General features: G+C 63.3%; 109 protein-coding genes, 1 other RNA gene and 1 pseudogene (1 of these 111 running past the window's edge). 79 read left to right on the forward strand and 32 right to left on the reverse strand.

Going from position 1 to position 113,177, the window contains the following annotated elements; genetic code table 11:
* Both NKH28_RS05485 and NKH28_RS05490 read right to left on the reverse strand, forming a co-directional pair.
* A partial coding sequence (locus NKH28_RS05485) for an IS110 family RNA-guided transposase (protein ID WP_352978106.1) occupies positions 1-551 on the reverse strand: 551 nt, incomplete at its 3' end.
* Between the two features lie 228 nt (positions 552-779).
* Positions 780-1,421, reverse strand: a complete 642-nt coding sequence (locus NKH28_RS05490; RefSeq protein ID WP_023675865.1) for a TetR family transcriptional regulator C-terminal domain-containing protein — start codon at positions 1,419-1,421, stop codon at positions 780-782.
* Between the two features lie 243 nt (positions 1,422-1,664).
* Between NKH28_RS05490 and aptA the strand changes: the two genes are divergently transcribed.
* From aptA to NKH28_RS05515, 5 genes are all read left to right on the forward strand, one after another.
* Positions 1,665-2,993, forward strand: a complete 1,329-nt coding sequence (gene aptA, locus NKH28_RS05495) for an omega-aminotransferase AptA (RefSeq protein ID WP_352453401.1) — start codon at positions 1,665-1,667, stop codon at positions 2,991-2,993.
* Between the two features lie 139 nt (positions 2,994-3,132).
* The gene (locus NKH28_RS05500; protein WP_352503192.1) at positions 3,133-3,552 is read left to right on the forward strand and encodes an endonuclease domain-containing protein; all 420 of its coding nucleotides are present in this window, start codon (positions 3,133-3,135) and stop codon (positions 3,550-3,552) included.
* Positions 3,553-3,555: 3 nt separating this feature from the next.
* Complete coding sequence (locus NKH28_RS05505) at positions 3,556-4,806, forward strand: Zn-dependent hydrolase (RefSeq protein WP_352589382.1); 1,251 nt, start codon at positions 3,556-3,558, stop codon at positions 4,804-4,806.
* A 58-nt stretch (positions 4,807-4,864) separates the two neighbouring features.
* Entirely contained in the window at positions 4,865-6,316 is a 1,452-nt protein-coding gene (gene hydA, locus NKH28_RS05510) for a dihydropyrimidinase (RefSeq protein ID WP_352819799.1), read from the forward strand.
* A 29-nt stretch (positions 6,317-6,345) separates the two neighbouring features.
* A complete protein-coding gene (locus NKH28_RS05515; RefSeq protein ID WP_352819797.1) occupies positions 6,346-6,687 on the forward strand; it encodes a hypothetical protein in 342 nt (113 codons plus the stop codon).
* Positions 6,688-6,722: 35 nt separating this feature from the next.
* On the opposite strand, the gene NKH28_RS05520 is transcribed toward NKH28_RS05515, so the two are convergent.
* The gene (locus tag NKH28_RS05520; RefSeq protein WP_023675871.1) at positions 6,723-7,127 is read right to left on the reverse strand and encodes a cupin domain-containing protein; all 405 of its coding nucleotides are present in this window, start codon (positions 7,125-7,127) and stop codon (positions 6,723-6,725) included.
* Between the two features lie 161 nt (positions 7,128-7,288).
* Between NKH28_RS05520 and NKH28_RS05525 the strand changes: the two genes are divergently transcribed.
* The 5 genes from NKH28_RS05525 (at position 7,289) to NKH28_RS05545 (ending at position 12,143) form a co-directional block, all read left to right on the forward strand.
* Complete coding sequence (locus NKH28_RS05525; protein ID WP_352503196.1) at positions 7,289-8,080, forward strand: ABC transporter ATP-binding protein; 792 nt, start codon at positions 7,289-7,291, stop codon at positions 8,078-8,080.
* Positions 8,081-8,528: 448 nt separating this feature from the next.
* The gene (locus NKH28_RS05530) at positions 8,529-9,407 is read left to right on the forward strand and encodes an ABC transporter permease (RefSeq protein ID WP_352501094.1); all 879 of its coding nucleotides are present in this window, start codon (positions 8,529-8,531) and stop codon (positions 9,405-9,407) included.
* Positions 9,404-10,540, forward strand: a complete 1,137-nt coding sequence (locus NKH28_RS05535) for an ABC transporter permease (protein WP_352501093.1) — start codon at positions 9,404-9,406, stop codon at positions 10,538-10,540. Before NKH28_RS05530 ends, NKH28_RS05535 begins: the two co-directional genes overlap by 4 nt.
* 40 nt (positions 10,541-10,580) lie before the next feature.
* Positions 10,581-11,552 carry an ABC transporter substrate-binding protein gene (locus NKH28_RS05540; protein WP_352681854.1) on the forward strand — a complete coding sequence of 324 codons (972 nt, stop codon included), beginning with the start codon at positions 10,581-10,583 and terminating at the stop codon, positions 11,550-11,552.
* Positions 11,553-11,699: 147 nt separating this feature from the next.
* Positions 11,700-12,143: a CHRD domain-containing protein gene (locus NKH28_RS05545; RefSeq protein WP_352471512.1), complete on the forward strand. Its 444-nt coding sequence runs from the start codon at positions 11,700-11,702 to the stop codon at positions 12,141-12,143.
* Between the two features lie 40 nt (positions 12,144-12,183).
* On the opposite strand, the gene NKH28_RS05550 is transcribed toward NKH28_RS05545, so the two are convergent.
* The 3 genes from NKH28_RS05550 to NKH28_RS05560 form a co-directional block, all read right to left on the reverse strand.
* Entirely contained in the window at positions 12,184-13,833 is a 1,650-nt protein-coding gene (locus NKH28_RS05550; protein ID WP_352815483.1) for a thiamine pyrophosphate-binding protein, read from the reverse strand.
* Positions 13,830-15,005 (reverse strand): CaiB/BaiF CoA transferase family protein, encoded by a 1,176-nt coding sequence (locus tag NKH28_RS05555; RefSeq protein ID WP_352471514.1) that lies wholly within the window; start codon positions 15,003-15,005, stop codon positions 13,830-13,832. The genes NKH28_RS05550 and NKH28_RS05555 overlap by 4 nt, the downstream gene beginning before the upstream one ends.
* A gap of 78 nt (positions 15,006-15,083) precedes the next feature.
* Positions 15,084-16,019, reverse strand: coding sequence for an alpha/beta fold hydrolase (locus NKH28_RS05560; protein WP_352978109.1), 936 nt, complete (start codon positions 16,017-16,019; stop codon positions 15,084-15,086).
* Positions 16,020-16,284: 265 nt separating this feature from the next.
* Here NKH28_RS05560 and NKH28_RS05565 point away from each other — a divergent pair, with 265 nt between their 5' ends.
* From NKH28_RS05565 to NKH28_RS05580, 4 genes are all read left to right on the forward strand, one after another.
* Positions 16,285-17,070 (forward strand): alpha/beta fold hydrolase, encoded by a 786-nt coding sequence (locus NKH28_RS05565; protein ID WP_352456203.1) that lies wholly within the window; start codon positions 16,285-16,287, stop codon positions 17,068-17,070.
* Positions 17,067-17,516 carry a MarR family winged helix-turn-helix transcriptional regulator gene (locus tag NKH28_RS05570; protein ID WP_352978112.1) on the forward strand — a complete coding sequence of 150 codons (450 nt, stop codon included), beginning with the start codon at positions 17,067-17,069 and terminating at the stop codon, positions 17,514-17,516. Before NKH28_RS05565 ends, NKH28_RS05570 begins: the two co-directional genes overlap by 4 nt.
* Before the next feature lie 120 nt (positions 17,517-17,636).
* Complete coding sequence (locus NKH28_RS05575) at positions 17,637-18,650, forward strand: ribonuclease T2 family protein (protein WP_352978114.1); 1,014 nt, start codon at positions 17,637-17,639, stop codon at positions 18,648-18,650.
* A gap of 73 nt (positions 18,651-18,723) precedes the next feature.
* The gene (locus tag NKH28_RS05580; protein ID WP_352978116.1) at positions 18,724-19,338 is read left to right on the forward strand and encodes a hypothetical protein; all 615 of its coding nucleotides are present in this window, start codon (positions 18,724-18,726) and stop codon (positions 19,336-19,338) included.
* A gap of 27 nt (positions 19,339-19,365) precedes the next feature.
* On the opposite strand, the gene NKH28_RS05585 is transcribed toward NKH28_RS05580, so the two are convergent.
* Positions 19,366-20,661: a GGDEF domain-containing protein gene (locus NKH28_RS05585; protein ID WP_352851532.1), complete on the reverse strand. Its 1,296-nt coding sequence runs from the start codon at positions 20,659-20,661 to the stop codon at positions 19,366-19,368.
* 345 nt (positions 20,662-21,006) lie between these two features.
* Here NKH28_RS05585 and ettA point away from each other — a divergent pair, with 345 nt between their 5' ends.
* The 6 genes from ettA (at position 21,007) to NKH28_RS05615 (ending at position 25,662) form a co-directional block, all read left to right on the forward strand.
* Positions 21,007-22,656 (forward strand): energy-dependent translational throttle protein EttA, encoded by a 1,650-nt coding sequence (gene ettA, locus NKH28_RS05590; protein WP_352453385.1) that lies wholly within the window; start codon positions 21,007-21,009, stop codon positions 22,654-22,656.
* A 58-nt stretch (positions 22,657-22,714) separates the two neighbouring features.
* Positions 22,715-22,948 carry a type II toxin-antitoxin system RelB family antitoxin gene (gene relB, locus NKH28_RS05595; RefSeq protein ID WP_352471524.1) on the forward strand — a complete coding sequence of 78 codons (234 nt, stop codon included), beginning with the start codon at positions 22,715-22,717 and terminating at the stop codon, positions 22,946-22,948.
* Positions 22,949-22,950: 2 nt separating this feature from the next.
* Positions 22,951-23,187 (forward strand): type II toxin-antitoxin system RelE family toxin, encoded by a 237-nt coding sequence (locus NKH28_RS05600; protein ID WP_352978410.1) that lies wholly within the window; start codon positions 22,951-22,953, stop codon positions 23,185-23,187.
* Positions 23,184-23,975, forward strand: coding sequence for a trans-aconitate 2-methyltransferase (gene tam / locus NKH28_RS05605; RefSeq protein WP_352978118.1), 792 nt, complete (start codon positions 23,184-23,186; stop codon positions 23,973-23,975). Before NKH28_RS05600 ends, tam begins: the two co-directional genes overlap by 4 nt.
* Before the next feature lie 108 nt (positions 23,976-24,083).
* On the forward strand, positions 24,084-24,419 hold the full coding sequence (locus NKH28_RS05610; RefSeq protein ID WP_352978120.1) for a hypothetical protein: 336 nt from the start codon (positions 24,084-24,086) through the stop codon (positions 24,417-24,419).
* A 121-nt stretch (positions 24,420-24,540) separates the two neighbouring features.
* Positions 24,541-25,662 carry a beta-ketoacyl-ACP synthase III gene (locus tag NKH28_RS05615; RefSeq protein ID WP_352978122.1) on the forward strand — a complete coding sequence of 374 codons (1,122 nt, stop codon included), beginning with the start codon at positions 24,541-24,543 and terminating at the stop codon, positions 25,660-25,662.
* Positions 25,663-25,747: 85 nt separating this feature from the next.
* Here NKH28_RS05615 and NKH28_RS05620 read toward each other — a convergent pair whose 3' ends face one another.
* A complete protein-coding gene (locus NKH28_RS05620) occupies positions 25,748-26,314 on the reverse strand; it encodes a methyltransferase family protein (RefSeq protein ID WP_352471529.1) in 567 nt (188 codons plus the stop codon).
* Between the two features lie 207 nt (positions 26,315-26,521).
* Between NKH28_RS05620 and NKH28_RS05625 the strand changes: the two genes are divergently transcribed.
* Positions 26,522-27,139 (forward strand): MOSC domain-containing protein, encoded by a 618-nt coding sequence (locus NKH28_RS05625; RefSeq protein WP_352978124.1) that lies wholly within the window; start codon positions 26,522-26,524, stop codon positions 27,137-27,139.
* Positions 27,140-27,432: 293 nt separating this feature from the next.
* On the opposite strand, the gene NKH28_RS05630 is transcribed toward NKH28_RS05625, so the two are convergent.
* Positions 27,433-27,744, reverse strand: coding sequence for a DUF2293 domain-containing protein (locus NKH28_RS05630; protein ID WP_352456194.1), 312 nt, complete (start codon positions 27,742-27,744; stop codon positions 27,433-27,435).
* Positions 27,744-28,280: a tRNA (N6-threonylcarbamoyladenosine(37)-N6)-methyltransferase TrmO gene (gene tsaA, locus NKH28_RS05635; protein ID WP_352978126.1), complete on the reverse strand. Its 537-nt coding sequence runs from the start codon at positions 28,278-28,280 to the stop codon at positions 27,744-27,746. The genes NKH28_RS05630 and tsaA overlap by 1 nt, the downstream gene beginning before the upstream one ends.
* 124 nt (positions 28,281-28,404) lie before the next feature.
* On the opposite strand from tsaA, the gene NKH28_RS05640 reads away from it, so the two are divergent.
* The 4 genes from NKH28_RS05640 to NKH28_RS05655 all read left to right on the forward strand — a co-directional run bounded on the left by NKH28_RS05640 (position 28,405) and on the right by NKH28_RS05655 (position 32,067).
* The gene (locus tag NKH28_RS05640) at positions 28,405-29,427 is read left to right on the forward strand and encodes an ArsR/SmtB family transcription factor (protein WP_352978128.1); all 1,023 of its coding nucleotides are present in this window, start codon (positions 28,405-28,407) and stop codon (positions 29,425-29,427) included.
* A complete protein-coding gene (metF, locus tag NKH28_RS05645; protein WP_023676795.1) occupies positions 29,427-30,344 on the forward strand; it encodes a methylenetetrahydrofolate reductase [NAD(P)H] in 918 nt (305 codons plus the stop codon). The genes NKH28_RS05640 and metF overlap by 1 nt, the downstream gene beginning before the upstream one ends.
* 595 nt (positions 30,345-30,939) lie before the next feature.
* On the forward strand, positions 30,940-31,377 hold the full coding sequence (locus NKH28_RS05650; RefSeq protein WP_352501077.1) for an antitoxin Xre/MbcA/ParS toxin-binding domain-containing protein: 438 nt from the start codon (positions 30,940-30,942) through the stop codon (positions 31,375-31,377).
* On the forward strand, positions 31,378-32,067 hold the full coding sequence (locus tag NKH28_RS05655; protein ID WP_352471536.1) for an RES family NAD+ phosphorylase: 690 nt from the start codon (positions 31,378-31,380) through the stop codon (positions 32,065-32,067).
* 36 nt (positions 32,068-32,103) lie between these two features.
* On the opposite strand, the gene NKH28_RS05660 is transcribed toward NKH28_RS05655, so the two are convergent.
* Positions 32,104-33,021 carry a DMT family transporter gene (locus tag NKH28_RS05660; RefSeq protein WP_352978130.1) on the reverse strand — a complete coding sequence of 306 codons (918 nt, stop codon included), beginning with the start codon at positions 33,019-33,021 and terminating at the stop codon, positions 32,104-32,106.
* Positions 33,022-33,246: 225 nt separating this feature from the next.
* On the opposite strand from NKH28_RS05660, the gene NKH28_RS05665 reads away from it, so the two are divergent.
* Complete coding sequence (locus NKH28_RS05665) at positions 33,247-34,467, forward strand: alanine racemase (RefSeq protein WP_352820359.1); 1,221 nt, start codon at positions 33,247-33,249, stop codon at positions 34,465-34,467.
* A 136-nt stretch (positions 34,468-34,603) separates the two neighbouring features.
* Here NKH28_RS05665 and NKH28_RS05670 read toward each other — a convergent pair whose 3' ends face one another.
* Both NKH28_RS05670 and NKH28_RS05675 read right to left on the reverse strand, forming a co-directional pair.
* Positions 34,604-35,776, reverse strand: coding sequence for a lytic murein transglycosylase (locus NKH28_RS05670; RefSeq protein ID WP_352978132.1), 1,173 nt, complete (start codon positions 35,774-35,776; stop codon positions 34,604-34,606).
* Positions 35,777-35,856: 80 nt separating this feature from the next.
* A complete protein-coding gene (locus NKH28_RS05675; RefSeq protein ID WP_502896455.1) occupies positions 35,857-36,654 on the reverse strand; it encodes a glycoside hydrolase family 25 protein in 798 nt (265 codons plus the stop codon).
* A gap of 405 nt (positions 36,655-37,059) precedes the next feature.
* Here NKH28_RS05675 and NKH28_RS05680 point away from each other — a divergent pair, with 405 nt between their 5' ends.
* Positions 37,060-38,439, forward strand: a complete 1,380-nt coding sequence (locus tag NKH28_RS05680; protein WP_352978134.1) for a serine hydrolase domain-containing protein — start codon at positions 37,060-37,062, stop codon at positions 38,437-38,439.
* A gap of 24 nt (positions 38,440-38,463) precedes the next feature.
* On the opposite strand, the gene NKH28_RS05685 is transcribed toward NKH28_RS05680, so the two are convergent.
* From NKH28_RS05685 to NKH28_RS05705, 5 genes are all read right to left on the reverse strand, one after another.
* Positions 38,464-38,772 carry a HigA family addiction module antitoxin gene (locus tag NKH28_RS05685; RefSeq protein ID WP_352820363.1) on the reverse strand — a complete coding sequence of 103 codons (309 nt, stop codon included), beginning with the start codon at positions 38,770-38,772 and terminating at the stop codon, positions 38,464-38,466.
* Between the two features lie 12 nt (positions 38,773-38,784).
* Positions 38,785-39,081 carry a type II toxin-antitoxin system RelE/ParE family toxin gene (locus NKH28_RS05690; protein WP_352978136.1) on the reverse strand — a complete coding sequence of 99 codons (297 nt, stop codon included), beginning with the start codon at positions 39,079-39,081 and terminating at the stop codon, positions 38,785-38,787.
* A 137-nt stretch (positions 39,082-39,218) separates the two neighbouring features.
* Complete coding sequence (locus NKH28_RS05695) at positions 39,219-39,884, reverse strand: class I SAM-dependent methyltransferase (RefSeq protein WP_352978138.1); 666 nt, start codon at positions 39,882-39,884, stop codon at positions 39,219-39,221.
* Positions 39,881-41,128 carry a BtaA family protein gene (locus NKH28_RS05700; protein WP_352501071.1) on the reverse strand — a complete coding sequence of 416 codons (1,248 nt, stop codon included), beginning with the start codon at positions 41,126-41,128 and terminating at the stop codon, positions 39,881-39,883. The genes NKH28_RS05695 and NKH28_RS05700 overlap by 4 nt, the downstream gene beginning before the upstream one ends.
* Before the next feature lie 82 nt (positions 41,129-41,210).
* Positions 41,211-45,164, reverse strand: coding sequence for a hydantoinase B/oxoprolinase family protein (locus NKH28_RS05705; RefSeq protein ID WP_352870918.1), 3,954 nt, complete (start codon positions 45,162-45,164; stop codon positions 41,211-41,213).
* A gap of 181 nt (positions 45,165-45,345) precedes the next feature.
* Here NKH28_RS05705 and NKH28_RS05710 point away from each other — a divergent pair, with 181 nt between their 5' ends.
* The 7 genes and pseudogenes from NKH28_RS05710 to NKH28_RS05740 all read left to right on the forward strand — a co-directional run bounded on the left by NKH28_RS05710 (position 45,346) and on the right by NKH28_RS05740 (position 49,357).
* Positions 45,346-45,558: a hypothetical protein gene (locus NKH28_RS05710; protein ID WP_352453143.1), complete on the forward strand. Its 213-nt coding sequence runs from the start codon at positions 45,346-45,348 to the stop codon at positions 45,556-45,558.
* 197 nt (positions 45,559-45,755) lie between these two features.
* Complete coding sequence (locus NKH28_RS05715; RefSeq protein ID WP_352471547.1) at positions 45,756-46,475, forward strand: TerB family tellurite resistance protein; 720 nt, start codon at positions 45,756-45,758, stop codon at positions 46,473-46,475.
* Positions 46,472-47,239, forward strand: coding sequence for an N-acetylmuramoyl-L-alanine amidase (locus NKH28_RS05720; protein ID WP_352471548.1), 768 nt, complete (start codon positions 46,472-46,474; stop codon positions 47,237-47,239). The genes NKH28_RS05715 and NKH28_RS05720 overlap by 4 nt, the downstream gene beginning before the upstream one ends.
* A gap of 184 nt (positions 47,240-47,423) precedes the next feature.
* Positions 47,424-48,173, forward strand: coding sequence for a lytic transglycosylase domain-containing protein (locus NKH28_RS05725; protein ID WP_352471549.1), 750 nt, complete (start codon positions 47,424-47,426; stop codon positions 48,171-48,173).
* Positions 48,174-48,232: 59 nt separating this feature from the next.
* Positions 48,233-48,631, forward strand: an RNA gene (rnpB, locus tag NKH28_RS05730) — RNase P RNA component class A.
* Positions 48,632-48,784: 153 nt separating this feature from the next.
* The gene (locus tag NKH28_RS05735) at positions 48,785-49,069 is read left to right on the forward strand and encodes a type II toxin-antitoxin system ParD family antitoxin (RefSeq protein WP_352978140.1); all 285 of its coding nucleotides are present in this window, start codon (positions 48,785-48,787) and stop codon (positions 49,067-49,069) included.
* Positions 49,066-49,357 (forward strand): annotated as a pseudogene (locus NKH28_RS05740) (type II toxin-antitoxin system RelE/ParE family toxin). Before NKH28_RS05735 ends, NKH28_RS05740 begins: the two are co-directional and overlap by 4 nt.
* A gap of 8 nt (positions 49,358-49,365) precedes the next feature.
* Here the strand turns inward: NKH28_RS05740 and NKH28_RS05745 are convergent.
* On the reverse strand, positions 49,366-50,481 hold the full coding sequence (locus NKH28_RS05745) for a cystathionine gamma-lyase (RefSeq protein ID WP_352501066.1): 1,116 nt from the start codon (positions 50,479-50,481) through the stop codon (positions 49,366-49,368).
* A 405-nt stretch (positions 50,482-50,886) separates the two neighbouring features.
* Here NKH28_RS05745 and mraZ point away from each other — a divergent pair, with 405 nt between their 5' ends.
* From mraZ to NKH28_RS05865, 24 genes are all read left to right on the forward strand, one after another.
* On the forward strand, positions 50,887-51,345 hold the full coding sequence (gene mraZ / locus NKH28_RS05750) for a division/cell wall cluster transcriptional repressor MraZ (RefSeq protein WP_352471553.1): 459 nt from the start codon (positions 50,887-50,889) through the stop codon (positions 51,343-51,345).
* On the forward strand, positions 51,342-52,373 hold the full coding sequence (gene rsmH / locus NKH28_RS05755; protein ID WP_352978143.1) for a 16S rRNA (cytosine(1402)-N(4))-methyltransferase RsmH: 1,032 nt from the start codon (positions 51,342-51,344) through the stop codon (positions 52,371-52,373). The genes mraZ and rsmH overlap by 4 nt, the downstream gene beginning before the upstream one ends.
* Before the next feature lie 4 nt (positions 52,374-52,377).
* Positions 52,378-52,755 carry a cell division protein FtsL gene (gene ftsL, locus NKH28_RS05760; protein ID WP_352501064.1) on the forward strand — a complete coding sequence of 126 codons (378 nt, stop codon included), beginning with the start codon at positions 52,378-52,380 and terminating at the stop codon, positions 52,753-52,755.
* A 14-nt stretch (positions 52,756-52,769) separates the two neighbouring features.
* A complete protein-coding gene (locus tag NKH28_RS05765) occupies positions 52,770-54,497 on the forward strand; it encodes a peptidoglycan D,D-transpeptidase FtsI family protein (RefSeq protein ID WP_352471555.1) in 1,728 nt (575 codons plus the stop codon).
* Between the two features lie 54 nt (positions 54,498-54,551).
* Positions 54,552-56,006: a UDP-N-acetylmuramoyl-L-alanyl-D-glutamate--2,6-diaminopimelate ligase gene (locus NKH28_RS05770; RefSeq protein WP_352978145.1), complete on the forward strand. Its 1,455-nt coding sequence runs from the start codon at positions 54,552-54,554 to the stop codon at positions 56,004-56,006.
* Positions 56,003-57,436: a UDP-N-acetylmuramoylalanyl-D-glutamyl-2,6-diaminopimelate--D-alanyl-D-alanine ligase gene (locus NKH28_RS05775; protein ID WP_352978147.1), complete on the forward strand. Its 1,434-nt coding sequence runs from the start codon at positions 56,003-56,005 to the stop codon at positions 57,434-57,436. The genes NKH28_RS05770 and NKH28_RS05775 overlap by 4 nt, the downstream gene beginning before the upstream one ends.
* 24 nt (positions 57,437-57,460) lie before the next feature.
* Positions 57,461-58,543 (forward strand): phospho-N-acetylmuramoyl-pentapeptide-transferase, encoded by a 1,083-nt coding sequence (gene mraY / locus NKH28_RS05780; protein WP_023676767.1) that lies wholly within the window; start codon positions 57,461-57,463, stop codon positions 58,541-58,543.
* Positions 58,544-58,551: 8 nt separating this feature from the next.
* Positions 58,552-59,952, forward strand: coding sequence for a UDP-N-acetylmuramoyl-L-alanine--D-glutamate ligase (gene murD / locus NKH28_RS05785; RefSeq protein ID WP_352589460.1), 1,401 nt, complete (start codon positions 58,552-58,554; stop codon positions 59,950-59,952).
* A complete protein-coding gene (ftsW, locus tag NKH28_RS05790; RefSeq protein ID WP_023676765.1) occupies positions 59,952-61,103 on the forward strand; it encodes a putative lipid II flippase FtsW in 1,152 nt (383 codons plus the stop codon). The genes murD and ftsW overlap by 1 nt, the downstream gene beginning before the upstream one ends.
* 1 nt (position 61,104) lies before the next feature.
* Entirely contained in the window at positions 61,105-62,232 is a 1,128-nt protein-coding gene (gene murG / locus NKH28_RS05795) for an undecaprenyldiphospho-muramoylpentapeptide beta-N-acetylglucosaminyltransferase (protein ID WP_023676764.1), read from the forward strand.
* Complete coding sequence (gene murC, locus NKH28_RS05800) at positions 62,229-63,635, forward strand: UDP-N-acetylmuramate--L-alanine ligase (protein WP_352619500.1); 1,407 nt, start codon at positions 62,229-62,231, stop codon at positions 63,633-63,635. Before murG ends, murC begins: the two co-directional genes overlap by 4 nt.
* On the forward strand, positions 63,632-64,597 hold the full coding sequence (gene murB, locus NKH28_RS05805) for a UDP-N-acetylmuramate dehydrogenase (protein WP_352978150.1): 966 nt from the start codon (positions 63,632-63,634) through the stop codon (positions 64,595-64,597). Before murC ends, murB begins: the two co-directional genes overlap by 4 nt.
* A gap of 315 nt (positions 64,598-64,912) precedes the next feature.
* Positions 64,913-65,839, forward strand: coding sequence for a D-alanine--D-alanine ligase (locus tag NKH28_RS05810; protein WP_352978152.1), 927 nt, complete (start codon positions 64,913-64,915; stop codon positions 65,837-65,839).
* Positions 65,827-66,768 (forward strand): cell division protein FtsQ/DivIB, encoded by a 942-nt coding sequence (locus NKH28_RS05815; RefSeq protein ID WP_352978154.1) that lies wholly within the window; start codon positions 65,827-65,829, stop codon positions 66,766-66,768. The genes NKH28_RS05810 and NKH28_RS05815 overlap by 13 nt, the downstream gene beginning before the upstream one ends.
* Positions 66,765-68,072, forward strand: a complete 1,308-nt coding sequence (gene ftsA / locus NKH28_RS05820) for a cell division protein FtsA (protein ID WP_352471565.1) — start codon at positions 66,765-66,767, stop codon at positions 68,070-68,072. The genes NKH28_RS05815 and ftsA overlap by 4 nt, the downstream gene beginning before the upstream one ends.
* A gap of 68 nt (positions 68,073-68,140) precedes the next feature.
* Positions 68,141-69,811, forward strand: coding sequence for a cell division protein FtsZ (ftsZ, locus tag NKH28_RS05825; protein WP_254818983.1), 1,671 nt, complete (start codon positions 68,141-68,143; stop codon positions 69,809-69,811).
* Between the two features lie 275 nt (positions 69,812-70,086).
* Positions 70,087-71,034 (forward strand): UDP-3-O-acyl-N-acetylglucosamine deacetylase, encoded by a 948-nt coding sequence (gene lpxC, locus NKH28_RS05830; protein ID WP_352501058.1) that lies wholly within the window; start codon positions 70,087-70,089, stop codon positions 71,032-71,034.
* Positions 71,035-71,238: 204 nt separating this feature from the next.
* On the forward strand, positions 71,239-72,108 hold the full coding sequence (locus NKH28_RS05835) for an outer membrane protein assembly factor BamD (protein WP_352501057.1): 870 nt from the start codon (positions 71,239-71,241) through the stop codon (positions 72,106-72,108).
* Between the two features lie 13 nt (positions 72,109-72,121).
* The gene (gene recN / locus NKH28_RS05840) at positions 72,122-73,795 is read left to right on the forward strand and encodes a DNA repair protein RecN (RefSeq protein ID WP_352978156.1); all 1,674 of its coding nucleotides are present in this window, start codon (positions 72,122-72,124) and stop codon (positions 73,793-73,795) included.
* Positions 73,796-74,037: 242 nt separating this feature from the next.
* Positions 74,038-76,245 carry an NAD-dependent DNA ligase LigA gene (ligA, locus tag NKH28_RS05845; protein ID WP_352978158.1) on the forward strand — a complete coding sequence of 736 codons (2,208 nt, stop codon included), beginning with the start codon at positions 74,038-74,040 and terminating at the stop codon, positions 76,243-76,245.
* A complete protein-coding gene (locus NKH28_RS05850) occupies positions 76,245-76,937 on the forward strand; it encodes a DUF2461 domain-containing protein (protein WP_352978159.1) in 693 nt (230 codons plus the stop codon). The genes ligA and NKH28_RS05850 overlap by 1 nt, the downstream gene beginning before the upstream one ends.
* Positions 76,938-77,058: 121 nt before the next feature.
* Complete coding sequence (locus NKH28_RS05855; protein ID WP_352906450.1) at positions 77,059-77,787, forward strand: AzlC family ABC transporter permease; 729 nt, start codon at positions 77,059-77,061, stop codon at positions 77,785-77,787.
* Positions 77,784-78,080, forward strand: coding sequence for an AzlD family protein (locus NKH28_RS05860; protein ID WP_352978161.1), 297 nt, complete (start codon positions 77,784-77,786; stop codon positions 78,078-78,080). Before NKH28_RS05855 ends, NKH28_RS05860 begins: the two co-directional genes overlap by 4 nt.
* Positions 78,081-78,110: 30 nt before the next feature.
* A complete protein-coding gene (locus NKH28_RS05865; RefSeq protein WP_352978163.1) occupies positions 78,111-78,326 on the forward strand; it encodes a hypothetical protein in 216 nt (71 codons plus the stop codon).
* Here the strand turns inward: NKH28_RS05865 and NKH28_RS05870 are convergent.
* Entirely contained in the window at positions 78,316-80,160 is a 1,845-nt protein-coding gene (locus tag NKH28_RS05870; RefSeq protein WP_352978165.1) for an aminopeptidase P family protein, read from the reverse strand. The genes NKH28_RS05865 and NKH28_RS05870 overlap by 11 nt on opposite strands.
* A gap of 199 nt (positions 80,161-80,359) precedes the next feature.
* Between NKH28_RS05870 and NKH28_RS05875 the strand changes: the two genes are divergently transcribed.
* Positions 80,360-80,539, forward strand: a complete 180-nt coding sequence (locus NKH28_RS05875; RefSeq protein ID WP_352450114.1) for a hypothetical protein — start codon at positions 80,360-80,362, stop codon at positions 80,537-80,539.
* A 39-nt stretch (positions 80,540-80,578) separates the two neighbouring features.
* On the opposite strand, the gene NKH28_RS05880 is transcribed toward NKH28_RS05875, so the two are convergent.
* Both NKH28_RS05880 and NKH28_RS05885 read right to left on the reverse strand, forming a co-directional pair.
* Positions 80,579-81,451 carry a 50S ribosomal protein L11 methyltransferase gene (locus tag NKH28_RS05880; RefSeq protein ID WP_352978166.1) on the reverse strand — a complete coding sequence of 291 codons (873 nt, stop codon included), beginning with the start codon at positions 81,449-81,451 and terminating at the stop codon, positions 80,579-80,581.
* Positions 81,452-81,462: 11 nt separating this feature from the next.
* Complete coding sequence (locus tag NKH28_RS05885) at positions 81,463-82,041, reverse strand: SCO family protein (protein WP_352450110.1); 579 nt, start codon at positions 82,039-82,041, stop codon at positions 81,463-81,465.
* Positions 82,042-82,246: 205 nt separating this feature from the next.
* Here NKH28_RS05885 and NKH28_RS05890 point away from each other — a divergent pair, with 205 nt between their 5' ends.
* From NKH28_RS05890 to NKH28_RS05900, 3 genes are all read left to right on the forward strand, one after another.
* Complete coding sequence (locus NKH28_RS05890; RefSeq protein ID WP_502901444.1) at positions 82,247-82,735, forward strand: CreA family protein; 489 nt, start codon at positions 82,247-82,249, stop codon at positions 82,733-82,735.
* Between the two features lie 96 nt (positions 82,736-82,831).
* The gene (locus tag NKH28_RS05895; RefSeq protein ID WP_352978167.1) at positions 82,832-83,473 is read left to right on the forward strand and encodes a DapH/DapD/GlmU-related protein; all 642 of its coding nucleotides are present in this window, start codon (positions 82,832-82,834) and stop codon (positions 83,471-83,473) included.
* Positions 83,474-83,642: 169 nt separating this feature from the next.
* A complete protein-coding gene (locus NKH28_RS05900) occupies positions 83,643-84,074 on the forward strand; it encodes a low affinity iron permease family protein (RefSeq protein ID WP_031211766.1) in 432 nt (143 codons plus the stop codon).
* A 69-nt stretch (positions 84,075-84,143) separates the two neighbouring features.
* Here the strand turns inward: NKH28_RS05900 and NKH28_RS05905 are convergent, their stop codons facing one another.
* Entirely contained in the window at positions 84,144-85,016 is an 873-nt protein-coding gene (locus tag NKH28_RS05905) for an SDR family NAD(P)-dependent oxidoreductase (RefSeq protein WP_352978169.1), read from the reverse strand.
* A gap of 128 nt (positions 85,017-85,144) precedes the next feature.
* Between NKH28_RS05905 and NKH28_RS05910 the strand changes: the two genes are divergently transcribed.
* A complete protein-coding gene (locus tag NKH28_RS05910) occupies positions 85,145-85,426 on the forward strand; it encodes a hypothetical protein (RefSeq protein ID WP_352978171.1) in 282 nt (93 codons plus the stop codon).
* 7 nt (positions 85,427-85,433) lie between these two features.
* Here the strand turns inward: NKH28_RS05910 and NKH28_RS05915 are convergent, their stop codons facing one another.
* On the reverse strand, positions 85,434-86,009 hold the full coding sequence (locus NKH28_RS05915) for a TMEM175 family protein (protein ID WP_023676740.1): 576 nt from the start codon (positions 86,007-86,009) through the stop codon (positions 85,434-85,436).
* 177 nt (positions 86,010-86,186) lie between these two features.
* Between NKH28_RS05915 and NKH28_RS05920 the strand changes: the two genes are divergently transcribed.
* On the forward strand, positions 86,187-87,374 hold the full coding sequence (locus tag NKH28_RS05920; RefSeq protein ID WP_352978173.1) for an MFS transporter: 1,188 nt from the start codon (positions 86,187-86,189) through the stop codon (positions 87,372-87,374).
* Between the two features lie 9 nt (positions 87,375-87,383).
* On the opposite strand, the gene NKH28_RS05925 is transcribed toward NKH28_RS05920, so the two are convergent.
* Positions 87,384-88,856 (reverse strand): MATE family efflux transporter, encoded by a 1,473-nt coding sequence (locus NKH28_RS05925; protein WP_352978175.1) that lies wholly within the window; start codon positions 88,854-88,856, stop codon positions 87,384-87,386.
* A 191-nt stretch (positions 88,857-89,047) separates the two neighbouring features.
* Between NKH28_RS05925 and NKH28_RS05930 the strand changes: the two genes are divergently transcribed.
* Positions 89,048-89,833, forward strand: a complete 786-nt coding sequence (locus NKH28_RS05930) for a L,D-transpeptidase (RefSeq protein WP_352978177.1) — start codon at positions 89,048-89,050, stop codon at positions 89,831-89,833.
* Between the two features lie 146 nt (positions 89,834-89,979).
* Here the strand turns inward: NKH28_RS05930 and NKH28_RS05935 are convergent, their stop codons facing one another.
* Positions 89,980-91,458, reverse strand: coding sequence for an esterase-like activity of phytase family protein (locus NKH28_RS05935; RefSeq protein WP_352614300.1), 1,479 nt, complete (start codon positions 91,456-91,458; stop codon positions 89,980-89,982).
* 248 nt (positions 91,459-91,706) lie between these two features.
* Here NKH28_RS05935 and NKH28_RS05940 point away from each other — a divergent pair, with 248 nt between their 5' ends.
* Genes NKH28_RS05940 through NKH28_RS05965 form a run of 6 tightly spaced genes read left to right on the forward strand, consistent with a single transcriptional unit; the run spans position 91,707 to position 98,195 of the window.
* Positions 91,707-92,696 carry a TIM barrel protein gene (locus tag NKH28_RS05940; protein ID WP_352978179.1) on the forward strand — a complete coding sequence of 330 codons (990 nt, stop codon included), beginning with the start codon at positions 91,707-91,709 and terminating at the stop codon, positions 92,694-92,696.
* A gap of 42 nt (positions 92,697-92,738) precedes the next feature.
* Positions 92,739-93,797, forward strand: a complete 1,059-nt coding sequence (locus tag NKH28_RS05945; RefSeq protein WP_352978180.1) for a sugar ABC transporter substrate-binding protein — start codon at positions 92,739-92,741, stop codon at positions 93,795-93,797.
* A gap of 56 nt (positions 93,798-93,853) precedes the next feature.
* The gene (locus NKH28_RS05950; RefSeq protein WP_352978182.1) at positions 93,854-95,380 is read left to right on the forward strand and encodes a sugar ABC transporter ATP-binding protein; all 1,527 of its coding nucleotides are present in this window, start codon (positions 93,854-93,856) and stop codon (positions 95,378-95,380) included.
* Between the two features lie 16 nt (positions 95,381-95,396).
* Entirely contained in the window at positions 95,397-96,374 is a 978-nt protein-coding gene (locus NKH28_RS05955; protein WP_352456543.1) for an ABC transporter permease, read from the forward strand.
* On the forward strand, positions 96,371-97,246 hold the full coding sequence (locus NKH28_RS05960) for a MurR/RpiR family transcriptional regulator (RefSeq protein WP_352978184.1): 876 nt from the start codon (positions 96,371-96,373) through the stop codon (positions 97,244-97,246). Before NKH28_RS05955 ends, NKH28_RS05960 begins: the two co-directional genes overlap by 4 nt.
* A gap of 31 nt (positions 97,247-97,277) precedes the next feature.
* The gene (locus tag NKH28_RS05965) at positions 97,278-98,195 is read left to right on the forward strand and encodes a ribokinase (protein ID WP_352978186.1); all 918 of its coding nucleotides are present in this window, start codon (positions 97,278-97,280) and stop codon (positions 98,193-98,195) included.
* Between the two features lie 10 nt (positions 98,196-98,205).
* Here the strand turns inward: NKH28_RS05965 and NKH28_RS05970 are convergent, their stop codons facing one another.
* Entirely contained in the window at positions 98,206-99,231 is a 1,026-nt protein-coding gene (locus NKH28_RS05970; protein ID WP_352505621.1) for a LacI family DNA-binding transcriptional regulator, read from the reverse strand.
* A 196-nt stretch (positions 99,232-99,427) separates the two neighbouring features.
* On the opposite strand from NKH28_RS05970, the gene NKH28_RS05975 reads away from it, so the two are divergent.
* The 5 genes from NKH28_RS05975 (at position 99,428) to NKH28_RS05995 (ending at position 104,476) form a co-directional block, all read left to right on the forward strand.
* Positions 99,428-100,462 (forward strand): Gfo/Idh/MocA family protein, encoded by a 1,035-nt coding sequence (locus NKH28_RS05975; RefSeq protein ID WP_352505622.1) that lies wholly within the window; start codon positions 99,428-99,430, stop codon positions 100,460-100,462.
* Positions 100,462-101,367 carry a sugar phosphate isomerase/epimerase family protein gene (locus NKH28_RS05980; protein WP_352505670.1) on the forward strand — a complete coding sequence of 302 codons (906 nt, stop codon included), beginning with the start codon at positions 100,462-100,464 and terminating at the stop codon, positions 101,365-101,367. Before NKH28_RS05975 ends, NKH28_RS05980 begins: the two co-directional genes overlap by 1 nt.
* Before the next feature lie 165 nt (positions 101,368-101,532).
* Positions 101,533-102,546, forward strand: coding sequence for a substrate-binding domain-containing protein (locus NKH28_RS05985; protein WP_023676725.1), 1,014 nt, complete (start codon positions 101,533-101,535; stop codon positions 102,544-102,546).
* Positions 102,547-102,632: 86 nt separating this feature from the next.
* Entirely contained in the window at positions 102,633-103,430 is a 798-nt protein-coding gene (locus NKH28_RS05990; protein ID WP_352505623.1) for an ATP-binding cassette domain-containing protein, read from the forward strand.
* A complete protein-coding gene (locus tag NKH28_RS05995; protein ID WP_352978188.1) occupies positions 103,427-104,476 on the forward strand; it encodes an ABC transporter permease in 1,050 nt (349 codons plus the stop codon). The genes NKH28_RS05990 and NKH28_RS05995 overlap by 4 nt, the downstream gene beginning before the upstream one ends.
* A 12-nt stretch (positions 104,477-104,488) precedes the next feature.
* Here the strand turns inward: NKH28_RS05995 and NKH28_RS06000 are convergent, their stop codons facing one another.
* Entirely contained in the window at positions 104,489-107,212 is a 2,724-nt protein-coding gene (locus NKH28_RS06000) for an ATP-dependent helicase (protein WP_352978190.1), read from the reverse strand.
* A 251-nt stretch (positions 107,213-107,463) separates the two neighbouring features.
* Between NKH28_RS06000 and NKH28_RS06005 the strand changes: the two genes are divergently transcribed.
* Positions 107,464-109,776 carry a glucose/quinate/shikimate family membrane-bound PQQ-dependent dehydrogenase gene (locus tag NKH28_RS06005; RefSeq protein WP_352978192.1) on the forward strand — a complete coding sequence of 771 codons (2,313 nt, stop codon included), beginning with the start codon at positions 107,464-107,466 and terminating at the stop codon, positions 109,774-109,776.
* Positions 109,777-109,786: 10 nt separating this feature from the next.
* On the opposite strand, the gene NKH28_RS06010 is transcribed toward NKH28_RS06005, so the two are convergent.
* Together NKH28_RS06010 and NKH28_RS06015 are read right to left on the reverse strand one after the other, a co-directional pair.
* On the reverse strand, positions 109,787-110,218 hold the full coding sequence (locus tag NKH28_RS06010; protein ID WP_352614313.1) for a hypothetical protein: 432 nt from the start codon (positions 110,216-110,218) through the stop codon (positions 109,787-109,789).
* 9 nt (positions 110,219-110,227) lie between these two features.
* Positions 110,228-110,377: a hypothetical protein gene (locus NKH28_RS06015; protein WP_023676719.1), complete on the reverse strand. Its 150-nt coding sequence runs from the start codon at positions 110,375-110,377 to the stop codon at positions 110,228-110,230.
* Between the two features lie 275 nt (positions 110,378-110,652).
* Here NKH28_RS06015 and NKH28_RS06020 point away from each other — a divergent pair, with 275 nt between their 5' ends.
* A complete protein-coding gene (locus NKH28_RS06020; protein WP_352978194.1) occupies positions 110,653-111,552 on the forward strand; it encodes a dienelactone hydrolase family protein in 900 nt (299 codons plus the stop codon).
* Here NKH28_RS06020 and NKH28_RS06025 read toward each other — a convergent pair whose 3' ends face one another.
* Positions 111,553-112,461: an EamA family transporter gene (locus NKH28_RS06025; protein ID WP_352978196.1), complete on the reverse strand. Its 909-nt coding sequence runs from the start codon at positions 112,459-112,461 to the stop codon at positions 111,553-111,555. It lies immediately after the preceding gene.
* 90 nt (positions 112,462-112,551) lie between these two features.
* Here NKH28_RS06025 and NKH28_RS06030 point away from each other — a divergent pair, with 90 nt between their 5' ends.
* Complete coding sequence (locus NKH28_RS06030) at positions 112,552-113,031, forward strand: Lrp/AsnC family transcriptional regulator (protein ID WP_352978412.1); 480 nt, start codon at positions 112,552-112,554, stop codon at positions 113,029-113,031.
* Between the two features lie 72 nt (positions 113,032-113,103).
* On the opposite strand, the gene NKH28_RS06035 is transcribed toward NKH28_RS06030, so the two are convergent.
* On the reverse strand, positions 113,104-113,177 hold the final stretch of the coding sequence (locus NKH28_RS06035) for a hypothetical protein (RefSeq protein ID WP_023676715.1). Its footprint extends 124 nt past the window's final position; 74 of the gene's 198 nt are visible here — the last part of the coding sequence; its start codon lies beyond the right edge, outside the window; it ends in the stop codon at positions 113,104-113,106.

Below are 113,177 nucleotides of genomic sequence, written 5' to 3' on the forward strand. Positions count from 1 at the left end.
TCGCCGAGCGTCTCAAGCAGTTCCTTTGCCAGCGCCGGCACCGTCGCGTCGCCGGCAATGCGGGCCAGCAGTGGCTCGATGCGGGCAAGGCCTTGTGCGGCCACCAGGCCGAATTCGGCTGCGTAGCCGCGGATCGTGTTGGAAAGCTGCGTGCGCCGCCGCACCAGCTGCTCGCGCACCCCAAACAGCATCTGCGCCGCTTGCTGCTCGCCGCTCTTGATCCCAACAAAGCGTGTCCTGGGCCGGCTCATCGCCTCGCAGATCGCCTCGGCGTCAGCCGCGTCATGCTTGCCGCGCCGCACATACGGCTTCACGTGCTGCGCCGCGATCAGCACCACCTCATGACCCAGCCCCGACAGCGTGCGCGCCCAGTAATGCGAGCCACCGCACGCCTCCAGCCCGATCCTCACCGGCGCAAGCTTGGCGAAGAACGGGACTACCGCCCGCCGTTGCAATTTACGCACCAGCACCGAACGCTCCGCAGCGTCGACACCATGCAGCTGAAAAACACTCTTGGACGTATCCATGCCAATACGGATAAGGTGTTCCACGGACGGCTCCCTTGTTTGAGATCTCAATGAACTCATTCTGGCACATCCGATGCCGTCGGGCGCCGTCCACCCCATCATGCCATAACCTTAACGGAAGAGTGCAGCGGAGCAGAATCCTGCACCGCAGCAACGCTCTGAGGTCACGGCATGGATCCTGGGGTCTGCGCTGCGTCGCTCCGCTCCTTGCTGCGCCCCAGGATGACGAAGCAATGGGGGAGCCGAGCTGCCTCAGCCCTTCGGCTTCAGCCCGTCGATGAACAGTTGCTCGAGAAACCTTGCGGCATCCTCGAAGCGGCCGTCGCCGCCGCGGTCGGGGCCGAGCACGGCGCGGACCTGGACGTCGAAATCGGCATAATGCTGGGTCGTCGCCCAGATCGAGAAGATCAGGTGCCAGGGGTCGGTGCGGGCAATCTTGCCGGCGCGCATCCAGCCCTTGATGACGTTGGCTTTCTCGTCGACCAGCGTCTTCAACTCGCCTTCCAGCATCGGCATGATGCGCGGCGCGCCCTGCAGGATCTCGTTGGCGAACAGGCGGCTCTCGCGCGGGAAGTCGCGCGCCATTTCGAGCTTGCGCCTGATGTAGCTGCGCAATTCGGTCAAGGGATCGCCAATGTCGTCGAGCTCGCGCAGCGGCGCCAGCCAGGTGTCGAGAAGCCGCTGCATCAGCGTCTCGTGGATGTCCTCCTTGCGGCGGAAATAATAGAGCAGGTTCGGCTTCGACATGCCGGCGGCTTCGGCGATCTGGTCGATGGTCGAGCCGCGAAAACCGTTGGTGGAGAAGACTTCTAGCGCCGCCTCCAGGATGAGCTCGCGCTTTTCCAGCTGAATGCGGGTGCGGCGAGGAGGGGAGCTTTCGACCGCCCCCGTCACCCCGCAAAACCTTCGCCGTGAGGAGTGTCTGGACCAATTCTCTGGACCAGTTTTTCCTCGCCCTGTGGAGCGCACTTCGAAAGCCGCATTTCCGCTAGTAATCCCTTGACCGCTGATAAGGCGGTGCTAACGTTTGTCCAACCGGTCAAAAATTTGCGTAGCACGAAAACGTCGCGAAGACCAAGCGTTGGAAAGACCAAGCGTTAGCCGCACCGAAACAGGTTACAAGGGGAAGTCTTGGTCATGTCCAACCGGCTGAAAGTCACGCCGAACGATCTCAGCGCATTCTGGATGCCGTTCACGGCAAACCGGCAGTTCAAGCAGGCGCCGCGCATGATGGTGTCGGCCAAGGACATGCACTACACGACCAGCGACGGGCGCAAGGTGCTCGACGGCACCGCCGGCCTGTGGTGCGTCAATGCCGGCCACTGCCGCCCGAAGATCACCGAGGCGATCCAGAGCCAGGCGGCCGAGCTCGACTATGCGCCGGCGTTCCAGATGGGCCATCCGATCGTGTTCGAGCTGGCGAACCGGCTGGTCGACATCGCGCCGAAGGGCATGGACCATGTGTTCTTCACCAATTCCGGCTCGGAATCGGTCGAGACGGCGCTGAAGATGGCAATCGCTTATCACCGCGTAAAAGGCGAGGGCTCGCGCACCCGTCTGATCGGCCGCGAGCGCGGCTATCACGGCGTCAATTTCGGCGGCATCTCGGTCGGCGGCATCGTCACCAACCGCAAGATGTTCGGCACGCTGCTCGGCGGCGTCGATCACATGCCACACACGCATCTGCCGGAAAAGAACTCTTTCACCAAGGGCGTGCCGGAGCATGGCGCGGAACTGGCGAACGAGCTGGAGCGCATCGTCGCACTGCACGACGCCTCGACCATTGCCGCCGTCATCGTCGAGCCGGTGGCCGGTTCCACCGGCGTCATCCTGCCGCCGAAGGGCTATCTCGAGAGGCTTCGCGAGATCTGCACCAAGCATGGCATCTTGCTGATCTTCGACGAGGTCATCACCGGTTTTGGCCGCCTCGGCACGCCGTTCGCCGCCGACTATTTCGGTGTCACGCCGGATATCATGACCACGGCGAAGGGCGTCTCCAACGGCGTCATCCCGATGGGCGCGGTGTTCGTGAAGAAGGAAATCCACGACGCGTTCATGACCGGGCCCGAGCACATGATCGAGTTCTTCCACGGCTACACCTATTCGGGCAATCCGATCGCCTGCGCGGCGGCGTTGGGCACGCTCGACACCTACAAGGAAGAGGGGCTGCTGACGCGCGGCGAGGAACTGGCGCCGTACTGGGAGGACGCGCTGCACTCGCTGAAGGGCGAGCCGAACGTCATCGATATCAGAAACATCGGCCTGATCGGCGCGATCGAGCTGGCGCCGATCGCCGGCCAGCCGACGAAGCGGGCCTTCTCGGCTTTCGTCAAGGCGTTCGAGCGCGGTGCATTGATCCGCACCACCGGCGACATCATCGCGCTGTCGCCACCGCTGATCATCACCAAGGGCCAGATCAACGAATTGATCGACCACGTGCGCGAAGTGCTGAGGGCGGTGGATTGAGGAACGCGCTGCAGCTTTCCCTCCCCCTTGAGGGGAGGGTGGCCGCGAAGCGGCCGGGTGGGGTCGGCGCGGCAGCGCGCCAGCCTGACCTTCGGCCGCATAGGTGCCTGTGATGCCCCGGACCCGCGTGAGCTTCGAAATGCGCCAGAAGGCGCGCGCGCTTCGAGTTCATGCGACCAAAGGCGAATCGCTGCTTTGGTATGAACTGCGCGAATTGAAATCGGCCGGGATGAAATTCCGCCGCCAGTGTCCGATCGGGCCTTATATCGTCGACTTTGCTTGCCTTGCGGTAAAGCTGGTCGTTGAAATCGATGGTGATCTGCACGAACAGGAGAAGGGCAAACGGCACGACGCCGTCCGTGATGCCTATCTGCGATCGCTCGGGTTCGATATCTTTCGCGTCGATGAGCCCGATGTCATAAACAGCGCTTGGCATGTCGCACAGGTGGTCAAGGAGAAGGTCGCGCGCATGTCAGCCGACCCCACCCGACCGCTTCGCGGCCACCCTCCCCTCGAGGGGGAGGGGGACGCTGGCGTGCCACAACCAATGAGGTTTTAGAATATGGCCGCCCCCGGCGAGAATCTGCGAATCAATTCAGACCGTTTGTGGGATTCGATAATGGAGATGGCGAAGATCGGCCCCGGCATTGCCGGCGGCAACAATCGCCAGACCGTTACCGACGAGGACGGCGAAGGGCGGCATCTGTTCAAGCGCTGGTGCGATGAGGCGGGGCTCGAAATGGGCGTCGACGAGATGGGTACGATGTTTGCCCGTCGCGAAGGCACCGACCCCAGCCTGCCGCCGGTCTATGTCGGCAGCCATCTCGACACCCAGCCGACCGGCGGCAAGTATGACGGCGTGCTCGGGGTGCTCGGCGGCCTGGAGGTCGTGCGCTCGCTCAACGATCTCGGCATCAAGACCAAGCACCCGATCGTCGTTACCAACTGGACCAACGAGGAAGGCGCCCGCTTTGCGCCGGCGATGATGGCGTCCGGGGTGTTCGCCGGCGTGCTCGACCAGGCCGACGTCTATTCACATGTCGACAAGGACGGCAAGAAATTCGGCGAGGAGCTCGAACGGATCGGCTGGAAGGGCACCGAGAAAGTCGGTGAGCGCAAGATCCACGCCTTCTTCGAATTGCATATCGAGCAGGGCCCGATCCTCGAGGACGAGGGCATCGACATCGGTGTCGTCACCCATGGGCAAGGGTTGAAATGGCTGCAGGTGACGCTGACCGGCAAGGAGGCGCACACCGGCTCGACGCCGATGCCGAAGCGGCGCAATGCCGGGCTCGGCATGGCGCGGGTGATCGAACTGGTGCACGAGATCGCCATGGACTACCAACCCGACGCCGTCGGCGCGGTCGGCCATATGGAGGTCTATCCGAACTCGCGCAACATCATCGCCGGCCGCACCGTCTTCACCATCGACATCCGCTCGCCGGAAAAGGAAGTGCTGGACGCCATGGACGGCCGCATCCGCGAAGGCATCGACACGATCTGCGACGCGCTCGACATCAAATATCAAATCGAGCAGGTCGGCCATTTCGACCCGGTCACTTTCGACGCGGGCTGCGTCAAGGCTGTGCGGGATGCGGCGGAGCGCCTGGGATATACGCATCGCAACATCGTCTCGGGCGCCGGCCATGACGCCTGCTGGATCAACCGCGTCGCACCCACCGCAATGGTGATGTGCCCCTGTGTCGACGGGCTCAGCCACAACGAAGCCGAGGAAATCACCAAGGAATGGGCAGCGGCCGGCGCCGACGTGCTGTTCCATGCGGTGGTGGACACGGCGGTCATTGTCGAATGATGGGATAGCCTCGCAACGCCGCTCACAAGAAGCGCGAAGAGAATAAGGGAACAACAAAATGTCCAAAGTCATCAAGAACGGCACCATCGTCACCGCCGACCGGACGTGGAAGGCCGATGTGCTGTTCAAGCACGGCAAGATCATCGGCATCGGGCCGGATCTGCATGGCGACCATGAGTTCGACGCCAGCGGCTGCTATGTGATGCCGGGCGGCATCGACCCGCATACCCATCTCGAAATGCCGTTCATGGGCACCTATTCGGCCGATGACTTTGAATCCGGCACCCGCGCGGCCCTTGCCGGCGGCACGACGATGGTCGTCGATTTCTGCCTGCCAGGGCCGCAGCAGTCGCTGCTCGAGGCCCTGCAGATGTGGGACAACAAGACTTCGAAGGCGTCCTGCGACTATTCCTTCCACATGGCGATCACCTGGTGGGGCAAGCAGGTGTTCGACGAGATGGCCACCGTCGTCGACAGGGGCATTACCTCGTTCAAGCATTTCATGGCCTACAAGGGCGCGCTGATGGTCGATGACGACGAGCTCTATTCGTCGTTCCAACGCTGTGCCGATCTTGGCGCGCTGCCGCTGGTCCATGCCGAGAATGGCGACGTGGTGGCGGCGCTGTCGCAGAAGCTGCTGGCGGCGGGCAACAGCGGCCCGGAGGGACACGCCTATTCGCGCCCGCCTGAAGTCGAAGGCGAGGCGACCAACCGCGCCATCATGATCGCCGACATGGCCGGTGTGCCGCTCTATGTCGTGCATGTCTCCTGCGAGCAGGCGCACGAAGCCATCCGCCGGGCGCGCCAGAAAGGCATGCGGGTATTCGGCGAGCCGCTGATCCAGCACCTGACGCTGGACGAGAGCGAATATTTCAACAAGGACTGGGACCATGCGGCGCGGCGGGTGATGAGCCCGCCCTTCCGCAACAAACTGCACCAGGATTCGCTGTGGGCCGGCCTGCAGGCCGGGTCGCTGCAAGTGGTGGCGACCGACCATTGTGCCTTCACCACCAAACAGAAGCGCAACGGCGTCGGCGATTTCACCAAGATCCCGAACGGCACGGGCGGGCTCGAGGATCGTTTGCCGGTGCTGTGGACGACCGGCGTCAAGACCGGCCGGCTGACGATGAACGAGTTCGTCGCGGTGACCTCGACCAACATCGCCAAGATCCTCAACATGTACCCGAAGAAGGGCGCCATCGTCGAAGGCGCGGACGCCGACATCCTCGTATGGGACCCGAAGCGCAAGAAGAAGATCACGGCCAAGAAGCAGCAGTCGGTGATCGACTACAATGTCTTCGAAGGTTTTGAGGTAACCGGCCTGCCGCGCTTCGTCTTCTCGCGCGGCGAACTGTCGATCGAGGAAAACGAGGTCAAGGCGAAGCCCGGCCATGGCGAATTCGTCGCTCGCGAGCCGAACGCGGCGGTCAACCGGGCGCTGTCGACGTGGAAGGAAATTTCCGCGCCGCGCAAGGTGGAACGGACGGGCATCCCGGCGACGGGCGTTTGAGCTTGGCGAGCCACGGAGCGATTATCTCAATGGCCGCGGTGATCCTTGCCGCCGGGCCGGCGGCGGCTGACGTCCTTGCCGGCTCCTTTGGCAATGAGGTCGGTTGCGCTGGTGTACGGCTCGGTTATCAGGACAGCGACGATTATGTCGTGCTGACCGCCGACGGCGTCGAAACCTATGGCAGCGGCTGCCAGTTCGCACAGCGACTGACGGCGGCGCCTGGCACCCTGTTGTTGAGTTCCACCTGTTTCGCCGAGGGCGAGGAGGGCACGACCACGGATGTCGTCAAGGTCATCAATAGGGGAGGGGACGGTTTCTTCGTGACCATTCCCGGCCTTGAGGAGATAGGGCCGCTGAAATCATGTTCGTGACGGTGCCGATGACGACCGCCGCCTCGATGCCGGCGTCAGGCGACCAACCCGTCCAGTTCCGGCAGCAGGACGACGCTTTCCTGTTCGTTGGGATCGGTTCGGGCAATGACCGCCGAGGCGGGGCCGTCGCTCAGATTGGCCGGCAGATGCGGCACGCCGGGGGGAATATAGAAAAGATCGCCGGCCTTGACCACGATATGCTGTTCGAGCCGGTCGCCATACCAGGTATGGACTTCGCCGGAGAGCACATAGATCGCGGTTTCATGGTTTTCGTGCATATGCGCCTTGGCGCGGGCACCCGGCGGCATGGTCAGCAGATGCATGCAGATGCCGGACGAGCCGACTGTTTCGGCGGCGATACCGGCGAAATAACTCAGGCCCTGCTTGCCTTCATAAGAGCTTTCAGGGCGGATAAGATGGCAAGTCGGTTTGGGCGACATCGGGGCAACTCCGGGCGTCTATCTGATGGGACAAGGGCGCGTAGAACTGGGGCGAGTAAAACTGCGGCGAGTAGGACTGGGCGAGTGGAAAGCAACATCGGGGTAAAATCAATGGGATTCCGGCCGGCGCCGCAGTGGCCGGAAGCGACAGGCTACGGCCGATGACGGGAGTATCGCCAGCCGTTGTTTCGGCAAGCAAGCTTGGCCTGACCTTCCAGACCAATGATGGTCCGGTACAGGCGCTGTCGAATGTCGACCTGACGATCGGCAAGGGGGAATTCGTGTCTTTCATCGGGCCCTCCGGCTGCGGCAAGACGACCTTGCTGCGCGTCATCGCCGATCTGGAGAAGCCGACATCGGGAGCCATCTCCGTCAACGGCATGACGCCCGAGCAGGCGCGCCAGAGCCGCGCCTATGGCTATGTCTTCCAGGCGGCCGCACTTTATCCGTGGCGCACGATCGAGCGCAATGTGGCACTGCCGCTGGAGATCATGGGCCTGTCCAGAGCGGAGCAGGCGGCGCGCATCAAGCGAACCCTCGACCTTGTCAATCTCAGCGGCTTCGAGAAGAAATACCCCTGGCAGCTTTCGGGCGGCATGCAGCAGCGCGCCTCGATCGCGCGGGCGCTCGCCTTCGACGCCGACCTTTTGTTGATGGACGAGCCGTTCGGCGCGCTGGACGAGATCGTGCGCGATCACCTCAACGAACAGCTGCTGGAGCTTTGGGAGCGCACCAACAAGACTATCTGCTTCGTCACCCATTCGATCCCCGAGGCGGTCTATCTGTCGACGCGCATCATCGTCATGTCGCCGCGCCCGGGGCGTGTCAGCGACGTCATAGAATCGACGCTGCCGAAAAAGCGACCGCTCGATATCCGCGAGACGCCGGAGTTCCTGGCCATCGCGGCACGCGTGCGCGACGGCCTGAGGGCGGGGCACAGCTATGATGATTGAGGGCGCGCGCGACGGGCTTGCGCGTTCGACGCAGGAGGTGCCTCCGCCCCGCGAGGGAGCGGTCAACAATGCCTTCGTCATCCTAGGGCGGAGCCGCCGCGAAGCGGCGTGCGCAGACCCTAGGATCCATGCCGTGACATTAGCCGAAAGGCGCAAGCGGTTCAGAATATTCGCCGGGCAGAGCGGTGTGGAGGGAGCCATTTTCAGCACCGTTGCGGAGCGGGGAGGTTACGGCATGGATCCTAGGGTCTGCGCCGCGTCGCTTCGCTCCTTGCTTCGCCCTAGGATGACGAAAGCGTGGTGGGGCGCTCCCGATACGCACGCCGCTTCGCGGCGCTTCCGCCCTAGGATGACAAAAGCGCGGTCACCCTCACCCGGCCTCCGCTTCGCTCCAGTCACCCTCTCCCCGTTGGGGAGAGGAGGGCGCTTACCCGGCGAGGCCTGCTAGATGGACTCGTTTCGCGACAAGATCGTTCCGGTGACCTCGATCCTCCTGGGCGTTGTCGTCGTCTGGTACGTCATGGCCGTCATCCTCAACACGCCGTTCCAGCGCGATCTCGACCGCCGCGCCAATCAGACACCGGGTATTGTGGAATTCATCGGCAAGACGCTGGCGCAGCCGAAGCCGACGCTGCCGGCGCCGCATCAGGTGGCGGTGAATTTTTTCGAAAACACCTTTCTGCGCAGCATCACCTCGAACCGCAGCCTTGTCTACAATGCCTGGGTGACGCTGTCGTCGACGCTGCTCGGCTTTGCTTTCGGCACGGCGCTCGGCATCGTCATCGCCGTCGGCATCGTGCATGTGGCGACGCTCGACCGCAGTCTGATGCCGTGGATCATCGCCTCGCAGACCATTCCGATCCTGGCGGTGGCGCCGATGATCATAGTCGTGCTGGCGGCGATCGGCATCACCGGGCTTATCCCGAAGGCGCTGATCTCGACCTATCTGTCGTTCTTTCCGGTGGCAGTCGGCATGGTGAAGGGACTGCGCTCGCCCGAGCTTACCCATCTCGACCTGATGCACACCTATAATGCCAGTGCCTCGCAGACCTTCTGGAAATTGCGGGTGCCGGCTTCGGTGCCGTTCCTGTTTACCTCGATGAAGGTGGCGGTGGCCGCCAGCCTGGTCGGCGCCATCGTCGGCGAGTTGCCGACCGGCGCCGTCGCCGGCATCGGCGCCAAATTGCTCGCCGGCGCCTACTACAGCCAGACCATCGACATCTGGTCGGCTCTGGTTGCCGGGTCGGTGGTCGCGGCGCTGCTGGTGATGGTCGTCGGCATCGCCGGGCGCCTTGTCGACCGCGCCATGGGCGGGAGGCCGGCATGAGCTCCATCCTGAGCCTTTCCTCAATCACGCCTCGATCCTGGCAGGGGTATGCAGCGCTTGTCCTGCTTGCCGGCGCGCTGCTTCTTTGGCCGCTCGTCAGTGCTACGCCCGGTTACGGCATGGCAACTGCGGTTTTGATTTTCATTTTGCTGCTCGTGGCAATCGAGGCCGACAACTTTCCACCGATGATCGGGGTGGTGTTGCTGTTCCTTGGCGCGCATGGCGCAGCGTGGATGCTGCTCGCCGGCATAACCGGCAATGAGGGCAGCGCTCGCGCATCCTTCTATCTGCTGCTCGTCGCGGCGTGGTTTTTGGCCTGGCGCTGCGTAACGGTCTTGTCGTCGTTTCGCCCGACGTCGCGCTGGGCGTCAACCGCCCTGCGCCTGATCATTCCGGCCATCTTCGGCGCCTGGATCCTGATCATCTGGGAGGCGGTGACGCGTGGTGCCGGCATTCCCTTCATCCTGTTGCCGCCGCCAAGCGCCATCGGTGCACGCATCGTCGGCTCGCTGCCGGTGCTGGGGGCCGATGTCAGGCAGACCATCTTCAAGGCTGTTATCTTCGGCTATGTGGTGGGGAGCAGCGCCGGCTTCCTCGTTGCCATCGCCGCCGACCGCGTGCCGTTTCTGCGGCGCGGGCTTTTGCCGATCGGCAATATGGTGTCGGCGCTGCCGATCATCGGCGTCGCGCCGATCATGGTCATGTGGTTCGGCTTCGACTGGCAGTCGAAGGCAGCGGTGGTCATCATCATGACCTTCTTCCCGATGCTGGTGAACACCGTCGCCGGGCTTGCCGCCTCCGGCCATATGGAGCGCGACCTGATGCGCACCTATGCCTCGAGCTACTGGCAGACGCTGTTCAAGCTGCGGCTGCCGGCGGCGGCACCCTTCATCTTCAATGCGTTGAAGATCAATTCGACGCTGGCGCTGATCGGCGCCATCGTCGCCGAGTTCTTCGGCACGCCGGTGGTCGGCATGGGATTCCGCATTTCGACGGAAGTCGGGCGGATGAACATCGACATGGTGTGGGCGGAAATCGCAGTTGCAGCACTTGCGGGTTCGGTCTTTTATGGCGTGGTCGCTCTTTTCGAGAGAGCAGTCACGTTTTGGCATCCCTCTGTCCGTGGTGGATAGGGGCGGTGGGTTTAGGGCGCTAACTTCAGAGGGTAAAAACATGAAAAGACTTGTTGTTTCGATGCTGGCCGGCGCGATGTCGCTTGCCGCGTTCCAGGCGATGGCCGCGGACAAGGTGACGCTGCAGCTGAAATGGGTCACCCAGGCACAGTTCGCCGGCTATTATGTCGCCAAGGCCAAGGGCTTCTATGAAGCCGAGGGCCTCGACGTCGACATCAAGCCCGGCGGCCCGGACATTGCGCCCGAGCAGGTCATCGCCGGCGGCGGCGCCGACGTCATCGTCGATTGGATGGGCGGCGCGCTGGCTGCGCGCGAGAAGGGCGTGCCGCTGGTCAACATCGCCCAGCCGTTCAAGAAGGCCGGCATGGAGCTGGTCTGCCCGAAGGACGGTCCGGTCAAGACAGAAGCCGACTTCAAGGGCCACACGCTCGGCGTCTGGTTCTTCGGCAACGAGTATCCGTTCTATGCCTGGATGAACAAGCTTGGCCTCAAGACCGATGGCGGGCCGGACGGCGTCACCGTGCTCAAGCAGAGCTTCGATGTGCAGCCGCTGATCCAGAAGCAGGCGGATTGCATTTCGGTCATGACCTATAACGAGTACTGGCAGCTCATCGACGCCGGCTACAAGCCGGAAGAGCTGACCGTCTTCAACTATTCCGCCATGGGCAACGATCTGCTCGAAGACGGGCTCTATGCCCTGGAGGACAAGCTCAAGGATCCGGCCTTCGAGGACAAGATGGTGCGTTTCGTGCGCGCTTCGATGAAGGGTTGGAAATACGCCGTCGATAATTCCGACGAAGCGGCCGGCATCGTCATGGACAATGGCGGCCAGGACGAGAATCACCAGAAGCGCATGATGGGCGAAGTCGCCAAGCTGATCGACAATGCCGATGGCAAGCTCGATCCGGCGACCTACGAGCGCACCGCCAAGGCGCTGCTCGACCAGAAGATCATCAGCAAGGAGCCTACCGGCGCCTACACGACGGCGATCACCGACAAGGCCATCAAATAGGGCTGTCAAACTGGCTTGTAGCGGAAAAGGGGCGGGCGACCGCCCCTTTTTAGTGGGAGGTAAAATAAACGTTACCGGCGGAAACATCCGCTCGCAAAATCGTTGTGCCGGTGCATCCGCCTCAAGGGTGTCACAACGGAGGTTTCCATGCGCATCCAGTCCTTCACGCCGATGCTTTCGGCGCTGGCCATTTCTGCAGCCATCTTCTCTGCTTCACCGGCCTTGGCCGAAACCATGAAGATGACGGCGACGCTCGATGGTGCTCAGCAGAACCCGCCCGTCACCACGAAGGGCAAGGGCACCGCCACGCTCAGGTTCAACACCGCCACCAAGAAACTCAGCTGGACCGTGAGATATTCCGGCCTCAGCGGGCCGGCGAAGGCCGCACACATTCACGGCCCGGCGGCAAAGGGTCAAAACGCCGATCCGGTGGTGCCGTTCGAAGGCAAGCTGAAGAGCCCGATCAAGGGTTCGGCGACATTGACCGATGCCCAGGCCACCGATCTTGAGGCTGGCAAATATTACGTCAACATCCACACCGCGGCCCATGCGGACGGCGAGATCCGCGGCCAGATCGAGAAGGCCAAATAGGCAGATCACGACGACAAAACAGGGCAATCATCCTGTTTTGTCAGGCCTTGTCGCGAATCTGGGACATCGTGCGGGTCGGCGTGATGGCTTCAGGGTCGAGCCGGATCTCTACGATCGACGGCTTGCCGCTGGCCCGCGCTCGCTCGAAGGCCGCCGCGAAGTCGGCGGTCTTTTCCACCGTCTCGCCATGGCCGCCATAGGCACGAGCCAAAGCAGCAAAGTCGGGATTCTTCAAGTCCGTGGCGACGACACGGCCGGGATATTCGCGCTCCTGATGCATGCGGATGGTGCCGTAGATGCCATTGTTGACGACGATGACGATGATCGGCAGCCCGTATTGCACGGCGGTGGCGAATTCCTGGCCGTTCATCAGGAAACAGCCGTCGCCGGCGAAGGCGATCACGTCGCGGTCGGGGAAAAGCTGCTTGGCGGCGACCGCCGCCGGCGTGCCGTAGCCCATCGAGCCGGATGTGGGTGCTGCCTGCGTGCCGAAACGCCGGAAGCGATGGTAGCGATGCACCCAGGTGGCGTAGTTGCCGGCGCCGTTGGTGAGGATGGCGTCGTCCGGCAGCATCGTTTCGAGATAATTCATGATCGGCCCCATCTGGACGGCGCCGGGGCCGCTCTCCGGAGGCGTCGACCAGTCGAGATAGGCGGCGTGCAGCTTCGCTGCCTCAGCCGCCCAGACCGGCGTTGCGGTCGGCTTGCGTCCGGCAAAGGCTTCGACGAAAGCGGCAGGCGAGGCATTGATCGCCAGCGCCGGCCGGTAGACGCGGCCGAGTTCGCCGGCGTCGGCATGGATATGGACCAGCGTCTGGTCGGGGTAGGGGCTCTTCAGCAGCGTGTAGTCGGATGACGGCATCTCGCCCATACGGCCGCCGATCAGCAGCACGAGGTCGGCCTGCTTGATGGCGGTTGCTACCTTGGGATTGATGCCGATGCCGACATCGCCGGCATAGTTCGGGTGGAGATGGTCGAACAGCATCTGGCGGCGGAAGGAGCAGCCGACCGGCAGCGACCAGGCTTCGGCTATCGTCCGCATCCGTGCAACGGCCTGCGCGTCCCAGCGCGTACCGCCGAGGATGACGAAGGGCCGCTTTGCCTGGTTGAGCAACAGTTCCAGTGCGTCGAGCTCGACTTCGCCAGGCCGCGTCTCAACAGGGGTATAATGCCGGGCGTCCGGTGCCTCCGCGAGGCTGGTCAGCATGTCTTCGGGCAGCGAGATGACGACCGGGCCCGGGCGACCGGACGTCGCCACCGCAAAGGCGCGTGTGACGAATTCGGGTATGCGTGCGGCGTCGTCGATCTCGACCACCCATTTGGCGATATCGCCGAAGAACCTGACGTAGTCGACCTCCTGGAAGGCCTCGCGCCCCTTGGCGTGGCTGGCGACCTGGCCGATGAACAGGATGAGGGGGACTGAATCCTGCATCGCGATGTGGATGCCGGCCGAGGCATTGGTGGCGCCTGGGCCTCGGGTGACGAAGCAGATGCCGGGCCTGCCGGTCAGGCGGCCATGGCAGTCGGCCATCATTGCGGCACCGCCCTCCTGGCGGCAGACGATTGTGCGGATCGGTGAATCATGCAGCGCGTCGAGCACCGCCAGATAGGATTCGCCGGGTACGCAATAGATACGGTCCGTTCCGTTGGCTTCGAGCGCATCGACGATGAGTTGTCCGCCGGTCTTCATTTTCCTGACCTCTCCAGTTCGGCAAGGATTTCTTCGGTGTGTTCGCCGAGACGCGGTGACGGACGTTCATAGACCAGCGGCGTGCCGGACATGACCATCGGCGCCCGCACCGAGGGCAACAGATTGCCATGGCCGTCATCGAGGTCGAGCCGCATGCCGCGCGCGATGGTCTGCGGGTCGGCAAACATCTGGCCGATGTTGTTGATCGGGCTGGCCGGCACTCCGGCAGTCTCAAGTCTGGCCAGCAACGGGTCGCGATCGAAGGCTTTCAGCGCCTCGATCATATGCTCGCGCAGCTTTGCCCGGTTGGCGACGCGGGCGGGATTGGTGGCGAAGTCAGGGTTCGACGCCAGCTCGTCGAGGCCGACGGCAGCGCAGAACTTTGCGAACTGGCCGTCATTGCCGACCGCCAGGATGATGTGGCCATTCTTCACCGGCACCACTTCGTAGGGCGCGATGTTCATATGCGCATTGCCCATCTGCACCGGCGACTGTCCGGAGACGAGATAGTTGAGGTTCTGGTTGCCGAGCGTCGAGATCTGGGTATCGTAGAGCGCCATGTCGATATGCTGGCCTTCGCCGGTCTTCTCGGCATGGCGAAGCGCCGCCTGAATGGCGATGACCGAATAAAGCCCGGTGAAAACATCTGAAATGGCGACGCCCGCCTTTTGCGGTTCGCGGCCGGCTTCGCCGGTGATCGACATCATGCCGGCCATGCCCTGGATGATGAAATCATAGCCGGCACGCGGCGCATACGGTCCCGACTGGCCAAAACCGGTGATCGAGCAATAGATCAGCCGCGGGTTGATTTTCCTCAGGCTGTCATAGTCGAGGCCGTATTTCTTCAGTCCGCCGACTTTGAAGTTTTCGATCAGCACATCCGATGTCGCGACCAGCCGGCGCACCGTCTCGGCACCCTCGGGCGTCGAGAAGTCGATGGCAATGGAGCGCTTGCCGCGGTTGCAGGAATGGTAATAAGCGGCCGAAAGGTTTTCGCCGTCATGGCCGATGACGAAGGGCGGTCCCCATTTGCGGGTGTCGTCGCCGCCGTCCGGGCTCTCGACCTTGATCACGTCGGCTCCGAGGTCGGCAAGCAGCTGTCCGGCCCATGGCCCGGCGAGGATGCGTGCGAGTTCGATGACGCGGATGCCTTTGAGCGGAGGCTCAGTCATGGATCACCGTGGTTGATCGAAAGCGCAGCCTCTATCAATCCCGCGCGCCGCTGTCACGGCCCTTGCAATGGGCCAGTATCACTGTGCCCTCAGCACGCGGTCGGCCCAGGCGGCAAAATCCTCCATGATGATGTCTCGGTTGACCTCGTTCAGGCTTTCGTGGCGGGTTTTGGCGTAAACCTTTGAAACGAGATTCGAAAAACCCATCATGTGCATCCGGCCGGCAAGATGGCTGACCGCCTTGCCGCCGTCCGAGGCCGGATCTTGCTCGCCTCCGACCAGATTGACGAACAGGTCGCGCCGCACGCCGGAAAAATTGCGGTCGCTGCCGCAATGCAGCGTCATCATGACGATGTCCTGCCACATCGACACCGATGCGTCCCAGCCGCAAAGCGGGTCGGCGATGTATTTCTCGACTTCAACGGCATCGCGCGACAGCCAGTCGAACGGCGTCCGGTGATTGGGCACCGCCTTGCCCCAGGCCCGGAACGTCAGCCGGGGCAGCAGGCGCGACGGCACGTCTGAGCCAAGCCGGAACTTTTCCCAACCAAGCATGGCCAGCGCGATTTGGCCGAGCAGTCCGGCCGAGAAATTGCCGTTCCAGATCGCGGCGGCATGGATGCGCGCCGAGTGGCGGAGGACAAAATTCAGCGCGACCGACGCGCCCAGGGAGTGGCCGAAGACGATGATCGGCAGACCCGGCTGTTCCCTGGCGATGAGATCATGGACGGCGGCGACATCGGCGATGACCTTGGCACCGCCATCCGCATCGGCGAACCTGCCAGGTGGCGCGTCGGGCGCCTTGGTGGCGCCATGGCCACGGTGGTCGTGCGCGTAGACCTGGTAGCCGCGCTCGCCAAGGAAATCGGCGAAACGGGCATAGCGCGCCGCGTGCTCGGCCAACCCGTGATTGACCTGGACAATGGCGCGCGGTTGGCCGATGGCGTGTTTCACATAAAGGTTGAGCTCGGCGCCGGTCGGCGATGCCAGCATCCTCTGCTTGTCAAATGGCATGTCTCGCTCCCGTCGGCGACTGTTGGGCGACGCAGCGATCGACGTCAAGGGACGCAGGGTACCCACTCGACGGCGTTGACAGCATGCTGTCAATGTGATTACATGACAGCATACTGTCAAATGGTCAGCGGCAGATTGGGGGTATGACTATGAAAACCACCGGGCCATTTCGCGGCATGCAATCTTGCTGGCGGGCTTCGCCTTCACGACGGCCACCCTGTTGTCAGGGATTGCTGCGTTCAGTCAGGAAACCAGGGAGATGACCATGATGACGTCCACTGTTCCAGGCCCGCAAGGCCAGCTTGCCACTTATAGGATCAACGCCGGCAATGGCCTGCCGATCATGTTCCTGCATGGAGATTGCAGCCGCGCTTCCCACTGGGACCGGGTGATGCAGCTCTCCGTCGAAGGCCGCGAGGCGGTAGCCTTCGATTTTCGCGGTCATGGCGCCTCCGCGCCGGCGCAGGACGGTGACTATGGTTATGACGGTCGCGCAATGGATGTCGGTGCCGTGGCCGACGCGTTTGGCCTGAAGCGGTTTCTCATTGTCGCGCACAGCGGCGGTGGTGGCGTGGCGCTCGCTTATGCCGCCAGCCATGCCGACCGGGTAGCCGGTGTCTTGCTCGTCGACCCGGCGACCGATCCTCGTGCGCTGCCGCAGGCGATTCGTGACGGCTTTGTCCGCGATCTGGCCGGTCCGCAAGGCCGTGATGTCCTGAACGCCTATTACACGTCGATTGCCGGCCCTAACGCGGCTGTTCGCCAGCGTGTTCTGGCCGATGCGGCAGTGGTCGATCCGGCGGCGAGGGCAGGTGTCGGCAAGGCACTGGCCGAATGGAACCCGGAGCCGGCACTCGATGCGTATCGCGGGCCTATGTTCGTATTGGCTACCGAGGCCAGTGACACTCCAGCCGCGCTCTACCGGCTGCGCACGGACATTCCGCGCCAGATCGTGGCGGGCAGCGGCCATTGGGTGATGCTTGACAAGCCCGAGGTCGTAGCCGAAGCCGTTAATAATTTCGTCGCGACCATCGAGGCCGGCCAGAAATGACGACCAGGACCGAGGCGGCAAATGTGCTCACCGAACTGGTGCTTGCCGTGTTCAGGATGAACGGCAGTTTTCTGGATGCGGCCGACCGGCTGGCCGCTCCAACCGGGCTGACAGCAGCGCGCTGGCAGGTTTTGGGTGCAGTTTTGAAGGAGCCGAAATCTGTGGCCGACATCGCCCGCGACATGGGTCTCGCCCGTCAGAGTGTACAGCGGCTGGCCGACATACTGGCTGCGGAGGGGCTTGCCGCCTACGCCGACAACCCGGCGCATCGCCGCGCCAAGCTGTTGTCGATAACCGATGCCGGCCGGGCAGCGGTCAAGAATATCGGCACACGCCAGCATGTTTGGGCGAACCGCGTTTCGGAGGGTATGGACGCCGACGTGCTGAAAGCCTCGCTTGATCTGCTGCGCACCCTGACGAAACGGGTGGAGGCGGGCGGATCCTGATCGACCACGCGCGAGCCGTCTCAATGCGCTGGCGATTGTTTTTACGGCCGGCGAAAGAAATCGTAATTCTGACATGTCGCAAGTTTCTAGCTTGCGGCGTGAATCACGAGGAGTGCCGGAATGCGGATTTGGGCGATATGGGGGGCAGTGTTTGTTGCGTTTGCTGGCGCAAGCGCGGCGCGGGCCGATGTGAAGATGACCGGCTCTTTCGTCGCCGATGCCGCCTGTCCGGCAACGCAGGCGATCAAGAGCGGCAAGAATCCCGGCAATGTCTCGACCGCGGCTGGTCAGAATTATGATCTGCTGGCCGGCAACAAGGACGCGCCCACCCACTACCTCATTCGCGTGCCGGGCGCCGATCCGGAGCGCCGCTGGGTCAAGATCAGCTGCGGTCATGTTTCGGGCGGCAGCGTGTCGACGATGCCGGCTGCACCGGCGCCTGCCGAGCCGAACAAGCCATCGGCGTCCGGAAAGCCGGAATATGTCTTCGCGTTGAGCTGGCAGCCGGCTTTTTGTGAGACCAAATCCGGCAAAACCGAATGCCGTGCGCAGACCGCCGCCGGTTTCGATGCGACCCACTTCACCTTGCATGGGTTGTGGCCGCAGCCGAACGGAAATTTCTATTGCCAGGTCGCGGCAAGCGACAAGGCGAACGACGATCCGGCACACTGGCGGGATTTGCCGCCGGTCACCCTTGACCCGAAAACGCGAGCGGAACTCGACCAGGTGATGCCGGGCACCGCATCCGCCCTCGAAAGGCATGAATGGATCAAGCACGGCACCTGCTACGGCAAGAGCCAGCAGGAGTATTTCGCCGACGCCTTGAACCTGATGCGCGCGATGAATGCGTCGCCGGTGCGCGATCTCTTCATCAAGAACGTCGGCAAGCAACTGACATCCGATCAGATCCGCAGCACCTTCGACAGTGCCTTCGGCAAAGGCGCGGGCGACCGGGTCCGCGTGTCCTGCGTGGTCGATCCTTCGAACGGCAGGCGGCTGATCGGCGAACTGACGCTCGGCCTGACCGGCCCGATCGCTTCGAACGCTTCGCTCGGTGCCCTGCTGCTTGCCTCGGCGCCGACAGCCAAGGCCGGCTGCCCGAAGGGCGCGGTCGATGCCGTCGGGTTCCAGTAAACAGGCCGTACGCGACTGTCGCTTTGCGCCGGGGATGGTATGATCCCGGGGTTATCATTCGCAGGGGGTGGCGATGAGTGGTATGACGAGCGGCGCGCTGGCGCGGCTGGCGTTCTGGGCCAAGGGCATGACGGCGATCCGCGACGGCCATATGGAGTGGCCGGGCTTTTCCTACACCGAGGTGGAGTGGGCGCGCATGACCACGCTCGCCAAACCCGTCGGCAGCGGCACCTACCAATTGTTTACGCTGGTCAACGCGGCGATCTTCATCGCCATCGCCGCGCTCGGGATGTTCTGTGTCTTCCTGCCGCTGGCGGCGCTGCTGTTCCCGGTACCGGCCGAAACCAGTGCGCTCAAGTTTTCGCTGCTCCTGGCGGCATGCGCCTTCCTGATCATCGGCATCGGCCTGCCGATTTCGCTGCGTCTTTCGACCACGCTGGTGGCGCCGAAGGCAATGCGGGCCGCGCTTGTCGCCTTGCCCGGCGACCAGGCGCTTGCGGCAAAAGTGTCATGGCAGATCAACCGGATCACGCTCGTGCTCTGCGGCCTGCTGGTACCGGGCATTCTTCTGTTCATTGCCTACGATATCGAAGCCGGCCCGATTATTACCGCGTTGAAATGGCTGGCGATCGCGCTGATGGCGGTTTCGGTTGCGATCGGCGGATGGCAGCGGCGCAAACAATCCTGATTGAGCCAATCGCAGGCCTGGGCAGCGTTACGCGCCGGCGCTGCGCTCCGGCCTGGTCCATGTGTTGCGGGCGTCTGCTTCGTTGCCGCCCGGTTCCCCGACAACGCGATCGCGTCCCGTGGATTTGGCCTTGTAGAGACGCTGGTCGGCCAGCGCAAAGAGATCGGCAAGGCAACGGGTCGTCTCGCTGACCGTCGAGATGCCGGCGCTGACGGTAATGTCGAACCGGCTGGTGCTCGCGGACGTCTTGACCGCTTGCCTGACGGTTTCACCCAGCAGCCTGGCGAGCGGCTGCGGACGCCAGCCGAGGATGGCGAATTCCTCACCGCCGATCCTGAACAATTGATCTTCGGTCCCGACAAGTTCGCCAAGCAAAATCGCCAGGGCTTTCAGCACCTTGTCTCCCTCGGCGTGGCCGAAGCGGTCGTTGATCGATTTGAAGTGGTCGACATCGATGATCAGCAGGCTGAGCGGCCTGGCGGTCCGCAGGCTGGCGGCGACGGCGGCCTCGCCATCGCTGTCGAAGCGCCCCCTGTGCAGGAGGCCGGTGAGGCCGTCGCGACCAACATGCTCGACCAGCGCCTCATAGCGCTCGCGATAGGTCAGCGTGTCGAAAATGTCGGAAAGCCCGCGCGGCGCCGGCACCTGCCGCGCCTCGAACCACCTGATATAGGCGACCAGCATGGTGCTGTAGACCAGGGCCGCTGCCATCTTGGCGAACCAGCCGCCGAAGAACACCGCGACCGGCGCACCGGTGACGAAATGCAGCGCCGTGAAAAAGCCTGCCTGGTCGAAGGTGAGCACGCAGGCGACGGAGACCAGGATGCGGGTGAAAAGCGCCTTGCGCAGGTATTTGCCGAGCTTTTCATAGAGCAGAATGATCAGGATGGCGTCGACGAACAGCAGTGTCGTGCCCCACACCATCAGCCAGCCCATCTCGTCGATAAAGCCGATGTCGGGAAGCTTGCCGTCGGGCAGCAGTGCGATGTCGTGCAGGCGCAGGATCAGCACGAGCCCGACCATCAGGGCATTGCCGAGCAGCAGGCCGTAAATCGGCTGCCGGACAGTTGCCGCGTCCTCCTTGATGTAGAGCAGGAGAAGCATCACCAGCTTGCCGGAAAACAGCACGGCCGAACCCGGCGATACCATGCCGAACGGCAGCGCGACGTAGAAGACGCTGGCGAGATAGGTTTCCAGGAAATGCATGACGCCAAGGGCGCAAACAAAGACGCCGAGGCCGATGCGGCCCCTGAACCGGAAAAGCGTGACCATGATGCCGAAATAGAGAACCGCTTCGGCAAAAAGCAGGAAACTGTTCAACACGGCCCGATCTCTCTCCCCGAAATCGCGGCTGCCAGCGATTTCCCATCCAACATTGTTTGACGCGGAATGATTAACCGGAGCTTTCGCCTGGGCGCCGGCACGAAATGAAGCGGCTAAGCGTTTGCGGCTGCGACCAAATCCGCCTGGAGCGGGTTATCGTTTCACGGAACCGCTGAACCGCTTCATCTTTTTTGTTTTGATGCAATTCCGGACGGAAAACCGTTTCACGGTTTTTCCTGGAATTGCTTTAGGGCCAAAACTGTTTGCCGTTCGCGGCCGCATCGCTTACATAGCCCCCAACTTCCATCCAATCCGACATCAGTCGACTTTTCAGGGAAAGCGCGCGTGGCACGCCAGTTCATCTATCACATGGCCGGCCTCAACAAGGCCTACGGCACCAAGAAGGTGCTCGAGAACATTCATCTGTCCTTCTACCCGGACGCCAAGATCGGCATCCTCGGCCCCAACGGCGCCGGCAAGTCGACGATCCTCAAGATCATGGCCGGCATCGACAAGGAGTGGAGCGGCGAGGCCTGGCTGGCCGAGGGTGCTACCGTCGGTTACCTGGCGCAGGAGCCGGCGCTCGATCCGAACAAGAACGTGTTCGAAAACGTCATGGAAGGCGTCGCCGCCAAGACCGCCATCATCGAGCGCTACAACGAATTGATGATGAACTATTCCGACGAGACGGCGGACGAGTCGGCCAAGCTGCAGGACGAGATGGACCGGCTCAACCTGTGGGATCTCGAACAGCAGGTCGAGATGGCGATGGAGGCACTCGGCTGCCCGCCCAAGGAGGCCGATGTCACCAAGCTGTCGGGCGGCGAACGCCGTCGCGTCGCGCTCTGTCAGTTGCTGCTGCGCCAGCCCGACCTTCTGCTGCTCGACGAGCCGACCAACCATCTCGACGCCGAGACGACGGCGTGGCTGGAAAAGCATCTGCGGGCCTATCCGGGCGCGGTGATGATCATCACCCACGATCGCTACTTCCTCGACAATGTCACCGGCTGGATCCTCGAGCTCGATCGCGGCCGCGGTATCCCCTACGAAGGCAACTACACCAAATATCTCGAAGCCAAGGCCAAGCGGCTCAAGCAGGAAGGCCGCGAGGACGATGCGCGCCAGCGGGCGATCGGCCGCGAGCGCGAGTGGATCCAGTCCAGCCCGAAAGCCCGGCAGACCAAGTCGAAAGCCCGTATCCAGGCCTTCCAGGATCTGCTGGATGCAGCCGACAAGCGGCGTCCGAGCGATACCCAGATTGTCATTCCGCATGGCGAGCGGCTCGGCAATGTGGTGATCGAGGTCGAGGGCCTGTCGAAGGGCTTTGGCGACACGCTTTTGATCGACGATCTCGAATTCAAGCTGCCGCCCGGCGGCATCGTCGGCGTCATCGGCCCGAACGGCGCCGGCAAGACGACGCTGTTCCGCATGATCACCGGCCAGGAAAAGCCCGATGCCGGCACCATCCGCGTCGGCGAGACGGTCAAGCTCGGCTACGTCGACCAGAGCCGCGACGCACTCGACCCGACCAAGACGGTCTGGGAAGAGATCTCGGGCGGCGCCGAAGTGGTCAAGCTCGGCAAGTTCGAAGCCAACACCCGCGCCTATTGCGCGTCGTTCAATTTCCGCGGCGGCGACCAGCAGCAGAAGGTCGGCAACTTGTCCGGCGGCCAACGCAACCGCGTGCATCTGGCCAAGATGCTGAAGACCGGCGGCAATGTGCTGCTGCTCGACGAACCGACCAACGATCTCGATACCGAAACGCTGGCGGCACTCGAAGACGCGCTCGAGAGCTTCGCCGGCTGCGCCGTCATCATCTCGCACGATCGCATGTTCCTCGATCGCCTGGCGACGCACATCCTCGCCTTCGAAGGCGACAGCCATGTCGAATGGTTCGAAGGCAATTTCGAGGACTACGAGCAGGACAAAATCCGCCGGCTTGGGCCTGAGGCGGTCAATCCGCACAGGATGACGTATAAGCGGCTGACTCGGTAACAACGGATTGGTTGCAAGCGCCCCAGGCTGCTCGTAGAATTACCGGAAGGAGATAAACATGCTTAATGTCGAGCTTCCTACCGCGCTGGAAAAACGCCTCGAGATCGTCGCAAGGAAAACTGGCCGGACAAAACATGACGTAGTCGTTGAGGCCATTGTCGAGCAAATTCAGGATCTGGAAGACGGACTAATCGCCCTCGAGCGCCTTAACGATGGTGAAGGTGAATGGCTTTCTCTGGCCGAAGCTAAGGAACGACTGGGATTGGACGCAAGCGACCGCAGTGACGGTTGATCGTGTGGACAATTCGTGTCGAGAAGCGTGCACTGAAGGATATCTCCAGATTGCAAAGGTCCGATCAGCGTCGGATTGTGGACTTCCTGGAAAACAGGCTCGCCTCGCGCGATAATCCACGCGAACTTGGCGAAGCGCTACCAGGACCACTGGCAGGTCTCTGGAAATATCGTGTGGGCTCATTCCGAATTCTGACAAGGATCGATGATAGCGCTGTCGCGATTTGGGTGGTTCGATGAATACAGTCGCGAAGGTGAGACCCGACTGGTCCGCCGCCCTCTACCTGAAGTTCGAGGACGAGCGCACCCGGCCGGCGCGCGATCTCGTTGCGCAGGTGCCGGTGCCGGAACCGCGCCGGGTGGTCGACATTGGCTGCGGGCCGGGCAATTCGACCGAATTGCTGGTCGAGCGCTGGCCGCGGGCGCAGATCAGCGGCTTCGATACCTCGCCCGACATGATCGAGAAGGCCAGGGCGCGCCTGCCCGGTGTCAGCTTTGCCTTGGCGGATGCGGCGGCGTGGCAGCCGACCGAACCGGTCGACGTGATCTTTGCCAATGCGGTGTTTCAATGGCTGCCGGAGCATCCGGCGGTCTTCCAGCGGTTGATGGGATTTTTGGCGCCCGGCGGCGCGCTTGCCGTGCAGATGCCGGACAATATGGCCGAACCTTCGCACCGGCTGATGCGGGAGACCGCGGCCGAGATGCCGTTTGCCGAAAAGCTCGAGCGCGCGGCCCGCGCGCCGCTGCCGCCGGTCGCGTTCTATTACGACCTTTTGTCGCCATTCTCGGATCGGCTCGATATCTGGCACACGATCTACAACCATCCGCTGGCCGATGCCGAGGCGATCGTCGAGTGGGTGAAATCGACGGGGCTGAAGCCGTTCCTCGATCCTCTCGACGAAAACGAGCGGCAGCTTTTCCTGAAGCGCTACGCGGCCGGGATCAGCGAAGCCTATCCGAAAACGACAAGCGGCAAGGTGTTGCTGCGCTTTCCCCGTCTCTTCATCGTGGCGCGGCGTTCCGCTTAGAAACGCTTAGCTACACCCAAAAACAGCTAGCAGCGGATGCTTGACCGGCTTTCGCCGTCATGCGCATCTCGCTGGGGCACGGCCCTTTATGGGCCATGGGGGTGGATGATGACACTGAAAAAGATGGGTTTCGGCGGCAGCATTTGTGCGGCCGCTGTGCTTGCCTTGTCTCTATCGGCGGAGGCCAAGCGAGCGCGCTGCTTCACCAGCGACGACGGCTATTTCTCGTGCAGCTATCGGGCGCTGGACGATGTGGGGAGCTTTCGCATCTCGGCGCCGGGTTATCCGACCTACGTCCTGGAAATCGACGGACCGGGTTTTGCCTATGGCTATGTCAATCTCGGCCGCCGCAACGTGCCGCTGCCCGGGCAATTCGTGCGCAGCCGCGATGACGGCGCCTGCTGGAACAACCCGCAGACCAATACCAAGCTCTGCGCCTGGTAAAGACCCGTCCCAGGGACTTGATTTAAGCCGGCATAAACTGGCTAGGTGCAAAAGAGGTTGCGCCGAGCTTTTTGCGGCGTCGACATGAAGCCGCAACGCCTGCGCACGGGACGAACTGGAAATGCATCGCGTCATCATCAGCGGCATCGGCGTTGAAATCCCCGAAGCTTCGATCACCAACGAGGAGCTCGTCGCCAGCTTCAACGCCTGGGTGGACATGGAGAACGTCCGCCGCGAGGTGTCGGGCGAGCCGCTAGTACAGAAATCGGACAGTGCCTTCATCGTCCATGCCTCGGGCGTCCAGACCCGCCATGTCATCGAACGGGAAGGCATCCTCGATCCGACCCGCATGGCGCCGCGTTTCGCGGCGCGGCCCGACGATGCACTGTCGCTGGAGGCCGAGTTCGGCATCGCTTCGGCCCGCAAGGCGCTCGATCATGCCGGGCTGAAGCCTGGCGACATCGACCTGGTGATCTGCTCGGCCTCGCACCATCAGCGGCCCTATCCGGCGATCGCCATCGAAATGCAGCAGGCGCTGGGGACGAAAGGCGCCGGCTTCGATATGGGGCTTGGCTGCTCTTCGGCAGCGGCGGCGTTGCACATCGCCGTCAATCTGGTGCGGGCAGGGGCGCATAAACGCGTGCTGGTGACGACGCCGGAGATCATCACCGGGCATCTCAATTTTCGCGACCGGCAGACGCATTTCATCTTCGGCGACGCTTCCGTGTCGATGATCGTCGAAGGGCTCGCCCAGGGCGAGAAGCGGCCGGGCCGCTTCGAGGTGCTGGATACGCGCGCCTGGACGCAGATGTCGAACAGCATCCGCACCAATCTCGGTTACTATACCCGCGCCACCCAGGACGATCCGTACGTGATCGATCTGGAAGGCAATCTGATCAAGCAGATCGGCAACAAGGTGTTCAAGGAAGTCACCGTTGCCGGCCACAAATTCATCGTCGAGTTCCTGGCCGAGCACGGGCTGACGCCGCAAGCGATCCGGCGCTTCTGGCTGCATCAGGCCAATGCGCGGATGAACGCCATGATCCTGAAACTGTCGTTCGGCCATGACGTCGACCACGACCGCGCGCCGATGGTGCTGGAGCGCCTCGGCAACACCGCCGCCGCCGGCGCCATCATCGCCCTGTCGGAGAACCATGCCGACATGAAGGCCGGCGACTACGGCCTGCTCTGCGCCTTCGGCGCCGGCTACTCGATCGGCGGCGCGCTATTGCGCATGCTTTAGATTTTTTGTTTTACGCATGTCGTTGTCCCAAAACCACTGCACACCCTCGGTTCAAGCCCGAGGGCATGCTTTTGGGCGACATGCATTAGCCCGGCGCGAACGGCACCAGCATCGGAACGCGCCTGGCATAGTCGTCGTAAGCGCTACCCAGTTCACCGCGCAGAAAACGCTCCTCCAGCCTTGCCTTCATGACGATGCCGACGGTGATGAGGATGGCGCCGGCAACGCCCCAGACAGTGCCTTTCGCCGCCATGGTGGCGAGGATCGCCAGAAGCAGGCCGGTATAGATCGGGTGGCGCACCAGCCGGTAAGGGCCGGTGTCGACGACGCGATGCGCGGCCTTGGCGGTGACCGTGGCCGACCACAGGCGGCCAAGATGCAGCCGCGCCCACCAGGCAAATGCCAGACCGGCGGCAATCAGCGCCACGCAGATCCACGCTTCGGCAAGGTTCGGCGTCCAAAGCCTCAGCGGGCCGGCATAACCGTGCGCCGGGATGAAGAGCAGGATCGTGCCGAGCACCATGACGGCGCGGGATGGAAGCTCCACCCCGAAGCCGGCGCGTTTTTCGGCCCGGTCGGCCCAGAAGGCTGCCGCGGCCCATGAAACCACCCAGAGCAGCCAGAGCTGTGCGATTGCCGATGCGGGATGCATGATGAACCTCCGCGGGCTTGACCTGATCGATATTATCAACCGATGCAGCGCGGCAGCAATGCGGCACGCTTTTGCATGAGGCTGGTTCAACCATGACGCTGGTGGTGCCGACCCGTATCAGCCGTCTTGATTGGAGCATCAACGCTTTCGACTGGACCCTATGAATCGACTTCGGCTAACTGCATCCGGCAGCTAGGAGTGAAACCAATGCCGGATATGTTTCCCGAAGCCGAAACTCCGGTCGAGATCGTCCCGTCGCGAAAACTCGCCGCCAGGGTGGCGGCGCTCTATCTCGCATCATTCGATCGTTTTGAGACACGAGCGGTGGATACGCTGCAACTCGGTTTCGACGGCATCGACGGCGATTTCCATGCCGGCACGACGCGGCGCTCCGGCGGGCGGGAACCCTGGTATCCGCGCGGCACCGAGATGCGCAACGAACGGCAATTGTCGATCGTGGCTGCGGACGAACTGGCAATCGTCGCCGAACGGATGGGCATCGCCGAGATCAAGCCGGAATGGATCGGCGCCAATCTCCTGATCGACGGCCTGCCGCGCCTCTCCATGCTGCCGTCCGGCACGCTGCTGTTCTTCAAAGGCGGCGCGACCGTCAAGATCGACGCGCAGAACGGGCCTTGCCGGATCGCCGGGCGATCGGTCGCCGAAAATGCCGGGATGGCCGACCATGAGGCCGGCGCGCTGCTGTTCCCGAAGGCGGCGAAGCGGTTGCGCGGGCTCGTCGCCTGGGTCGAGAAGCCCGGCACGATCGCGGCCGGCGAGGAGATTTCGGTGCGCGTGCCGGAGCAGTGGATTTACCGGGCCTAGTCCAGGCAAGGCGACCTCTAGTCACGGCGTATTTTGTTCTTGCTTTGTGCCGGCAGCTATGCTACTAATTTGGGTATGGTGCCAATTGGGCTCCAACGACCCGCCCACCGAGGCGGGTTTTTATTTCAGGCTTTGAAAGTTCCGATGTTGCCGACCTGAGGTCGGCGGGACAGCGCCCCCCTCTGTCCTGCCGGACATCTCCCCCACTTGGGGGGAGATTGGCCGTCACCTCTCGATTTCGCTAATCACAGCAGTGAAGAGCGCAGAACTCGACGCGTGTGCCTGCCATCGCTCTACGCCTCATCCTCATCGTCGAGCAGACGGGTGGCGCGCCAGCGGGTGAGCACATTGTTGGTCTGCTCGATGACGAAGAAGCGCGCGGAATCGCGGTCATAGCCTTCGGCCAGCAGCTTTTCGTAGTCGGTGTGGGCGTGGCGAATATGCGCTATCGTCGCCAGCCACACGGCAATGCTCGGCGGCAAGGTCTTCATGTGCACGGCGCCGGCATCGGCACGGATCTTTTCCATGTCGGCATAGGGCGCCAGCGGCAGCAGCGCTGTCAGTGCCTTGGCGATGGCGCGGCGGCGGCCGGTCGGCGCGCTCATCACTCCACCGGCCCTGGCTCGTCCCGCCCGGACATGGTCGCCTCGGCGAAGGCATCGGTCGAGGCGAAATAGGGCTTGATGTCGATGACCGGCGTGCCGTCGAGCACGTCGATGGCATCGAGATCGACGCGGCCGGTGTCGATGTCGACGGCAACCAGCCTGGCGACATGCAGCCCAATTGGGTTCGGGCGGGCAGGGGAGCGCAGCGAAAAGACGCCTTTCGGCTCTGTGGCATGGCGGGGTTTCTGGACAATCAGTTGCCGCGGCGCATGGTGCAGCCAGGACAGGACGATCACGTGGCTGGCGCGTTCCAGCCCAAGCAGGCCATCCCGATAAAGCGGGTCGATGACCAAGTGCGCCGGCTGTTCCGTCTCCCGCGCCGCCTTCATGTTTTTGGGGCAAGCCTCCCGCGTGATCCAAGGCGAAGCGATGCGGCCGATGAAGACGACATGGCCATCCGGCGGCATCGTTGCCGGGTCGGTTTCCAGGAGCTTTTCGCCGCTGCGCGTCTCGAACATGGTTCTCGCCCCGATCATGCGTCCGTTTTTGCGCGATCCGCCACGCATGCGTCATTTTCTTGTCCGGAAGCGACATAGCGCTTGCAAGCCTATCCAAACCGACATAAACATATGTTTATATCTTTTCAAAGAGAATGCTCGCATGCATGTCGCTCTCGACACGATGGTAGATACATTGAAGGCGGCGGCGGAATCCAGCCGGCTGCGCATATTGGCGCTGCTGTCGCGCGGCGATCTGACCGTTTCAGATATGACAGAAATCCTCGGCCAGTCGCAGCCGCGCGTCTCGCGCCATTTGAAATTGCTGCTGGAGGCCGGGCTGATCGGCCGCTACCAGGAGGGCTCGTGGGCGTTCTTCCGGCTTTCGGATTCCGACACGTCGCGCGATTTTGTGCTCAGGCTGGTCTCCGGCATCCGCGGCGCCGATCCGCAGGTCGAGCGTGATCTCGAACGGCTGGCCGCAGTCAAGCGCAAGCGGCAGGACCGGGCTGCCGAATATTTCTCGGTAAACGCCGCAAGCTGGGACCATATCCGCTCGCTGCATGTGCCGGATCGCGCGGTCGAAGCAGCCCTCATCAAGCTCGTCGGCAAGCGGCCGTTCCAGTCGATGCTCGATCTCGGCACCGGCACCGGACGGCTGCTCGAGATCTTTTCGCCGCTCTATCGGCGCGGTGTCGGCATCGACATGTCGCGCGAAATGCTGACGGTGGCGCGCGCCAATCTCGACAAGGCCGGCGTTTCGAATGCGCAGGTGCGCCAGGGTGACATTTTCGCGCCGCCGGTCGAACGCGACGCCTTCGATCTCGTTACCATCCATCAGGTGCTGCACTATCTCGACGATCCCGCCCGCGCCATCCGCGAGGCGGCGCGTCTGCTGCGCCCGGCCGGCCGGCTGGTGATCGTCGATTTCGCGCCGCACGCGCTGGAGTTCTTGCGCGACGAGCACGCGCATATGCGTCTCGGCTTTTCCGACCGGCAGATTGGCGACTGGTTTTCCGAGGCCGGCCTCGACCTCGAGGACAGCCAGGAATTCGAGCCGCGCGGCGGCAACGAGGCCAAGCTCACCGTCAAACTCTGGCTCGGCCGCGATCGGCGCATGCTGATTGCCGAGCCTTCCAACGACAGACAACCGGCCAATGCGTATCCGATAGGGGAAACCGCCTGATGAACCAGTTCCGCTTCTCCCGCCGCCCCGACATCGGCGACAAGGTCAGGGTTTCGTTCGAGTTCTTTCCGCCGAAAAACGATGAGATGGAAGCAAGGCTGTGGGACACGGTCACCCGGCTTGAGCCGCTTAAGCCGAAATTCGTCTCGGTCACCTATGGCGCCGGTGGTTCGACCCGCGAGCGGACGGCCCGCACCGTCAAGCGCATCCTCAATGAAACGACGCTGACGCCGGCGGCGCACATGACTTGCGTCGATGCGGCGCGTCACGAGGTCGATGCGGTGATCCGGGAGTTCGCCGATATGGGCGTCAAGCGTTTCGTCGCCCTGCGCGGCGATCCGGCCGAGGGCGTCGGCGCGGCCTACCGGCCGCATCCGGAAGGCTATGCCAATGGCGCCGAACTGGTTGATGCGCTGAAGGGCGCCGGCGATTTCGACATATCGGTCTCGGCCTATCCGGAAAAGCATCCGGAAAGCCCGGATTTCGCCACCGACTTCGATATGCTGAAGCGCAAGGCCGACAACGGAGCGACGCGGGCGATCACCCAGTTCTTCTTCGACAACGATCTCTATGAGCGCTATGTCGAGCGGGCACGGCGGGCCGGCATCTACATACCCATCGTGCCGGGCATATTGCCGGTGCACAATTTCACCCAGGTCGCCAACTTCTCGGCGCGGTGCGGCGCCTTGGTGCCAGCATGGCTGGCCGAGCGTTTCGATGGGCTGCAGAACGATCCGCAAACGCATGCGCTGGTGGCATCTGCCGTGGCCGCCGAGCAGGTGCTGGACCTTGTCGAGCGCGGCGTCGGCGATTTCCACTTCTACACGATGAACCGAGCCGATCTGGTCTTCGCCATCTGCCACATGATCGGCATCAGGTCGCACGAAGTCGAGGCGGCGGGATCAGCCGCGGCGTAAGGCGGCAAGCTCCTTTTTGAAATGTCAAAGATCGGGGGAATGCAAAAGGCCGGGCAAAATGCCCGGCCTTTTCAAATGGTTTGGAGTATTCGGTGCTGGTCTTCCCCCGCTCAGCGGCCTTATGGAAGGACGCCCATAATGAGGGCGCCGATGAATGCAAACGCAGCACAAATCATCAATGCGTTGATCGGCCTCGTCAGTCCCATGTCATAGCCTCCTCTTAAAGAGCTATGGCGAGAGTCTAGGGTCATTTGTGCCACAGGCAAGCAGAAACTTTGCTGCAATGCGACGAGATTGTGGAATTTGCGACCTGCCGTTTGCCGTTAGGCATTGAAACTCTTTGTCAAAAGCCGGCCCGGGACCTGTGAATAATTTGTGGCAAAGCCGTGGCAGCAGCGAGAATGGCAGCGCTACCGCGGCGGAAAATCGGAATCGATTTTTCGGACCGACTGAAGATTCGACGCATCCTTTGCGCATCCAACCGGGTGCTGCACGCTATACGAATGCGGTGGCAACCAGCAGCGTTGTGAGATAGCCAGGACTTGAATTTTCTGCCAATTGGCAGTATATTGTCTGCCAAGTGATGGAGGCCGGAATGAGTGTCGGTTATGCGGTTCGCGATCCTGCAAATCAGGCTTTGCCGGCAAATCTGGCGGATGCCTCGGCACGGGCGCGGCTCACGCCAGCGGCTGTTGCTGGCATCGTCAGGCTCGCAGACATCTGGCATCTGACCAGCACCGAGATCTGTACCTTGATCGGCGACGTGTCGGAGAGAACCTGGTTCCGCATGAAGAAAGGCGAGTGGGAGGGCGTTCTCTCCCAGGATTCGCTGACACGCATCAGCGCCCTGATCGGCATCTTCAAGGGACTGCGGCTTCTGTTCTCCGAAGCGCTTGCCGATGAATGGGTGCGGTTGCCGAACAAAGGGCCGCTTTATGGTGGCCGGCGCCCCCTGGACGTGATGATCGAGGGCGGCATTCCGAAGCTGCTGCAGGTTCGCCAACATATCGACGCTTTGCGCGGTGGACTTTGAATGCAGATCCCGCCGCGCGCTGACATTTCCCAGCGCGACACGATCCGGCTCATTTCGACAGGCAGGCTCAAGGAACCGGTCCTGATGCCGTTGGCCAGGAATCATGGAGATTTGGAGGACCTTGCGGAGCTCGAAGGGGCCACCAGCGGCCGTCTTCAGGCGCAGCAAGGGGGATTGCCCGACCTCGATCCGCGCGAACTGGTTTTCGGGAGGCCGGGCTACACCTTCATCAATGCGGCTTTCGCTTACACCCGTCCGGGCGGCAATCGTTTCAACGATGATGCCAGGGGCGTCTGGTACTGTGGGTTCGATGCGGAAACCGCGCTCGGCGAGGTCTCTTTTCATCTGACGCGCGAGCTTGCCGCAATCGAACGGTTTGAAAACGTCACCGACTACGCGGAGCTCGTTGCCGACTTCATAGGCTCGTTTCACGATCTGCGCGGTGCTGAGTTCAGCAAGGACCCGGTGCTCGATCCGGATACTGCCTTAGCCTATCCTGCCGGTCAGGCGCTGGCGAAGCAACTCCGCAAGCAAGACGCCGCGACCGGTCTTGTGTATCCTTCCGTGAGACATGTCGGCGGGACCTGCCTTGCCGCCTTCCTTCCCGATCTCGTTCAGAATCTCAGGCAAGGCGGTATCTGGCGTCTGGAATGGCAGGGTTCATCTGTTCCCGCGATCACGCCCATATAGCGCACGATCGGGAGCGACAACTTCGCTGCGCCATCTCTAACGCCGCCCGAACAGGCGACCGTCGATGGTGACGAGGCCGAGGGCGATCAGCGCCATGCCGCCGAGTTCGAACAGTTCGAGCCGCTCGCCCAGGAACAGGAAACCGAGCAGGATGGCACTGGCCGGCACGATCAGCGTGACCAGCGAGGCGTTGGTGGCGCCGGCCGAGGCGACGAGATTGAAATAGAGGATGTAGGCGAAGGCCGTCGACAGCAGCGCCAGTGCCAGCACCGCCGCCCAGACCGGCGGCGAGGCCGAAAACAGATTGGCGGCATCATAGGTGAACAGAACGACCGGGATCATAATGATGGTCGAGCAGGTCAATTGGCCGGTGGCAATGACCGGTGACGGCACACCCTTGAAGCGGCGGGCGATCATCAGCGCAACCGCATAGGATAGCGATGCTCCGATGAGCGCGAATTTCGCCCAGACCGGACCGCCGAGCCCGGCGACAAGGCCGGGACCGATCATCACCGCAGTTCCCACGATACCGATGCCGATGCCGGCAAGCTTGTTCCACGACAGCTTCTCGTCGCTGGTCAGGGCGTTGGCGAGGATCAGCGTCCAGAACGGCGTCGTCGAATTGAGCACCGAGGCGACACCGGCGCCAAGCTCGGTCTGGCCGGCAAAGATCAGCGAGAAAGGGATGACATTGTTGGCGAGCGCCAGCAGGAAGAACAGGCCGGCATGCGGCAAGGCGAGGCGAAACGACGGGCCACGGACCGCAAGATAGAGCTGCAACGCGATCGCAGCTATGGTGACGCGGAACAGCACCAGCACCAGCGGCGGAAGTTCCGCTACCGCAATACGGGCAAAGAAGAACGAGCCGCCCCAGATGGCGCCGAGCAGCAGAAGCTGCGCCCAGTCCTTGAGCACCATCGGACCGCGCATCGTGGTGGTGGCAGCTATCGCCATTGGTCGTCCTCCCAGACGAGATGCCTTGCTCTTCAGGCGTCTGTTCACGCCATACCCGATCCGGCCGCAAGGGCCACCCGAAACCTGAGCGATGGCCTAGCTCGCTCATAACCGGCGTGCAGCACCGGCGTAGCGCCGCGAAGCCAGGGCGGCGAGACATAGAATTGTTTTCATTAGCCGCTAGCTTGGATTAATTGTGCGCAGCCTCAGTCAAGGGATTCGTCCATGCAGCGATTCGAAAATGCCCGCGAGGCAGCGCTGGCGCTTCGCCCGGACGATCCGATCTATTGCTTCCGCCCGCAGGTGCTGAAGGCGGACGCCAAACAGTTCATGGGCATGTTTCCCGGCAAGACCGCCTATGCGGTCAAGACCAATGGCGAGCAGATCGTGCTCAACGCCCTGGTCGAGGCCGGCGTCGGTGCCTTCGATGTGGCCTCGCCCGGCGAATTCGCCGCCGTGCGCGCCGTCTCGCCGGACGCCGAGATGCTCTACATGCACCCGGTCAAGGCGCAGTCGGACATCAGGCTGGCGCTGGAAAAATACGCCATCCGCGTCATTTCGCTCGACCATGAGGACGAGATCACCAAGCTGACCAGGGTGGTGCGAGCGCTCGACATCGATCCGGGCGCCATCACCGTGTTCGTGCGCATCCAGACGAAAGGCTCGGCGGCCTACGAACTGTCGAAGAAGTTCGGCGCCGGACCGGCCAATGCGGTCGAACTCGCCGAACGGCTGAACCGGACGGGCTACAAGGTCGGGCTGTGCTTTCACGTCGGCAGCCAGATCGAGGATCCCGACACCTATGAGCGGGCGCTGGCCTCCGCCGACTGGGTGCGCAACCGCGTCGGCTTCGACGTTGCCGGGCTCGATGTCGGCGGCGGGTTTCCCGCCGAATACGGTCATGATCCGAACAGCCGCAAGCCGGAAATGCCGTCGCTCGGCCAGATCATGTCGCGGCTGTCGGGCGACCTCCAGGAGTACCAGTTCGACCAGATGCCGCTGGTGGCCGAGCCCGGCCGGGTGATCGTGGCGCGCTGCCTGTCGCTGATCGTGCGCGTGCTGCTGCGCAAGGGCAAAAGGCTCTACATCAATGACGGCATCTGGGCGTCGCTGTCGGATTCATGGACCGGCAAGATCACGCTGCCGGCGCGCTTCATCCCCGATCCGGCGATCCGCTCGCGCAATGGCGAGGACAAGACCATCGTGCCGTTCAAGGTCTGCGGCGCGACCTGCGATTCCGTCGATATATTGTCGCGGCCGTTCTGGCTGCCCGAGACAGTCGATACCGGCGACTGGATCGAGATCGGCCATATCGGCGCCTATTCGCTGTCGCTCAGAACACGGTTCAACGGCTTCTATCCCGACACCTTCGTCGAGGTGGCGACGCCGTTCGACGAAGGCGATGCGCCGCAGGGGTTCGCCAGCCTGGAGACGATGGCGGATTAGTGGATGGTGGAATAGTGAATGGTGAATAGTGAATAGTGAATAGTGAATAAATGAATAGTGGTAATTCTGGTGCTCAATGCGGCTCCGGTGCTATTCTTTTCACCATTCACCATTCACCATTCACCATTCACCACCTTCACAGCCTGGCCAGCAGCTCCGGAGTCGGCCAGCCGTCGACCGGCAGGCCCAGACGCATCTGCTCCTTACGGATGGCTTCGCGGGTGTTGGTGCCCAGGATGCCGTCGACGGTGCCCACGTCATAGCCTTTCGCCTCGAGCTTGGTCTGTAGCGCCTTCATCTGGTCGACGTCGAGGCCGGGTTCGGGGTTGCGCGGATCGAATCGCGGCGCGCCCCCCAGTCGGGCGGCAAGATTTGCCGCGGTCAGGGCATAGGTGAAGGACTGGTTCCACTCGAGATAGACGTCGAAATTGTCGTAGGTCAGGAAGGCTGGCCCCTTGCGACCCATGGGCAGCGCCAGGCCGGCCTTCAGGCCGTTGTCGAGAAGCGGCGTACCGTCGGGCCTGGTAACGCCCCACTGGCTCCATTGCGTCAACGGCAGCTTGTTGGTGCGTCCCGTCTGCTCCCACGGCAAATCGTCAGGCACACGGACTTCCTCGATCCAGGGCTGGTCGCGCTTCCAGCCGCGCGACTGGATCTTGCTGGCCGTGCTCATGATCACGTCCGGCGCGCTGCCGCGCAGGTCGACCAGGCCGTCGCCGTCGCCGTCGACGCCGTGGCCGAGATAGTCGGAAGGCAACATCTGCGTCTGGCCGATCTCGCCGGCCCAGGCACCGGTCACGTCGGCCGGCACCACGCCGCGATCGATCAACATCAGCAGCGGCACGATCTGCGGCCGGAACAGCTGCGGACGGCGGCAGTCATGCGAGAGGCTCACCAGCGCGTTCAGCGTATGAAAATCGCCCTGCACGGCGCCAAAATCGGTCTCCAGGGCCCAGAAGGCGGCGATGACCGGCGCCTGCACGCCGTATTTGCGATCGGCGCGGACAAAGACCTCGGCATATTTTTGCAGATTGGCCGCACCTTGCTTCAGCCGATGGGACGAGATCATGCGGTTCGAGAATTCGATGAAGGTCTGGGTGAAGACGCCCTGGGCGCGGTCGCGTGCCAACGCCTTCTCATCGAGGGTGGCGTTTTCCAGCGCATCAAGGCCGGCAGCGCCGACGCCGGCCGCCCTGGCCTCCGCCGCCACGCCGTGCTTCCATGACTCGAAATCCCCGCCGCATTGCTGTGCCGCGGCCGGCACGGCGGTCAGGAGCAGCGCCGCGAGAAGTCCAAAGCGCAATCGCATCGCTATCCTTCCAAGAAGATTACCGGCGGTTGCAGGCATTCGTCGTTGGCTGTGTCGAAAAGCAGGCGGCAGGCCTGGTGTCAACGGGTGTTCTGCCGCAACCACTTCTTCCACGCGGCTTCGGAGCCGTTGAAGACGCTGATGTCGGCGTTTCCGGCCATGCCCGGCACGACACCCGTTCCGGTATACTGCCAGAAGGTGAAGGGATGGCTGCCGTATTTCTGGCGCGGGTGCCCGGCGACGGAGCGCAGCCAGTAGGGGTAATTGCGGAAGCCCGATAAACCGTTATCTTCGAAGAAATCGACAGACGTGTAGATGATTGGCTTCTTGCCGTAGTATTTTTCGACGATTTCGAGGAACGTGCTCATCTCGCTGCGTACCGTGGCGGGATCGGGCCGCAGCTTGCAGGTCGGCGATTTCGGGTTCCATTCCATGTCGAGAACCGGCGGCATCGCCGAGCTGTCTTTGGGCACGTTCTGGATGAACCAGCGCGCCTGGGTAGCGGCCGGCGTGCAAAAGTAGAAGAAGTGATAGGCGGCGCGGGGAATGCCCGAGGCCTTGGTGCGGCTCCAATGCTCGCTGAAAGCTTCATCGAACCGGTCTCCGCCCTCGGTTGCCTTGATGAAGGCGAAGGAAATGCCGCTGGCCCTGGCCGCCGGCCAGTCGATCGAGGTCTGGTATTTGGAAACGTCGGTGCCGTGGACGGCATAGCTCCACGGTGCGCCGCTGTCCCATTCATGCGGGTCGGAATCGGCAAAACGCGGCGCGCGTACCGCAACCATCGAGGCGCTGGACGACGACAGCGATGGCGTCAGATCCTCGACCGTCGAGCAGGCACCAAGCAGCGTCAGCGTGATGAGAACCGCGAAACGGCGCATCGCTACTTCCCGAGCCGGTTTCAGCCGGCCGCTGATGGGTCTTTCCGCGGGTGCCCCTCGACCGGGCGCAGCGTGTCTGAAACCGACTTACGCGACGCGCCTGGATCTTCGTTTCATGCATTCCCAAACCGTTACGCAGTTTTGGGACGCATGCATTCAAGCCCCGCCGGACGGTCACCCCACAGGATCGCCCGGTCTGTCCCAAGCGCCTCGCTTCGACGCGCTTAGCTCTTTTGTCTATGCATGTCGTTGTCCCAAAACCGCTGCGCACTTCTGGGCGACATGCACCTGTGATCGCCGATCATGGTTGATATTCGGTTGACGGCGCTCGACAAGAGCCGCGATTTTGCCGAAACAATGGCGGCAAATCGATGACATAGATCGCGCTCAGGGGAATTCGAAAAAATGCAGATCCTCCTGAAGTTCGTCAAATGGCTGCTCGGCCTGGCTGTGCTGGCCGCTGCGATACTGGCCGGCTGGCTGTATTTCGCGCCGCCGGAACTGATCCGCGTCGGTTCCGGCTATGCCGCCAAGATCGTCTGCTCGAACGTCTTCATCGCCGGGCGAGACGCCAACGACGTGCTCGCCGTCGATGTGCAGGCGCCGGGTCATCCGCTGCTGAAGCTGATGAGAGTGTCGGTGGACAAGGAGAAGGGAACGGTTTCGGCGGGCCTGTTCGGCGCGCTCGGCAAAAGTGTCGCGGTTGCGCGCGACGGGCTCGGCTGCGCCTCGGTTCCCGACGGCGATATTGCCGCCGCCAAGGCTGCCGCCGGAGCTGCACCGACGCCGGCGCCGCTGCCCGATCTGATCTGGCCGGAGGGCGACAAGGCCGATGCCTCGCAGGATCCCGAGGTCGCGAAAGTCCTCGACGATCCAGCCATGAATGGCGCCGGCATGCGGGCGGTCGTGGTGGTCAAGAACGGCCGCATCGTCGCTGAGCGTTATGGCGACGGCTTTTCCGAAAAGACGCCGCTATTGGGCTGGTCAATGACCAAGACGGTGAATGCGGCGATCGTCGGCACGCTGGTGAAGGAGGGCAAGCTGGCGATGACCAACCAGGGCCTGTTCGGTCCCTGGAAGGGAGATGGCCGCGCCGTGATCAGCCTCGCCGACATGATGGCGATGTCGAGCGGGCTGGAATTCAACGAGGATTATGGCGACGTCGCCGACGTAACGCGCATGCTCTATCTCGAACCGGACATGGCGGGCTTTGCCGGATCCAAGCCGCTGACCGGCGAGATCGGCAAGGTGTTTTCCTATTCGAGCGGCACGGCGGTGATGCTGTCCAGGCTGTGGCAGGACGCAATCGGCGACAAGGACAAGGCACTGGCGTGGCCGAGGACCGCGCTGTTCGATCCGCTCGGCATGCAGAGCGCTGTGCTTGAGGCCGACGAGCACGGCACCTTCGTCGGCTCGTCCTATCTCTATGCCACGGCACGCGACTGGGCGCGCTTCGGCCAGTTCCTGCTGCAGGGCGGCGTCTGGAACGGCAAGGAGATCCTGCCCGCCGGCTTCGTCGACTGGATGCGGGAACCGGCAACTGCCTCGAAAGTCTACGGCAAGGGGCAATTATGGATAGAAGGACCGGGCGACGAAGAAAACCCCGGCGCCGGCGTTGCCGCAGGTCTGCCGAAGGACACCTACTGGATGGAGGGACATGACGGGCAGACGGTCGCCATCATCCCCTCCGAGCAGCTGGTTGTGGTGCGGCTCGGGCTGACGCCGGCCAGGCTCGGCTATCGGCCGCAGGTGATGGTGGCGGCGCTGGTCAAGGCGCTGCACTGAGGAATGCGGCGGTCGCAGTCTTGTCTATGCGGCTGTCGTCAAAGGCTTGGCGCGATCAACACGCGCCCGCTCGTCGGGTGAATTCATAACCGTCCAAAGATCGTTACGGCGCTGGACGTTCAACCAGAAATCCGGGCTGTTGCCAAACACCCGCGCCAGAATGAGCGCGGTGGCCGCCGTCACGTTGCGGCGGCCGTTGCACAATTCGTTCACATGCTTGCGCTGGACGCTCATAGCTTCGGCCAAAGCCGCCTGTGTCAGGCCGAGTGGTTGCATGAATTCTTCCGTAAGAATTTCGCCAACCGTTGCTGGCTTGCGTGCGGTCATCAACATGTCTCACCTCATTTATATATAACTGTGGTCGTCGAGATAGATGTCCGACGCCTCGCCCCGGCCCCCGTCCCAGCGGAAGACCAGCCGCCATTGTTTGTTGACACGGATCGTATGGAAGCCTTCGAGATTGCCGCGCAACTTCTCGAAATGGTTGCTGGGCGGCACACGCAAATCCTGATCGATCGCCGCGTCGTCAATCATCTGGAGCTTGCGGAACAAGCGGCTTTCGAGATCGGACGGAATATTGCGGGAGTGGGTGTCGTCCACGAAGAAAGCCCGCAGCCATCCATCTCTAAAGCCGATGATCATCCCATGCTTCCGGCGAGGAGATAATGTACCACTCCTTGGGTCATATGGCAATGTGTGATTTAGCCAATTAACTGATTTCAGCCACGGCCCCCATTTAGTAGGATTGGAGCCCCAAACCTTCCACGGCCAAATTGATATTAGATGGCGATCTTGATTACGGCGAGCCAGCTGTAGCCGCGATAAAGTGTTCTGAATCGAAGGCTTGCGCCGGTTCTTGCAGATTCCGAATCCAGAACCGCGCGCAACGATTCACGCGGCTCGACGTGGAATTTTTTCAGCCAGCCGCGCAACAGCGTGCGGAACCAGCCGGGCAGGGCCTCCTGCTGGCCGAAATCGACGACGTGCAGCGAGCCGCCCGGTGACAGGGCAGCAAGAGCCGCGAACACTGTCTTCTCCCAGCCGGGAATCATCGACAGCGAATACGAGACAAAAATGCGGTCGAAACTTTTGACGCCGAACAGCGCTTTCGCGTCGAAATTCGTGGCATCGCCGCGCGCCAGCGTGATGCGGCCGGAGAGGCCTGCGCGCGCGAGGGCGGCAGTGGCCGTCTCCAGCATCTCGGCCGAAATATCGAGGCCGAAGAAGCGCGCGCCGGGATAGCGGCGGGCGGCGAGGATGATGTTGCGGCCGGTGCCGCAGCCGAGCTCGAGCACGGTGCCGCCGGCCGGCACATCCAGTCCGGCGATAAGCCGGTCGCGGCCGAGCAGATAGTATTTGCGGGTCAGGTCGTAGATATGACGCTGCCAGCGGTACACGCCGTCCATCAGCTCGGCATGGCTGGCCGGCAAGTCGGTCGTGCTCATGCGGACCGCTTCACATAGAGATGGAAGCCGCCATAGATGGCCGAGCGGTCGCGCGCCGAAAACTCGCGCGAGGCGTCGTTCTCGTAGCGCCACTGATCGAGCAGCGAATTCGAGACGCGGCCGGGCAGCAGGCTGGGTTCCGCTGCCGTGCGGAAGATGACGCGGGCGCCGGTGGAGGCGGTTCGGGTGATCTCGGCCCACAAACCATTGAGCTGGTGGTCGGTCATCCAGTCCTGTGCATCGAGCAGCACGAAGCGATCCACCGAGCCGGCATCCTTGCCGGCAAGGAACTCGATCAGATTGGCGTGGTGGATGGCAACGCGATCGACATTGTTGCGGATCGTCTTGTAGTTGCACTTTTCGAGATAGGCGGGCAGGGCGGCCTCGCCCGGATCAGGGTAGCGGCGGGCGAAAGCCTGCCAGGCGAAATAATTGGTCTTCAGCGGAAAATCGCAGGCGAGCTTTTCCAGTCGTGCCTTCAGCACGCTGGCCATGGTGCCGTCACCCGAGGTGATCAGCGAATCGTACTGGGCCGGCGGAATGCCGAGGCCGAACAGCGAGGCTTTTCGTGAGGTCGCCCATTTCAGCAGCGGTTTTTCGAAGACCGGCGCCAGCTCTTCGTCGAAGAAGCGGCGCTGATCGGCGATGCTCTTGGCGTCCATGATGCCGGCCGGGTCGACGCCGAAGAATTTTGCGGTGCGGTGGCCTATGGCGATGAACAGGCCAAGCAGGCCGGTCTGGTAGAAATTGCGGTCGAAGACAGCGATGCGGCGACGGCCGCGCCAGTTGCGGCGCTCCCAATAATGGCGGCTGACCGGGTCGAGATGCGGTGCGATGAAGCGATCGTAGGCCTGTGAATTGTGCCCGGTCTCAGCCGCGCCGAAGAAACGGAACAGGTCGCCCTGCGACGGCAGGTGACGGACGGCTTCGAGCTTCATGCGGTTCAGCGCGATATGGGCAGCGTTGAGGTCGACGGCATCGATCCTTTCCGGCGAGCGGGTGAGATAGGCAAGGATGTTACAGCCGCCTGAGGCAATGGTGACGATGCGGTGGCCCGTCCCGAGCTGCATCGCGTCCATGTCGATTTCGGGGTCTTCCCAGATCTGCGGATAGACGAGGCCGGAGAACAGGAAGGCGAACAGGCGCTCGGAGATGCCGGCTTTCGACAGCGGGCGGTTCTGGTAGACGGCCTTGCCGACTTCCTTGCCGCGGCGAAAAACCAGGTCCCCAGAAATGTCCGTCATGGCAAGGCGATTCCCCGTTTGCGTTGCCGCAAGCGGGTAGCGCAGGGTGATGACAGGCCGGTGACAGCCTGTTGACGCGAGTTCAGGCCTTGCCAAATCCACCTGGGGTCGGCGTCGTCACGATGACCGCCTCGCCAGCGTCGAGGATGGTCTGATCGCAGGCTTTCAGCGTCTCGATCGCGCCGGTCTTGCGGCGGACCTTGGTCGAACCGGCCTCGCCATCGCCGCCTCCGTCCAGTCCCCGCGGCGGGCGGTTGCGATGCGAGGACAGGATCGCGCATTCCATTTTTTCGAGGAAGCGGATAGTGCGCCTGGTGCCGTCGCCGGCATTCCATTTGCCTTCGCCGCCGGAGCCTTCGCGGATATGAAAATCCTCCAGCAATACCGGGAAACGCAGTTCCAGCACTTCCGGATCGGTCAGGCGCGAATTGGTCATATGGGTGTGGACGCCGGAGGTGCCGGCAAAACCGCGGCCGTCGTTCATCCGGCCGGCCGGCGAGCCCGAGCAGATCGTCTCGTAATACTGGTACTGCTTGTTGCCGAAGGTGAGATTGTTCATCGTGCCCTGCGCATTGGCCATCGCGCCCATGGCGCCGAATAGCGCGTTGGTGACGTGTTGCGAGGTCTCGACATTACCGGCGACGACTGCCGCGGGATAGGCGGGTTTCAGCATCGAGCCGTCGGGAATGATGATGTTGATCGGCCGCAGACATCCGGCATTCATAGGGATGTTGTCTTCGACCATGACGCGGAAGGCATAAAGCACAGCGGCTCGGGCGACCGGCTCTGGCGCATTGAAATTGTTCTTCATCACCGGCGACGTTCCGGTGAAGTCGACGGTCGCTTCGCGCTTCCGCCGGTCGACCGATATCTTCACCTTGATCATTTGGCCGGTGTCGGTCGGGTATTCGTATTCGGAACTGTCGGGCAGCCGCTCCAGAACGCGGCGCACGCTTTCGGCGGCATTGTCCTGGACATGGCCCATATAGGCTTCGACCACATCGAGGCCGAAATGGGCGACCATCTTGCGCAGCTCGGCGACGCCCTTTTCGTTCGCGGCGATCTGCGCCTTGAGGTCGGCGATGTTCTGGTGCGGATTGCGCGCCGGGTAGGGGTGGTCGGTGAGCAGCGTCTCCAGGTCCTTCTCGCGGAACCGGCCGCGATCGACGATGCGGAAATTGTCAAACAGCACGCCTTCCTCGTCGACGGTTGTGGCAAGCGGCGTCATCGAGCCGGGCGCGGTGCCGCCGATGTCGGCATGATGGCCACGCGAGGCGACGTAGAAGAGGATCTTCGGCGATTGGCCGATCTCCCCCCTTGTGGGGGAGGTGGCGGCGAAGCCGCCGGAGGGGGTCGTTGCGGCAGTGCTCGACGCACTTGTGGTGCCTTCTGCGAGGACCCCACCCGGCCGCTTCGCGGCCACCCTCCCCTCAAGGGGGAGGGAAAACACCGGCGTCACCACTGTGATATCAGGCAGATGGGTGCCGCCATTGTAAGGCGCGTTCAGCGCAAAGACGTCGCCGGGACGGATGTCGCCGGAGTTGAGCCGGATGATGGTTTCCACCGAGCGGTCCATCGAGCCGAGATGCACCGGCATATGCGGCGCGTTGGCGACCAGCGCGCCATTCCGGTCGAAAACGGCACAGGAGAAGTCGAGGCGCTCCTTGATATTGACCGAATAGGCGGTGTTCTGCAGCGTCACGCCCATCTGCTCGGCGATCGACATGAACAGGTTGTTGAAAACCTCCAGCATCACCGGATCGGCTTCGGTGCCGAGTGCGGCGTGTCGGCGCTTCTTCTCGACGCGCCGCATCAATACGTGGTTCTTGGCGGTGATCTCGGCCTGCCAGCCCGGCTCGACGACGATGGTCTGGTTAGGCTCGATGATCAAAGCGGGGCCGGCGATCTTGTTACCAGGCTTCAGCGTTTCGCGAGGGAAAATGCCGGCGTCGCGCCAGACGCCGTCGACAAAGATTTTCCGGTTCCCGGAAGGATTTGCGGCCATGTATTCAACAACTGAATCGCTTTCGTCGCGGCCGGTGCCGCCGGTATCGGTACCTTCGACGCCGATCGACTCAACGATCATCGGCTTGTCGTCATAGACGAAACCGAACTGTGCCTTGTGCGCCGATTCGAAGTCCGCCTTGGCCTGCGCAATCGAGCCGTGCCCGAAGTTCACAGGCAGCGCGGTATCGGTGCCGTCGTAGCGGATCTGCAGCACCGGTCTCGAGACGACCGCGTCTTCGCTGATGCCTTGCGCGGCGAGTTCGTCGATGACGGCTTTGCGCAGCGTTGCGATGAGTTCATCGATCGCTGGCCCGGAATTGTCCGCCAGCGGCTTCAGCAGCGCCTGCTGGCGTGACGCAAATACAGAGGATAGGCCGATGCCGTATGCCGAGAGCAGGCCTGAGAAGGGATGGATCAGCACCGCCTCCATGCCGAGCGCATCGGCGACCAGGCAAGCGTGCTGGCCGCCGGCGCCGCCGAAGCAGTTCAGGAGGTATTCGGTGACATCGTAGCCGCGCTGCACCGAAATCTTCTTGATGGCGTTGGCCATGTTTTCGACGGCGATGGTGATGAACCCTTCGGCGATGGTTTCCGGGGAGCGGCCGTCGCCGATCTCGGCGGCAAGGGCCGCGAATTTTTCGCGAACCATCTGGACGTCGAGCGGTTCGTCCTGGCCCGGTCCAAAAATAGCCGGGAAGAACTCGGGCCGCAGCTTGCCCAGCATGACATTGGCGTCAGTGACGGCCAACGGGCCGCCGCGCCTATAGGCGGCCGGGCCGGGATTGGCGCCGGCCGAATCCGGCCCGGCGCGAAAGCGGCCGGCCTCGTAATGCAGGATCGAGCCGCCGCCTGCAGCGACGGTGTGGATGCGCATCATCGGCGCGCGGATGCGCACGCCGGCGACCTCGGTGTCGAAGGCGCGCTCGTAGTCGCCATCGTAATGGGCGACATCGGTGGAGGTGCCGCCCATGTCGAAGCCTATGACCTTGCCGAAACCGGCGAGTTTTGCCGTCTCGACCATGCCGACGACGCCGCCGGCCGGGCCGGACAGCAGCGCATCCTTGCCCTGGAACATGTCGGCGGCGGTGAGGCCGCCCGACGACATCATGAACATGAGGCGAGGGCTTTCCCTCCCCCTTGAGGGGAGGGTGGCGGCGAAGCCGCCGGGTGGGGTCGGCTCGACTGGGTTCGACCTACTCTCCCCCCTTGAGGGGGAGATGGCCGCAAAGCGGCCAGAGGGGGTCCTGTCAGAAGGCACCACAGGGGCGTCGAGCACTGCCGCAACGACCCCCTCTGTCGGCTCCGCCGACATCTCCCCCTCAAGGGGGGAGAGGACGCCCAGTTCCTTTGCCACTCTTTGCACATACCTAGCCAGGATCGGCGACAGGTAGGCGTCGACCACGGTGGTGTCGCCGCGGCCGACCAGCTTGATCAGCGGCGAGACCTCGTGACTGACCGAGACCTGCGAAAATCCGAGTTTTCTGCAGACCTTCGCAACTGCCTTTTCGTGATCGGGATGTTTCCAGGCATGCATGAAGACGATCGCGACCGCATCGATGCCGTCCGCCTTGGCTTGCTCAATAGCCGGGCGTACCGAAGCAATGTCGAGCAGGCGCTCGACACTGCCGTCGGCGCGAACCCTTTCGTCGATCTCGACGACGCGCTCATAGAGCTGTTCGGGAAGTATGATCTGCTTGGCAAAGATATCTGGCCTGGCCTGATAGGCAATCCTCAGCGCATCGCGGAAGCCTTTGGTGATGAGCAGCAGCACACGGTCGCCCTTGCGCTCGAGAAGCGCATTGGTGGCAACCGTGGTGCCCATCTTGACATCGCCGATCAGAGCGGAGGGGATTGGAGCGCCGGGTTGGACGCCGAGCAAATCGCGAATGCCCTGGATGGCAGCGTCGGCATAGGCTTCGGGATTCTCGGACAGCAGCTTGCGCGGGTGCAGCGCGCCTTGCGGGTCACGGCCGATGACATCGGTGAAGGTGCCGCCGCGGTCGATCCAGAAATCCCATTTTGCAGTCACAGCGGCGCTCCCGGGATTTTTCCCTGTTCGATCTGTTAGCTCGCGAGGCCCTGACCGGCAATCGTCAAGTGATTGGAATATGTTACAGGCAGAAATGCAACGTTACGAAACTCATGCGCAGCTTACGCATTGTGTCCTCGACCGCCGCCGGTAACGGAGGCGTGATTAGAGGAGAGATATCATGAAGAAACTCATTCTTGCGTCGGTGTCGGCGCTTGCGTTGCTTGGCCTTGCCGCCTGCAGCAACAGCGGCACCGACAACACCACGACGCAGAGCACCAACCCGCCGGCATCCGACCAGACGATGAAGCCGGCTGCTCCTGACGCCAACAAGCCTGCCGAGCCGGCTCCGGCTCCGGCACCTGCGCCTGCGCCGGCTGCTCCGGCTCAGTAGTCAATGTGACAGCCAAGGAAAGGCTGGCCTCACAGGCCGGCCTTTCTGCTGCTTACGATACCAGCGCCTGGCGGCCGAGTGCGACGACGTGAGCGCTGGCGCCAGCCGCCTCAGGCATCGCGCCAAATCGATTGGGCCAGCCCCTGCGGCACTGTCTTGGCTTGATAGCGATGGGTGGTTGGTCCTATGAAGCCCCCATGTCGATTTGGGACCGCCTTGGCGACTTCGTCACACGCGTTTCATCTTCAGCGTCGTCAGGCGTCGCCGAAGTGGTCGAGGCCGTGCGCACGGTTTTCTCCGGCGATGCCGATCTGCGCCGGCGCGTCGCCTTCTCGGTGGCGATGATCGCCCTGTCGGCCAAGATGGCCAAGGCAGACGGCATCGTCACGCAAGACGAGGTGCGCGCCTTCCAGGAAATATTCGAGGTGCCGAAGGAACAGAGGCGCAATGTGGCGCGGCTCTACGATTTGGCCAAACGCGACATTGCCGGTTTCGAGACCTATGCCGAGCGGATGGCGCAGCTTTGCGGTTCGGGCCATTCGAACTGCCTGATGCTCGAGGATATACTCGACGGGCTGTTCCACATCGCCAAGGCCGACGGGCTGGTGCATGAGCGCGAGGGCGAATTCCTGCATCGCATCGCCGAGATATTCCGCATCGATGAGGCGCATTACCAGAGCATCCTGGCCCGGCATGTCGATCTGGGTGCCGCCGATCCCTATGTTGTGCTCGGCATCGAGCGCGGGAAGCCGTTCGAGGAGGTCCGCAGGCGCTACCGCAAGCTGGTCTCCGACAATCATCCGGACCGGCTGATCGCACGCGGCCTGCCGCAGGAATTCATCAAGATCGCGACGACCAGGCTGGCGGCGATCAACGCGGCCTATGAAATGATCGAGCGAGGCCTGCGGCACGCATGAGCGGCTTTCCGCCCGATGAGCCGAGCGCCGAGGTCAGGGTATCGCCGAATTTCGGACCACGGCGCGGGACGCTCGGACCCGATATGATCGTGCTGCACTACACCGGCATGGCTACCGGCGCCGGTGCCGAGGCATGGTTGTGCGATCCGGCAAGCGAGGTCTCGTCGCACTACCTGGTCCATGAGGACGGCCGCATTGTTCAGATGGTAAGGGAAAGCGACCGCGCCTGGCATGCCGGCAAGAGCTCGTGGTTCGGACAGAGCGACATCAACTCCTGTTCGATCGGCATCGAGATCGTCAATCCGGGGCATACGCTCGGCTATCGCAACTTTGCAAAACCGCAGATCGGTGCGGTGATCGGCCTGTGCGCCGGCATCATCGAGCGCCATTCCATTCCGGCGCAGCGGGTGCTTGCCCATTCCGACGTGGCACCGGGGCGCAAGGTCGATCCAGGCGAGAAATTTCCATGGAAGGCCTTGTTTGCCGTCGGTATCGGCCATGTTGTGCCGGCAGCACCGATCCGGCGCGGCGCCGTGCTGAAGCCAGGCGATACCGGCGCCGAGGTAGAGGCGCTGCAGTCGATGCTGGCGCTCTATGGTTATGGCGTCGAGATCACCGGCGCCTTCGATCGGCAGACCGAAATCGTGGTAGAGGCATTTCAGCGGCATTTCCGGCAGCGCCTGGTCGATGGCATGGCTGATGGATCGACGATCCGCACGCTGGAAAGGCTGCTCGCTTCCGTAAGGATAGCCTCTCTCAAATAATCTTTTGCAGCTTAAAAATTACAATCTGTTACTCAAAGTGACTTGCGTCGCCTTCTTTGGCGCCAATTCCGTCGTCAAAGGCGATCCGTACAGATTGTCGGACGTCTATCCCCCCAAATGTTCCGATGTTGATTGAGGGTATCTGCGCGAAGTTCTTTGTGCAGATCAAACAGAACAGGATCACATGCAGAAATTGACCGTTTTAACGGCAGCCATTGCTGCCGGCGTAATGACTTTTGCCTTCAGTGCGGCAAACAGCGCACCGCTGAGCCAGCGGGCCGATCAGGGCTTCAGTGCCGCAGCCGGCAAAACCGCCGTGCCGAAAGCCACCCGTGGTGCAAAAGTAGAGAAGACCGCCACCGCAAAAGTGGAACAAGCAACCGCGGTAAGGACGAAAAAGCCGGCCCCTGCGAAAAAGCCAACCGCTGCAAGAAAGACAATCTCAAAACACTATGTGAAGCGTAACCGCAAAAGCATCGACCACATGGCAACGGCGTCAGTCGCTCCGAAGAGCAGGCCAGCGCCTCAGGCGGTGGTAGTCGGCGCCAGCGGACAGTATTCGGCGATCATTGCGCGTTATGCCGCCAGCTATGGCGTCCCGGTGTCGCTCGCCAACGCCGTCATCAAGATCGAAAGCAACTACCAACCGAACCAGGTCGGCAGCGCCGGCGAGATCGGCCTGATGCAGATCAAGCCGGCGACGGCGCGGATGATGGGCTATAGCGGTTCGGTTCAGGGCCTCTATGATCCAGATACCAACATCAAATACGGCATGAAGTACCTCGCCATGGCGCGGGATCTCGGCGGCGGCACGACCTGCGGCACGATCCTGAAATACAATGCCGGCCATGCCGCCACACGGATGAACCCGGTGTCCGCAGCCTATTGCGGCAAGGTCAAGGTCCAGCTGGCTGCACTTGGAGCGCCCGCCTGACAAGCGACAACTTGCTTTTTCGTTTGCGTTTTCGGGCCTGAACCCCTTTATACGCCTTGCCAGCTGGCCGGGCGGCCGCACCCGCGAAGCCGAAAGGCTGCGGGTGAGGAAAGTCCGGGCTCCATGGAGACACGGTGCCGGTTAATGGCCGGCGGGGGCGACCCCAGGGAAAGTGCCACAGAAAGCAAACCGCCACGATCCAATCGTGGCAAGGGTGAAAGGGTGGGGTAAGAGCCCACCGCGCGACTGGCAACAGGAGCGGCACGGTAAACCCCACCGGGAGCAAGACCGAATAGGGGCGGTGCGAGGGGAAACCCTCGAGGGCTGTTTCCGGCTCACCGTCCGGGTAGGTTGCGTGAGGCGTATGGCAACATGCGCCCAAGATGAATGGCCGCCACGTTCTCGCCGTGTAAGCGGCGAGGGCCATACAGAACCCGGCTTACAGGCCAGCTGGCAGTTTTCCCCGATAAAAGGAAATCTCCTGATATCAGCAGGTTGCGTCTTCGGGCGCAGCCGTTGGTTCAGTTTTCGACCCGCAATTAAGCGCGGCATTCCTTGAAAATGGTGCGATTAAATCGTACCATTTGGATGACGGTATTCAGGAGCGCGTCATGGGACAGGTCGATAAACGCAGCATCACGCTGTCGCCGGAATTGGCGGCGGTGGTCGACGACGTGGTCGCCGCCGGCGAATATGCCTCGGCGAGCGAGGTGATCCGCGACGCGCTGCGGCAATGGAAGGACCGGCGCGACCTGCTCGGCTACACCGTCGAGGAATTGCGCAGACTGGTGCAGGAGGGGATCGACAGCGGGCCGGGGCTGGACGGGCCGCCAATCATGGAACGGCTGCGCGCCAAATATCTGAAAATGGCCGGAACCAAAGGCCTTGAGGAGTGAAATACCGCCTGCTTCCTCAGGCATTGATCGACCTCGAAGCCATCGGCGACTACATTGCCGAACAGAATCCAAATGCGGCGGTTCGGCTCGTGGATCTCTTGCAAAGGCGGTGGGATTTGCTGACCCTGCACCCCTTCTCAGGTGCCGCGCGAAGACATCGCGCCCGGAATCCGTCACCTGATCGTCGGCGAATACCTCACCTTGTATCGTGTCCGCGAAGAGGCGATCGAAATCATTCGCGTGCTGCACGGCCGGCGCAAGATTGATGCCGACGATCTGAATTCGTGATTGCCGATTCAGCCACCGATTGCGTCTAGCGACGCCTCGATCGCCTGCCAAAGCTCTTCCACCGGCTCGCAGCCGACCGACAGGCGAACGAAGCCGGGCGGAACGGCATCTCCCCTTTTTGATCGCCGTTCGGCCGAGGTGTGTACGCCGCCGAACGACGTCGCTGCCTGCATCAAGGCGCAATTGTTGATGAAATCCTCGGCCTTGTCCTCCGAGGCGAGCACGAAGGAGATGAGAAAGCCGAAGCGCTCCATCTGGGCGCGGGCAAGATTGTGCGATGGATCGCTCTCCAGTCCCGGAAAGCGCAAGCCGCTGATCGCGCGATGGTTTTTCAGTCGTCGCGCTATCATTTCGGCGGAAGCGCACATGCGGTCGAAGCGCACGTCCAGCGTTTCGAGGCCGCGATGCACCAGCCATGCCTCGAACGGCCCGGGGATGGCGCCCGACGTCTCGCGCCAGTCGGTCACCCTCGAGATAATGTCCGCGTCGCGGCTGGCGACATGGCCGAACAGCACATCGGAATGGCCGTTTGGTGCCTTGGTGTCGGCGGCAATGACGATATCTGCGCCGAGATCGAGCGGGCGCTGGCCGAAAGGCGTCATCGTCGTATTGTCGACCACAAGCCCCGCACCCGCTTTGTGCACGGCTTCGGCGACGGCTGCGATGTCGCATATATCCAGTCCCGGGTTGGCGGGCGTTTCGACGAAGGCAAGCCGGTATCCGTCGAAGCCGCCGTCGAGGAAGCTCGACGTCGGCCGGACATCATAAGCGACGCCGAAGGACTTCAGGAAGCGCTCTGCCAGCGCTCTCGTCGTGTGATAGCCGTCAGACGGCAGCAGGATACGGTCGCCGGCTTTGAGCAGGCCGAAAAATACCGCCGAGATGGCAGCCATCCCCGAGGGAAAGGCGACGCATGGGGCGTCTTCCAGATGCGCCAGCATGTGCTCGACCGCATCCCAGGTTGGATTGCTGAAGCGGCCATATTGATCATAGCCGGTGGCGTCGCCGGGCGCATGAAAGATGGCGGCCATGGTCAGGGGCAAGGGGATCGGGTCGCCCTTGGCCAGCCCGCCGCGGCGCAGATGGGGAAGTGCCGCGGCGCGTGACTTGGCTGTTTCGGACATGGTTTCAACCTCGTTACTGACCGGAAAAGGACATGCCGAGGCTATGCGCGGCAGCGATCCGCAGCAAGCCGGCTCCGGTTGGGCCACACGGCTTTAAACGCTTCGTTAGGCTTAATAGACGATAAAGACGGGAGTGCCGTCAAAGCTGCTCTCCCCAGTCGTGGCAGGCGCGTTTTGAAGACTGTTCCCGTTGACGCCCATAACACCCCATGATATCCCATTCCGATACTCAAGCCTTCGTTTCGTGTCAGGGTGAAGCGTACGCCAATCGGGCAGCCGCGGCGGCTGCGCGTTTGCCTGCGTTCGCCCGTTATAACGAAGTGGGTTTTGGACGCCGACCGGGCTGGGGCGGCGCGGACAGGAAGATGCAGAGGGGTGCGGCGGCGCAAGCGGCCGTAACGCGTAATGGACCGGTTTCTGTCGAATGCGGTGAACAGGATCGATGCGAAGGGACGGGTGTCCGTGCCGGCGCATTTCCGTGCCGTTGTGCAGAAACGCGGCTATTCGGAACTTTATGCGCTACGCTGCCTGGATCGCCCGGCGATGGATGTCGGTGGGCTCGACCTGCTCGATCGCTACGAGCAGCGTATCGCCCAGGAAGACCCGTTCCTGCAGACGGCGGACGACATGTCGTTCTTCTGCCATGGCGATGGAACGTTTCTGAAGCTCGACCAGGACGGCCGTATCACGATGAGCGATTTCATTCGCGAGCATACCGGCATTTCAGCGGAAGTGGCCTTCGTTGGCCGCGGCAATTTCTTTCAGATCTGGGAGCCGGGACGGCTCAGCGCCTATGGGACGGAAGCACGCGCCCGGCTTTTGCAACTTCGGCAGGGGACGAAGCCCGCGGAGCGGCCGGAATGATGGCGGGCGACGGCGATGAAGTTCATGCCGCTGGCGGACCAGCCCGTCACATTCCGGTCCTCCTTGCCGAAGTTCTGGAGGCGCTGGCGCCGACAAAAGGCGACGTGATCGTCGACGGCACGTTCGGTGCCGGCGGCTACACGAAGGCCATTCTGGCAAGCGGAGCCTCGGTCGTCGCCATCGACCGAGATCCGGATGCGATCGCGGCGGGGCGGGCCCTTGAACAGCAGTCCGGCGGCAAGCTCAGGCTTGTCCAGGCACCGTTCTCGACGCTCGACGAACAGGTTGAAAGTGCCGATGGCGTCGTGCTCGACATCGGCATCTCCTCCATGCAGATCGACCAGCCGGAGCGCGGCTTTTCGTTCCGGGCCGATGGGCCGCTCGACATGCGCATGGCGCAGGCGGGCCTGAGCGCCGCCGACGTCGTGAACACCTTCAAGGTGGGCGATCTTGCCCGCATCTTCGGTTTTCTCGGCGAGGAACGCCATGCCGGGCGCATCGCCCGCATGATCGAGAGCCGTCGCGAAAAACGCCCCTTCCAGCGCACGCTCGATCTTGCCGATGCCATCGAGACGCATATCGGTCGCGCGCCAAAGGACAAGATCCATCCGGCCACCCGCGTTTTCCAGGCGCTGCGCATCTTCGTCAATGACGAACTCGGTGAACTGGCCAAGGCACTGTTTGCCGCAGAGCGCGTGCTGAAACCGGGCGGGCGGCTTGTCGTGGTGACCTTCCATTCCCTGGAGGACCGCATCGTCAAGCGCTTCATCGCCGACAGAGCCGATTCAGCGACCGGATCGCGGCACCTGCCCGAGGCGCAGGCGCGCACCGCCACCTTCACCAAGAAGGGCGGCGGCGTAACGCCTGGCGATGCCGAGATAACGGCAAATCCGCGGGCGCGCTCGGCAAGGCTGCGCGCTGCGATCCGTACAGAGGCGCCGGCGCGCGCCGGCGATTTTTCGATTTTCGGCCTGCCAAAACTGCCTGGCCCAAAGCTTCCCGGCGCCGATCGACCGGGAGAGAGGTGAGCACGTGTTTCGTACCAGCGACATAGTCCTGATCGCCGTGATGGTTTCGGCGGCCGCCCTGACCTACAAGACCAAGCGCGAGGCCGAGGAGCAACTGGCGGCAGTGCACAAGATCCAGGCGCAGATCCGTTATGAGGAGGACACGATCGACCTGCTCAAGGCGGACTGGAGCCTGCTTACCCAGCCGTCGCGCCTGCAGAAGCTCACCGAAATCTACAAATCGCAACTCGGACTCGAGCCGGTCAATGCGCGGCAGATCGTCGGGCTGGACGATCTGCCGGCGAAACCCGTCAATATCGAGGACCTTTCATCGCAGCGGCTGGGCGGCATGGCCGATATCGGCGGCAAGGATCCCGTGGTGACCGGAGGCGTCGTCCAATGATCACCGGATTTCCAATGGCTGCCAGATTTCCAAAGATTGGCAGGCTGCTGAAGCGCGGTTCGAAGCCCGGTGCAGGCGGATCAATCGTGGTCGAAGGTGCCCGCAAGGCGACCGGTGGCAAGGGCAGGACCCGCATCGTCATGACAATGGCAGTGTTCTTCGGCATCTATTCGACCATTGCCGGGCGGCTGGTCTATCTGGGTTTCCAGAATCCCGACCTGTCGGGCGGCCCGCAGAGCCGGGTGACGGCATCGCGACCCGACATCGTCGACCGTAACGGCGAAGTGCTGGCGACCGACATCAAGACCGCGTCGCTGTTTGCCGAACCGCGCCGCATCGTCGATGCCGACGAGGCGATCGAAAAGCTGTCGACGGTGCTTCCCGAGATCGACTACGAGCAGACATACAACAAGCTGAAGAGCGGCGCCGGGTTCGTCTGGCTGCAGCGGCAACTGACGCCGAAGCAGCAGGCCGACATCATGCAACTCGGCATCCCCGGATTCGGCTTTCGCACCGAAAAGCGCCGGTTCTATCCGGCCGGCGAAACCTCGTCCTACATTGTCGGCCTCACCAACATCGACAATCAGGGCATCTCCGGCATGGAGAAATACATCGACGAACAAGGCTTGAGCGACCTTCAGGCGTCGGGTCTGGCGGTGGCCAAGGATTTGAAGCCGGTGCAGCTCTCGATCGACCTGCGCGTCCAGCATATCGTGCGCGATGAGGTCGCCACCGGCATGGAAAAGTACCACGCGATCGCGGCGGGCGCCGTCGTGCTCAACGTCAAGACCGGCGAGGTGCTGGCGATGGCGTCGGTTCCGGATTTCGATCCGAACAACCCCTATAACGCGCAGGACAAGGACAGGCTCAACCGTATGTCGGCCGGCCTCTATGAAATGGGGTCGACCTTCAAGAGCTTCACCACCGCTATGGCGCTCGATTCCGGCAAGATAACGCTGCAAAGCCGTTTCGACGCGTCGCGCCCGATCAGGATCGGCCATCAAACCATCCATGATTTCCATGGCAAGGGCCGGGTACTGTCGGTGCCGGAAGTGTTCATCTACTCCTCCAATATCGGCTCTGCCAAGGAAGCCGAAGCGGTTGGCATCGACGGACACCGCGAATTCCTGCATCGCCTGGGAATCCTCGAGAAGATGCAGACCGAACTGCCCGAAGTCGCTCGGCCGACCGAGCCCAAGGTCTGGAAGCAGGTCAATTCGATCACGATCGCCTTCGGCCACGGTGTGTCGACGACGCCGCTGCAGACAGCGGTCGGCTGCGCCGCGCTGATGAATGGCGGCTATCTGATGGACCCGACCTTCCTGCCGCGCACGCAGGAGCAGGCGATGGCGGTGGCCAAGAAAGTGGTCAGCGACAAGACGGTCGAGGGCATGCGCTATCTCTATGCACTCAATGCCGAAAAGGGATCCGGCCGCAATGCACGGGTGCCAGGATACCGGGTGGGCGGCAAGACGGGAACGGCGGAGAAGGTTGTCAACGGCCGTTACTCGAAGGAAAAGAATTTCAACGCCTTCGTTGCGGCTTTCCCGATGGACGATCCGCAATACATAGTGCTTACGATCGCCGACGAACCGAAGCCGGAAAAGCCCGGCATGGGTGGTACGGCCGCCTCGAACGCGGGCATCATGGCTGCGAACATCATCCGACGTGCGGCTTCCATGCTTGGCGTGAAGCCAGATTTCAGCCATGAAAATGGTGCAACGCTGGTTTCCTATCAGTGATTCTTGGGGCGCGCCGGCAACTGCGCGCTATTTTGTTGCGATGAACGGGGTTCGATGAAGCTGAAAAATCTAGCCGGTATCCTGCCTGTCGAGGGGACAGCTTCCTTCGACATGGAGGTTACAGGGATTTCGTCGGATTCCCGCCAGGTAACACGGGGCGTCGTCTTTTTCGCGCTCAGCGGCTCCAAGGCGGATGGCGCAGCCTACGCAGCCGATGCCGCAAGCCGCGGCGCTGCAGCGATCGTGGTCGGCAAAGGCAGTGCGGTCGCCGGGCTGCCAGTCCCGGTTCTTGTCGTAGACGATCCGCGCCTTGCACTGGCGCTGAGTGCTGCACGTTTTTTCGGCATGCAACCGCAAACCATGGTCGCGGTGACCGGAACCAGCGGCAAGACCTCGGTCGCCGCATTCACCCGGCAGATATGGGAGCAGGCGGGTTTTGCCGCCGCCTCGATCGGCACGACCGGCGTGGTGGCGCCGGGCCGCAACGAATATGGCTCGCTGACCACGCCGGATCCGGTGGCACTGCACAGGCTGCTCAAGGAGCTGGCGGAGGCCGGCGTCACCCACGCCTCGATGGAAGCGTCCAGCCATGGCCTCGACCAGCGCCGGCTCGACGGCGTCAAGCTTGCGGCCGGCGGCTTCACCAATCTCGGCCGCGACCATATGGACTATCATCCGACGGTCGAGGACTATCATTGCGCCAAGTTGCGTCTGTTCGACGCGTTGCTGCCGAAGGGCGCGCCGGCGGTCATCTTTGCCGACGACCCGTGGTCGGAGCCGACGATCAAGGCGGCGCGGGCAGCGGGACTGAATGTGCTGACGGTCGGCCGCCACGGCGATTTCCTGCGGCTGAAGCGGGTCGAGCACGAGCGCCACCGCCAGCGCGCCGAGGTCGAAGCGGACGGCGTTCTCCATGAAGTCGACTTGCCGCTGGCCGGCGACTTCCAGATTGCAAATGCGCTGGTGTCGGCCGGCCTCGCCATTTCGACTGGTACATCTGTTGCCAAGGCGTTGATGGCGCTGGAGAAATTGAAGGGCGCGCCGGGACGGCTCGACCTTGTCGGGACGGCCGCCAACGGCGCGCCGGTCTATGTCGACTACGCGCACAAGCCGGATGCGCTGGAAAACGTGCTGGCTTCGGTGCGCCCCTTTACCACCGGCCGCGTCATCGTCGTATTCGGTTGCGGCGGCGACCGGGACCGAGGCAAGCGGCCGATCATGGGCGAGATCGCCACAAGATTGGCCGACGTGGTCATCGTCACCGACGACAATCCCCGCTCGGAAGTACCCGAGACGATCCGCGCCGCGATCCTGGAAGCCGCACCTGGCGCCATCGAGATCGGCGACCGGCGCAAGGCCATCCACGAGGCGGTCGGGATGCTTCACGCTGGCGACACGCTGATCGTGGCCGGCAAGGGCCATGAGGAAGGCCAGACCATCGGCACCGAGACGCTGCATTTTTCCGATCATGAGGAAGTTCGCTCGGCGCTGCGGGAGCAAGCGGCGTGAGCTATCTGTGGACCTCCGAGGCGCTGGTTGCCGCCATGGATGGCCGGCCGCTCGGTCCGATGCCTGAAGCCATCGCCGGCATTTCCATCGACAGCCGCAGCCTGCAGCCGGGAGACGCTTTCTTCGCCATCAAGGGCGAGGCCATGGACGGCCATGATTTCGTGACCGCCGCCATCAAGGCGGGCGCCGGCGTGCTGGTCGTCGCCGAGGGCAAGCTGCCGTCGCTGGGGCGGCTGACTGCACCGATGATCGTCGTGGAGGACGTGCTTGTCGCTCTGGAAAAGCTCGGCGTTGCGGCGCGCGCACGCTCAAAGGCCAGGGTCATTGCCGTGACCGGATCGGCGGGCAAGACCACCACCAAGGAAGCGCTACGCCACGCTCTCTCCGCGGTCGGTACGGTGCATGCATCGGCCCAGTCGTTCAACAATCACTGGGGCGTGCCGCTGACGCTGGCGCGCATGCCGCAGGATTGCGACTATGCCGTCTTCGAGATCGGCATGAACCATCCCGACGAGATCCGGCCGCTGGTCAAGATGGTCCGGCCGCATGTCGCCATCGTCACGTTGATAGCGGCCGCTCACCTCGGCTTCTTCCGCAACCTGGACGAGATCGCCAAGGCCAAGGCAGAGGTTTTCGAGGGACTGGAACCCGGTGGCGCCGCCCTTCTCAACCGCGACGATGCGCGCTGGAAGCTGCTGGAGAAGATGGCCAAAGAGGCCGGCGTCGAGCATGTCTACGGGTTCGGCGAGAATGCCCGGGCGACCTTCAAACTGATCAAATGCGAGCTCAATGCCGATCACTCGGTCATCACCGCCAAGATTGGCGGGCACGAGATTGTCGCCAGGATCGGCGCGCCGGGCCGCCATATGGTGCAGAACGTGCTCGCGGTGCTTGGTGCCGCGCATCTGGTCGGCGCCGACGTTAACAGGGTTGCGCAGGCGCTGGCCGATCTTTCGCCCGAACGCGGACGCGGCAAGCGCTATGTGTTGCGTCACCCCAACGGGCCGATCACGCTGATCGACGAGAGCTACAACGCCAATCCCGCGTCGATGAGCGCTGCAATGGCGCTGCTCAACACGACGCCGGTGTCGGGCGATGGCAGGCGCATTGCCGTGCTCGGCGATATGCTCGAGCTCGGCAGCCATTCGGCGAAATTGCATGCCGCGCTTGCCGGTCTGATCGTCGGCACCGACACGCGCACGGTCTTTCTCGGCGGCCCGGAAATGCGGGCGCTGGCCGACGTTTTGCCCGGCGAGATCAGGACTGAGTACCGCGCCGGTGCGGAAGATCTGAAACCGGTTCTTCTATCGGAATTGAAGCCCGGCGACGTGGTCATGATCAAATCGTCGAAGGGCATAGGCTTTTCAAAGCTGGTCGAGGCGTTGCTCGGCAAGTTTCCGGCGGAAGCCACAACCAGCAGACAGACCTAGGATCGGTCCGGGGGACGCAAGCGCATGCTAACACTGCTCGTCGAATTTGCGGACAAGATCTCGGTCTTCAACGTCTTCCGCTACATAACCTTCCGCACCGGCGGAGCGCTGATCACAGCGGCGCTGATCGTGTTCATCTTCGGACCGACCATCATCAATTCGCTGCGGCTGCGGCAAGGCAAGGGCCAGCCGATCCGGGCCGACGGGCCGCAGACGCATTTCAAAAAGGCGGGTACGCCGACAATGGGCGGACTGATGATCCTGTCCGGCATCGTCGGTTCGTCGCTGCTGTGGGCGAACCTGTCGAGCATCTACGTCTGGGTGGTCCTGCTGGTGACGCTGGGATTCGGCTCGATCGGCTTTTACGACGATTATCTCAAAGTAACCAAGCAATCGCATCTCGGCTTTTCCGGCAAGGCGCGGCTGGGGCTCGAATTCGTCATCGCCGGCATCGCCGCCTGGGTGATCATGCATAACGGCCAGGCGCCGTTCTCGTCATCGTTGACATTCCCTTTCGCCAAGGAGTTTCTCGTCAATCTCGGCTGGTTCTTCATCCCGTTCTCGTGCTTCGTCATCGTCGGCGCCGGCAATGCGGTGAACCTGACCGACGGTCTCGACGGGCTGGCGATCGTGCCGATCATGATCGCGGCCGCATCCTTCGGCGTCATCGCCTATCTCTCTGGCAACGCGGTGTTCGCCGAATATCTGCAGATCCATTTCGTGCCCGGCACCGGCGAACTTGCGGTGGTCCTTGGAGCGGTGATCGGCGCCGGTCTCGGCTTCCTCTGGTTCAATGCGCCGCCGGCGGCGATCTTCATGGGCGACACCGGCTCGCTGGCGCTGGGTGGGCTGATCGGCACGGTCGCGGTGGCGACCAAGCACGAGATCGTGCTGGTCATCGTCGGCGGCCTGTTCGTCGTCGAGATATTCTCGGTCATCATCCAGGTCGGCTACTTCAAGATGACCGGCAAGCGCGTCTTCCTGATGGCGCCGATCCACCATCATTTCGAAAAGCTCGGCTGGACCGAAAGCCAGGTGGTGATCCGCTTCTGGATCATCGCCGTCATCCTGGCGCTGGTCGGCCTGTCGACCCTGAAGCTCAGATAGGAGGCCGCTTGATCCCCGCCGCATCCTTTTCAGGCAAGCGCGTTTCGCTCTTCGGGCTCGGTGGCTCGGGGATTGCCACGGCGCGCGCGCTGATCGAGGGCGGCGCGGATGTGCTGGCCTGGGACGACAATCCCGATAGCGTCGCCAAGGCCGGCGCGGTCGGCATCACGACAGCGGACCTGCGCGGTGCGGACTGGGCGAGGTTTTCCGCCTTCGTGCTGTCGCCCGGCGTGCCGCTGACGCATCCCAAGCCGCACTGGACCGTCGAGCTGGCGCGGGGCTCAGGCGTGGAGATCATCGGCGACATCGAGCTTTTCTGCCGCGAGCGGATGCTGCTGGCACCGGCAGCACCTTTCATTGCCATTACCGGCACCAACGGCAAGTCGACGACCACGGCACTGACGGCGCACATCCTAAAATCGGCTGGGCGCGACACGCAGATGGGCGGCAATATCGGCCGCGCGGTGATGACGCTCGATCCGCCGCAGCCTGAACGGCACTATGTGGTTGAGTGCTCTTCCTACCAGATCGATCTTGCCCCTTCGATCAATCCGACGGCCGGTGTGCTGCTCAACCTGACGCCGGACCATCTCGACCGCCATGGCACGATGCAACACTACGCCTCGATCAAGGAGCGGCTGGTGGCCGGCAGCGAGACGGCAATCATCGGTGTCGACGATTCCTGGTGCGCCCAGATCGCCGATCGGCTGGAGCGGGCCGGCCGGCAGGTCATCCGCGTCTCCAAGCGCCTGCCGCTGACCGACGGTTATTTCGCTGACGGTACCAACTTAATGGAAGCCGTGCACGGCCGCTACAGCCGTGTCGCCTTCCTCGAAGACATCGGCTCGTTGCGCGGCCAGCACAATGCGCAGAACGCGCTGGCCGCCGCCGCCGCCTGCCTCAAGGTCGGGCTCGAGCTCGGCGAGATCCAATCCGGACTGGAGAGTTTCCCTGGGCTGGCGCACCGCATGGAGCAAGTCGGCCGCAAAGGGCATGTGCTGTTCGTCAACGATTCCAAGGCGACCAATGCCGATGCCGCTGCACCGGCGCTGTCGAGCTTTGCGCGTATCTACTGGATTGCCGGCGGCCTGCCGAAAGAGGGCGGCATCGAGCCGTTACGCGGCTTCTTCCCGCGCATCGCCAAGGCCTATCTGATCGGCGAAGCCGCACCGGCCTTTTCGGCGACGCTGGGCGAAGCGGTGCGCTACGAGATATCAGGCACGTTGGCGGCGGCAGTCGAACACGCCGCCCGCGATGCGGCCAGGGATAGTAGCGGCGAGGCAGTGGTGCTGCTGTCGCCGGCCTGCGCCAGTTTCGACCAGTTCAAGAATTTCGAAGTCCGCGGCGAGGCGTTCAGGCAAGCCGCAACCGCCATTGATGGCGTGAAGCCCATCGGAGGGACACGATAATGCAAAGCCGTCTCGACAAAAGCCCTGTGGCGACCTGGTGGTGGACGATCGATCGCTGGTTCCTGGCGGCGTTCCTGTCGCTGATGGGGCTCGGCATCGTTTTGTCCTTCGCCGCAAGCCCGGCGGTGGCCGAGCGCATCGGGCTCGACAGTTTCCACTTCGCGACACGCCAGATTATCTTCACCATTCCGGCGCTTGGGGTAATGCTGGCCGTCTCGTTCCTTGAATCCAGGCAGATCCGGCGCATGGCGCTGGTCATGTTGTGCATCATGCTGTTTCTGATGGTGGCGGTGCTCTATATCGGCGTCGAGGTGAAGGGCGCGCGGCGCTGGGTGTCGCTAGCCGGCCTGTCGATCCAGCCGTCCGAGTTCCTGAAACCGGCCTTCGTCATCATCTGCGCCTGGCTGTTCGCCGAGCACAAGCGCCAGCCCGACATTCCGGGCAATTTGTTCGCCATGTTGCTGCTTGCACTGGTCATCTCGCTGCTGGTGGCGCAGCCTGACCTTGGGCAGACCATGCTGGTGCTCGGCACCTGGGGGGTGATGTTCTTCATGGCCGGATTGCCGTGGCTGTGGATCGTCGCGCTGGGTGCTGCAGGCGTCGGCGGCGTGTTCGCCGCCTATGCAGTGTTCCCGCACGTTGCCGGCCGTATCGACCGCTTCATGACCGGCGAGGGCGACACGTTCCAGGTCGACATGGGCCGCGAGGCGCTGATCAATGGCGGCTGGTTCGGCGTCGGGCCGGGCGAGGGCACCGTCAAACGGGTCATCCCCGACAGCCATGCCGACTTCGTCTTCTCGGTCGCCGGCGAGGAATTCGGGCTGATCATGTGCTTCTTCATCATGTCCATCTTCGGGTTCATCGTGCTGCGCGGCCTCAACACGGCACTCAAGGAGCAGGACGATTTCACACGCTATGCGGTTGGCGGCTTGGTCACGGTCTTCGGCCTGCAGTCGGTCATCAACATGGCCGTCAATCTGCAGCTGATGCCCGCCAAGGGCATGACGCTGCCGTTCATTTCCTACGGCGGTTCCTCGCAGATCGCGATCGCCATCTCGATGGGCATGGTGCTGGCGCTGACGCGCAAGCGCCCGGAAAAGCGCAAGCAGCTGGGCTTCATGCCGTCGCCGCGTGCGATGCCGGCGGAGTGAGATGGCCAAGGGGGTCATCCTTCTGGCGGCGGGCGGAACGGGCGGACATCTGTTCCCGGCCGAGGCACTGGCGCACGAACTGACCGGGCGCGGCTGGGCGGTGCACCTGGCGACGGACGAACGCGCCGAGCGCTTTGCCGGGCAGTTCCCGGCGGCCGCCATCCATCCGATCCAGTCGGCGACGATGGGGTCGAAAAATCCTTTTGCCGTGCTCGCCGCATTTTGGAAAATCTGGCGCGGGGTGCGGCAGGCATCGGCCGTCATCGCCAGCGTCAAGCCCGCCATCGTAGTCGGCTTCGGCGGCTATCCGACGCTGCCGCCGCTCTATGCCGCGACCCGGCGCAAGGTGCCGACGCTGATCCACGAGCAGAACGCGGTGATGGGCCGTGCCAACCGGGCGCTCGCCGGCCGCGTCGACGCTATTGCCGGTGGTTTCCTACCGGAAGACACAAGTGCTACAGGCGTCAAGACGGTGACCACCGGCAATCCGGTCAGGCCGCAAGTGCTGGAAGCGGCGAAGACGCCTTATGCCGCATCGGCCGGTGAAGAGCCGTTCCGATTTCTGGTGTTTGGCGGCAGCCAGGGCGCGCAGTTCTTTTCCGATGCGGTGCCGGCGGCGATCGCCCGGCTTTCCGATGCACAGCGCAGGCGGCTGGCGATCACCCAGCAGGCGCGCGCCGACGATGTGCCGCGGGTGAAAGCGGCCTATGCCACGCTTGACATCGAGGCCGAGGTGTCGCCCTTCTTCACCGACATGGCGGCGCGGCTGGCGGCGGCGCATCTGGTGATGTCGCGCTCCGGCGCATCGACCGTATCGGAAATCGCGGTGATCGGCCGGCCGGCGCTGCTGGTGCCTTATCCGCACGCGCTCGACCACGACCAGGCGGCGAATGCGGCGGCCCTTGCGGCAGCGGGCGGCGCCGAGGTGCATCCGCAATCCACGCTTTCGGCGGAGCGGATCGCCGTGCTTGTCGGTGGGCTGATGGATGATCCAGGCAAGGCGGCGACAATGGCCGCGGCGGCGAAATCGTCCGGAAAACCGGATGCCGCGCGGTTGCTCGCCGATCTGACAGAGGCTATTGCGTCCAGGAAAACCGTTTCGGAATTCAGGAAGGAGACGCACGCATGAAGATGCCGCAGACGATCGGCCTCGTGCATTTCATCGGCATTGGCGGCATCGGCATGAGCGGCATCGCCGAGGTGCTGCACAATCTCGGCTACAAGGTACAAGGGTCCGACCAGGCCGAAAGCGCCAATGTGCAGCGGCTGCGCGACAAGGGCATCGAATGCTTCGTCGGCCATCAGGCCGAGAACCTAGGCGAGGCCGAAGTGGTCGTCGTCTCCACCGCAATCAAGAAATCCAATCCGGAACTGAAGGCCGCGCGGGAAAAATTGCTTCCCATTGTCCGCCGCGCGGAGATGCTGGCAGAGCTGATGCGTTTCCGCCAAGCGGTGGCGATCGGCGGCACGCATGGCAAGACGACGACGACTTCGATGGTGGCGACGCTACTCGAAGCCGGCGGGCTCGACCCGACGGTAATCAATGGCGGCATCATCAATGCCTATGGCACCAATGCCCGCATGGGAGACGGCGAATGGATGGTGGTCGAGGCCGACGAGAGCGACGGTACCTTCCTCAAGCTGCCGGCCGAGATTGCCGTCGTCACCAATATCGACCCCGAGCACCTCGACCATTACGGCTCCTTCGACAAAGTGCGCGAAGCGTTTCGTCAGTTCGTCGAGAATGTGCCGTTCTACGGCTTTGGTGTGATGTGCACCGACCATCCCGAGGTGCAGGCGCTGGTCGCCCGCATCGAGGACCGGCGCGTCATCACCTATGGCGAAAATGCGCAGGCCGACGTGCGCTTCACCAATCACCGCATGGACGGCCCGACCTCGGAATTCGACGTGGTGATCCGCGACCGCAAGACGCACGGCCAGATAACGATATCAGGCCTGCGGCTGCCCATGCCCGGGCGCCACAATGTCTCCAATGCGACGGCGGCGATTGCCGTCGCGCATGAGCTCGGCCTTTCGGCTGAGGCAATCAAGAAGGGCCTGTCGTCTTTCGCCGGCGTCAAGCGGCGCTTCACCCATACCGGTTCGTGGAACGGTGTCGATGTGTTCGACGATTACGGTCATCATCCGGTCGAGATCACGGCGGTACTGAAGGCTGCGCGCAGCGCCACCAAGGGTCGCATCATCGCCGTTACCCAACCGCATCGCTTCACCCGGCTGCGCGATCTGTTCGACGAGTTTTCCGTCTGCTTCAACGACGCCGATACGGTAATGGTGGCGCCCGTCTATGCAGCCGGCGAGGAACCGATCGACGGCGTCACGTCCGACGCACTGGTGTCGCGCATCCGCTCCGGCGGCCATCGCGACGCACGCTACATCGAAGGTCCGGCGGCGATTGCGCCGATCGTGCGCGAGGTGGCGAAGCCGGGCGATTTCGTCGTCTTCCTCGGCGCCGGCAACATCACCCAATGGGCCTATGCGCTGCCCAAGGAACTCGGCGGGACCATCTCATGATGCGCGGCCAGGCGTTGATCGAGAAGCTTGGCGACCGGCTTGCCGGACTGCGCGGCCGCATCACGCCCAATGCCGAGATGGACAAGATCACCTGGTTTCGAGCCGGCGGGCTGGCGGACGCATTGTTCCAGCCGGCCGACGAGGACGATCTTGCCACGTTCCTGAAGGCGGTGCCGGAGGAAATTCCGCTGACCATCGTCGGCGTCGGCTCGAACTTGCTTGTCCGTGACGGCGGCATTGCGGGCTTTGTCATCCGGCTTTCGGCCAAAGGCTTTGGCGAGACCGAAGTGATTGCGCCGACCACGATCAAGGCGGGTGCCGCGACACCCGACAAGCGCCTTGCGGCCGTTGCCTACGAGGCCGGCATCGGTGGCTTTCATTTCTACCACGGCATTCCCGGCGCCATTGGCGGAGCGCTGAGGATGAACGCCGGCGCCAATGGCGTCGAGACGCGCGAGCGCGTGGTCGAGGTGCGGGCACTCGACCGCAAGGGCAATGTTCATACGCTGAGCAATGCCGATATGGGCTATGCCTATCGCCATTCAGCGGCGCCGTCCGGGCTGATCTTCACGTCGGCGCTGCTCGAAGGCATTCCTGAGGACAAGGCGGCGATCAAGGCCGCGATGGATGCTGTCCAGAACCATCGCGAGACCGTGCAGCCGATCCGCGAAAAGACCGGTGGCTCTACCTTCAAGAATCCTGATGGCACCTCGGCCTGGAAGGAGATCGACAAGGCCGGCTGCCGCGGCCTGATGGTCGGCGGGGCGCAGATGTCGCCGATGCATTGCAACTTCATGATCAATACCGGAACCGCCACAGGCTACGAGCTTGAATATCTCGCTGAGACGGTGCGTGCGCGCGTGCTTGAAAGATCGGGCATCCGGCTGCAGTGGGAGATCAAGCGCATCGGTAATTTTCGGCCGGGCCATGCCGTCCAGGAATTTCTCGGACAGTTGCTTTAGGCAAGCTGACCGCCGTTGCCTTTTGGACTCATGAATTCACATTTTGCTGCCGTTTTTGCGGAAAGTGAATCCATCGGAATCGTAAGCACTTGCCAGCGAATCAACTCTCTGATTCTCTGCCCTGAAGCGTTTCCTGATTTGAGTCGTTTCGACGCGTTACTCGCGTTTCCGTCTGGGGGGGCAACCTGCCGGGAGACTCGGACTCAATGTTGCGGAAACACGGGAGCGAAGTTGCTCGGGCGCATTTGAGCGCGCGCGATGCTTTTCGGGGCATGCACGATGGTGCAGGCCTGCTGTGAGAGGAAATGACGGGGAATGACAAGCAAGCATGTGGCCGTCCTTCTGGGGGGATTCTCGTCCGAGCGGCCCGTGTCCCTGTCGTCGGGTAAGGCCTGCGCCGATGCGCTCGAGGGAGAGGGCTACCAGGTCACCCGCGTCGACGTCTCGCGCGATATCGGCTCGGTGCTCAGCGCGCTCAAGCCTGACGTCGTCTTCAATGCGCTGCACGGCCCCTTCGGCGAGGACGGCACCATCCAGGGTATCCTCGAGTACCTCGCCATTCCGTACACCCATTCCGGCGTGCTTGCCTCGGCGCTCGCGATGAACAAGGAACAAGCCAAGAAGGTCGCCAAGTCGGGAGGCATTCCGGTGGCGGAATCGAAGGTGGCCAATCGCTTCGCCATCCAGAACAAGCACCCGATGAAGCCGCCCTATGTCGTCAAGCCGGTCAACGAAGGGTCGAGCTTCGGTGTCGTCATCGTCCATGAAGGCCAGTCGCATCCGCCGCAGATCATCGGCTCGTCCGAGTGGAGATATGGCGATACGGTGATGGTCGAGCGTTATGTGCATGGGCGGGAATTGACCTGCGCGGTGATGGGCGATGTGGCGCTCGGGGTCTGCGAGATCATCCCGACCGGCCATTCCTTCTACGACTATGATTCAAAATACGTCGCGGGAGGATCAAAACACGAATGCCCGGCAAAACTTTCACCGAATATTTACCAAAAAATACAGACACTGACGCTCAAGGCTCACCAAGCTATCGGCTGTCGGGGCGTTTCCCGGTCGGACTTCCGTTATGACGATCGTCACTCCGAAAACGGCGAAATTGTCTGGCTCGAGGTCAACACCCAGCCGGGCATGACGCCGACGTCTTTGGTGCCGGAAATCGCCGCGCAAGCGGGACACTCGTTCGGCGATTTGTTGAGTTGGATGGTGGAGGACGCTTCGTGTCTGCGTTGAAATGGGGACAGGGCAAGGGGAAGGGCGCGGCCGGGCCGGCGCTGTTCGGCATGCCGTTGTCGTTCGACCATTTCGTGCTGCCGCGCCTGCTCCGCCGGCCGGTGCGCGTGCTGGCGCGCCTCGGCGAAGGCGACTTCGAAGCGCCGCCCTATTGCGCTGCCATGCTGTCGGCGGCACTGCTTGTTTCGAGCAGTGCCTATGGCGCCTATCTCGGCGGATATTCCGACGCCATCGTCCAGAGTGTCACCGCCCGCACCGGCTTTGCGGTCGACCAGGTCAAGGTCGTCGGCAACCGCGAAACGTCCGAGATCGATATTCTCGACAGGCTGGAACTCGACGGCTGGACCTCGCTGATCGGCTTCGATGCCGAAGCCGCGCGCGAACGCATCACCACGCTACCCTGGGTCGAAGCCGCGGCAGTGCGCAAGGTCTACCCGCATACGCTGGAAGTGCGCGTCGAGGAGCGCGAGCCGTTCGCGTTGTGGCAGCAAGGCAGCGCGCTTTCGGTCATCGAGAAATCCGGCACCGTCATTGCGCCGTTCTCCGGCGGCAAGCAGATATTGCTACCGCTGATCATCGGCACCGGCGCACCGGCCAAGGCGCCGGATTTCCTGGCCAAGATCAAGAATTATCCGGAGCTCGCCGCGCGGATCAAGGGCTATATCCGCATCGGCGAACGGCGCTGGGATCTCAAGCTTGAAAACGGCATCACGATCAAGCTTCCCGAAGACGGTGAGGATCAGGCGATTGCCGACCTGGTCAGGATGGATCACGAGAACGGGCTTTTGACGCGCGACATCGCCGCCGTCGACATGCGCCTTTCCGATCGTCTGGTCGTCCAGTTGACGCTGGAAGCGGCGACACAGCGCCAAGCCGCGCTCGACGAAAAGCCCAAGATGCTGAAGCGCAAGCCGGAGACGAAGATATGAGCTGGCTTGGCGGCAATAGCGATGCCTCGTCGCGCCGGTCCGGCATCCTGACGGTGCTGGATGTCGGCTCCAGCAAGGTCTGCTGCGTGGTGGCCAAACTCAAGCCGCGCGAGGATGGCAAGCTGCTGCGCGGACGCTCGCATCGCGTCCAGGTGATCGGCATCGGCCACCAGAAATCGCAAGGCGTGAAATCCGGCGTCGTCATCGATCTCGACCGTGCCGAGCACGCCATCCGTCTTGCCGTCGACGCCGCCGAACGCATGGCGGGACTGACGGTCGATTCGCTGATCGTCAACATGACTGCCGGCCGGCTGAAGAGCGAGGCTTTTTCGGCCACCATCAATCTCGGCGGCCATGAGGCCGACGAGGCCGACATCAAGCGCGTGCTTGCCGCCGGCGCCAAGCAGGCGTTGCGGGCCGAGCGCGAGGTGATCCATTCGCTTCCCGTAGCCTTTTCGCTGGATGCCGAGCGCGGTGTGCGCGATCCGCGCGGCATGGTTGGCGACCAGCTTGGCGTCGACATGCACGTGCTGACAGGCGACGCAGCGCCCTTGCGCAATCTGGAGCTCTGCATCAACCGCTCGCATCTGTCGGTTGAACGCATGGTGGCGACGCCCTATGCCAGTGGGCTTGCTGCGCTCGTCGACGACGAGCTCGAAATGGGCGCGGCCTGCATCGACATGGGCGGCGGCACGACGACGATCTCGGTGTTTTCGGAAGGCAAGTTCGTCCATGGCGATGCCATCGCGATCGGCGGCAACCACGTCACGCTGGATATGGCCAAGGGCCTGTCGACCTCGCTCGATGCCGCCGAAAGGCTGAAAGTGATGCATGGCTCGGCGCTGCCTGGCAGTGCCGACGACCGCGACCTGGTTTCCATCCATCCGATCGGCGAGGACGGCGAGGTGCCGTTGCAGATACCGCGCTCGGTGATGACGCGCATCATCCGCGCCCGCATCGACGAGACGCTGGAATTGTTGCGCGACCGGCTGAACAAATCCGGCTACGGCAACGCCGTCGGCAAGCGTGTGGTGCTGACCGGCGGTGCCAGCCAGCTTGCCGGCCTGCCAGAAGCAGCACGCCGCATTCTCGGCCGCAATGTGCGCATCGGACGCCCGCTTGGCGTGGCAGGCTTGCCCGAGGCGGCCAAGGGGCCGGCTTTCTCGACCCCGGTCGGACTTCTGATCTATCCACAGATGGCGAGCTTCGAGAGCCGGCCGGCGAAGGGAATTTCCGGTCTTCGGATGACCGGAACAGGCGGAAAACTGCATCGAATGAGTCAGTGGTTGAGAGACAGTTTTTAATTTTGACGGGGACAGCCCCATAGGCGGCCGCGGCGGCGAAGCGGCGGGAAAGGCAAAGGACGGAGACAATGACCATCAATCTGCAGAAGCCGGACATCACCGAGCTCAAGCCGCGCATCACCGTGTTCGGTGTCGGCGGCGGCGGCGGCAATGCCGTCAACAACATGATCACCGCCGGCTTGCGCGGCGTCGAGTTCGTGGTGGCCAACACCGACGCGCAGGCACTGACGATGTCGAAGGCCGAGCGGCTGATCCAGCTCGGCGCGCATGTCACCGAAGGTCTCGGCGCCGGATCGCAGCCTGAAGTCGGGCGCGCGGCGGCGGAGGAATGCATCGACGAGATCATCGATCATCTCTCCAACACGCATATGTGCTTCGTCACTGCCGGCATGGGCGGCGGCACCGGCACCGGGGCGGCTCCCGTCGTTGCCCGCGCTGCCCGCGAAAAGGGTATCCTCACCGTCGGCGTCGTCACCAAGCCGTTCCACTTCGAAGGCCAGCGCCGCATGAAGACGGCCGACATGGGTATCGAGGAACTGCAGAAATGCGTCGATACCCTGATCGTCATTCCCAACCAGAACCTGTTCCGGCTGGCCAATGACAAGACCACCTTCGCCGATGCCTTCGCGATGGCCGACCAGGTGCTCTATTCGGGCGTTGCCTGCATTACCGACCTGATGGTCAAGGAAGGCCTGATCAATCTCGACTTCGCCGACGTCCGCTCGGTCATGCGCGAAATGGGCAAGGCGATGATGGGAACCGGCGAGGCTTCGGGCGAGGGCCGCGCAATGGCCGCGGCGGAAGCCGCCATCGCCAACCCGCTGCTCGACGAGACCTCGATGAAGGGCGCCAAGGGCCTGCTGATCTCGATCACCGGCGGCCGTGACCTGACCCTGTTCGAAGTCGATGAGGCTGCAACCCGCATTCGCGAAGAGGTCGACCAGGACGCCAACATCATTCTGGGCGCCACCTTCGACGAGGAACTCGAAGGCGTCATCCGCGTGTCGGTGGTCGCCACCGGCATCGACAAATCGGCGGCCGAAATCGCTGCCGCGCCGATCGCCATCCGCGCGGCTCCGCCGAAGCCGGTCAGCCGCCCGGCGGCCCAGGTCACGGAAATGCGCCCGGCGCCTGTCCAGCAACCAATCTATGAACCACGTGCTGCCGACCCGGTCGCCGAGGCCATTCAGCTCGCCGAAGCGAATGCGGCAGCGATGGCGCAGGCCCGCCCGGCACCGGTCGCCCATGCGGAAGACTTCCGTCCGCAGAGCAAGATCTTCCAGGCGCCTCCGGCTCAGCCGCAGCCGATGATGCAGCCAGCGGTTCAGCAAGCGATGCAGCCTGCTCCGCATCGTGAAATGCCGCAGCCGGTTGCCGCAGCACCCCAGCGCATGCCGCGGGTCGAGGATTTCCCGCCGCAGGTGAAGGCCGAAGTGGAAGCCAAGGCGCGCCCGGCCGACCACGAAAACAGCGGCCCGATGGGCTTGCTCAAGCGCCTGACCAACGGCTTGACCCGCCGCGAAGAGGAGCCTGCAAGGCTGCAGCCGGCGCAGCCGCGCGAACCGAAACTGCGCCAGGCGCCGGCGGAAGTGCGCCGCCTTGCCAGCCAGGATCCGCAGCTTTACGCGCCGCGCCGCGGCCAGCTGGACGAGCAGGGCCGACTGACGCCGCAGAGCCGGGCTGTCCAGGAAGACGATCAGTTGGAGATTCCCGCCTTCCTGCGCCGACAGGCCAATTGATCTGTTAACGGTTCGTAACAGTTATTAACAGGCGAGCAGGAAACTGTTCGCCTGTTAACCTTAAAGTGATTGTAAAACAAGGACTTATGGGGCAATCCCGCGCTGGACCGCAGTTACAAAGAGTAAGAAACCGTGATTTGGAGTCTCCCCGCGGGACCATTATCTTCGCCACCGACCAAAGTCGGTTTGCTGGGAGTCTCGGGGAAGTGGCCCTGCCTGCCGATCAATCAAGAGCCGCGCCCTCAGGGCAGAAGCGGACCTAGGCAGCATGGGCTATGGGGATTGTTTTGCACGACTATCAGACGACACTTAAATCGCGCGCGACGCTGACTGGCATCGGCGTTCACAGTGGCAATCCGGTCACCGTCCATTTCCTGCCGGCGGATGCCGATACGGGTGTCGTCTTCCAGCTCTCGAATGCAAGCGGAAGCCACGAATTTCGCGCGCTCGTCTCCGAGGTCGGCGCCACCGATCTCTGCACCATGCTTGGCGATCCGCAAGGCGAGCACATTGCCACGGTCGAGCATCTGATGGCGACGCTTTTCGGGCTTGGAATCGACAATCTCGTCATCGAAATCGACGGCCATGAGGTGCCTATCCTCGACGGCAGCGCAGTGATGTTCATCGAGGCCATTGACCAGGCAGGCGTCGAAACGCTGCCGGTCAAGCGTCGCTACATCAGGGTGGTCAAGCCGGTTCGCATCGAGAACGGCGCCTGCTGGGCGGAGTTCCGGCCCTATGACGGCACGCGCTTCGAGATCGAGATCGATTTCGAAAGCCCGGCGATCGGGCGCCAGCTTTTTGCATCCGACATGAACGCCGAAATTTTCCGGCGTGACGTCGCGCGGGCCCGCACTTTCGGTTTCATGAAGGACGTCGAGCGGCTGTGGGCGGCCGGCTATGCGCTCGGCTCCTCGTTGGAAAACTCCCTGGTGATCGGCGACGACAACCGCGTGATCAATATGGGAGGCCTGCGCTATCCCAACGAGTTCGCGCGCCACAAGACGATGGATGCGATGGGCGACCTGGCGCTCGCCGGTGCCCGGTTCATCGGCTGCTTCCGCTCCTATCGTGGCGGCCACAGGCTGAACGCAGCTGCGCTGCGCCGTCTCTTGTCCGACCGTTCGGCTTTCGAGATCGTTGAGACGACGCGCCGCGAGCGCGGGCGTACCGCGGAGATGAGCGCCGTCAACGCACCCCTCTATGCGCCCTGGATGATCTGATTCTTAAGGTCTTGCGGCTCCCGTTGCGGTCAAGCTGTGTTGCATGGATGCATCACCGGCCTGCCAAATTACACAGCTTTCCAGGTAGCGCCAAAGCGCCACAAAAATGTGCGATTGGCCGGGGATAGCGTTGCCGGGCAAGGCAATTATGGTTTATGGCTGCTGCCGTCGACTGAAATGACGCCGAAAGGGCGGAATCCAAACATGTTTTTCAAGCGAGTTGGTCAATCGAAGGCGCCGCGGCGGGCTGTTTTCCTGGCGCTTTCGGTGGTCGTTCCATCGCTGTTTCTGTCGGCCTGCATGTCGTCCGAGAAGGACGTCGATCTGTCGACCTATGTCGATCAGACCGAGCCGGCCGACGTGCTCTACAATCAGGGTCTCGCCAATCTGAATGCCGGGCGACTGCAGGAGGCAAGCCGCAAGTTCGATGCCGTCGACCGCCAGCATCCATATTCCGAATTCGCCCGCAAATCGATGGTGATGGGTGCCTTTGCCGACTACCGTCAGGGCAATTACGATGAGGCGATCGGTTCGGCCAAGCGCTACCTGACCCTCTACCCGTCGACCGACGATGCAGCCTATGCCCAGTATATTATCGGGCTGAGCTACTACCGCCAGATCAAGGACGTCACCCAGGACCAGAAGGAAGCGCGTCTTACCGCGCAGACGATGCAGGATCTGGTAACGCGCTGGCCGACTTCCGAATATGTTGATGATGCCAAGGAGAAGATCCGCTTCGCCAATGATCAGCTCGCCGGCAAGGAGATGCAGATCGGCCGCTACTATCTCGAGCGCCGCGAATACATCGCGGCCGTCAAACGGTTCCGCAACGTCGTGGAGAACTATTCCAACACACGTCATGTCGAGGAGGCGCTGGCGCGTCTGACCGAGAGCTACTATGCGATGGGGCTGACGTCGGAAGCGCAGACCGCTGCGGCCGTGCTCGGCACCAACTATCCCGACAGCCAGTGGTACAAGGACTCCTACAAGCTCCTGCAGAGTGGTGGGCTCGAGCCGCGCGAGAATGCCGGATCGTGGATCTCCAAGGCCGGGAAGCTGATCACCGGCGCCTGAGCGGCGCGTCACCATGCTCTCCAGACTGTCGATCCGCGATATCGTTCTGATCGAGAAGCTGGACATCGACTTCTCGTCCGGCCTTTCGGTCCTTACAGGCGAAACCGGCGCCGGAAAATCCATCCTGCTCGACGCATTGTCGCTGGCGCTTGGCGCCCGCGGCGACGCTTCGCTGGTGCGGCATGGCGCGGCACAAGGCCAGATCATCGCCGTGTTCGACGTGCCGCGCAACCACGCGGCTCGCATGTTGCTTGCCGAGAATGCCATCGAGGACGACGGCGACATCATCCTGCGCCGCGTCCAGACGGCTGACGGCCGCACGCGCGTGTTCGTCAACGACCAGCCGTCCAGCGTGACGCTGATGCGCGACATCGGCCGTGCGCTGGTCGAGATCCACGGCCAGCATGACGAGCGCGCTTTGGTCGATCCCGGCGCCCATCGCGAGTTGCTCGACAGTTTCGGCGGCCATCTCGGCGCTGCTCGGGCAACCGGCGAGGCGTGGCGGCATTGGCGTACCTGCGAGCAGGAATTTTCACGGCACCGGGCCAAAGTCGAAGCAGCTGCCCGTGAGGCCGATTATCTGCGTGCAGCGGTCGCCGAATTGACCAGGCTCGATCCGCAACCTGGCGAAGAGACCGAGCTGGCCGAATTGCGCGCCTTGATGATGCGTGCCGAAAAGATCGCCTCGGAAATCCATGATGCGCAGGATGTGCTCTCGGGTCCGTCCTCGCCCTTGCCGCAACTGGCCAGCCTGCTCAGGCGGCTGCAGCGCAAGGTCACCGAAGCGCCCGGGCTGCTCGAGGATGTCGTCAAGTCGCTCGACGAGGCGATGCTGTCGCTCGACGCGGCGCAGTCGGGCGTCGAAGCAGCACTTCGCGCCACCGAATATGATCCGCAGCGGCTGGAGAAGGCTGAGGAGCGGCTGTTTTCGCTGCGTGCCGCCTCGCGCAAGCACAGCGTCGCCGTCGATGACCTGGCGCAATTGCGTGACACCATGGCTGCCGACCTTGCCGATCTCGACGCCGGCGAAGAGCGCCTGCAGGCGCTGGAGAAACAGGCTGCGGCGGCGCGCCAGGCCTATGACATTGCAGCGGCCCAGCTGTCGTCGCTTCGCCATGCGGCGGCTGTCGGGCTGAGCAAGGCGGTGATGGCCGAACTGCCGGCGCTGAAGCTCGAACGCGCCGAGTTCATCGTCGAGATCGCTAGCGATGCCGAGAGCCGCATGGAAGAAGGCATCGACCAGGTCGAGTTCTGGGTGCGGACCAATCCCGGCAGCAGGCCCGGCCCTATGATGAAGGTCGCTTCCGGCGGCGAGCTTTCGCGTTTCCTGCTGGCGCTCAAAGTCGCGCTGGCTGATCGCGGGTCGGCGCCGACCTTGGTCTTCGACGAAATTGACACCGGCGTCGGCGGCGCGGTTGCCGACGCCATCGGCCAGCGGCTGGCGCGGCTGGCAAAACGCGTGCAGGTGCTTTCGGTCACGCATGCACCGCAAGTGGCGGCGCGCGCGGCGACGCATTTCCTGATCTCCAAATCGGGCGGTGCCGACCGGGTCTCGACCGGCATCGCCGAGATGGACCGGGCGGCGCGGCAGGAAGAGATCGCACGCATGCTCGCCGGTGCCACCATCACCGACGAGGCGCGTGCGGCGGCCGAGCGGCTGCTGCGGGAGAACACCGCGGCAGCGTAGAGCTGTTCATCGTTTCACCGAAACGCCGAACCGCTCTACCTCTTTGTTTCTGCGCAGTTCCGGACGGAAAACCGTTTCACACTTTTCCTGGAATTGCTCCAGGCGAGTTCGTTTCCGGCGCTCGTGACCTGAGTCAGGGTATGGCGCCATCCTGCTGTTCAGGAATGATTTTCTGTGTCTGGTCTCTCCCTCATGAGAAAATCCTGTTCTATTGTGTCGCGCCACCGTGGAGGGAGCAGTGCATGGACGAAAAACCAATCGATTCGCTCAGCGAAAGCGAGGCGGCAAGCGAGTTGAAGCGGTTGGCGCAGGAGATCGCCGAGCACGACCGGCGCTACCATGGCGAGGACGCGCCTATAATCACGGATGCGGAATATGACGCGCTGACCCGGCGCAACCTCGCCATCGAGCAGCAGTTCCCGCATCTTGTGCGCGAGGATTCGCCCTCACGCAGGGTCGGCGCGCCGCCGGCGGAAGGTTTTGCAAAGGTGCGCCACGCGGTGCCGATGCTCAGCCTCGCCAAGGCCTATACCGACCAGGACGTCGCGGACTTCATAGAACGGGGCCGGCGATTCTTTGATCGCGACAAGGAGCTGAACATCGCCTTCACGGCTGAGCCGAAGATCGATGGGCTATCGGCTTCCCTGCGGTATGAAGGCGGTGTGTTCGTGCAGGGGGCAACGCGCGGCGACGGCGTCGTCGGCGAGGACATCACCGCCAATCTCAAGACCATCGCCGATATTCCCAAGACCTTGAAGGGATCGGACTGGCCCGAGGTCATCGAAATACGCGGTGAGGTCTATATGACCTACGCGGAATTCGAGGCGCTGAAGCAGCGTTCGGCGGCGATAGGCGGCCAGGATTACGTCAATCCGCGTAACACGGCGGCCGGATCGCTGCGCCAGAAGGACCCGTCCGTTACCGCCAGCCGCAACCTCAAATTCTTTGCCTACGCCTGGGGCTATACTTCAAAGGATCCAGCTCCGACCCAATACGATTCCGTGCAAAAATTCGCGGAGTGGGGGTTCAAGGTTAGTCCGCTGATGGTCCGGGCAAAGTCGGTCGACGAACTGATCGCGCATTATCACCTTATCGAGGCCCAGCGCTCATCGCTCGGCTACGACATCGACGGCGTCGTCTACAAGGTCGACCAATTGGAGTTGCAGCGCAGATGGGGCTTCGTCACCGGCGAACCACGCTGGGCGATCGCTCATAAATTTCCGGCCGAACAGGCGATGACGACCGTGCTCAGGATCGACATTCAGGTCGGCCGTACCGGTACGCTGGCGCCCGTTGCCCGGCTTGCGCCCGTCACGGTCGGCGGCGTCGTGGTCGAAAATGTCACGCTTCACAACGAAGATTACATCAAGGGTCTGGACAGCAACGGCCAGCCGATCCGCGACGGCAACGACATCCGTATCGGCGACACGGTGGTCATCCAGCGGGCGGGGGACGTCATTCCGCAGATCGTCAGCGTCGTCGCCGACAAGCGGCCGACTGATGCCGTGCCCTACGAATTCCCGCACAAATGTCCGATCTGCGGCTCACCCGCAACGCGCGAGATCAACGAGAAGACCGGCAAGGAGGATTCCCGCCGACGGTGCACCGGCGAGCTGATCTGCCCCGCGCAGGCCGTGGAAGGATTACGCCACTTTGTGTCGCGCGGCGCCATGGATATCGAAGGCCTGGGCGCTGAAAACATAGACCTGTTCTTCAATGCCGGGTTGGTCAAGACAGCCGCCGATATCTTCACCCTCCGGGACCGCCGTCCCGCCGTCACCAAGGCGCTGGCGGAGCGACGGGAGGAGCAGGCCAGGCAGCGCGAGGCCGCATCGGGCAAAACGCGCAAGAATGTACGCAGCGTCGAGGAACGCAACTATGACGGCCTCGACAAGCTCTTCGCTGCCATCGACGCCCGCCGCGAACCCGAACTCGATCGCTTCATCTTTGCGCTGGGCATCCGCCATATCGGCGAAACGACGGCCGCTGTGCTCGCCCGAACCTTCTCGACGATCGAGGAGTTGATCCGCATTGGCAAGGAGACAGCAGCAGCAGCCGATCCACACACCGTTTTTCCTTCGATCAATGGCATCGGCGATACCGTGATAGGCGCGCTTCGCGATTTCTTCGGCAATGAACGCAACGACGCCGTGCTTGAAGCGCTGCTCACACAGATCCACCCGAAGCCGTACATTGTGAACGTCTCAGCCGATAGTGCGGTCGCCGGCAAGACAATCGTGTTTACAGGCACGCTGGAAAAGATGACGCGCCCGGAGGCCAAGGCGATGGCCGAACGTCTCGGCGCGAAGGTCGCCGGCTCGGTTTCCGCGAAGACCGATCTCCTGGTGGCAGGCCCGGGCGCCGGTTCCAAGCTGAAGGACGCGACCAAATTCGGCATCGAGGTGATCGACGAGGACACCTGGTTGCAGCGGATCGGCAAGGGCGCGTGATGGCTGCTGCGTTCAATGGTTTTGGGCAAAAGGCCATTCCCTTCCTCAAGGCGCTGGATTTTCATCAGAGCCGGGAGTGGTTTTTGGAAAACCGCGATCTTTTCGAGCGCGACCTGCGCGATCCCTTCGGCGATCTGGTCGAGACGCTCTCCGAGCGCTTCACAGCATTGGGGCTCGGCCTGCGCGGCGACCGCAAGAAATCGCTGTTCCGGATTAATCGCGACGTGCGTTTTGCCAAAGACAAACGGCCTTACAACCAGCATCTGTCGGCGATCCTTTCGCCCGACGGCACCAAGATGGAACAGGGCGTGTTTTACGTCCATATCGGGCTCGATCGCTGCTTTGCCGCCGTCGCCTGGTGGCAGCCCGGACCGGAGCTGTTGCTGGCGCTGCGCAACGCGATCGCGAAGCGGCCCGCTGAATTCCGCAGCCTCGTCGCGGCGCTGAAGAAGAACGGCCTTGAGCTCGACCCGGACGGCTGCATGAAGCGCACGCCCCGCGGCTTCGAGCATATCGCCGAGCCCGATCTCGCTGCCGCGATCCGCAACCGGCATTTTGCCGTCCGGCACGCGATCGAGCCGGCGGATATCTACGGAGCTGGATTGGTCGACGACCTTGTCGACTTCGCCATGCGGGCAAAACCGCTGCTCGACTGGGGCAGGGCGATCGAAGGCAAGGCTTCGCCGCGCTAGGCACGGAAGCGTGCTTGCCGCGACGCTTCAGCTGTCATTTCCGCTGATCGTTTGCCTCAAGCGAATTGGTGTGACAAGCCGCGCCGCCCTCCCTACATAGGCGCTTCCCGAGGAGCGGTCGATGTCGGCGGAAGCAATCTCCGAAAACAGTGCGAAAAGCGATTTCTGGGACGGCGTGCGGCTCAGCATGCCCGTCGTGGTGGCGTCGGCGCCGTTTGCGTTGCTGTTCGGGGCGCTCGCAGTCGACAACGGGTTTTCCGTGCTCGAAGCGTTCCTGATGAGCGCAACGGTGTTCGGCGGCGCCAGCCAGATGGTCGGCATCGAGCTGTTCGGCCAGCATGTCGCGCCGTGGCTGATCGTGCTGTCGATCTTCGCCGTGAATTTTCGCCACGTGCTCTATTCGGCTGGCATCGGCCGGCGCATTGCGCATTGGCCGCTGGTGCAGCAGGCGATAGGCTATTTTGTATTGACCGATCCGCAGTTCGCGGTGGCCGAGCGCAAGGCGGAGGCCGGCGAGACCGTCGGGTTCACCTGGTATATGGGCCTTGGGCTGCCGGTCTATGTGTTCTGGGTCATCGAAAGCGCGCTCGGCGCGATGTTCGGCAAGCTTATTCCCGACACCCATGCGTTGGGCATCGATTTCCTGCTGCCGATCTATTTTCTCGGCCTGGTCATGAGCTTCCGCAAGCGGCCGCTGTGGCTGCCGGTGGTCGTCGCCAGCGCTGCCGCCTCCATTATTGCATACAAAACGGTCGGCTCGCCCTGGCATGTCTCCATAGGTGCGCTGGCGGGCGTGCTGCTCGCCGTCATCCTGCCGCCCCGCCACAGCGGCGTGGAGGCACGGCGATGAGCACGACCTTGTGGATCATCATCGCCGGTTCCATCGCGACCTATCTGACCCGCATCGGCGGTCATCTGGTGATCTCCCGCTTCGAGCATATCCATCCGCGCGTCGAGGCCGGGCTGAACGCCGTGCCAGCGGCGGTGCTGACCACCCTGGTGGCGCCGGCGGCGCTCAGCGCCGGGCCGGCGGAATGGGCAGCCCTGATCGTCGCCGGCCTTGTCTCACTGCGCGGCGGCCTGATGGCGATGTTCCTGGCGGGTGCTGCCGTGCTGATCCTCTCGCGGCAGCTCGTCGGCTGATCGACTTTTGCCTTGACGGCGAGAGCACACATGCGCCTTACCGCAGCGACTATTGCCGCGCCGACCCGCGAAAGGCTCAGCCGGATCGCCTCCGCTCTCTCCTGGTGGGTGCCCGCTGACGAAGACAATGCCGTCACAGTGTTGTTCTGGCGCAAGGGAGCCGGTTCTCCCAACGTCACCGCTTTGCAGGGACTGCTTGCGGAGCAAAGCCTGTCAACCGGCGTTGCCGCCGCGGCTATTGCTTGAAGTCGTGCGGCAGCGGCGCGGTTGCCTTTTCCAGCCAGGCCAGCGTTTCGCCGTCGAGCATCGGTCCGATCTCGGCCAGTACGCGCGCATGGTATTCGTCAAGCCAATGCAACTCGTCGCGGGTTAAAAGGTCCGATCGGACCAGCCGCTTATCGATCGGCGCCAGCGTCAGTGTCTCGAAGCCGTGCATGGCGATGTCGCCGCCCTCGATTGCCTCGGCCGGTGTCACCAGAATCAAGTTCTCGATGCGGATGCCGTAGGACCCTTCCTTGTAATAGCCGGGCTCGTTGGAGACGATCATGCCGGCCAGCAGCTTTTCGGTACCGGTCTTGGCGATACGCTGCGGGCCCTCATGCACGGCAAGATAGGAGCCGACACCGTGCCCGGTGCCATGGGCGAAATCGCAGCCGTGTCTCCATAGCGCCAGGCGCGCCACCGCATCGATTTCGGAGCCGCGCGTGCCCTGGGGGAAGCGCAGCATGGAGATGCCGATCATGCCTTTCAGCACCAGCGTGAAGCGCTCGCGCATCTCCTCGGTTGGCGCGCCAATCGGAACCGTGCGGGTGATGTCGGTGGTGCCGTCCTGGTACTGCCCGCCGGAATCGAGCAGGAACAGCTCGCCATCCCCCAGCTTGCGATTGGTGGCGCGGGAGACGCGGTAGTGCATGATGGCGCCGTTAGGACCAGCGCCGGAGATGGTATCGAACGATACGTCGCGCAGCGCCATTTGCGTTTCTTCGCCGGTCTGACGGCGCGTCTCCTCAAGCCTGGTGACGACGGCGATTTCGTCGAGCGTGCCGGGCTTCTGGCGGTCGAGCCAGCACAGCAGCTTGGCGACCGCGGCGCCGTCGCGGCGATGTGCGGCGCGTGCGCCGGCGATCTCAGCTTTGTTCTTTGTCGCGCGTGGAATGCGGGCCGGATCGGCCGTGGCAATGACGGTGCCGCCATTATCCTCGACCAGCATCCTGAGCTTGTCCGCCGCTAGAACCGGGTCCAGGGCGATTTTTGCGCCGCCCTTGGCCCGGGTGACGATTGCCGATTCGAATTCACCTGGTTCGTGCAATTCGGCGAGCTGCGTCAGGTAGGCCGCGACGGTGCGCGAAAACTTGCGCTGGTCCATGAAAAGCAGATGCGAGCCGTCGGCGGCGAGCACGGCAAAGCCGAGCGCCAGCGGTGTGTGCGGTACGTCGCCGCCACGAATGTCGAAGGCCCAGGCAATGGAGGAGGGGTCGGTCAGTACGGCATGGGTGGCGCCGTCCTTCTCGATGGCCGCCGCCAGCCGCACCAGCTTGTCCTTGGCCAGTTCGCCGGCAAAGCCGATCGGGTGGATCTCGACCGGCGCCAGTGGCGGCCCGGGCTGGTCCTGCCAGATGGCGTCGATTGGATTCTCTTCGAGCGGCACCAGTATCGCGCCTGATTTCTCGGCCGAGGCCTTCAGCGCCTTGACGTCACTGATCGTATGGAGCCACGGATCGAAGCCCAACCGCACGCCCTTGCCGAGATTGTCCTTGATCCAGTGGGCCGGCGGGTTGTCGACAAGGCTCTCGATCGAAAAGATGTCGAGATCGACCTCCTGGCGCACCTGCAGCGTGTAGCGCCCGTCGACAAACATGACGGCGCGCTCGCCAAGCACAATGGCGACACCGGCCGAGCCGCTGAAGCCGGTCAGCCATTTCAGCCGTGCCGAGCGGTCGGCGACATATTCGCCCTGGTGCTCGTCGGCACGGGGCACGATGAAGCCATCCAGCCCGTTCGCCGCCAACCATTGGCGCAGCATTGCTACGCGCGGCTTGCTAACGGCCGGATCGCCGGCGGAATCGAAGGTCTGGAACATGTCGGCTCTCCTCGAATGCTGGCGCGACCGTAGCGCATGACTTCGAAAATCGGAATCGATTTTCGGACCGATCATTCCCGGTTGCTGCGTGTCTCTTGCGCATGGACGCCATGCAGAATCGACGATTTCAAAAAGCGTCAGCGGAGCTTACCTTCTTAATGTGGAGGAAAAGTCCTGTTGCCCTGCAAAGGAGACCGTCATGTCCACGATTTCACCTAGACGCGGATTTTTCAAAAACGCTGTGAAAGCGCTGATCGAAGCTCGCCAGCGCGAAGCGAGCCGGTATGTAAGCGGCGTTCTGCTTGGCTTTGACGACGAAACGCTGAAAGCTCACGGCTACGATCGCGAACAGCTGAAGAAAGCGGCGAACTCGCGCTAAGTCCGAGCGGATTCCGGCTTGCGTTGAAGGCGTCGCGCCTCAGCGCTTGAGGTGAATCGTCACCCAGCCCTCGCGGTGCAAGGTGCGGATGTGCCGGAATTTCTGGCCGACATAGGCCGCGATTACCGCATCGCGCTGGCGCTCCAGGATGCCCGACAAAACAATCGAGCCACCGAGCGCGATATACTCCGCCATTTGCGGCGCCAGGCGCATCAGAGGCCGCGCCAATATGTTGGCGACGATCAAGTCGAAGGGCGCGCGCGCGGCAAAGATCGGGTGGTGGAATCCGGGCGCCGTCACTGTTTCGACGAGCCCCTTGACGTGGTTCAGCCGCGCATTGGCGGCGGCCACCTTGACGGCGACCGGGTCGATGTCGGTCGCCAGCACCGGTATATGCGCGAGCCTGGCCACTGCGATCGCGAGCACCGCGCTGCCGGTGCCAAGGTCGAGCGCGTTGCGCGGATGCTCGCGCCGTACGACCTGCTCCAGCATTTCGAGGCAGCCGGCGGTGGTGCCGTGATGGCCGGTGCCGAAAGCAAGGCCGGCCTCGATCTCTATGGCGATTTCGCCGCTGTGGCGCTTCCTGCGGTCATGCGCGCCATGGACGAAGAAGCGCCCGGCCCGCACCGGCTTCAATCCCTCCAGCGAGCGCGCCACCCAGTCGATGTCGGGCAGCGTTTCGCGCGCTATAGGCTTCGACAGCGACAGTCCGGCAAGTACATCCCTGAGCCGCGCCTCGACCGCATCGACGTCGTCGCCGGCATAGAGCGATACTTCGTGGATGTCGCGGTCCTCGTCGACCTCGAGCACTGCAATCGGCAGGCCCTCATCGTCGAACGCCGCACCAAGCGCCGCGAAGATGTGATCAGCCTCGATCTTGCCCGCGGTGAAATACAAACGCGTCTGCGTCATTACCGGATGTGTCAACCTTCCGCCGCCAGCCGTTTGAGCTTGGCGATGGCGGCGTCCGGGCTTTCGCCATAGGCAATAGTGCCGGCGAAATCGCCCTTGGCATTGAGCAGCAGCACCGAAGCGGTGTGGTCCATCGTGTAGTCGCCGTCGTTCGTGTCGACTTTCTTCCAGTAGATGCCGAAGGACTTGGCCATGGCGTGGACCTTATCCGGATCGCCTGATATGCCGAGGATGCGATCGGAGAAATTGCTGACATAGGTGTTCATGATTTCCGGCGTATCGCGCTCCGGGTCGACCGTAACGAAATAGGCACGCAGGTTCTTGCCGTCGTCGCCCATCGTCTTCAGCCAGCCGGCCAACTCGAAAAGCGTGGTCGGGCAGACTTCCGGACAATGCGTGAAGCCGAAGAAGACGACGCTGGGGTGGCCGCGAAACGCGGCTTCGGTGACCGGCGCGCCCTTCTGGTCGACCAGCGTGAACGGTGCTCCGAACGGCTCGCCGCCATAATGTCCGCGGTACCAGTCGAAGGTGAGCCAGCCGATGCCAGCGGCCATCAGGACGAGAATACCGACCAGAATTGAACGCATCATCAGTGAAGTCCGTCGTTATTTCCATCGGGCGCCGGGTTGGCGCCGTGAAGGCCCTGGCTTGGCGAACACTCTTAGCGGTTCGGTCGCGCCGACGCAAAGATGTCGCGTTGCCGCAACCGGCAATCCTGTGGGAGGCGATCTGCTTGCAAAGCGCTGCCGTTCGTCCCACCTGAGGTCGGCAAAATTCGAACCGCAGGAGGCCTCTTTGCGAAAACTGATTGGCGGTGCGTTAGCCGCATGCCTGGTCATTGGCGCCGGCGCGGCCGCCACCGAGGAAGTCGGCAAGGTCGGCGTCGATTGGCTCGGCAACGATATCATCGTCGAGGCGATCAAGGATCCGAAGGTCGAGGGCGTGACCTGCCACGTCTCGTATTTCGACCGTGGCATGATCGACCGCCTGCAGAAAGGCAACTGGTTCGAGGACCCGTCCGATTCCTCGATCTCCTGCCGCCAGACCGGGCCGATCACCATTGGCGACATCGACATGAGCGAGGCCGGCGAGGAGGTGTTCAAGCAAGGCATCAGCCTGATCTGGAAAAAGCAGGTGGTGAACCGCATCTACGACAAGGCCAACGAGACGCTGATCTACCTGTCGCATTCGCGCCAGGTGCAGGATGGCTCGGCAAAAATGTCGGTCACCACCGTGCCGCTCTACGGCCAGAACGTGGTGTGGACCAGCGGCAAGCCGAAATAGAGACTGAAGGTGCTACGGGGTCCTTGGCGCGTCCAAACGGATGCGCGGCGCTGCACTCGGCTTGCGAGACTATGCGCGCGGGCGTAAAGCGCCCGCATGGACCGTCCTGAACACCTTGTCCTGAAAGATCCCGAGCCGCGCATCCATCCGACGGCGGAGCTGAAGGCGTGCAAGCTTGGACGTTATGCGTCGATCGGCGAGCGCGTCATCTTACGTGAAGTCATGGTTGGCGACTTCTCCTACTTCGAGCGCCACGCCGAGGCGATCTATACGACGATCGGCAAATTCTGCTCGATCGCCGCCAACAGCCGCATCAATGCGCTGGAGCATCCGGTCGAGCGGCTGACGCAGCACAAAATCAGCTATCGGCCCAACGAGTACTTCCGCTGGCTGGGTGTCGATCAGGCATTCCGCGACCGGCGGCGGGCGAGAGCCGTCAGCATCGGCCACGATGTCTGGATCGGCCATGGCGCCGTGATCATGCCGGGCGTGGCGATCGGCAATGGCGCGATCGTCGGTGCCAACTCGGTGGTGACGCGCGACCTGCCGGCCTATGCAATCGTCGCCGGCGTTCCGGCCAGGCCATTGCGGCAGCGCTTCAGCGCGGAAACCGCAGCCCGGATCGAACGTCTTGCCTGGTGGGACTGGCCGCTCGAGAAACTGGCCAGGGCAGTCCCCGACATGCAGGCCTTGCCCATCGAGGCTTTCCTCGACCGCTGGGAAAACGGCGCCCCCTGACTTCGGGCGTATCTGCAAGCGGTCCGACGGCCTTCGCGATCTGCTCCTCCAACAATGTACCCGCGATCTTCCGCCACGAGGGAACCAGGAGCGGCTGCCAACTGTTTCTGCAGACACAATGAACTCGGCTTCCGTCCGGGTTCGTCGCCCAGCTGTTGAGGGAGTTTGAATGATTGAGAAGCTTTTCACCAGGATCGCCAACAACGTCGCCCATTTTGCCGGCCTGCCGCCGACGTTTGCCGTCTGTTTCCTGATCATCGTCGTCTGGGCGGCAAGCGGGCCGATGTTCGGCTTTTCGGACACCTGGCAGCTCGTCATCAACACCGGCACGACGGTCGTCACCTTCCTGATGGTGTTTCTCATCCAGAACACCCAGAACCGCGATGGCGCCGCGATCCAGGCGAAGCTCGACGAATTGATCCGGGTCAGCACAGCCCAGAACACCTTCATCGGTATCGAACACCTGACTGAGACCGAGGTCGAAGAGATCCGCAAGAAATGCGAACAGGCAGCGAAGCGGCATGATCAGAAGCTTGCCGAGTTGGCAGCCGAGAAAGCCATGGCGAAGAAGCGGAACACAAAGAAGCACGCAGCGGCGTGATATAAAGGTCCGGCGCATACCTGCGAAGATCGGATCCGATTCTTTGCTACGGTGATCTTCGGTTCGGGATCATGCGCTGCGTGTCATGAATGCCGCGAAAGCATCCTTGTAGTCCGGATGCCAGCGCGACAGAGCAGGACGGTTCTCAATGATATCGCCAATTGCCCAGGCCATGCGCTTTTCGTCCATGGGCCGGGTCGCCTCGTTATCGGGACACAGGATGTAGAAATCGCCACGCAGCAGCGAGGCCAGCATGAAGTCGATGACCTGCTCGCCGGTCCAGGCGCCGGCCGGCTTTTCGGTGGCGCCTTCGGTCAGGCCGGTAAAAGTGAACCCGGGGATAAGCAGATGCGCCGCGACACTGGCGCCCGGCTCGTTGCGCAGCGCGTGTGCAAGGCCCTCGGTATAGGTCTTCACGCCAGCCTTGGAGACGTTGTAGGCGAGGTTGCCGGGCGGCGTGGTAATGCCTTGCTTGGAGCCGGTGTTGACGATCAGGCCGGGCTTTCCCGCCGCCAGCATGCGTGGCGCGAACGCCTCTACGCCATGCACGACACCCCAGAAATTGATGTCCAGCAGTCGCTTCCAGGCGTCACGGTTCTCCCAGGGCTTGCCGGGGTTGTTGCCGACGCCGGCATTGTTCATCAGCAGCGACACGTCGCCGAAAGTGCCGGATGTCCTTTCGGCGAGGCGGTCGAGCTCGTCGGCCTTCGAGACATCGGTGGCGACGGCAAGTACGGCGCTGTCGCCGGCGATGGCGACGACGGCGTGTCGGGCCTCATCGAGGCGTGCGCCGCCGATATCGGCCAGCACGATCTTCATGCCCATCGCCGCCAGCCGTTTGGCGGCGGCAAGGCCGATGCCGCTGGCCGCGCCGGTAATGACGGCGACATTGCCGGAGGCAAGTGCGGGCAGCGCGGTCTGGATCTCGGCGTCGGTGGTCATGATTTTCTCCTGTTCTGGCCGCGGCGAACTTAGCGCGGAAAGAGGCTCGCGCAAGCCGGTGCGGCATCTTCGGGTTGACCGCGTCGGCGGGCGCTGCGCATGCTGATATCGAAAAAGGAGACTGACGATTGACCGACTGGATCGAGATCCTGAAAGAACAGACCGCCACTGGCGACCAGATGAGCCGCGAGGTGCCACAAATGCTCGCCAATCCCGACATCAGCGAAGCGCAAGTGAAAACGCTGTTTTCGGCGCTCGAAAAACAGGCCGAATTCGTCGAAAAGCTGCGCATGGCGCTGGAAAAATTCGGCCATGATTTTTCAGTGATCAAGGCGGCCGAGCGGCTGGAGGAGCGCTACGCCGACCTTGCCGCTTCGGTAGCGGAAAAGCTGAAAGCAATGCGAGCCTAGACGGGGCCTATTTCTCGATCAGCCGCTCGAAGCGTCTGTCCGGCACGAACCAGATCATCGCCACCAGGACATAGATCGAGACACCGATCCAGTGATTGACGAAGGTCAGCGCGATGGCGGAAAGATAGAGGACCAGCGAGATCTTTCCCTTGAGGTCATTGCCCAACGCCCTGGCGAAAAGGGTCTCGTTGCCGTGCAGTCGATGCAGGGCCATGGTGAGGATGTTGAAGCCGATGGCGCAGAGCGCCAGGTCGACGCCATAGACGGCAACCGGCACCGGCGCGAAATGGTTCTCACCCATGAAGGCTGTCGTCGCCGGCATCAGCGATAGCCAGAACAGCAGGTTGAGGTTCGCCCACAGCACGCGGCCGTCGACCCGCTGCACGGTATGGAACATGTTGTGCAAATTGTTCCAGTAGATGCCGACATTGATAAAGGACAGCACATAGCTGAGGAATATCGGCCAGAGTGGCGCCAGCGCGGAAAAATCCTCGCCATGCGGCACCTTCAATTCCAGCACCATGATTGTGATGATGATGGCGACCACGCCATCGGTGAATGCCTCGACTCGTCCCTTGCCCATGAATCTCCCCTGACAATCCGCTGAAGTTAAAAGAGGATCTCGCTCAGCGCCATCGGCAAAGCTGCCAAACTTGTCAGGAGCAAGCCGGGGAGGGGGAACGGCTGACGCGAAAAAGGCGTTAGGATGTCAGATCCCGAACAGCAAAAGGTCGAAAAAATGACCGCTCACGCTCAAGTCATGACGCGAGATTACGAACTCGGCGGCCGCGCTGCAGCGGCCGCCGTGGCCGCCATGATTGCGGCTCTTTTCGCCGGCAGCACGGCGCTGACGCCGCTTTACATCATCTACATGCAGGTCTTCGGCTTCTCGCAGATCACTTTGACGCTGGTCTACGCCGTCTATGTCATCGGCAATCTGGCGGCGCTGCTGATGTTGGGGCGTGTGTCCGATGTCATCGGGCGCCGTCCAATGGCATTGGCCGGGATGGCGGTGGCCGTGGTCAGCGCGGTGGTTTTCCTGTTCGCCGAAAATGTCGCATGGCTCGACATCGCCCGAATTCTGAGCGGACTGGGAATCGGCGTCGGCGCGGGCACCGGCACCGCCTGGCTCGCCGAATTGCTCCCGACCGACGACAAGTCACAGGCGGCGACGATTGCCACCAGCACCAATTTTCTCGGCCTCGGCCTTGGTGCGCTGGGGGCCGGGTTGCTCGCCGAATACGCGCCTTGGCCGCTCAGGCTGACATTCGTCGTCTACCTGGCGATGCTCGCGACTGTAACCCTGCTGGTCTGGCGCACGCGGGAAACCGTTTCGCGGCCGGGGAAACTGGCTGACGTTTCGATGCGGCCGCGGCTTTCCGTACCCGATGACATCCGCGCAAGTTTCGTTGCGCCGGCGGTGACCGGCTTTGGCGCAATGGCGCTGGTCGGCTTTTATGCAGCACTCGCACCGAGCATTTTGGCGCAGCAGCTGCAGGTAACCAACCATGCCGAAGCCGGCGCTCTGTTCTTTGAATTGGCAATCGTGACGGCCGCCACCATTGTAGCGACGGCACGTCTTTCGAGCCGAGCCGCGATGTTCGCGGCGCTTGCGCTGATGATCCCAACCGTCGCGCTGATTGTTGCGGCGCAGGTCTTCGCCTCGATGGCCATAATGATTGCCGGGACCGCCTTGTGCGGCGTGGCGGCAGCGCTCGGCTATCGCGGCGGCTTGCAAGTGGTGAACGAGATCGCGCCGGCGGACCGGCGCGCCGAAGTCGTCTCGGCCTTCTTCATCTGCTGTTTTTGCGGCAACGCGCTGCCGGTCATCGGCATCGGCGTTCTGTCGACGGTGGCAGGTGCGACCGCGGCAAGCCTGGCCTTTGCCGGCATGATTGTCGTCTTTTCCCTGGTCGCTCTCGGGTTTGGCGCGAAATACGCGCGCTGAGCCGACCTTTCAGCCGTTCGGTGTCTCGGGCGAAAGGTGCGCGCGCTGGCGCGGTACGCCGAGGCCGGTATCCGGCGGTTCGCCGGCAGCCGGCCGGCTCTCGATCATGTGCAGGCTGCGCCAGCGGCCGAAGCGATAATAGGCCGCGGCCAGCACGAGCGAGGTTATAGAGCCAGCCGGAAAGCTCCACCACAGAGCTTCCTCGCCGATCACGCTTCGGAAGAAATAGGCGAAGCTGGTGCGCACCAGCAGCACCGAGATCACCAGGATGATCAGCGGGGGCATCACCGCGCCGGTGGCACGCACGGTGGCGAAGAGCACGATGGTGATGCCGAACAGGATGAAGGACCACGACGCGATCTTGTTGATGTGAGTGGCGATGTCGATTGCTGCACTGTCGCTGCCAAGGAAGAGGCTGAGCACCGCGCGATCGAATACGAACAGCAGCGCGACGAGCATCCCGGTGAGCACAAGGTTGAAGCCGACGCCGGAGGTGGCGATGCGTCCAATCCGGTCCCAGCGCCTGGCGCCGACATTTTGCGCCGCCATGGACGACACCGCGGCGCCGATGGCGAGCGCCGGCATCTGGATATAGGTCCAGAGCTGTGCGGCTATGCCGTAGGCAGCCGCGACCTGCGAGCCGTACGAGTTGACCATGCCCATCACCGTCAGCGCCGCGGCCGAAACGACGATCATCTGCAGGCCCATCGGCACGCCCTTGAAGACGACGATGCGCAGCAGCGCCGGGTCCGGCCGCAGCAGAGCGAGATTAGGGCCGGCCAGCCGCAGCGGGTGCTTGCGCGCATAAAGCACGATCAGGATGGCAACCACGCTTACCGTCTGGCCGATCAGCGTCGAGGTGGCCGAGCCGGCGATGCCGAGTTCGGGGAACGGGCCGATGCCGAGGATGAGCAACGGGTTCAAAACGACGTCGAGCACGACGGCCAGCGCCATGAACAGGAAAGGCGTGCGCGAATCGCCGGCGCCGCGCAGCACCGTCATGACGAAGGACAGCAGGTTCATCATCGGCACGGCGAGGAAGATGATGCGCAGATAGGAGCGCGCCAGCGGCAACGCGTCGGCCGGCGTGCCGAGCGCATCGAGGATCGCATCGACCCAGATCCAGCCGCAGACCGCGAACACCACCGAGACGAGGAAGAAGAAGGTGGCGCTGGTTCCGACGATGCGCCGGGCTTCGGGCAGGTCACGAGCGCCGACGGATTGTGCGACCAGGATGGTCGCCGCCATGCCGATGCCGAAGACGGTGCCGAGGATGAGAAACAGCACGAGGTTGGCATTGGACGTGGCGGTCAGCGCCGCTTCACCGAGGAAACGGCCGACCCACACGGCATTTATCGAGCCGTTGAGCGACTGCAGCACATTGGAGCCGAGCACCGGCAGGGCAAACAGCAACAGGGTGCGCGGGATAGGCCCACTGGTGAGGTCGCCGGTCTGCCGGCGCGGGGGCATGTTGTCGTCCATGGCAGGCAACTCGGCGAAGGCTTGTCTGAGTCCGCAATGATTGCCGATTTAACGGGAGAGGTCGATGCGGCGCTGTAAATTCCGCCTGGCGTGCCTTGATCTAAGCATTTCTCAACCTTCCGGAATCGTATATTGATCCCGCACGCGTGGGGCCGCATTTTCCTGGATCTCATGGGTAGGCCGGGGGGCTCATGTCCGATATTCCGTTGTTTTTTGAGCGCCTGAACCGGCGCGCCTTTCTTGGTGCATCCGCTCTGGGCGCGGCCTCCGTGGCTCTTTCGTCGTGCACTACGACGGACGTGGCGGCGCCGGTGCCCGCGGCACCAAGCGATCCGGCTTTCGGCGATGCCGCAAGCATGTATGGCGCGCGCATCGACGAGGGCTATCAACTGCCGGCAATCCCGGTAGCCAAGGTCGATCCGAAATTCGTGCGTCAAATCGTGGCCGACCCGACTGGAGAAAAACCCGGCACGATCGTCGTCGATACTTCCGAGCACTTCCTCTATTTGGTGCGCGACGGCGGCAAGGCAATTCGCTATGGCGTCAGCCTCGGCAAGGCCGGTTTCGGATGGACCGGCAGCGCCGTGGTTCAGGCGAGGAAGAAGTGGCCGGTCTGGACGCCGCCGCCGGAAATGATCCAACGCCGGCCGGAACTGGCGAAATACAAGGACGGCATGCCGCCCGGCCCGCAGAGCCCGCTTGGTGCCCGCGCGCTGTATCTCTTCCGTGACGGCAAGGACACGATGTATAGGCTGCACGGCACGCCGGAGTGGGATTCCATTGGGAAGAACGCTTCCTCCGGCTGTGTGCGCTTCATGAATCAGGACATTATCGACCTCTACAGCCGCGTCGACGGCGTCGCGCCGGTCTTCGTGCGCCCGAACCTGTCGGCCGCCGGGAAGATCGCCGCCGTGTCGAACAGGACGGCCGAGCGGATCGATGCCGGCGTGCCAAAGGACGCGGAGATGTTGAGGTAAGTGCCTTCGACTGGATCGTCAGTCGCAGGTTTTGCAACGCACCAGGACACCGTCCTTGCGCGGGCGAGCCGCAACTGAAGGGCACGACCGCTCAATCGCGCCAGCTCAGGCGGACGCGTTCCGCGCGTCCGCCTGTATGGGTGCCGCTACTTCTTGGCGAGGCCTGGGAGCGTGACCTGATAGACCAGGAACATGGTGTCGACATCGGCGCCATCCTCGGCCTTGTAGGCCGCGCCTACCTGGAAGCCGTCCTGCGTGAGGAAGTCATTGTCATTGGCGACGAACAGGAAATAGTCGTCGGGCAGTGTCGGATCGAGGACGCTCACCACCGACATCGCCTCCCACTTCTCCGAAAGGTTGTTGCGGTCGTTGGGCGCGCCATTGTGCAGCCCGAAGCGGCCGAGCTCGGTCTTGTCGTTGATGTCAATGAGCGGCGTCAGCTTGGCCGGCGTCACCGATGGATCGAGCTCACCCTTGGGCGCCAGCGGCTTGTCCTTGTCGAATTCTGTGCCGGCGACATCGGTTGCCGCAGACAGATCGACGACGCTGATCTCGCGGTGGAGCGAGGTGTCGCCCTTCAGCCCCTGGCCATTGCCGCTGTCGCGCGCCAGCATCAGGAAGGTCTTGTCCGACAGCGCCACGATTTCGCTCTGCGCGGCGATCTTGGTTTTGCCCTTGGCATCGGTGAACACCGGCAGCGGCACGACATATTCATGCGCGAGCTTGAGCTGGCCGGGATCCGAGGCATCGTAGACCAGCGCGCGCGTGTTCTGACGCGTCGAGGCGGAATCGCCGCCATCCTGCCTTGGGGCCGACTGCAGCACGGCAATCAGGAACTTCCCGTCCGGCGTCAGCGCCATGCCTTCGAGGCCCTGGTTGTTCTGACGGCCGGTTTCGGGATCCTTCGGATCCGGGTCTGCCGCGCCAAGTCCCGGATTGTTGGAAGCAAAGTTTGGCGTCCCGTGACGCATCGGGACAAGCGCCGCCGGCGGCTGCGTTGCCGACATCAGACGCCCATCGGCGGAGAAGCGGTAGATGTTCGGACCGTATTCGTCCGAGATGAACATCGTGCCGTCGGGCAGCCGTGCGATCGCTTCGTTATCGAGCGCGAGCTTGCCGTTGGCTTCGGGCAGGATCGGCATGTCGTCGGTCGCGGCACGCACGCCGTTGAGCGGATCGAGGCCGGTTGCGTCGGCGCCCTTGTCGTCGGTCAAAAGCATGGTGTCGGCAAGCGTCGCCTTGAGGCCCGATTGTTCCTGGCCGGTGGCCGGCACTGCACCCGGCGCGATCGGGGCGAACTCGAGGGCGATCGTGTTGAGGCGCGGGCGGTAATCGGTGGTACCGACGACATTGTAGCCGCGGTCCGGCAACAGCCATAACGAGCCCTTATAGCCATCGGCGCCATGTGTCCAGCCGGCAGCGTCGATCGACATGCCCGAGCCGGAGCCAAACGTCTCGCCGAACTTGTCCTTCTGGCTGGCCGGGATGCGGCCGACACCGACCAGGCCCTTGTTGACGAAGCCGACGCCGCCGACGGTCGCGGCGTTTTCTGCCAAGGCCGGGGTCAAGGCGGTGAACATCGCCAGCGCGACGGCGAGGGACGCGGTTCGGAGCAGGTTTTTCATGGATATCCTCTTTTGAGACAAAGCTGCCGGGATCTGAAAAAGCGCCGCGTGGCATCGAGGATGCCGCGAAAGCCTTCGGAGAAGCGATCTAGGACGCGAACATGATACTTGCGTGACAGTGCCGCGCTTGCTTGTCCCCCGTGGTCGCAACTGGCCTGGGTATGGCGAATTCGTCGTCGCCGAGCGAGCAATTAACAACTTTACAAATAATCGTTCTAATGTAAAGTTATGACAATGGAAGGTCCCCGATGACTGCCTATCGTTTCGCCACCCGCCTCAATTCCTTTGCCTCGCGGCCACAGTCCGAGTGGCCCGATCTTGTCGGCAAACCGTCCATGCTGCAAATGGCGGCACGTGCGGCGAAGGTTGCGGAGTTGACCGATCTCGACCTCAACTTCCCCGACCATGTCGATGAAAAGCCTCCGGAAATAGCGCGCAAACTCGGCGATATCGGGCTTTCCATCAATGGTTTCGCCATGCGCTACTATTCCAATCCGGCTTTCAAGCTCGGCGCCTTCACCAACCCGGATCCTGCCATTCGCCGCGAAGCCATCGACCTGACCAAGGCCGGCATCGACGCCACCCGCGAGGCGGGCGCCAGCCTGATGACCTTGTGGCTCGGGCAGGATGGCTTCGACTATGCCTTCCAGGTGGACTACGCAGCGCTCTGGCAACACGAAATCGATGGCATTCGTGAAGTTGCGGCGCATGATCCGGGCTGCCAAATCAGCCTTGAATACAAACCCAACGAGCCGCGCTCCTACAGCCTGATGCCAGATGCGGCGACTACATTGCTGGCGATCCGCGAGATCGGCCTGCCCAATCTCGGCGTGACGCTCGATTTCGCCCATGTGCTCTATGCCGACGAGCAGCCGGCCTTTGCCGCAGCACTCGTGGCGCGCCATAGCAAGCTGCTCGGCGTGCATCTCAACGACGGCTACGCCAAGCGCGACGACGGCCTGATGGTCGGCGCCGTGCACACGCTGCAAACGATCGAGCTGCTCAGGCAGATCCGTCGAGACGGCTATGCCGGCGCCATCTACTTCGACACGTTTCCCGATATGACCGGGCTCGACCCGATCCACGAATGCGAAGTCAACATCGCGACCGTCAAGCGCATGCTGCGCGTCGTCGATCGGCTGGACGGGGACAACCGCCTGTCAGCCGCCGTCGGCCGTCAGGACGCGATCGCCTCGCAGGCCATCATCCAGGAAGCCATGCTCGGGCCGGACAGCTGAAGCTCCGGCGCCATCACCGTTTTCAACCAGGGAGGAAAGACCATGAAATTTCTGCTTGCCACCGCTGCCGCTGCCCTGATGGCGCTGTCCATCGGCTCGGCTTTTTCCGCGGACCTCGCGCCGCTCAATTCCGACACCGAGAAGGATCGCATCGACTGGTCGCAGCTCGAGGCCAGGTTCGGTGCGTTCCCCAAGCTGCCCGAGGGTACCAAGGCGGGTGCGGTCTCAAAGACGCTGACCAATGAATACTGGCGCTCGCTGGGAGAGGGCTACAAGTCGTTCGGCGACCGCATCGGCGTGCCCGTCGTCTACCAGGCGGCGCAGAGCGAGGGCGACCAGCTCGGTCAGCTCACCATCGCCGAAGGCCTGGTCACACAGGGCTACAACGTGCTGCTCGTCTCGCCGCAGACCGACTCCAACCTGCAGCCGATCATGGAACAGGCCAAGGCGGCCAACGTGCCGGTGGTCAACGTCAATGATGCTGTTATTCCGCAGGCCGAGCATTATGTCGGTAATGTCCAGCGCGACAATGGCGTGCGCGTCGCCAAATGGTTCATCAAGAACCGGCCGGACGGCGGCAAGGTCGCCATCGTCGAAGGCCAGGCCGGCGTCTACGCCGCCGTCCAGCGTACCGACGGTTTCAAGACCACGATCACCGAGGCCGGCAAGTTCGACGTCGTCGCCAGCGTCCCCGGTAACTGGGATCGCCAGACCTCCTACGACGCGGCCACCAACATCCTGCAACAGCACCCCGACCTGATCGGCTTCTATGCCAACAATGACGGCATGGCGCTGGGCATCGTCGAGGCGGTCAAGGCTGCCGGGCTGCAGGACAAGGTTGCGGTCTTCGGCACCGACGGCATCTCCGACGCCTATGCCTCGATCCGCGCCGGCGAGCTGACCGGCACCGTCGATTCATTCCCGGTGCTGACCGGCGAGGTGGCGCTGGAATCTGCGCTGCGGCTGGTGGCCGGGCAGAAGCTGCCGCGCGTCGTTGCCACGCCGCAGGCGCTGATCACCAAGGACAATGCCGACCGTTACTCCGGCGGCGGCGATGCCGTGCGCAAGGCGCTGCTCGAGGACGCGGCAGCGGGCCAGTAGAGCAGGGCCGGCAGGTGCCGGCCTTGGGTCGGCACCTTGCCTGGAGAACCGAAGCAATGTCAGCGCGGCTGCAATTCGAGGGCATTTCCAAAGAGTTTCCGGCTGTGCGGGCGCTGAGCGAAGTGTCGTTTTCGGTCGGCGCCGGCGAGATCCATGGCCTGCTCGGTGAAAACGGCGCCGGCAAATCGACGCTGCTGCGCATACTGTCAGGCGTCTACCGACCGACGGCGGGAAGCGTGCTGATCGACGGCAAGCCGGTGATGCTGAACAATCCGGTCGCCGCACGCGCAGCCGGCGTGGCGATGATCCATCAGGAATTACAGCAGGTGCCACGCCTCAGCGTCGCCCAGAACATGTTCCTCGGCCATCCGTTGACGCGCGGCGGCGTCTTCGTCGCACGGCGCGAGCAGGAGAGCCGCGCTGCGGAAGCGCTGGCCGCCATCGACCCGACCATCGATCCGGCAGCCCCGCTTGGCAGCCTGAAGGTGGCGCAGCGGCAGATCGTCGAGATCGCGCGGGCGCTGCTCGACCGCGCCAGGATCGTGGCGATGGACGAGCCGACGTCGAGCCTCACGCCGAGCGAGTTCGAACGGCTGGCGGAAGTTATTGCCGGTCTGGCACGCGACGGTGTCGCCGTCGTCTATGTCTCGCACAAGCTGGACGAGGTGTTCGGCATCTGCCAGCGCGCAACCATCATGCGCGACGGCGTTGTGGTCGAAACCGTCGATCTCGCGCAGGTGTCGGAAAAGGCCGTCGTTTCGATGATGGTCGGCCGCGAGCTTGCCCAGGAACAACACCGCTCGCATGCTTCTCCCGAGATCAGGCTGAGCGTGCGTGGCCTCGCCTCGGCAACCAAGGTCCGTGACGTTTCGTTCGACCTGCATCGCGGCGAGGTGCTGGGCGTTGCCGGCCTGGTCGGCTCGGGCCGCACCGAACTGCTGCGGCTGCTGGCCGGCGCCGACCGGGCCTCATCAGGCGCAATAGAGATCGACGGCGCGGCGGTAAAGCTTTCCAGTCCGCGCGACGCGATCGCGGCCGGCATCGGTCTGGTGCCGGAGGAGCGCAAGCGCGAAGGCATCGTGCCGTTGCGGTCGATCTCCAGCAACATGGCGCTGGCCTCGATGGGCGTGTTCGCGCCGCGCGGCGTCATCGATCACAAAAAGCTGAAACGGGCCGCGGCCGAGAAGATGAAGCGGGTCAATCTCAGGCCGTTCCTGCTCGACCGGCCGATCCGCCTGTTCAGCGGCGGCAACCAGCAGAAAGCGATCATCGGCCGCTGGCTGGCGGCGGGAACGCGGATCCTTCTGTTCGACGAGCCGACGCGCGGCATCGATGTCGGCGCCAAGGCGGAGATCTACCACCTGATCGAGGAGCTCGCCGCCGAAGGCCATTCGGTAATCGTCGTGTCGTCCGAACTCCCCGAGGTGATCCGGCTCGCCGACCGCGTGCTGGTCATGCGCGACGGCACGGTCGCCGCCGAACTGGGCCGCGCAAGTCTCAGCGAACAGGCGATCGCCGCGCACGCCATACCCCAAACGGAGATTGAGGCCGGCAAGGCGCAAGGCCATCGGGCCGGTGCATAACGGACAGGACCAGCGGATGACCGATATAACTCAACACACAGCAGCGCGCCCAAGGGCAGATTTCCTGCACCGGTTTTCCGTGCGCGACGCCGGCACGCTGATCGGCCTGGTGGTGATCCTTGCCGTCTTCGGGGCGCTGGTCCCCGGCTTCTTTGCCGAGCGCAACCTGATCAACATCCTGCAGCAATCGAGCATCAATGCGTGCCTGGCGTTGGGCATGACGCTGGTCATCATCTCGGGCGGCATCGACCTGTCCGTCGGGCCGACGGCAGCCCTTTCGGCGGTCATCTCGGCCTCGATGCTGGTTGCCGGTGTGCCGTTTCCGCTGGCCATCGCCGCCGGCTTCGCCATCGGCCTCGCCTGCGGACTGCTCAACGGCGTGCTGGTTGCCTATGTCGGGCTGCAGCCCTTCATCGTCACGCTGGGAACGCTCAGCACCTACCGGGCGCTGGCGCTGATCTATACCGGCGGCAATCCGGTGCTCGGCCTGCCTGCCGGCTTCCGTGCCATCTTCAACGGCTCGCTGTTCGGATTGCCGTTGGCGGTCATCATCGTGGCCGTGGTCGCGCTGATTGCCTGGATCATCCTCAAGAAGACGCCGTTTGGCGAATATCTGCTCGCCGTCGGCGGCAATGAGGAGGCGGCCTACATAGCCGGCGTGCCGATCGCCCGCACCAAGATCGCCGCCTATATGATCTCGGGCCTGCTGGCAGCGCTTGCAGCGCAGATCCTGATCGGCCGGCTGGGTGCGGCCGAACCCATTCTGGGCAATCTCTGGGAGCTCGACGCCATAGCAGCGGCGGCGATTGGCGGTGCCTCGCTGATGGGCGGCAAGGGCAGCGTCGTCGGCACCATCCTGGGTGCCGTCATCCTTGGCAGCATGCGCAACGGCCTGACGCTGATGAACGTGCAGTCCTTCTATCAGCTCCTGGCAACTGGCCTTATAATCCTCGCCGCGATGCTTATCGATCGCGTGACGAGGGGACGTGGATGACCTTGACCGGGCTGGACCTGAAAGCAGTAGGACCGCGCATTCGCATGATGATGCCGCATCTGACGCCGCTCGAGGCGAAGGTGGTTGAAACCGTCTTCGGACGGCGCGGCTTCGACGAGACCATACCGCTCAAGCAGATCGCCGAGGAGGCCGGTGTGTCGGAGGCGATGGTGGTCAAGATCGCCAAGAAGCTGGGTTTTTCCGGCTATCGCGACTTTCGCACGGCGGTCTATGAATACAGCCGCCTGCCGACCGCCGAGATGCATCAGGAGCTGTCGGTGGACGACAGTTCGGCCGAGATCGTGCAGAAGGTGTTCCGCACCTCCATCCAGGCGCTGGAGGAGACGCTGGCCATCCTCGACATCGACGATTTCGACCGTGCCGCCGATCTGCTTTACCGCGCCAGGAACCGCGATTTCTACGGCGTCGGCGGCTCGGCGCAGATCGCACGCGACGTTTCGCACAAATTCCTGCGCATCGGCATCCGCACCTCTGTCTACGACGATTCGCACCTGATGCTGATGTCGGCCTCGCTGCTCGGCGCCGACGACATCGCCGTCGGCTTCTCGCATTCCGGCAACACGAGCGCCGTCATCGACGCCATCCAACTTGCGCGCAAAAGCGGCGCGCGCACGCTGGCTATCACCAACTATGACAACTCGCCATTGGCAGCCGTCGCCGACATCGTGCTCTGCTCGACCGCGCAAGGCTCGCCGTTGATGGGTGAGAACGCGGCGGCGCGCATTGCCCAGCTCAACATTCTCGACGCGCTGTTCGTGGCGGTCGCGCAACGCGACTACCAGGCGGCGGAGCGCAATCTCGGCCGCACCATGTCTGCGGTGACGTCGAAACGGAAAGACAAGAACTCATGAAAGGCAAGCGGCTCATGAAGGTCTGGGGCACATGACGGCTCCCCCGCCGCTGGTGACCGTATTCGGCAGCCTGCATTACGACATCATGGTCGAAGCCCCCGATCGCCCACGCAAGGGCGAAACGGTCACCGGCCATGCCTGGCATCCGAAATGCGGCGGCAAGGGCGGCAACCAGGCGGTGTCGGCAGCGCGGGCCGGCGTGCGTGCGGCGATGATCGGAGCTGTCGGCGACGATGATTTCGGCCGCGCGCTTCTCGACAATCTTGATCGCAACGGCGTCGACCAGCGCTTCGTGGGAGTGGCTTCGGGCGCCGGCTCGGGCATGAGCGTAGCGATTTTCGACGACAGCGGCGACTATGGCGCGGTGATCGTCTCGGGCAGCAATCTCACTCTCGGCGAAAAGGACATTATTGAGGCGGCCGAGTTGATCGCGCAAACGGCGGTTCTGCTGCTGCAAAACGAGGTACCGGAAGCCGCCAACATTGCCGCGGCGCGAGCGGTGAAGGCGCATGGCGGCCGGGTCGTTCTCAATGCGGCGCCGGCGCGAAAGCTGACAGCCGAACTGATCGCGCTGACCGACATCGTCATCGTCAACGCCATCGAGGCGGAGTTCCTGGCCGGCGTTCCGGTCGTCGACACGCTCGAGGGTGCTGCGAAGGCGGCCGGCATACTCGTCGGTTCCTATCCGGCTGCAATCGTCACGGCCGGCGGCGAGGGCGTTGCCTATCGCGACCGCGACGGCCAGGCATTCGCCTTGCCGGCGATGCCGGTGGAGGTGGTCAGCACCCACGGTGCCGGTGATGAATTCGTCGGCGCCTTTGCGGCGTGGCTTGCGCGTGGAGAGCCCGTCGAGGCGGCACTTGGCGCCGCCAACGCCGCCGCTGCCTCGCTGGTCGCAACGCCGGAGCGCGAGCGCGGGGGTCTTGATCAATCTGAGCCTGCTCAGTGAGCGCCGCGATTCAATCGCTGTCGCGCGCGATCAGTTCCAGCGGCCAGACTTCACGGATGATGCGTGCGCCTTCGGCGCCGGCGTAAGCCGGGATCGATGCCAGCAGCATTTCGGCCAACCGCTCGCCCATCGGCTCGAGCGCCGGGCGGAAGCCGGTCAGCGCCGGCGAAAAATAGCGGCAGAGCGGGGTGTCGACGATGACGATCACCGCAACGTCGTGGCCGGGCCTGATGCCCGCCTCGGCCAGAGCCTTGCAGCCGCCAAGCGCCATCGCGTCGTTGTTGAAGATGATGGCCGTCGGCGGGTCCTTGGAGTGCATGACCTTCGGCATCACCGCGTAGCCGCCGGCCTCGTTGATGAAGCCGTCGGCGATCAACTCGGGGTCGAATTCGATGCCGTGCCGCCGCAACGCCTTGCGATAGCCGGCGAGGAACAGATAGCCGAAATTGAGGTCGAGCGACGGGCGGATGGCGGCGATGCGGCGGTGACCGCGCGCGACGAGACGATCGACCGCGTCAGCCCCGGCTTTTTCGAAATCGAGGTCGAGCGAGGGATAGGCATCGCCGCCGGAGCGGCTGCGGCCGAGCGTCGCGAACGGGAAACCGGCCTGGGTCAAATAGTCGATGCGCTCGTCCTCGCGCCGCGTCCAGGCCAGCACCACGGCATCGGCCCGCCGCGTCTCGACGACACGGCGCAGGCGCTCCTGCTGGTAGTCGCCCGGCGCGCCCATCACTACGATCAGGTCGAGGCCGCTTTCGGCGAGCTTGGCCTGCAACCCGGTCAGGAACGGAATGAAGAACGGCTCGCCATATTCCTGGTCGCCCGGATGAGGCTGCAGCATGAAGGCGATCGAATGGGTGGCGCCGCGCCGCAGGCTGCGGCCGGACTGGTTCGGCGAATAATTCAGCTTCTTGGCCGCATCGAGCACGCGCTGGCGTGTGTCGGCATTGACGTCGGCGCGGCCGTTGAGCGCGCGCGACACCGTGCCGATCGAAATATTCAGGTGACGCGCAAGGTCGTGAATGCTGGACGCCAAAGGACAGTTCTCCCCCTTGCTTGGCTAGCACCGGCTGCTCTCCGGGCCAAGCCGACGCCACGATTTTTCACAGCCGGCCAATTGACATTCTACGCCATCGGGTGTGTTCTCGTAAACGTTTACGGAAGAACGTTTGCGGCTCTGCCGTGAACGCCGTGACGATCGGTCTGGAGGGGCCGAGAGGGAGGAGTGCTGGATGATCAATGTCGTCCTGGTCGGCTGCGGCGCGATGAGCAAGGCCTGGCTCGATGCGGCCAAGCAGATCGACGGGCTCGCCATTGTCGGCCTGGTTGATCTCGACGCCGAAAGGGCGCGGGCAAGGGCGCGCGAATACGAGCTTTCCGGCGCCGTCATCGGAACTGAGCTCGACGCCGTGCTCGACCAGACCAGGCCCGACGCGGTATTCGACGTCGTGGTTCCCGCCGCCCGCCGCGAGGTCGCGCTTTCCGCCTTTGCCCACCATTGCCATCTCTTGACCGAAAAGCCGCTGGCCGACAGCCCGGACAATGCGCGTGCCATTGTCGAGGCGGCCCGCAGCGCCGGCCGCATCCATGCCGTCGTGCAGAACCGCCGCTATGTCGCCAATGTCAGGCGCATCCGGCGCTTTCTCGATTCCGGCGCCATTGGTGCGCCAACCAGCATCCACGCCGATTTCTTCGTTGCGCCGCATTTCGGCGGTTTTCGCGAAGAGATGCGCCATGTGCTGCTGCTCGATATGGCGATCCACACATTCGATGCAGCCCGCTACATGGTGGCCGGCGAACCGGCCGGCGTCTATTGCCAGGAGTGGGAGCCGGCCAACTCCTGGTATCGGCAAGGGTCGTCGGCAGCCGCAAGCTTCAACCTCGGCGGCGGCAAGCTGTTCACCTATGCCGGCAGTTGGTGCGCGGCCGGCTTCCGTACAAGCTGGGACAGTACATGGCGGATCGTCGCCGAGCGCGGCAGCATTGTCTGGGACGGCGCGGACGGATTGAAGGCGGAAGTCGTGCGGCCGGTCCGTGAAGGCCTGTTCGACCGCACCGAACCGATAGCCGTGCCGCCGCTCGACCCGGCAGATCGCGTCGGCGGCCATCTCGGCATCATCCAGGATTTCGTCCGCGCCGTCGAAACCGGCACCGAGCCGGAGACGCGCGGCGCCGACAACATCAAGAGCCTGGCCATGGTTTTCGCTGCGATCGAGAGCGCCGAAACCGGGCGCCGGGTCGCTATCGCTCAACAGGAGGGGTCATGATGCCAAACCCGCTGCTCGACATCAGGATCGGCACCATGGTGCGTGCGAACCTCGACGACCCGGCCGCCTATGTCAGGCAGATCCTGCCGCTCGGCTTCGAGAGCATCCAGCCGTTCTTCTGGCAGACGCTGGGCGGCAAGGACATTCCGCGGCTGGCGGGCGAGATCCGCGAGGCGATCGGCGATGCCGATGTCATCGTCTCGTCGATCGGCGTGTTCGGCAATCCGCTGGAGAGCGGCGAGATCGATCGCGGCGTGCTCGAGGCGTGGGAAACGATCATCGACAACGCGCATCGGTTCGGCACCAACATGGTCAGCGGCTTCACCGGCCGCATCCGCGGCAAGCCGCTGCCCGACAGCCTGCCGCGCTTCCGCGAGGTCTGGGGGCCGCTCGCCAAGCGGGCCGCCGACAAGGGCGTGCGCATCGCCTTCGAGAACTGCGCCATGGACGGCAACTGGGCCAGCGGCGACTGGAACATCGCCCACAATCCGGACGCCTGGGAGCTGATATTCAACGAATTGCCAAACGACAATCTCGGCCTGGAGTGGGAGCCCTGCCACCAGCTGGTCTATCTGATCGATCCGATCCCGCAGATCCGCAAATGGGCGCAGCGTATCTTCCACGTCCACGGCAAGGACGCGACGGTGCGCTGGGACGTGATCCGCGAACATGGCGTGTTCGGCCGCCTGCCGTTCGTGCAGATGCGCACCCCTGGCTTCGGCGACAGCGACTGGACGCGGGTGATCAGCGAGCTGCGGCTGGCCGGCTACAAGGGCGCCATCGACATCGAGGGCTGGCACGACCCGGTCTATCGCGGCGATCTCGAGATCACCGGCCAGGCGCGGGCACTGGATTATCTCCAACAATGCCGGGGAGGCGCGAGCTACCTGCCGAACCCGGTGTGAGGCTAATGCATGTCGCGCAAAAGTGCCCAGCGGTTTTGCGATAACGACATGCATAAAAACAGGACAAGCCGGCGGGAGGTGCCGGCCAGCGAAAGATTGCGGCGCAATGCCGAAGCGATCGTCAAAACCCCTCGGCTAGCGAGGGAACAAAGGGAGGATAAGTGCATGAGCATTACGATGAGAAGGACAGTTCTGCGCTCGACCGTCGCGGCGGCCGCGATGGCGCTCGCCGCCGCACTCTCGACCTTGCCGGCGCAGGCGCTCGATGCCCAGTGGTGTAAGGATGTCCATATCCGTTTCTTCGTCGGCGGCGCCGAGGGCGATGCCTTCGGCACGATCGTCTATAATGGCGCGAAGCAGGCGGCGGCCGATCTCGGGCCGAAGGTCGACTACATCTTTTCCCAGTGGGATGTCGAGAAGATGGTGCAGCAATTGCGCGAGGCTGTCGCGGTCAAGCCCCAAGGCATCGCCATGATGGGCCACCCGGGCGACGCCGCGATCATGCCGCTGGCCGAACAGGCGCACAAGGACGGCATCAAGATGATGTACCAGAACGTGCCGGTGCCGACGGTCACGGCGGCGTTCGGCGGCGGCTATGTCGGTGCCCAGCAGGAGCAGCAGGGCCGCGCGCTTGGTGCCGAGGCGGTCAAGCTGGCCGGGCTCAAGGCCGGCGACAAGGCAATCATGATCGGCCCGTTCGAGAACGAGAGCCGCGGCGCGCGCGAACGCGGCACTGTCGCTGCCCTCAAGGAAGCGGGCGTCGAGGTCATACAGCTCTCCTCGCCGCCAAGCGGCGAATGGGCTTCCGACCCCAATCTGGCCCTTCCGGTGATCACCGCGGCACTGCTCAACAATCCCGACGTCAAGGCGGTTGGCTATCCCGGCGGACAGATGCTGGGCAACGTCCCGACTTACATGCAGGCGGCGGGCAGGAAGCCGGGCGATATCTTCAACTTCGGCTTCGACACCAGCCCGCAGATCGTCGAGGGCTTCAAGGGCGGCTGGGTGCAGCTGACGGCCGACCAGCAGCCGTTCCTGCAGGGCTATCTGCCGATCCTCAGCCTCTGCCAGCAGGTTGTGCTGGGTCTCGCACCGATGAATGTCGATACCGGCGCCGGCTTCGTCACGCCGCAGAATTACGAGATCGTCGCCGAGCTCGCCAAGCAGGCGCTGCGCTGACCTCCCAAGCCGTCGGCCGGGATCGAGCCCGGCCGGCGGGACCGCCGGCGAAAAGGCCGGCACGCGACAATCAAGCGAGGATCGCCATGGCCGAACGCATCATCGAACTGCGCGACATCACCAAGTCCTACGGCCAGGTCTATGCGCTGGGCGGGGTCAATCTCAGCGTCGATCGCGGCGAGGTGGTCGGCCTGATCGGCGACAATGGCGCCGGCAAGTCGACGCTGATCAAGATCCTGTCCGGCGTGGTCAAACCGACCAGCGGCGAGATTCTCGTCCGCGGCAAGCCGGTGACCGGATGGAGCCCTGCGCGCTCGCGCGACGCCGGTATCGAAACGGTGTTCCAGGACCGGGCGCTCGCCGTGCAGCAGACGATCGTACGCAATATCTTCATGGGCCGCGAACTCACCGGCTGGCTTGGCTGGCTGAAGGTCAACAAGGAGATCGCGGAGGCGAGCCGGCTGATGCGCGAGATCGGCTTCACCTCGAAAGTGTTCACGCCACAGTCGATCGTCGGCCAGCTCTCGGGCGGCGAACGGCAGGGCGTGGCGATCGCGCGGGCCATCTATAAGAAGGCGGAGCTGATAGTCCTCGACGAACCGACGACCGCGCTATCGCTGACCGAGACCGCCAAGGTCTTCCACTTCGTGCGCCAGGTGCGGGCGAGCGGTCGCTCGATCCTGTTCATCGGCCACAACATCCACCACGTCTTCGATATCGCCGATCGCTTCGTGGTGCTGGACCGCGGCAAGGTCGCGCTCACCGCCGACCGCAGCGAGGTCAAATCGGCCGAGGATCTGATCAATTTCATGGAAGACGTCGCCCACCCCAGCGGATTGCCGGGGTTGCACGACGCGGGCGATGCAGGGAGGGCGGCACGATGAGCAAGACCATGGAACCCGATCTGCAGAGCCCCCTCGGCGGCACGCATAATGAGGCCGCCGGGAAAGAGTGGAGACACCCGTCCGACAATTGGCTGCGCGGGTTCATCCTCGACAACCGCGCCGCGCTCGGCACGCTTGCCGTGTTCATCGTCATGATGGCGGTGTTCATGATCGCCAACCCGATCGTGTTCACCAACTGGAATCTCTACAGTTCCGTGCTGACCACGCTGCCGGTGGCGTTGTTCGTGGTGGTGCCGCTGGTCTTCGTCGTCACTTGCGGCGAGATCGACCTGTCGTTTCCGGCGACAATGGGCTTTGCCTCATGGGTCTTCGCGCTGGTCGTGCAGGCCGGCTACGACCCGTTCCTCGGCATCGCCGCCGCAATCGTCACCGGCATGCTGCTCGGCTTCCTGGTCGGCTCGCTGGTCGTCTATGGCGGGCTGTCGTCGCTGATCGCCACGCTCGGCATGAATTTCCTGCTGCGCGGCCTGATCCAGATCATCAACGAGGGCAGGTCGACGGCGCTGACCGGCCTTGCCGACAGCTGGGCCTACAAGATCTTCTCCAGCCAGCTTTACGGCATTCCGGTGCAGATCTTCTGGGCCATCGGCTTCGTCGTGCTGTCGGCTCTGCTTTACAACCGCCATCGCTTCGGCGCGCAGGTCAAGGTGGTCGGCGACAATCCCGACAGCGCCCAGCAGATGGGTATCGACGTCAAGCGCGTGCGGGTAAAAGTGTTCGTCTTCGTCGGCATCGGGGCTGCGATCGCCGGCACCTTCTCGGTGATGATCAACTTCACCTGGTGGCCGACGGCGGGGGACGGATACCTGCTGCCGGTGCTGGCATCGGTGTTCGTTGGCGGCACCCCGACCTGGGGCGGCATCGGCACTGTTGTCGGCGGCGCGATCGGCGCGGTCACCGTCTCGTTCATCCAGACCGGCGTGGTGGCGGCAGGCCTGAGCGGCTTCTATGTCCAGTTCTTCAACGGCCTGATCATCATCCTGTCGCTGCTCGGCCACAAGTGGAACCAGGCGCGGTATCGCTAGCGCCCGGCGGCCTCACACCCCCGTCACAAACCCGTCCAGCACGCGTTTCTGGCCGGCTTTGTCGAAGTCGATGGTCAGCTTGTTGCCTTCGATGGCCGAGATGTTGCCGTTGCCGAATTTCTGGTGGAAGACGCGGTCGCCGACGCTGAAGGGGGACGGCGTGTGGGCGACGGATTTGGCGACCAGCTCGCCGTCGATGGTGCGCCCCTTGACCGAGGTGCGACCGGCGCCGTAGCCGGAGTCGGTTTCGCCATAGCCGATGCGGTCGACCTGGTGACCGGAGCGCGTGCCCCAATTGCGGTCGGTCGCCTCGGTGCGGTTGGCTTGGGCGCGCTGCCAGCCCGGTGTCGCATAGGTGCTGGAGAAAGCGCCGGATTTTTCAGCGCCGTTATTGCCGCCAATGTTGTCGAAGCGCGATGCCCCATAAGGGTTCTGCCTGCCTGCACTTTGGCCTCCACGACCGGAGGCGAACGAGCCGCCGCCATAGGCATTGCCGTAGCCGCCGTAGGAGTTGCCGCTCTCGGAAACTTCGACATGGGCTTCCGGCAGCTCGTCGATGAAGCGTGACGAGATGGTCGATTGCCAGAGGCCGTGGATGCGGCGGTTGGAGACGAACCAGATGTGCAGGTTCTTCTTGGCGCGGGTCAGCCCGACATAGGCGAGGCGGCGTTCCTCCTCCAGCCCTGAGCGGCCGCCCTCGTCGAGGGAACGCTGGTGCGGGAACAGCCCTTCTTCCCAGCCGGGCAGGAACACGGTTTCGAATTCGAGGCCCTTGGCCGAATGCAGCGTCATGATGTTGACCGCGTCGAGCTCGGCATTCTGCTCGGCGTCCATGACGAGTGCTACATGTTCGAGGAAGGAGCGCAGCGATTCATACTCCTCCATGGAGCGGATCAGTTCCTTCAGGTTTTCCAACCGTCCCGGTGCTTCGACCGAGCGGTCGTTCTTCCACATATCGGTGTAGCCGCTCTCCTCAAGAATGGTCTCGGCGAGCTCGGTGTGCGGGGTGGTTTCCAGCGCCTTCTGCCAGCGCTCGAAATTGGCCGCGACCTCACGAAGTGCGGCGCGTGGCTTCGGCTTCAGCTCGTCGCTCTCGGCGAGTTTTGCCGCCGCCTCCAGCATCGGGATGCGCAGCGCCCGTGCGGTGTCGTGGATCTGGCGGATGGTGGCCTCGCCAAGGCCGCGCTTCGGCACGTTGACGATGCGCTCGAAGGCGAGGTCGTCGGCGCCTTGTGCGACGACGCGGAAGAAGGCCAACGCATCGCGGATTTCGAGGCGCTCGTAGAAGCGCGGGCCGCCGATGACGCGGTAGTTGAGGCCGAGCGTGACGAAGCGGTCCTCGAATTCGCGCATCTGGAAGGACGCGCGGACGAGGATCGCCATGTCGTTGAGATTGTGCTTCTGGCGCTGATAAGCCTCGATGGTCTCGCCGACGGCGCGGGCCTCCTCTTCGGAATCCCAGGCGGCGTGGACATGCACCTTCTCGTCGTCCTCGGCGATCTTTTCGGTGAACAGCGTCTTGCCGAAGCGGCCCTCATTGTGGGCGATGAGGTGGGAGGCGGTGCCGAGGATGTGCGCGGTCGAGCGATAGTTGCGCTCCAGCCGGATGATGGTGGCGCCGGGAAAATCCTTGTCGAAGCGCAGGATGTTGTCGACCTCGGCGCCGCGCCAGCCATAGATCGACTGGTCGTCGTCGCCGACGCAGCAGATATTTACGGTGGACAGGCGCGGGCTTCCCTCCCCCTTGAGGGGAGGGTGGCCGGGCGAAGCCCGGTCGGGTGGGGTCCGTGCGGCAGTGCTCGACCTACCGGCGGCAGTGCTCGACGCTCTAGCGGTGCCTTCTGCGGCAACCCCCTCCGCCCGCTTCGCGGGCACCTCCCCCTCAAGGGGGGAGGATTGCGGCCGCTGCGCCAAGAGCCGCAGCCACATGTACTGGGCGGTGTTGGTGTCCTGATATTCGTCGACGAGGATGTAGCGGAAGCGCTTGTGGTATTCCTTCAGCACGTCCGGATTGGCGCGGAAGATGCGGATCGGATGGCACAGGAGATCGCCGAAGTCGCAAGCGTTCAGCGTTTTCAGCCGCTCCTGATAGGCCTTGTAGAGCTCGCGGCCCTTGCCGTTGGCGAAGGCACGGGCATCGCCCTCGGGGATGTCGGCGGGACCGAGGCCCTTGTTCTTCCAGCCGTCGATCATCTGGGCGAACTGCTTGGCCGGCCAGCGCTTGTCGTCCAGCCCTTCGGCCTGGATAAGCTGCTTGATCAGGCGCACCACGTCGTCGGTGTCGAGAATGGTGAAGTCGGATTTGAGCCCGGCCAGCTCGGCATGTCTGCGCAGCAGCTTCACTCCAATCGAGTGGAAGGTGCCGAGCCACGGCATGCCCTCGACATTGCCTTCGCCGATCAACAGGCCGATGCGCTGCTTCATCTCGCGCGCCGCCTTGTTGGTGAAGGTGACGGCGAGGATCTGCGAGGGGAAAGCCTTGCCGGTGGCAAGGATGTGGGCGATGCGGGTGGTCAGGACGCGCGTTTTGCCGGTGCCGGCGCCGGCCAGCACCAGCACCGGGCCTTCGGTGGTTTCCACCGCCAGCCGCTGCTCGGGGTTGAGGCCGTTGAGATAATCGGGCGCGTTGTTCTGGTTGCTGCGGGCAGCCATGGCGCGCGCGGCAATGCCCGACGGGGCCACGGGCCGCGCGTTCGGTTCGTCAAAAAAGGGCATGTCTTCCGAAAAGCCGGACATCTCTCCCCGAATGTAGTGATTCGGCAGCGAAAGGCCAGAAGTGTCTCCGTTTTGTTCTCTGTCCAGTCGTAGACTCACAATCTGAATGGGTCCGCTAACCAAAACGCCGGGCTTGCAATGGGCCGGCGCCGTAAAACGCCGAGCTTGCTTGACAGGGGAGGCGGGCCGGAGAAAGTTGCGTGGGGGCAGGAACGCAATGCGGGGTTGCCCATGGACGCGTCGCGGAGCGCACCAGTCGAAGGAGCACCGTCTTGGCTGTGGTCATCACCTCCCTGATCCTTTTCCTCATCGGCCTGGCGGTTGGCGGCGGCGGCATCTGGCTCGTGACGCTGGGGGGCAGCTGGTATTACGTCATCGTCGGTCTAGCTTTCCTTGTCGCGGCCTGGCTGCTCTACAGGCGCAGATCCACTGCGCTGTGGCTCTACGCGGCGATCGTGCTCGGCACGCTCGCCTGGGCGGTCTGGGAGATCGGCTTCGACTGGTGGGAGCTCGGCCCGCGCGGCGGCATCATCGTGCTTGTCGCGCTATGGCTGTTGACGCCATGGGCGCGGCGCGGGCTTACCGGTCCCGACGGACGCGCGCCGCTGATCCTCGCCGTGCTGGCCTCGCTTGCGGTCGCCGGCTATTCGATGACGACCGATCCAAAGGATATTGCGGGTGAACTCAACACCGACAAGGTGACGCCGACCGCCGATCTCGGCGGCAACGTGCCGGCTGGCGAATGGCACTATTACGGTCGCACGCAATATGGCCAGCGCTATTCGCCGCTCGACCAGATCACCGCCGAAAACGTTGCCAATCTGCAGCCGGCCTGGACCTATCGCACCGGCGACGTGAAAGGGCCCGACGACATCGGCGAGACGACCTATCAGGTGACGCCGCTAAAAATCGCCGACACGCTCTACATCTGCACGCCGCATAATTTCGCCATCGCCATCGATGCCGCGAGCGGCAAGGAGAAATGGCGCTTCGATCCGCAGGTCAAGCTCAACAAGGACCGCCAGCACCAGACCTGCCGCGGCGTGTCCTATTATGCCGATGCCAAGGTCGCCGCCGGCCAGCCCTGCGCCACACGCATCTACCTGCCGACATCCGACGCCCGGCTGATCGCGCTCGATGCGGCGAATGGCCAGGTCTGCCCGACTTTCGCTGAAGGCGGCACGCTGAACCTGCTCGCCAACATGCCATATCCGAAGCCGGGCTATTATTATTCGACCTCGGCGCCGCTGATCGTCGCCAACAAGATCATCGTCGGCGGCGCGGTCAACGACAATTATTCGACGCAGGAGCCGTCCGGGGTCATCCGTGCCTACGATGCCGACACCGGCGCGCTGTTGTGGAATTGGGATTCCGGCAATCCGGACCAGACGACGCCGCTGCCGCCGGACCAGACCTACACCAACAACTCACCCAACATGTGGTCGACGGCGAGCGTCGACGAGAAGCTCGGGCTGCTCTATGTGCCGCTCGGCAACAAGACGCCGGACCAACTCGGTGCCGGACGCAGCGCCAATGACGAGAAATTCTCCTCTTCGATCACCGCGCTCGATCTCAACAGCGGACAATTGCGCTGGGTGCGGCAGACCGTGCACCACGATCTCTGGGACATGGATGTGCCGGCGCAGCCGACGCTGGTCGACATCACCACGGAAAGTGGCGTGGTGCCGGCGCTGGTCGGCCCGACCAAGCAGGGCGACCTCTATGTGCTCGACCGGCGCAGCGGCGAGCCGATCGTTCCGGTCAAGGAAGTGCCGGCGCCGGGCGGCGCGATCGAAGGCGACCATACCTCGCCGACGCAGCCGCTCTCGGACCTCAGCTTCAGTCCGAAACCGCTGACCGGCGCCGACATGTGGGGCATTACCATGTTCGACCAGCTGGCCTGCCGGATCGAGCTCCGGAAGTTGCGCTATGAGGGCCGCTACACGCCGCCGTCGCTGCAGGGCTCGCTGATCTACCCCGGCAATTTCGGCACCTTCAACTGGGGCGGCGTGGCAGTCGATCCGGTCCGGCAGGTGATGTTCGGCATGCCGACATACCTGGCGTTCATCTCCAAGCTGGTGCCGCGCGCCGACGTGCCGCCGCCCGGTGACACCAAGGGCAGCGAACAGGGCCTGAACCGCAATGACGGTGCGCCTTACGCAGTAATATTGAAGCCGTTCCTGTCGCCGCTCGGCATTCCCTGCCAGGCGCCGCCCTGGGGCTATGTGGCGGGTGCCGACCTTCGGACCGGCAAGATCGTCTACAAGCATCGCAACGGCACCGTCTACGACATGACGCCGCTGCCGCTGCCATTCAAGGTCGGCGTGCCCGGCATTGGCGGGCCGATGATCACTGCCGGCGGCGTCGCCTTCCTCGGTGCGGCGGTCGACGACTATGTGCGCGCCTATGACCTGACGACCGGCAAACAGCTCTGGCAGGCGCGGCTGCCGGCCGGCGGGCAGTCGACACCGATGACCTACACGGTAGCCGACGGACGCCAGTTGGTCGTCATCGTTGCCGGCGGCCACGGCTCGGTCGGTACCAAGCCGGGCGACTATGTGATGGCCTATACGCTGCCGAAATAGAGAAGTTCCTTCAGAGCCCGAGATGCCCTTTCAGGTCGGGTACCGATGCAAGTACCTCACTGGTCAGCTGCGGGCCGGCGGCTGTCTCGGCCTGCTGGACCAGCATCGTGCCGGCCTGGCTGATCTGTGCGAGCGTGAGGCCTGATGCCTTGAGTATGGCGACGCCGTTGATCAGCGCGCCGGTCTTTTCGCCGAGAGCGCCGCCGAGCGCGCCCTCCAGCGAGGACAGGAGGCCACCACCGGAAGCCGCGCCGGGAGCCATGACATCATATTGCTTGGCCAGGGCGTCGGCTCCCGGGATTTTGGCAAAGAAGCTGGACAGAGTCGTGCCTTCCGCCTCGTGTTCGAGCACCGAGAAAATCGTGCCGGCGACCTTTTCCGTCAAAGCCTGGTTGAGACCGGATTTCTGGGAGACGGTGTTGATGATGTCCTGAACGTCCATGACCTTTCCTCAGGCTTTGGTGTTTGCGGGCGGGTGCCGGTTGGCGCGGATCTTGATCAACGATCGTTTGAAGGCGGTGAAGGCAGTGAACCGCAGCGCCAGCAAAGCCATAGCGGCGAGGGCGAACCCACTTGCCAGAAGCGGGGAGGGAAAGGTCATGGGCGTGTTCCTTCGTCGTCAATCAGGCATTCTTTTCCCGCCAAATGGCCATTGTCGTTCGCCAAATGGCCCGAGTGAGGCATAGCCCGGTAACTTCTTTTTACATTGTGGTGCGTGCATTTAGCATTGCCACAAAGGACCAAAATTTAACGACAGTGCGGCGCGCGGCATCACGGCCCTCGCGCAGGGACTTATGGCAGCCTCACTCAGCCGTGACTGGACCAGGCAAGCTTCGGCTCTATGTTGCCGCGGGGGGCGCCGACGAGGAGCGCGCCATGACAACACCTGCCGAACCCACTGCCGCCGAGCCTGTCATTACCCAGGCGATGATCGACGCCTATGACGAATACACGCATCTGACGCTCGACCGGCGGCGCTTCATGGAGCAATTGACCAGGCTTGCCGGATCGGGTGCGGCAGCTGCCGCGATCGCGCCGCTGCTGGCGGCGAACTCGGCCCAGGCGGCAATCGTGGCGGAAGACGATCCGCGTGTGAAAGGCGAGGACATCAGCTATCCCGGCAGCGCCGGCGAGATGAAGGGCTATCTGGTCAGGCCGGCGGAGCAGACCGGCAAGCTTGGCACCGTCATCGTGGTGCACGAGAACAGGGGTCTCAACCCGCATATTCGCGATGTGGCGCGGCGCGTGGCGCTGGAAGGGTTCGTGGCGCTTGCGCCGGACTTCATGACTCCGCTCGGCGGCACGCCGGACGATGAAAACAGGGCACGTGACCTGTTTTCCCAGCTCGATCCAGCACAGGTCGCCGCCAATGCCGTGGCAACCGTCGCCTACCTCAAAGGCTACAAGGACGGCAACGGCAAGGTCGGCGCTGTCGGCTTCTGCTGGGGCGGCGGCACGGTGAACATGCTGGCCGTCAACGCGCCGGACCTCGCCGCCGCCGTCGCCTATTACGGCATGCAGCCACAGGCCGAGGACGTGCCGAAGATCAAGGCCGCGCTCATGCTGCATTATGCCGGGCTCGACACCCGCACCAATGCCGGCATCGATGCCTTCAAGAAGGCACTCGACGCGGATCATGTCGAATACTCGGTCTATGTCTATGAAGGCGCCAACCATGCCTTCAACAACGACACGTCGGCGGCCCGCTACGACAAGAAGGCGGCTGACCTCGCCTGGGGCCGAACGATCGCTTTCCTCAAGGAGAAGCTGGCCTGATCAGGTGGGCGCCGGCGCCGGTTTGTGAAGGGCGACGCCGGCCACCACCAGGGCGATGCCGATGCAGTCGGTGAGGCTCGGCACCTGCCGCAGCACGATGATGCCGATCAACGTCGCGGTGACCGGCAGCAAAGACAGCATCAGCGCGAAGCTGGAGCGCGGCAGCCGCGACATGGCAAGCTGGTCGCAAATATAGGGAATGACCGACGAGCAGATGCCGACGCCGACCCCCGCAAGCAGCAGCGGCGGCGCCGAGAAAGCCGGCAGAGCATCGGCGAAACCGATCGGCAGAACGACGAGAAGGGCGACCGCCATGGCGGCACCCAGCCCGGCGATGCCGTCACCAGCGCCGGCGCGCGCGACGCGGTGGCCAAGAACGATGTAGCCAACGAACAGCGTGCCGTTGAGGAAGGCCCAGAACAGGCCGACGGGATCGCTCGACCATTTGACGTCGATCAGCAACAGGGTGCCGGCGACAGCGATTGCGAGGGCGGCGAGATTGCGCGGGCTTCTGAGACCAACAAGCGCGACGCCGATCGTGCCGACGAATTCGATCGCTGCCACCAGCGAGATCGGCAGCCGATCGAGCGCCAGGTAGAAAGAACAGTTCATCACGCCAAGGCAGGCGCCGAAGGCCACAAGCAGCAACTGCGTCGAGCGATCGGCGCGGGCGAAGACCGCCCACGGTCGGGTCAGCGGGGCAAAGACGAGCGCCGCGGTGGCAATGCGCAGCCACGCCATGCCGAGCACGCCGACATGCGGGAACAGCAGCACCGCGAAGGCCGGTCCGAGATAGTGGAACACGGCGCTGACGCCGAACCAGAGATGCGGCGGGACCGCGTTTGCCAAGATAAAGGCGGGGCCGGCGAGTGCCGGACTTGCTGCGGGGGCTTGCGTCCGATCTTGCATGGGATCAGTATCGCAGGCGATTTTTGCCATTGATATGGATAATGGCCGGGCATTTCGGCCATTTCCTTTCCGAAAGCAAGGAGCATTCCGCTGAAACGCCTTCGAAATGAAAATAGCGATCTGGATCCGGCGGACCTGAAAATCCTGCGCCTGCTGGAAAAGGACGCGCGCACCAGCACCGCCGAACTGGCGCGGTCGGTCGGCCTGTCGGCGCCGAGCATGGCCGAGCGCATCAAGCGGCTGCAGGAGAGCGGCGTGATCGAGGCCTACACGGTGCGCATCAATCCGGCCGCGCTCGGCATGAAATTGTCGGCGTGGCTGCGGATCAGGCCGGTGCCGGGCCAGCTCGCTGTCGTGGCCGAAATCATCCGCGACCTACCGGAAATCGCCCAATGCGACCGGGTCGCCGGTGAAGACTGTTTCATCGCGCTGGCGCATGTCGCCTCGGTGGCCGAGCTCGAGCGGGTGATCGACCGGATCATTCCGTTCGCGATGACCAATACGGCGATTATCCAATCATCGCCTGTCGTGGCGCGTTCGCCGCTGGGGGCGGTGAAGCGGCTGCCTTGACACTTGGGATCGTTCGTCAGCACATCATCAGAAATGCAAACCGGACGGCCGGTCTGTTTCTTCCCCCACCGTTCAGGCGTGGCCGCGTTTCATCCGCGCCTGCTTCAGGATGGCGCGCCAGCGGATCATGGCGAAGGGGATCGGCT

The sequence above is a fragment of the Mesorhizobium sp. M1227 genome (genome assembly GCF_040318315.1).
Lineage (GTDB): Bacteria > Pseudomonadota > Alphaproteobacteria > Rhizobiales > Rhizobiaceae > Mesorhizobium.

Coding starts and splice junctions, on each gene's coding strand:
- aptA (WP_352453401.1), top strand. CDS start 1,665: ATGTCCAACCGGCTGAAAGTCACGCCGAACGATCTCAGCGCATTCTGG.
- NKH28_RS05500 (WP_352503192.1), top strand. CDS start 3,133: ATGCGCCAGAAGGCGCGCGCGCTTCGAGTTCATGCGACCAAAGGCGAA.
- NKH28_RS05505 (WP_352589382.1), top strand. CDS start 3,556: ATGGCCGCCCCCGGCGAGAATCTGCGAATCAATTCAGACCGTTTGTGG.
- hydA (WP_352819799.1), top strand. CDS start 4,865: ATGTCCAAAGTCATCAAGAACGGCACCATCGTCACCGCCGACCGGACG.
- NKH28_RS05515 (WP_352819797.1), top strand. CDS start 6,346: ATGGCCGCGGTGATCCTTGCCGCCGGGCCGGCGGCGGCTGACGTCCTT.
- NKH28_RS05520 (WP_023675871.1), bottom strand. CDS start 7,127: ATGTCGCCCAAACCGACTTGCCATCTTATCCGCCCTGAAAGCTCTTAT.
- NKH28_RS05525 (WP_352503196.1), top strand. CDS start 7,289: ATGACGGGAGTATCGCCAGCCGTTGTTTCGGCAAGCAAGCTTGGCCTG.
- NKH28_RS05530 (WP_352501094.1), top strand. CDS start 8,529: ATGGACTCGTTTCGCGACAAGATCGTTCCGGTGACCTCGATCCTCCTG.
- NKH28_RS05535 (WP_352501093.1), top strand. CDS start 9,404: ATGAGCTCCATCCTGAGCCTTTCCTCAATCACGCCTCGATCCTGGCAG.
- NKH28_RS05540 (WP_352681854.1), top strand. CDS start 10,581: ATGAAAAGACTTGTTGTTTCGATGCTGGCCGGCGCGATGTCGCTTGCC.
- NKH28_RS05545 (WP_352471512.1), top strand. CDS start 11,700: ATGCGCATCCAGTCCTTCACGCCGATGCTTTCGGCGCTGGCCATTTCT.
- NKH28_RS05550 (WP_352815483.1), bottom strand. CDS start 13,833: ATGAAGACCGGCGGACAACTCATCGTCGATGCGCTCGAAGCCAACGGA.
- NKH28_RS05555 (WP_352471514.1), bottom strand. CDS start 15,005: ATGACTGAGCCTCCGCTCAAAGGCATCCGCGTCATCGAACTCGCACGC.
- NKH28_RS05560 (WP_352978109.1), bottom strand. CDS start 16,019: ATGCCATTTGACAAGCAGAGGATGCTGGCATCGCCGACCGGCGCCGAG.
- NKH28_RS05565 (WP_352456203.1), top strand. CDS start 16,285: ATGATGACGTCCACTGTTCCAGGCCCGCAAGGCCAGCTTGCCACTTAT.
- NKH28_RS05570 (WP_352978112.1), top strand. CDS start 17,067: ATGACGACCAGGACCGAGGCGGCAAATGTGCTCACCGAACTGGTGCTT.
- NKH28_RS05575 (WP_352978114.1), top strand. CDS start 17,637: ATGCGGATTTGGGCGATATGGGGGGCAGTGTTTGTTGCGTTTGCTGGC.
- NKH28_RS05580 (WP_352978116.1), top strand. CDS start 18,724: ATGAGTGGTATGACGAGCGGCGCGCTGGCGCGGCTGGCGTTCTGGGCC.
- relB (WP_352471524.1), top strand. CDS start 22,715: ATGCTTAATGTCGAGCTTCCTACCGCGCTGGAAAAACGCCTCGAGATC.
- tam (WP_352978118.1), top strand. CDS start 23,184: ATGAATACAGTCGCGAAGGTGAGACCCGACTGGTCCGCCGCCCTCTAC.
- NKH28_RS05610 (WP_352978120.1), top strand. CDS start 24,084: ATGACACTGAAAAAGATGGGTTTCGGCGGCAGCATTTGTGCGGCCGCT.
- NKH28_RS05615 (WP_352978122.1), top strand. CDS start 24,541: ATGCATCGCGTCATCATCAGCGGCATCGGCGTTGAAATCCCCGAAGCT.
- NKH28_RS05620 (WP_352471529.1), bottom strand. CDS start 26,314: ATGCATCCCGCATCGGCAATCGCACAGCTCTGGCTGCTCTGGGTGGTT.
- NKH28_RS05625 (WP_352978124.1), top strand. CDS start 26,522: ATGCCGGATATGTTTCCCGAAGCCGAAACTCCGGTCGAGATCGTCCCG.
- NKH28_RS05630 (WP_352456194.1), bottom strand. CDS start 27,744: ATGAGCGCGCCGACCGGCCGCCGCCGCGCCATCGCCAAGGCACTGACA.
- tsaA (WP_352978126.1), bottom strand. CDS start 28,280: ATGATCGGGGCGAGAACCATGTTCGAGACGCGCAGCGGCGAAAAGCTC.
- NKH28_RS05640 (WP_352978128.1), top strand. CDS start 28,405: ATGCATGTCGCTCTCGACACGATGGTAGATACATTGAAGGCGGCGGCG.
- metF (WP_023676795.1), top strand. CDS start 29,427: ATGAACCAGTTCCGCTTCTCCCGCCGCCCCGACATCGGCGACAAGGTC.
- NKH28_RS05650 (WP_352501077.1), top strand. CDS start 30,940: ATGAGTGTCGGTTATGCGGTTCGCGATCCTGCAAATCAGGCTTTGCCG.
- NKH28_RS05655 (WP_352471536.1), top strand. CDS start 31,378: ATGCAGATCCCGCCGCGCGCTGACATTTCCCAGCGCGACACGATCCGG.
- NKH28_RS05660 (WP_352978130.1), bottom strand. CDS start 33,021: ATGGCGATAGCTGCCACCACCACGATGCGCGGTCCGATGGTGCTCAAG.
- NKH28_RS05665 (WP_352820359.1), top strand. CDS start 33,247: ATGCAGCGATTCGAAAATGCCCGCGAGGCAGCGCTGGCGCTTCGCCCG.
- NKH28_RS05670 (WP_352978132.1), bottom strand. CDS start 35,776: ATGCGATTGCGCTTTGGACTTCTCGCGGCGCTGCTCCTGACCGCCGTG.
- NKH28_RS05675 (WP_502896455.1), bottom strand. CDS start 36,654: ATGCGCCGTTTCGCGGTTCTCATCACGCTGACGCTGCTTGGTGCCTGC.
- NKH28_RS05680 (WP_352978134.1), top strand. CDS start 37,060: ATGCAGATCCTCCTGAAGTTCGTCAAATGGCTGCTCGGCCTGGCTGTG.
- NKH28_RS05685 (WP_352820363.1), bottom strand. CDS start 38,772: ATGTTGATGACCGCACGCAAGCCAGCAACGGTTGGCGAAATTCTTACG.
- NKH28_RS05690 (WP_352978136.1), bottom strand. CDS start 39,081: ATGATCATCGGCTTTAGAGATGGATGGCTGCGGGCTTTCTTCGTGGAC.
- NKH28_RS05695 (WP_352978138.1), bottom strand. CDS start 39,884: ATGAGCACGACCGACTTGCCGGCCAGCCATGCCGAGCTGATGGACGGC.
- NKH28_RS05700 (WP_352501071.1), bottom strand. CDS start 41,128: ATGACGGACATTTCTGGGGACCTGGTTTTTCGCCGCGGCAAGGAAGTC.
- NKH28_RS05710 (WP_352453143.1), top strand. CDS start 45,346: ATGAAGAAACTCATTCTTGCGTCGGTGTCGGCGCTTGCGTTGCTTGGC.
- NKH28_RS05715 (WP_352471547.1), top strand. CDS start 45,756: ATGTCGATTTGGGACCGCCTTGGCGACTTCGTCACACGCGTTTCATCT.
- NKH28_RS05720 (WP_352471548.1), top strand. CDS start 46,472: ATGAGCGGCTTTCCGCCCGATGAGCCGAGCGCCGAGGTCAGGGTATCG.
- NKH28_RS05725 (WP_352471549.1), top strand. CDS start 47,424: ATGCAGAAATTGACCGTTTTAACGGCAGCCATTGCTGCCGGCGTAATG.
- NKH28_RS05735 (WP_352978140.1), top strand. CDS start 48,785: ATGGGACAGGTCGATAAACGCAGCATCACGCTGTCGCCGGAATTGGCG.
- NKH28_RS05745 (WP_352501066.1), bottom strand. CDS start 50,481: ATGTCCGAAACAGCCAAGTCACGCGCCGCGGCACTTCCCCATCTGCGC.
- mraZ (WP_352471553.1), top strand. CDS start 50,887: ATGGACCGGTTTCTGTCGAATGCGGTGAACAGGATCGATGCGAAGGGA.
- rsmH (WP_352978143.1), top strand. CDS start 51,342: ATGATGGCGGGCGACGGCGATGAAGTTCATGCCGCTGGCGGACCAGCC.
- NKH28_RS05765 (WP_352471555.1), top strand. CDS start 52,770: ATGGCTGCCAGATTTCCAAAGATTGGCAGGCTGCTGAAGCGCGGTTCG.
- NKH28_RS05770 (WP_352978145.1), top strand. CDS start 54,552: ATGAAGCTGAAAAATCTAGCCGGTATCCTGCCTGTCGAGGGGACAGCT.
- mraY (WP_023676767.1), top strand. CDS start 57,461: ATGCTAACACTGCTCGTCGAATTTGCGGACAAGATCTCGGTCTTCAAC.
- ftsW (WP_023676765.1), top strand. CDS start 59,952: ATGCAAAGCCGTCTCGACAAAAGCCCTGTGGCGACCTGGTGGTGGACG.
- murG (WP_023676764.1), top strand. CDS start 61,105: ATGGCCAAGGGGGTCATCCTTCTGGCGGCGGGCGGAACGGGCGGACAT.
- murC (WP_352619500.1), top strand. CDS start 62,229: ATGAAGATGCCGCAGACGATCGGCCTCGTGCATTTCATCGGCATTGGC.
- murB (WP_352978150.1), top strand. CDS start 63,632: ATGATGCGCGGCCAGGCGTTGATCGAGAAGCTTGGCGACCGGCTTGCC.
- NKH28_RS05810 (WP_352978152.1), top strand. CDS start 64,913: ATGACAAGCAAGCATGTGGCCGTCCTTCTGGGGGGATTCTCGTCCGAG.
- ftsA (WP_352471565.1), top strand. CDS start 66,765: ATGAGCTGGCTTGGCGGCAATAGCGATGCCTCGTCGCGCCGGTCCGGC.
- ftsZ (WP_254818983.1), top strand. CDS start 68,141: ATGACCATCAATCTGCAGAAGCCGGACATCACCGAGCTCAAGCCGCGC.
- lpxC (WP_352501058.1), top strand. CDS start 70,087: ATGGGGATTGTTTTGCACGACTATCAGACGACACTTAAATCGCGCGCG.
- NKH28_RS05835 (WP_352501057.1), top strand. CDS start 71,239: ATGTTTTTCAAGCGAGTTGGTCAATCGAAGGCGCCGCGGCGGGCTGTT.
- recN (WP_352978156.1), top strand. CDS start 72,122: ATGCTCTCCAGACTGTCGATCCGCGATATCGTTCTGATCGAGAAGCTG.
- ligA (WP_352978158.1), top strand. CDS start 74,038: ATGGACGAAAAACCAATCGATTCGCTCAGCGAAAGCGAGGCGGCAAGC.
- NKH28_RS05850 (WP_352978159.1), top strand. CDS start 76,245: ATGGCTGCTGCGTTCAATGGTTTTGGGCAAAAGGCCATTCCCTTCCTC.
- NKH28_RS05855 (WP_352906450.1), top strand. CDS start 77,059: ATGTCGGCGGAAGCAATCTCCGAAAACAGTGCGAAAAGCGATTTCTGG.
- NKH28_RS05860 (WP_352978161.1), top strand. CDS start 77,784: ATGAGCACGACCTTGTGGATCATCATCGCCGGTTCCATCGCGACCTAT.
- NKH28_RS05865 (WP_352978163.1), top strand. CDS start 78,111: ATGCGCCTTACCGCAGCGACTATTGCCGCGCCGACCCGCGAAAGGCTC.
- NKH28_RS05870 (WP_352978165.1), bottom strand. CDS start 80,160: ATGTTCCAGACCTTCGATTCCGCCGGCGATCCGGCCGTTAGCAAGCCG.
- NKH28_RS05875 (WP_352450114.1), top strand. CDS start 80,360: ATGTCCACGATTTCACCTAGACGCGGATTTTTCAAAAACGCTGTGAAA.
- NKH28_RS05880 (WP_352978166.1), bottom strand. CDS start 81,451: ATGACGCAGACGCGTTTGTATTTCACCGCGGGCAAGATCGAGGCTGAT.
- NKH28_RS05885 (WP_352450110.1), bottom strand. CDS start 82,041: ATGATGCGTTCAATTCTGGTCGGTATTCTCGTCCTGATGGCCGCTGGC.
- NKH28_RS05895 (WP_352978167.1), top strand. CDS start 82,832: ATGGACCGTCCTGAACACCTTGTCCTGAAAGATCCCGAGCCGCGCATC.
- NKH28_RS05900 (WP_031211766.1), top strand. CDS start 83,643: ATGATTGAGAAGCTTTTCACCAGGATCGCCAACAACGTCGCCCATTTT.
- NKH28_RS05905 (WP_352978169.1), bottom strand. CDS start 85,016: ATGACCACCGACGCCGAGATCCAGACCGCGCTGCCCGCACTTGCCTCC.
- NKH28_RS05915 (WP_023676740.1), bottom strand. CDS start 86,009: ATGGGCAAGGGACGAGTCGAGGCATTCACCGATGGCGTGGTCGCCATC.
- NKH28_RS05920 (WP_352978173.1), top strand. CDS start 86,187: ATGACGCGAGATTACGAACTCGGCGGCCGCGCTGCAGCGGCCGCCGTG.
- NKH28_RS05925 (WP_352978175.1), bottom strand. CDS start 88,856: ATGGACGACAACATGCCCCCGCGCCGGCAGACCGGCGACCTCACCAGT.
- NKH28_RS05930 (WP_352978177.1), top strand. CDS start 89,048: ATGTCCGATATTCCGTTGTTTTTTGAGCGCCTGAACCGGCGCGCCTTT.
- NKH28_RS05935 (WP_352614300.1), bottom strand. CDS start 91,458: ATGAAAAACCTGCTCCGAACCGCGTCCCTCGCCGTCGCGCTGGCGATG.
- NKH28_RS05940 (WP_352978179.1), top strand. CDS start 91,707: ATGACTGCCTATCGTTTCGCCACCCGCCTCAATTCCTTTGCCTCGCGG.
- NKH28_RS05945 (WP_352978180.1), top strand. CDS start 92,739: ATGAAATTTCTGCTTGCCACCGCTGCCGCTGCCCTGATGGCGCTGTCC.
- NKH28_RS05950 (WP_352978182.1), top strand. CDS start 93,854: ATGTCAGCGCGGCTGCAATTCGAGGGCATTTCCAAAGAGTTTCCGGCT.
- NKH28_RS05955 (WP_352456543.1), top strand. CDS start 95,397: ATGACCGATATAACTCAACACACAGCAGCGCGCCCAAGGGCAGATTTC.
- NKH28_RS05960 (WP_352978184.1), top strand. CDS start 96,371: ATGACCTTGACCGGGCTGGACCTGAAAGCAGTAGGACCGCGCATTCGC.
- NKH28_RS05965 (WP_352978186.1), top strand. CDS start 97,278: ATGACGGCTCCCCCGCCGCTGGTGACCGTATTCGGCAGCCTGCATTAC.
- NKH28_RS05975 (WP_352505622.1), top strand. CDS start 99,428: ATGATCAATGTCGTCCTGGTCGGCTGCGGCGCGATGAGCAAGGCCTGG.
- NKH28_RS05980 (WP_352505670.1), top strand. CDS start 100,462: ATGCCAAACCCGCTGCTCGACATCAGGATCGGCACCATGGTGCGTGCG.
- NKH28_RS05985 (WP_023676725.1), top strand. CDS start 101,533: ATGAGCATTACGATGAGAAGGACAGTTCTGCGCTCGACCGTCGCGGCG.
- NKH28_RS05990 (WP_352505623.1), top strand. CDS start 102,633: ATGGCCGAACGCATCATCGAACTGCGCGACATCACCAAGTCCTACGGC.
- NKH28_RS05995 (WP_352978188.1), top strand. CDS start 103,427: ATGAGCAAGACCATGGAACCCGATCTGCAGAGCCCCCTCGGCGGCACG.
- NKH28_RS06000 (WP_352978190.1), bottom strand. CDS start 107,212: ATGTCCGGCTTTTCGGAAGACATGCCCTTTTTTGACGAACCGAACGCG.
- NKH28_RS06010 (WP_352614313.1), bottom strand. CDS start 110,218: ATGGACGTTCAGGACATCATCAACACCGTCTCCCAGAAATCCGGTCTC.
- NKH28_RS06015 (WP_023676719.1), bottom strand. CDS start 110,377: ATGACCTTTCCCTCCCCGCTTCTGGCAAGTGGGTTCGCCCTCGCCGCT.
- NKH28_RS06020 (WP_352978194.1), top strand. CDS start 110,653: ATGACAACACCTGCCGAACCCACTGCCGCCGAGCCTGTCATTACCCAG.
- NKH28_RS06025 (WP_352978196.1), bottom strand. CDS start 112,461: ATGCAAGATCGGACGCAAGCCCCCGCAGCAAGTCCGGCACTCGCCGGC.